Origin of the sequence: Chryseobacterium cucumeris (genome assembly GCF_016775705.1) — a bacterium.
GTDB lineage: Bacteria > Bacteroidota > Bacteroidia > Flavobacteriales > Weeksellaceae > Chryseobacterium > Chryseobacterium cupriresistens.
On record NZ_CP068760.1, the window covers coordinates 4,498,375 to 4,613,717 of the forward strand.

Genomic DNA, 115,343 nt, shown 5'->3' on the forward strand with positions numbered 1-115,343 from the left:
GATTTCTGCTGAAAACTGTGGTGGAAACTCAAACGTAAGCCACAGATAACTTTTAGTATCCAGGAATTTAGTAATTTCTTCTTTTCCGGCAAGAAAATCCAGGTTCTGTGGAAGCTGTCCCGGTTCTGAGAACAGACTTTGAGAGATTCCTGTTACTTCAATAAATTTATGACGATAGATACTTTTAATATCTTCAATCACCTTATTTCTGATGGATTGCTCTTTGAACATCTGTTCATAACCGTCATTCTGACTTTCTGTAAGATAACTTAATCCTTCTCTTACAAACAGAGGGTTACCATTGCTTGAAACCGTAATATACGGTAATAATTTATATACGAAATCAAGGTGCTCGAAAGCAGGATTGGAACAGAATATGCTCAGGTATTTGGGAAAGTTTTCACTTACATATTTGCTTACATCTACCCCTATTGTGATTTTTCTGTAATCTTCAGGTCTTCCCTGAAATCTTGCAATAGGAATTTTGTTGAATCTGTCATCGATGCTGTAGCAGGTATTTCCTACAAACATGATTGAAGTGTGAACTTTATTGATTCTTACATTTCCCACCGGAGTAAAAGGAATGTTCAGCTGTTTGTCCGATTCCGATTTCACCGTGGAAGTCATCTGTTTACGGAAAAAGAATTCCGTGTGTTCCAATAAAATTTCAGAAGACTCATAAGGCTGTGTAAAAGCTACGGAATGAGCCGGAATAGGATGTGTATAAATGGACGGTGTAAGCAGTTTTGCCAGTTTTTCCAATATACGGGCATTCACCGTCTGTATTTCATTATTCGCTTTGAAAACCTCTGTACTGAATGCGTCTATCAGCAGTTTTACAAAAGGATCTAAAGACTGCGGGCTCCTTAATCCCCATACTTTAGTTGCATTCTGCAGCATTCTTGCTTTTACAGATTCTTTGGAATAAATATTCTGATCTAAATTCATAATTTTCTTTCGCTGTTAAAAATATTAATCAATAGACATCGGGCTTAGAAACAGCTCTGTTGAGAAACTGAACCGTTCTCCTGTTTCTTCCATTTTTGCATTGATGGCAATTCTTACTTTCTTTTTAATTTCGGTGTGTTCTTTAGTATCGTAGCTGTGCTCTACAAATTGTATGTGAGCATCGATCTGCGGGTTTACGATTCTTGGTTCATATTCCTGAATCTGTCTTCTTAAGCTTTTGATAAAAACGCTTTCCCAGATGGCACTTGTAACTCCATTATCGAATTCAAGGTTCCAGACATCGTTTCCATAGTTTTCATCATATCTGTTCTCCCCTTTTTTGGTGGTGATCAGCAGCATAATATTGTGGGCAATACTTTCCCCCATATCGCAGGTATCGATACTTCCGCCTTCGGTCATTAAAGTAGACGGTACGAAAGGCATTCTGTAATTTGGTGTATCCATAACTTATTGTTTTTACTTCATGGTCCTGTTCTAAAAACGAAATACCAAATTACACATTTTCGACAAATAATAATGATATACTTTAAAATATTATTCAAAAACAAGGGCCTTCAAACTGAATTGAAAGGCCCATGAATCTGTTATATTATTTTTTATATTAATTATCCACCTTTTTTCGATTGATAAAATAGTACACAGGAAGTCCCAGCAATACCAAAACAAAACCAGGCCATGTATATTGCTGCTTGTAAATAAGCAACAGGATACAGAAACATGTTCCTATGACAAGATAAATAACCGGCGTTACAGGATAAAGCCATGTTTTATAAGGTCTCTCCAGTTCCGGCTGTTTGATTCTTAAATAAATAACTCCAAAAACCGTAATCATATAGAAAAGAACGATCACGAAAGAGATCATATCCAGCAAATTTCCATACTGCCCGCTCAGACACAAAATGGAAGCCCAGACTCCCTGCATCCACAATGCATTTTCAGGAACTTCATTTTTATTATTTTTTACTGCTGACTTAAAGAACATTCCGTCTTTGGCCATCGTCTGAAAAACTCTTGCTCCCGCCAGAATCAATCCGTTATTACATCCAAATGTAGAAATCATTACTAATAAGGCAATGATGATAGTTCCTGCACTTCCAAATATATTCTGGGATGCCGCTACCGCTACTCTGTCATTAGCAGCAAATGCAATTCCATCTCTGTCCAGAGCATTTAAGTAGACATAGTTTACAGCGATGTAAAGGATCATTACAGCAGAAGTCCCATAAATCATTGATTTGACTACATTCTTTTTAGGATTTTCAATCTCACCGGAAACAAATGTTACACTTTCCCAGGCCACAGAGCTGAAGACAGAGCCTACCATGGCAGCAGCAATTCCGCCTAGAAGAGTCATTCCTCCAATCGGTTCCCAGCCTTCTTTAAGGAAATTCCCGCTCAAATCTTTTTTAAGGTTATTGAAAGAATCTGTTCCCCAGCTAAAGTTTTCTGCTAAATGAGAAATGTCTACTAAAATAAAACCGGCCGCAATCAGCCCAAGTAATGCAATAATTTTGGAACCGGTAAAGATATTCTGAAGGATTTTTCCGCTTTCTACACCTCTGGTATTGATATAGGTGAGCAAAATAATGACAGCAATGGCAAGAATCTGTATCCAGGTTATTTTAAATTCACCACTCTGGAAAATAGGAGCAGCATCGTTTAATGACGGAATCAGATAAGCGGTAAATTTCCCAAAAGCCATTGCCACCGCAGCAATAGTTCCGGTTTGTATCACCGTAAACAATCCCCATCCGTAAAGAAATCCCATTTTTTTTCCGAAAATCTCTTTCAGGTAAGTATATTGCCCTCCGGCCTTCGGAAACAGTGCAGACAGTTCTCCATAGCTTATGGCTGCAGCTACTGTCATCACTCCTGTAATTACCCATACGATAATCAACCAAAACCCGGATCCCAGGTTTCGCATCATGTCAGCACTTACAATAAAGATCCCGCTTCCGATCATCGATCCCATCACAAGCATGATGGCATCCCATAGTTTCAGTTTTTTTTGCATAGTCAAGTATAGAGGTCAAATATAATCAAATCTGTCTTTGATTTTCAAATTTGTTGAAAATTCATTGAAATACCTGTTTTTTGTTATTTTTTATTCCTTTATGATTCAATTTTAATTAGTATTTTTGAGAAAAATATTAAACATGAAATTTAAAGCAATATTATTGGGTGCAGCTTTAACAGCTTCTTCATTAGCTTTTGCTCAATCCGGACCACCGGAAGGAAAAGCGTTGGTAGGTGATACTTACGGAGATCAGGTAACTTCATCCGCTGAATCCAAAGCGATCACCGCAGATAAATTGAATAAACAGCTTAAAAAAGATAACAAAAAAGTTGAGAATGTTTCCGTTAAGGGAAAAGTAACAGACGTATGTGACAAAAAAGGCTGCTGGCTAACGATCCAGACAGAAGATAATTCTAAGTTTTTTGTAAAAATGAAAGATTACGCTTTCTTTGTACCTACCGCATTAAAAGGGAAAAATGTTGTATTGGAGGGGAACGCAGAAAGAAAAGTAACTTCTGTAAATGAACAGAAACATTACGCGGAAGATGCTAAAAAGCCTCAGTCTGAAATTGATGCTATCACTCAGCCCAAAGAAGAAATCAGATTTGTAGCGAATGGAATTAAAGTGGTTAACTAATCTTTAGAGGAATCGACATTCTAAAATTAAGTTTTGGCTCCTATGTTTGCAAAAGAATAAATTTACATACAAAGCAAAAGGGGTGAGAGAACAGTTTTGGCTAAATAACTCAGGAAGTATATTGTGCTTTAGAAATGTCCTCACTTCTAGATTTTGAAGAAAGTAGGGTAAAAATCAAAGACGTTCACCCTACGCAAGCTAACTCAAGGTCGCTTTTATAAATATAAATGTATAAAAAATATTTGGAAGTTAACACAGAATCTAAAGCCGGATGAATATTCATTAAATTAAATGGGCTAAAGCCCATTCCTATTGAATAACATTATAATTGAGTGGATAGCCCATTTGAATTTTGGAAATTAGTTATATAAAAAGTTTCGGCAGCCCTTCAGGCTGCCGAAACTTTTTATATGGGAGATATTTAAAGTCTTTTAATCTTCTATTTTAAAATCCACAACTGCGTCCAGTTTGGGATATTTAGTTGCAGAAATAAATTTCTTTCCGGTACAGTCTATTTCCAGCCAGCCCTTCTTTTGTTTCACATCTCCGGCTTCCATTACGAAAGGAATAAATGAGATGTCACTTTTCCCATCTTCTTTGATTTCTCTGTACTGAACTGCAATATCCAGAATACATTCATGGTCTGTATTCAGTTTTACATTTCTGTAAATTAAATCATAGTGAGTTTCCTGGTTCTCAGGGATTTCAAGATAAGTTTCCCATCCTGTAATATCAGAGTTCAGTTCACTGATTGCTTTTAATGCATAATAAAGAGCAATGGTATAGTATTTTCTTGTTCCTTTTCTGCTATAATCATCTATAAAATGTCCCCCTTCAAATAATATCGTTGGCATACCTCCTTTGATAAAGTTGTCTCCGGTAGAAGTTGGATAAAATTCATCAGAATACCTACCAATCTGGTTGGGAATCATTTCTTTTAAGTGGTTGTATATACTTCCAATGACTGCCATACATTTCTTTCTGTTTTCGGTAACAGTACGTTCTACATCTTCCGAAGGAGCCAAAAAGGAAAGTGTAGCGGGATGAATACCATCAGTAGTAAAAATAGTTCTCTGCTCATGAAGGTTTAAAGCATAATCATATTTTTTGGAAGCTGCTGCTTTTTTCAGGAATTTAATCTCCTTACTTGCTTCGTTATGAAAATCTCTGTTCAGGTCAATATCGGCAGCATTCAGTCTGGTCCATCTTTCTGATCCATCCGGATTCAGCATGAATATAAAATCAAGTGTTATTTTACTGAATAAGTCCTCCTTCATTTCCGGAGCTTTATCAAGACTTACCAGAAGATCAAGCATAGCATGAGTGGCATTGGATTCATTACCGTGCATTTGCGACCAGGCCAATATCTGAATGTTTCCGGTTCCGATGCTTAGCTGATAAATCGGTTTATCTAAATAGGATGTTCCGATCTCTTGAATATAATCGCTGAGATTGGCCTGTAGATAAGAAAATAATTTTTCAGGGGAAATATAGCGATTTGAGAAATCGGGGTTTTGAGAATAGATCTGTTCAAAATTCATTGTAGGAATAGTTTACAAGAATCAAATTTAGCCATTTTTAGCCAAAAACTTAAATTAACATTTGTAAATATTAGTAAAATTCACAAATTTACATTTGACATCTGTTCTGAAAATTGTTTACAAGATTTAAATTATTTAATTTTAGAGTTATAAAAATAAGTTGACAATTGTAATATTATTAAACAGCACCGGAGGACAATTTGTCTGTGGATAAAATTGTGGATTGCGAATAATTTAATATAATATATTTAAAATATTAAAAATCAGCACTTTATGAAGTTTAATTAAACTGTGTTTATAATAATACTTTAAGTGTAAAAATAGAGTGTTTTTGCTATTTGAGGGTTATTTTGCTAAACATAAAAATTGTGGAAAACCAAGTTGCTTAGTAGTGTATACATATGTAAAACCACAGAAAAATCAAATGGATGTCTGAAAATTATTCAAATAATACTTTTATCAGGAGTTTTAATCTTTGATAAAATGAGTTGCTTAACAGGAACAGTATTTTCCCCTCAATTTGGCCAAATATGGGCCTAAAATAGTATATTTACATCAGTAATTTACTACTGTAACTCTATTAAAATTGCTTTTATATGTGTTTTATAAGGTATTTATCGATAATCTTATTTCCGGAAACGATTTAAGTAGTTTAATAATGTATATTCTGTTTTTAAAGATATTTAATGGATAAAATAGCTCCATCGATCGGTTTAATTTACATTTTTAAACCAGTTTTTTTAAAGAACAGTAGTCTTTTACCAGATCGAAACTATCTGTCTACAGCTGTAATGGTAGATTCATCTGATAAGTAAATACAATTGTAATTTACATATAATGATTTGATTTTAAAACAATTAAAACTTTGTTACAAATGTATACAAAAGTAATTTCAAGTTATTTACATTTGTATTTTGCATTTGTAAATTATATATGTTACATTTGTAAAATAATTAAAGGCTTATTTTTATGAGTTTAAATGAAAGAATTTCCAAAATTATAGAGTATTCTCGTCTTACTCCTTCCGAGTTTGCTGATGAAATTGATGTGCAGCGTTCGTCCATTTCACATATCACGTCAGGAAGAAACAAACCTTCTCTTGAGTTTATCATAAAAATAAAATCCCGTTTCCCGGAACTTCTATGGGACTGGCTGGTTACGGGTGAAGGTGAAATGCTAAAATCCCATCTGCCCGAATCAGAAATTAAAGAAGAATATACGGAAGAGGAGAAAATAAAAACAACTCCACTACCCGATCTTTTTACGATGATGAATGATGATGATGAATTCGGAAGTAATGAAACGGAAAAAGAAGCTCCAAAATCAAGCTCTGGAGAATCGTTTATACCGGCCCATGATAAAGCTCCGGAAAAAATATCGGATTCTCAGCGATTAGAAAATTCGGGTGATCATATTTTAGGACAACTATTTGGTAATCAACAAAGTAAAATAAAACGAATTGTTCTGTTCTACGAAAACGGAAAATTTGAAAGTTTTGAGCCTTAAAAAACCTGATCAAGGAAATGATCAGGTTAAAAAAATATTTGAAGAAGAAAACTAAAGCTATTGCTTTATTTTATTTTAAAAAATTTTCACGGATACCAGTGACAGAGTTTTTACCTTTTATGATCGTCTGATCCCCTACTATATTTTTATAATTTAGTTTTAATAAGAGTGATTAGTGTATGGATGGTTACTGTCATAGGACAGAAGTGTACTAGTAAATGAAGATAGTGTTTTATGTTTTTTTATAGTTTTATCAAATATAACTATTTAAAATCAAATCAACAATAAAAATCGAATTATTTTACACTATAACCAACGCATCTTACTATTATATTCATTATCATTAATTCACTATTCCATTCCGTCTTTTAATTCCAATAAAAAAGACCTGCAAAACTGCAGGCCCTATATATATTGTGGACAATACTATTATTTCTTTCTTCTTTCCAATTCTTTTTTGATCAGTCCAAGCTCTCTTCCGGTTTGTCCGGCCACAGAGGTGTTTTCCTGGGCTCTTCTAGTTAAATAAGGGACAACATCCTTTACAGGTCCGTATGGAAGATATTTAGCCACATTATAGCCTTTATCTGACAGATAGAAAGTGATATTATCGCTCATCCCGTAAAGCTGTCCGAAATAAATGTGCGGATTGCTGTTTTCCAGAGATTTTGCTTTCATTTTATCCATAATCAGCTCAGAAGAGATTTCATTATGGGTTCCAAAGAATGCTGACACTTTATCCAGATGATCCATTACAAAGTCAATTCCTGCATTATAATTTTTATCTGAAGCCTCTTTTGTCGGCTGAATAGGATCTGCGTATCCTTTTTCTGCTGCTCTGGCTCTTTCTTTTTCCATGTAAGCACCACGAACGATTTTATAACCGATGAAGTAATTTTTCTCTCTTGCTCTCTGAAGATGTGCCTCCATATACTCCAGTCTTCCGGTTCTGTACATCTGGATGGTATTCCAAACTATAGGTTTCTGCTGGTTATATTTCTCCATCATTTCTTCACAAAGATGGTCTGCTGCGTCCTGCATCCAGGTTTCTTCAGCATCTACCATTACTTTTTTATCATGTTCATGGCAAAGACTGCATACTTCATCAAATCTTTTTACCACTCTTTCCCATTCTTCTTTCTGGCTGGTAGTAAGCTCAGCTCCTTTTCCAACAGCTTCATAAAGATCAATTCTTCCGAATGCGGTAGGTTTAAATACAATAAAAGGAATCGCCGGATTTCCTACTGAGAATCTTACAATGTCCTTGATTTCTTTGCAAACCGCATCAAAAGTTCCTTCATCTTCTTTCCCTTCAATGGAATAATCAAAAATACTCCCAACTCCCCTTTTAAACAGCTGTTTTACAACTTTCATGCTTTCTTCACGGGTTTCACCACCGCAGAACTGCTCAAATAAGGTATTTTTTACAATTCCGGTAACGAAAGGGAAATTGTTGTGTACTGTGAAATTCAGAACAGATGTTCCAAGGCTTGTAAGGGTGGGCTGTTCAATCATTTTAAACATCCAGTAAGCCTTTCTCAATTGTGCATCAGACTTGTCTGCAAATGCAATTTTAGTATCATTAAAAATGGGCATTCCTATTTATTAAATTTAGTTATGCAAAGGTAATAATAACCTCAGTTTATTTAAAGAATTTTTTTACAATTTATGCTCTATTCCGTTTAAAAGCATGGCGATGATTCCTACAAAAACCCAGAATCGTAATACATTCAATGTAAGAAAGTTACTTCTTCTGGAAGCATTTAAAAGAAGATATATGCATACAATCATGACAAAAAGCCCGCCGGCAAAATAATAAGCCATGAATCCGGTAGTGCTGGTTTTCGTAATAATATTCATTGAAACTGCCATGGTAACGATCAGTAAAGAAGTCAGAATAATTTTTGTATTTCTGCTTTTAAAATAATTGGGAATGGTAGTATATCCGAAAGCTTTATCCACACTTCTGGTAATCGTATCTTTCACAATATCAATACATAGCAGGATAAGGAATAGAAAAACAGCCATCAGAAAAACCTTTTTGGAAAAAGTTTCGTAATACACCATCATTCCAAAGAACGGATACAGCGTCAGACTGACAAAAGTAAGGTTGTTCAGGATCAGTATTCTGCTCAGTTTATGGCTGTAAAACCACATAAAGAACTGATAGACCAGAAAAAAAACAAATACATTATGAGAAATTATCCAGGCTACCCCTAGAGAAATTGCACTTAGTGCCAGGTAGGCATAGAGAAAATATTTTTGTTTGATGAAACTCTGAACCCTTGTTCTGAAGGGTTTTACTACATGATCTTTCTCCAGATCGTAAAATTGGTTGATGATACCACCTGCCAGAATCGTAAGGACAGTACAAAAAATAATCCCGTGTACTTTGAAATCGAAGACAAATTTTCTGAAAGATTCATCCTGATTGAACAGGAAAAAAGTAGATACATAAAGTGCAAACGTCAACAGAGCAGCTACAAAAAACCGTGCTCCGAGAAGAAAGCCCACGAATTGTGAAAATCTGTAAAATAGAGATTTTGATAAATAGTTTTTAGATTGGAAAGGTTCTTTTTCAGAATTCATTCCAATCTGTTTAAAATCTGTAAATCACTTCTTTTTGGAAGCCGTCAAGCATTCTTTCTGCTTTTGCATAGTCTTTGGTAAATCCTAAGATATAGCCGCCTCCACCGCTACCGCACAGTTTCAGATAATAAGCGTTAGAATCCAGACCTTTTTTCCAGATGTTAAAAATACTTTCAGGGATCATAGGACGGAAATGTTCATAAGCCCAGTGAGAAAGCTTTTTAAGGTTTCTGAAGAATGGATTCATGTCTTTTTTAAGGAAAGATTCGATACATGCATTGTTATAACGGATGAACTCTTCTTTCAGGGTTTTGCGGAAACCTTCTGTTTTCATTTTTTCGAAGAAAATCTGAATCATAGGTCCTGTTTCACCTGTCATTCCGGAATCTATCAGGAAAATAGCTCCTTTTCCTTCTTCACCTTCGGGAATATTTACCCTGTCTAAATTCTCTTTATTTTCGATAAGGATTGGCAGATTCATATAACAGATCAGTGGATCCATTCCTGAACTTTTTCCATGGAAATAGCTTTCCATTTCACCAAAAACAGCTTTTAATTTTTTAAGATTATCTTTTGAAATGTTTTCAGGATTCAGTTTGCTGACTGAATATTTTTCAAAAATAGCAGCCACTAAAGCACCGGAACTTCCCACTCCATACCCCTGAGGAATATTGGAATCAAAGAAAAGTCCGTTTGAAATATCATTTTTGAAGCTCTCGATATCCAGCTTAAAGTCGTCGGAAAGATCAAGTGCTGTAAGAAATTCAGAATATTTCTGCAAATGTCTGTTGGAATTAAGTTCGAAATCAGAACTCAAATCTGAGAATTTCAAAGTCCCTTTATAGAAGCTGTAAGGTACAACAAGCCCCTGGGAATCTTCAATCATTCCGTATTCTCCAAACAGGATTATTTTTGCATAAAATAAAGGATTGGTCATATTGACAATAAATCTTTTTGCAAAGTTAAAAATTATTCCGCTGAATATAAGCAAAACTCAGGCCGAATTGTCTTCTATTTTACTTTCTTTAGTTCTTCTATTAAAAATACGAAAAAAATATGATAAATAACTATAATTTCATAGATAAAATTCAATGAATTACCTTGACAAAAAAAGACGTTAAAAATAACGTCTTTCAATTTTATAATGTTTCTCTGTCTTTTCTCATTTTAACCTTCAGGAATCTGATTAAAACCAATCCTGCGGCGAAGAATATAGTCATGGACAATGCTGCAATACGCATATTATTGAAATGTTCGATCAATGTTGCAAAGATAAATGTTCCGATGATAATAGCAATTTTTTCCAACACATCATAGAAGCTGAAATAGGTTGTATTCTCCATTGAGTTCTCAGGCAGAAGTTTTGAATAGGTGGATCTGGACATTGCCTGAAGCCCTCCCATTACTAACCCTACTACTGCAGCAACTCCATAAAACTGGTATTCTACTGTTGGGTTTTCTTTGTTCAGGAAATAAGCCCAAAGACAAGCTACAATCCATAGGATGATCGCAATTGAAATAACATTTTTGTTACCAATTCTCTTTGATAACCGTGAGAAAATAACCGCTCCAATGATTGCTTCAATCTGAATCACCAAAAGAGTTCCGATCAGCTTATCCTGAGCAAGGTTAATTTCACTTTTTCCAAATAATGTAGCCATAAGGAAAATCGTCTGCATTCCTACACTGTAAAAGAAGAAGCTCGACAGGAAGAATTTCAGGTTTCTATCTTTGAAAAGCTCTCCTCCTACCTTAAACAGCTCGTGGAAACTTTCTTTTGCAATATCTTTATAGAAGCTCAGGTTATCTTTAAATACTTCAAAGAAGCCTCCCTGTTCTTCATGTTTTTTGAAGATATTCTTATAGTTCAGCAGTACTAAATCTTTAGGCAGTTTATCTTTCACATCCCCAAACTGAGGAAGGTGCTTGAATGTATATTGAGAAAAACCGAACCACCATGCTCCTGTCAGAAGGAAACTGATTCTTGTAAACAGCAGCTGCTGCGCGGCTCCTTTAGCAAAAACCTGAATCAGTACCAAACAGATCACCACCAAAACTACGGAACCGATGTATCCGTAAACATACCCTCTTGCAGAAAGCGCGTCCTGTCTGTCCGGTGTTGCAATATCCGGGAGGAAAGAGTTATAAAAAACTAAACTTCCCCAGAAACCGACACTGGCTGTAATGCTGAATAAAAGTCCCAGAAATACATTATGCATTCCCGTAAACATGGCCAATCCCATACAAGATGTTGCACCAAGATAGCAGAAAAACTGCAGGAAAGACTTTTTATTTCCAATCGTATCCGCTAATGAAGATAAAAATGGAGACAGCAATACTACGATAAAGAATGATATGGTAAGGGAATATCCATACACCGCATCTGGCTGATATTCTTCTCCAAAAATTTTGATCATATGTCTTACCGGAACATCAATCCATGTTTTTGTTTCTGCCACGTATTCTTTTTTCTCGTAAGCAGTAGTAAGGATAGAGTAATAAATGGGAAAAATGGTAGAGGTAATCACCAGGGAATAAACAGAATTTGCCCAGTCATATACAGCCCAGGCTTTCATAATTTTCGGATTATTCTTTATGTTTTTAGGCTGTCGATTCTCAGTTTCAGACATTTCAAATATATATTAGTAGCACAAAAATAGAAAAACTACGGAATATTCTACGGTTTTTAATATTATTTTGAAAATAATAATTGTAAAGTATTGAAATAACTCAGCAAAGTTTTAATCACATTTGATACCATCAAAGGTTAGACCGCATCTGTTGAAGGTATACAACCTCCTATATTTATGTAGATAAATTATCTGGCTGGAATTATAAAGTTCAGCCCTGTAACTAAAAAATCGGGGTTTAAAGACCCCGATTTTTATATTTTAAACCACAAAATGCGGTTATATACTTATCAATTATACGTTTTCAATCACAATTGCAGAAGCACCGCCACCACCATTACAGATAGCAGCAGCTCCGTATTTCGCATTATTTTGCTTCAATACGTTGATTAATGTAACGATGATTCTTGAACCTGAACTTCCCAGTGGATGTCCTAATGCTACAGCCCCTCCGTTTACGTTTACTTTAGCAGCATCCAGCCCTAAGATTTTGTTGTTTGCCAGTCCTACAACTGAGAAAGCTTCGTTGAATTCGAAGAAATCGATATCGGAAACTTCTAATCCTGCTTTTTTAAGCGCGATAGGTAACGCTTTTGCCGGAGCTGTTGTAAAGTTTTCAGGCTCCTGTGCTGCATCAGCATAAGAAACGATTTTTGCCAGAGGCTTCAATCCAAGTTCTTCCATTTTTTCTTTAGAAACAAGGATCAACGCAGAAGCTCCATCGTTCAGAGTAGATGCGTTTGCTGCTGTTACTGTTCCTTCTTCTTTTTTGAATACGGTAGGAAGTGTTGAAATTCTGTCAAAGTTTACTGCTTTGTATTCTTCATCTTCAGCAAAGATAACTGGTTCGCCTTTTCTCTGAGGAATAGAAACCGGTACAATTTCTTCGCTGAATTTACCTTCGCTCCAGGCTTTTGCAGATCTTTTATAAGATTCTACAGCGAAGTTATCCTGATCTTCTCTTGTGATATTATAGTCTGTAGCACATTTTTCTGCACATACTCCCATATGTACTTTGTTGTACACGTCTGTAAGTCCGTCAAGTACCATTCCGTCAAGCATTTTGATATCGCCTAATTTTATAGCAACTCTTGCATTGTAATAATGAGGAACTAAAGACATGTTTTCCATACCTCCTGCAACAATTACTTCTGCATCACCAGCTTTAATAGCCTGAGCTGCCATTGTTACAGCCTTCATTCCTGAAGCACAAACTTTATTGACTGTAGTAGAAGGTGTATTGATTGAAAGACCTGCTCCTAAAGCAACCTGACGAGCCGGCGCCTGGCCTTCCCCTGCCTGAAGAACATTTCCCATATAGATTTCCTGAACTTGATTAGGATCTAAACCGATTTTATCTAATGCTCCTTTTACAGCAGTTGCTCCCAGTTTTGTAGCCGGAACTGTTGATAAGCTTCCCATAAAACTCCCCATAGGCGTTCTTACTGCGGAAACAATGAATACTTCTTTCATGTATATAATTTTTATTTAGCTGAAACGGAATAAAAATCCCGTTTTTATAGTTAGAATTTATTTCACTTTTATGTATACCAGGTCAAATTGAGTCCCTTCAATTTTGGTATTCACTTTCAGAAGATTATCCTGAGTGGCGACTATTTTATTATTGAAGACATCTCCTATCTGTGCAGGATCATTTTTATCAGATTTCTCTATCACGATTGCTTTATAATTGCAGTCATCCACAAAAACCAATGTCGATTTGATATAATCTTTTCCATTATTGAAATATTCGGTTTGAACATTATCTTTAATGGTCATATGCCATATTGCTTCCGGATAATTGGGTCTTAGAAATTTTCCTTCTTTTATGTTAGTACATTTAGGCGGATTATCCGGTTTTTTCTGTTCTGTTGCCTGAGCATACACCTGTGCAGCTGTCATCAACAAAATTCCTGCTGAAAAATTTTTTAAAAAGTTCATATTATATTTGTGTTCTGTTATTTACTTTTTTATTTCCTCGTGCAAAAACCATCAGAAAAGCACCTGAAAACTCTACAGCCCAACCCCATTTCAATGTAACGATTCCTGCAAAAGTTTCCTGCCAGGATTTGAATGGTAAAAAGCTAAAGTATTGCAGCGACTGCATTTTCACAGCAACTAAGGTAAATCCGAATAGAAGAATAAGGAGAATACCAAAGAACCTTACAATTTTTGCACTATTGTTTACAATCCCAAAAACTGCACATGCGGAGAAAATCCAGCATGCGATAGCCAGATAATGATCAAGCTTCCAATAGTTCCAGTTCCCTATTACAGGTACATGTACCAAGGGTAGAAAACTACCTACAATTACTAACAGTAATCCTAATAACTGAATATTTTTCATATTTACTAAAGTGCCAAAATACAAAAAAAAACACACTTTTAAATAGGGTGTTTTAAAAATAGAAATTCCGCACCCGAACACTTGTTAGCCATAAAAAAAAATCGATATTTCTAATTATTATATAAAGAAAAATGAGATTTATTATCAAATTAAAAATTAACATTTACTGTTTCTATATCAATCTGAAGTCCATATTTTTCTCCGGCAAAGCATTATTTGATAAAAGGATATTTGAATAAAAAAAAATTGCATCTTTTTTCAAAAATGCAATTTAATATCTTAATATATATAAGGTCTAATTAATGTTTAACTGATGAAACATCTTCCGGGTTATGTTTATGCTTGAACAATACCGCAAAGAAAACAGCCAGTATTAATGCATAGATTGCGAAAGAAAGCCATATCTGCTGCCAGTCTTTTACCATCACCACAGAGGAAAGAGTTCCATCTGAATTCACAGCTGCGTTGAAACTCTTCTTTAAAATATCCAGGAATGTAGGATTATCAGGTGTCGTTTGCAGATAAGCAGAAAGATCTGAAGCCGTAGAAAACTTATGGGTAAAGAACTTATCAATAGCCCATCCTGCAGCATAACTTCCAAAAACAGCTCCAAAACCGTTCGTCATCATCATAAATAATCCCTGAGCTGAAGAACGTATCTTTTTATCGGTAGTTGTTTCCACAAAGAGTGATCCTGAGATATTGAAGAAATCAAAGGCCATTCCGTACACAATACATGAAAGAATGATCAATGAAAGTCCAAATCCGTCCGGTACCCCATAAGCAAAGAAACCGAATCTTAACACCCAGGCCAGCATAGACATCAGCATTACTTTTTTAATTCCGAATTTCTTCAGGAAGAAAGGAATTGCCAAAATAAACAGGGTTTCTGAAACTTGGGAAATTGACATAATGATGGTAGATCTCTGTACCACGAATGAGTCTGCATATTTAGGGAAATTAGCAAATTCACTTAAGAATACATCACCATAGGCATTGGTAAGCTGAAGCGCAGCACCCAAAAGCATTGAAAACATAAAGAATAATGCCATTTTATAGTTTCCGAAAAGCTTGAAAGCATTTAAGCCTAACTGTTCAGATAATGGAGAGTTTTTATCAATCAGCTTTTGTGGTGGGCATTTTGGAAGTGTAAGGGCATAAATTCCTAAGAAAATTGCTACAACACCTCCGATATAAAACTGACCTTCTGTTGCTTTATTTCCACTAAGGTTGGTGATCCACATGGCAACAATAAAACCAATAGTTCCCCATACACGAATCGGTGGAAAGTCTTTCACTACATCCAGATTGTTATTTTTCAGGATTGTATAAGAAATTGAATTGGCCAATGCGATGGTAGGCATGTAGAAACACATGGCTACAAGCATTACCGAAAAGAAGGAATTCGGATCTGCAGAATGAGGCAGTATAAAAAGAATAACCCCATAAAGAATGTGTAATACTGAAAATATGCGCTCCGCATTTACCCAGCGGTCAGCAATAATTCCAGTAATGGTTGGCATAAAGATGGAAGCAATTCCCATTGTTCCGAACACAGCTCCAAACTGAGTTCCGTCCCAATGCTTTGTACCAAACCAGAAGTTTGCCATCGTAATCAGCCAGGCTCCCCAAACAAAAAACTGGAGAAAACTGAGGATGGTCAGTCGTAATTTTAAATTCATAGTTTATAAAAAAAGTATCTCTTTAGTCAATTTTCTTTTTCCTCCTCTTGATTTCTTCCTGGATTTCAAGGGCGGTATCATAGTCTTCTTCTTTAACGGCTTCATCCAATAATTTCTGAAGTTCTTCCATTGAAAGAGATTTTAAGTTATCTTCTGTCTGTACAGTTTCTGAGAAAGATTGATCTTCTTTTGAAACATCTTCCAGTTCCAGTAAAATTCCGGCTTCATTTAAAACCTGCTGTGTTGTAAATATAGGCGCGTCAAATCTTACGGCCATGGCAACAGCATCGGAAGTTCTGGCATCAAGGATCAGTTCTTCTTCTGTTACTTTATTTTTAAAGTTGATATTGGAGAAGAAAACTCCGTCTACAATCTGATAGATGATGACAGAAATTAACTCATAATTGGCAGAAACTATAAATTTTGTAAATAAATCATGAGTAAGAGGACGCGGTGGATGAATATCTTTTTCCAGTCCAAGAGAGATAGACTGGGCTTCGAAATTTCCTATAACAACAGGTAATTTTATGTGTGTTTCTTCATGTTCCAGTAACAATGCGTACGCCCCCGACTGGGTCTGGCTGTACGATATTCCGCGAATAATTAGCTGCTTATAATCCATAGCACAAATATAGATTAATTTTTTATTGTGTTTTCACTTTTTTACGCAAAAATAAAAGCCCGGAAAGCCGAGCTTTTATCTGTATAGTTGATGATTGTCAAACGTCAATAGTGAATTTTGCTTCGCAAGTGAATTATTTCATTAAAAAATTGACGAGCAAAGCGAATTGACTATTCACAATTTACTTTCTTATCCTTTTATTGCTTTAATTTTCTCTGTTAATGCAGGAATAATCTGGAAAGCATCTCCTACTACTCCGTAGTCAGCAGACTTGAAGAATGGTGCTTCAGGATCACTGTTGATTACTACGATAGTTTTTGAAGAGTTAACTCCCGCAAGGTGCTGAATCGCTCCTGAAATTCCTACTGCAACGTAAAGATTCGGAGAAATTGCTTTACCTGTTTGTCCTACGTGTTCTGTGTGAGGTCTCCATCCGATATCAGAAACCGGCTTGGAACATGCTGTAGCTGCTCCTAAAACGTTTGCCAGATCTTCAATCATTCCCCAGTTTTCAGGTCCTTTCATACCTCTACCTGCAGAAACAACAATTTCAGCTTCTTTAAGGTCTAATTTACCAGAACTCTGCTCGTGAGAAATCACTTTAGTATCTTCATTGGCAACAGATAAGTTTTTCACTTCTTCTGAACCTGATACTGCATTTTCTTTAACACCGAAAGCGTTTTGAGAAACAGTAACGATTACTCCGTTTCCTTCTGCTTTTGCATGCATGAAACCTTTTCCTGAGAATGCTCTTCTTTTTACCTGGAAAGGAGAAAGGCTTTCTGGAGTTTCCAATGCATTGGTAATTAAAGAATAGTTCTTCATTACAGCAAGCATAGGAGCTACGGAAGAAGCGTCAGTAGTGTGAGGGAAAACGATAATATTTCCGTCTGCTACTTCACTTACAGCCTGTGCAAATGCTTTTGCTGAGAAATTTTTAAGACCTTCGTCTTTGATATTGATAACGTTTGATGCTCCATATTTGTATAATAAATCTGAAGAATCAGTTGGGTTTACAGAGATTGCCGTAACGGTATCTCCCGCTTTATCAGCAATAGCTTTAGCATAAGAAACTGCTTCGAAAGCTGCTTTTTTGTAAACTCCGTTTATATTTTCTGCGTATACGAATACTGCCATTGTTTTACATTTAAAATTTAAAGATTGAAAAATTTAAAGATTAGATTACTTTAGCTTCTTCGTGAAGTAATCTTACCAATTCATCCAGATTATCAGGAGAAACCATTTTCACAGCAGCTCTTGGCGGAACGCTGTCATAAGATACACCCTGAACTTTTACTTCTGAGGAAGAAGGCTCTACTACCTGCAAAGGTTTTGTTCTTGCAGACATAATTCCTCTCATATTTGGGATGATAAGATCTTTTTCATCTACCAATCCTTTCTGACCTGCAATAACTGCCGGTAATTTTACTGAAATAGTTTCTTTTCCTCCTTCAATTTCTCTTACTGCTGTAGCTTCACTTCCGTTAACGTCTAATCCTACAGAAGCGTTTACGAAAGGTTGGTTTAATAACTGAGCTACCATTCCCGGAACAGAACCTCCGTTATAATCGATCGATTCTTTTCCGCACAGGATAAGATCATATCCTCCGTTTTGAGCTACAGCTGCAATTTCTTTTGCTGTAGAATAGCTGTCTTTCGGGTCAAGATTTACTCTTACAGCATCGTTAGCTCCAATTGCCAAAGCTTTTCTGATTACAGGTTCTGTAGCAGCATCACCTACGTTGATTACCGTTACTGTTGCTCCCTGAGATTCCTGAAGTTTAACCGCTTTTGTCAACGCAAATTCGTCTAGAGGATTAATTACCCACTGAATTCCGTTTTTGTCGAAAGCAGATTTGTCTGCTGTAAAGTTAATTTTGGAAGTAGTATCCGGAACACTACTAATACAAACTAATATTTTCATATGTTGTTCTTAATTTTTTTATTGGTCATATGTAACCTTAAGGTTTCATGTGTGCTATTTTATTTTTTCCCTTTTGGCGCATAAAATCATGACAGTTTATGCAGAGATTTTGTTTGAATTAATTTTTGCTAATATAAATAAAAAATATATTATGCATGCATAATACTTATTAAATTATTATTCAATACATTAGATGTAGTTACTTCGCTGGTTTTGTTGCCCTAAACTCTATTTTACTCGGCAAAACCCTTGGGTTCATCTTTAAAATATCCAGTACAAGATTCCCCATATCTTCAGGCTGGATCTTCCAACTGTCCTTTTCAGACGGAATATTTCCATTAAAATGAGTGGCTACTGATCCAGGCATAATTACAGTAGATTTAATATTGTATTTTCTTAAATCGATCATGGCAGCCTGAGTGAAACCTACCACTCCGAATTTGGAAGCATTGTATCCAGTTCCGTTTTCAAAGAAATTGGCACCTGCAAGACTGGAAATGGTAATATAGTAGCCTTCTGTCTTTTTCAACTCTTCTACAGAGGCTTTTAAAGTATAGAAAACCCCTGTAAGATTGGTTTCTATCATATCATTCCATTCTGCTGCGGTAAGTTCATCTACGGGCTTAAAAATCCCTAATCCTGCATTAGCAATAACATAATCCAGCCTTCCGAACTTTTCAACGGTATATTTTACAGCTTCCTGTTCGCTTTCCAAGCTTCTTACATCAGAAACAATTCCCAAAACATTTTCTGAATATTGCTTAAGTTCTTCTTCCGCCTTCATCACATCTTCTCTTTTTCTTCCTGAAAATGCTACAGAAATACCATTTTCAAGTAAAATTTTCGCAATCCCGAAACCTATTCCTTTGGTTCCGCCTGTTATATAAGCTGTTTTATGATCTGACATATGATTAAAATTTTTAATTCTCTAAAATAACAAAAACGCTCCAATTGGAGCGTTTTGCTGATACTAAGATTTATCAGTAATTATTTTTTGATGAACTTCTCTGTAAAGTTTCTTCCTTCTGTTTCCACATTCAATAAATAAGTTCCGGCAGATAGATTTCTAACGTTTACCTGATCGCCATTGAGTGTTGCATCCACTCTTTTTCCGGACATATCATATACTTCAACATGTTTAATTTTGTTAGGAGTTGTGATTTTTATAACCTCAGTAGCAGGGTTTGGATAGATGGACAGTTTCACATCATTTTTAACGGCATCTTTCGTAGATAACGCTGCTTCATTATTGATTTTAATATTATCGATATAGGCCGAACCTCCATAGTTGTCATGTACAAAATCCATTCTGTTAATATTATTATTACTGAATGGCTGTCCTGTATAGATTAGAGCATCGTTCAGGAAATATTGGATTCCTGTAGCCGTAGAAACTATTTTTACCCTGTACCAGGTATTGGCATTCCAGGTCTGGTTGGTATTAACCAGATTACCGGATCCTGCTGTAGCGAGTAAAATACTTCCGTCATAAGAAAAATCGATATAGGTAACAATTCCTCCAGCTCCTGTTGTACTTACTGTTCTAAAAACAAAATCTGAACTGGATGTACTTTTTTGGGTAAGTCTTACATCAAATGACTGTGTAAAGCTGTTATATGTCAGGGGTGTCGTAAAGGTATAAAAGCCACCCATTACCGGGCTCTGTTGCGGCCCATACGCTGGATCCGGAGTGATTTTAAAACTATTTGATCCCTGGCTTGCTATTTCAGATGACACCAATTGGGTTGTTATATATACCGGCGGTACTCCTCCATCATTGGTAGTAACCCAACCCTGCTGTCCATTAATGTTCCCTGCTGTATATCCTTCACTGGCTTCAAAAGAAATGGTCTGCTGGGCAAAAGATGATATTGAAATCAACGAAATTGCGAAAATGTAAAGTTTCTTCATGATATTTTTTTAGTTTCAAGCAAATATATACGTTTTAAATCTAAAAAACAAAACACGTTAATTTTTTACACATATTAACGAATTAACATAATATTTTTAATCAAAAATCGTAAAGATATTAAATCCAAGAAAGAATATCAATGCCGAAAAATCATCCATGAATACATTAAAACGCTAAAAAGATCCCATGTTTCCAGAGGTAAGAAATAATTTAGCGGATGATCACTTTTTCTGTAAAATTTCCTCCTTCGGTTTTAACATTGACACTATATATTCCTGCGCTTAAGCCTTTTACCTCTATTTTATTGTTGTTTATTTCCGTCTTTATGAGTTTTCCTGTCTCGTCATAGAGGTCAATACTTTTTACTTTGGCAACTGTATTAATATTGATAAAATCATGGGCGGGGTTAGGATAAACCGCAATTTCCTTAGTGTTTTCTTTAGAATCATGTACCGCCATTACCCCCAGTTCACTATTAATTTTGATATGATCAATATAAGCTAATCCCAATGAATTATTATGGACGAAACGAAGCTGGTCTATATTTAAAGAATTGGCGGCTGTTCCAGTGTAGATCAGCACATTATTAAGGTAATACCGCACATCTGTGGCACTTCCTACTATTTTTAACCGAAACCAGGTGTTAGGTATCCAGATTGAAGGCAGGGAAATCAGATTCTGTATACCTGAAACCGTGTTTAAAATCTTTACCGATCCTGTTTTTTCAAAATCCAATCTCACCACAGACTGGTCATCAATACTGTTTACGCCCTGAAAACCAAAATCAGAGCCGTTGAACTGCGACATGTTGATATCGAATGATACAGAAAAATTGTTGGAAGCCAACGGTGCCGGAAGATTATAAAACCCTCCTATGATCGGATCATTCTGAGTTCCATATGTATTTTCTTTTACGATTCTAAGGGAACGGCTACCATCACTGGCTTTATCCATGCTGATGGTCTGATGGGTAACATTTTGCGGTATACCTCCTGTGGGGGTACTGATCCAGCCTGCCTGACCATTGATATCTCCGGTGTTAAATCCTTCATTAGGCTCAAAGGAAATGGTCTGCTGGGCTAAAATGCATGTTGACGATAGCAAAATTGCAACTGAGTAGTATTTTTTCATAGTAAATCAAGTTTTGTATTAAAAATATAAACTTTCAATGAATAGTGAAATAACTTATTGCAAATAAAAATTAACCCTTTTATTTTCAGTGAATTTAATTTTTAAAATTCTTAAAAAGGCTTTCCCGGCAGTTGATAACAGAATAATATAAAGCAAAAAAATAAGGTATTTCTTTCCAGAAATACCTTATTTTTTTGCTTTATATTATTGATCAATTACTTTGAATAATTCTCAAAGAACAATGGAATACTTTCAATCCCTTTATAGAAATTGAACAGCCCATAATGCTCGTTTGGAGAGTGGATCGCATCAGAATCCAATCCGAATCCCATCAATACAGACTTAGCTCCTAAAACCTGCTCAAACATGGCTGTAATCGGAATACTTCCTCCTCCTCTGTATGGAAGCACCTCTTTTCCAAACGCAGATTCCATTGCCTGTTTCGCAGCAGCAAATTCTTTTGTATTGGTTGGTAAAACGTACGGCATTCCTCCATGGTGAGGAGTTACTTTTACTTTTACTGTATCCGGAGCGATTTTTTCAAAATATTTCGTGAACTTTTCCGTGATTTCCTGAGGAGTCTGGTAAGGAACCAGACGCATTGAAATTTTAGCAAAAGCTTTTGAAGGAATTACAGTTTTAGCTCCTTCTCCTGTGTAACCACCCCAGATTCCGTTGCAGTCTAAAGTAGGACGGATAGAAGTTCTTTCTAAAGTAGTATATCCTTTTTCACCTTCAATATTACTTAATCCGATTGATTTTTTGAATTCTTCCGGATTGTCTTTCAATTTGTTCATTTCAGCTCTTTCGGCATCTGAAACAGTTTCTACATTGTCGTAGAACCCATCAATAGTGATATGACCGTTTTCATCAATCAGATTAGCGATCATTCTCGAAAGAACATGGATAGGATTTGGAACCGCTCCGCCGTAAAGACCTGAGTGCAAGTCTCTGTTTGGACCTTCCACTTCTACTTCTACATAGCTTAAACCTCTTAAACCAGTTGTTACAGTAGGTTGCTCATTGCTGTAAATATGGGTATCCGAAATTAAGATACAATCACAAGCTAATTTCTCCCTGTTCTCGTTTACCCAGTCTCCCAAGCTTACAGAACCCACTTCTTCTTCTCCTTCTAAGATAAATTTAACATTGCAAGGAAGAGCATTGGTTTTCATCATGGCCTCAAAAGCCTTCAGATGCATGAAGAACTGTCCTTTATCATCAGCAGAACCTCTTGCGAAGATAGCTCCTTCAGGGTGTAATTCAGTTTTTTCAATATAAGGCTCAAAAGGTGGCTTTGTCCATAATTCCAACGGATCTGCCGGCTGAACATCGTAGTGTCCGTATACCAATACTGTAGGTAAGCTTTTATCTAAAATTTTCTCCCCGAAAACAATTGGATATCCTTTTGTCTGGCAAACTTCAACATTGTCAGCTCCAGCATTCTTAAGGTGTGCCGCTACTACATCTGCACATTTCAAAACGTCATCTTTATACGCCGGATCTGCAGAAATAGAAGGAATTCTCAATAACTCAAATAATTCATCCACGAAACGTTGTTTGTTTTCGTTGATGTAATTTAATGTCTCTTGCATTGTAAAAATTTATTTTGTTAAAATTAAAAAAAATGCCTGGCAGGGACAAACAAAAAGAAAGGATTTTCCCAATCTCATGCTAATGAACCCCATAGCCCTCTTTTTAATAAAAAAATGCCCTGCAGAAACAGGGCACTTATATATTTTGTACTTCTAATTAGTGTTCAGCTTTTGGAGCTTTATCAGCTTCAGCAGGTTTTGCAGCAGCAGTACTGTCTGTTTTTGGAGCAGCAGCTTCTTCAGGTTTTGCAGGAGCTTCTTCTTTATGCTCTGCTGCAGCAGCTTCATGTCCGTGAGCTTCTCCCTGAGGAGCGTCAGAATATCTTTCTACTCCTTCTTCAAGTTTCAAAGTAGCTTTGTTTCCTCCTTGCGGAACTTTTTTACAGCTTACCGCTACCGTTGCAATCGCTAAACAGATAACTAATTTTTTCATATGTAAAATTATTTTTTTTAAAAGATAATATGGAACCGCACTATTTTCAATCTATTCTGACCCTCCAAACAGCAAGCGATTACATGCTTCAATTTTTGATTGCCCAAAAGTAAGAAATCCTGCTTTTTTCGGCAACATTTTTATACTGATTTTAATATTATTTTCCCTTTTTTGGATTGGGTAAAAATAAGATACTGATCTCCTCCGTCTTTTAAACCGTATTTCTTTTTGATTTCTTCAGGTTTTAAAGGGTAATTTTTTGCAATGATATTAAACTGTCCTTTCTTTTTAATACTTTTAGAATCAACAGATTCCATTTCCAAAATCCTTCCCGGAAAATTTTCAATCTTTTCAGTAGAAGTGTAAAGATGGCTGTTGGGGTGAAGTTTTTTCAATCCGAATTTCAGGGAAATCAAATTAAAAGCTCCCGCCTTCAAAATAGAATGATTGGGAATATAAATGTATTTTTCCGGTTCGGAATATTCCGATTCCGCAGTTTCTTCTTCCCCAAATCTGAATGTAAAAGTCTCTTCTCCGCTTTCAAGGTTCACACAATTACAGATGATCTTATCCGTATTTTCGTTGGAGAGAAATACGACAACTTCTTTCACATCATTTTTGAGGGCAATAACATCAATTCTTGTAATACCGGGCAGCACAGAGACAAGATATTTAAGATCAATAAGAGGTGACAGTTTAACAACTACCTGACCGGAAATAGCCCGTAATTTTCCCTGAATTTCAAGAATATCAGGTGACAGGTCTTCTAAAAGAAAAACTTTGTTCTTTTGCTGGTCTCTCCTTGCCGGATCAAGATAAACAACATCGAAATATTCCTGATTTTCATCCAGAAAATCTTCGAGTTTTCTGTTGAAAAATTTTGCCTTACGGCCCAGGATGTTCCAGTTATTTTCAACAATATTTAAAAGCGCGGTATTTTGTTCTACCAAAGTGATATCGTCAAAATTTTGGGAGAGATAATAAGCATCAATACCAAAACCGCTTGTAAGATCAATGAATTTCTTTCCTTTCAGAATTTCAGATTTATAAAGCGCTGTTTTTTCTGATGATGACTGTTCCAGATTAAGCTGTGGTGGAAAAAGAATACCTTCTTTTAAAAGAAACGGAAATTTTCTTTCTGCAACTTGTTTTCCCTTGATCTGCTGTACAATTTCCTGCATAGAAACCTCCGGAAATGGTGATTTTTTCAATAATAGCGTATGTAAATCTGTTTTCAGATTTGCACTGATGTAGTTTTGGATTTCCTTATTTATTAATTTAACCACGGATGACACGGATTTTCACAGATGTTTATGTTTTATTTATTTAGTAATTTTAAATATTTGAATTTATTCATTCTTAACCGCATAAAAAAATCTCCATAGATGCTTAATGTTTCATTTTACGTAACAGAATACCCATAATCATTGAAAGTTAAAAAAAATATGTGCAATCATCTGTGAAAATCTGTGCCATCTGTGGTCCATTTTTGAATATTAGTCTAAATTCCCTCTTACTTTCCGAAAAATACTTTTACTGATAAAATCAGTATTAAAGTTTACCAAAATTCCTAATTTCAATCCTGTTAACTTTAAATAGGTTAACAACTGTTGATGATGAATATTTGCTATTTCCGTTACGGCTTTTACTTCTATAATAATTTTATCTTCAACAATTATATCGGCAACAAAACCAGAATCAATAATAATATCCCTAAATTTAACCTTCATCGGAACCTGAGTCTTCACTTTTAAACCATTATTTTCCAATTCGCAAGCCAGAACCTTCTCATAAACTTTTTCCAATAAACCTAGTCCAAGTTCATTATAAACAGAAAATATAGATTTTCTGATATAAAAACTTATCTCATTTTCTTTCATAACATTTGCATTTTGTGTTTCATAAATCTACACAAAATCTTGTTAGAAATGATCAAATTATCTCTTATAAAAAATATAATCAGCCGCTACCGGAGTTATACCGTTTTGCTTAAGCAAAGAATTGATTTGTCCTCTGTGATACGTGGAGTGATTGACGGCATGAAAAAGCATTTCAAAAATAGTGTTTTCAAACTTTGTCCCTCTTGAATTCTGATATTCTATTCTTTTATCCAAATCAAGATTACTGATAATGTCAATACTTTTAAGAAAATTCTTATGATTAATCTCCTCCAGGGATTCAAAGGGATTGATCTGCCATACTTCAAAGGTTTCCTCTCCCAATATCCGGGCATTCCAGATCTGTTGTGCATTAAAGGTATGATTTATCAAACTGACCGTTTTATCGTTAATAAGCTCTCTGTTTTCAGAAATAACTTTAATCATCTCAGCGTTGAAATGATGGGTATATTCAAATAAATCTATCAGTTTTTCTTTCATTACTCAAACATTTCAGCCCAGCGTACGGCTTTTATTTCTTTTTCGCTGTAAAGATCCGTAATAGACTTTTTAACGTCTAATTTAGGGTACAGATTCACTCCGATCAGCTTTATTTTACCTTCTTCAATCCATTGCTGCTCTTCAATCGCATGATCATAGATTTTTTTCTGAATAGCTCCCTGTTTCAACAGCTCAAGATATCCTCCTGCTTCTTCAATTTCAACAAATAAAGCCCATGCTTTTTCTGCAAACTGCCGGGTAATATCTTCAACATAATAACTTCCGTTGGAAGCATCTTCAAATACGTTGATGATACTTTCGTATGCCAGAACAATCTGTTGCTTGAAAGAGATCTCTTCCGAGTTATCCGTACTTCTGTCTACAAGATAATTGTTGGAGAAAACAGCGTCTGCTCCGCCAATCATGGCAGAAGCAAGCTCCAGGGTAGAACGGATCAGGTTGTTTTCATTATCTGAAACAGCTTTATTTCGTAACGAAGTTTCAGCAAAGATGTAAGGAACTACATCCAGTCCGTATTCTTTTGAAAGCTGGTTGAAAATAATCTTAAAAGCTCTCAGCTTAGCCATTTCAAAGAAATAACTTCCTCCTACAGCTATTCTGAAAATCAATTTATTTAAAATTTCAGCTCCATACACTTCTGCTAACTCCTTAGCTTTCGCAAGGGCAATTCCAAGCTGTTGATAGATGGCAGCTCCGGCATTCTGATGCAGTGAGATATCTACGCAGATATTTCTTTTAAAATCTTTTGAAAGTAATTCTTTTACCAGCTGATCATCAATACTTCCTTCTTTTTCATTAAAAACATCAATCAGTGAAAAATACTGGTCTTCTTCTTTAGGACTGATGTGCCCTGCAAGATCTTTATTATTCACAAAAATGGTTTTCTGATCCAGATTTTCTACATTCTGATCCAGCATAAATGCAAATACTTCTTCTTCCAGACTTTCGTGGTATCTTGCAACCAGATGGGTACTTTCTTCAACTCTTGGCAGGTTTACCAAAGGCTTCTGAACTTCAGTATAAAAAGGCTTCACTTCTATTCCTTCCAGATTCTGTTTTTCTAAAATGGGATAAATATCCTCTGTTTTAAGTTGTTTTTTGACCAGGTTTTCCCAGTTTGAAAGTATATCTGTATTTGACATTAGTTTTTTATTTGTGAATTGTTAATGGTGAATTTTGCTTTGCAAGTGAATTTTTAAAAACTAAAAATTAATTTCATCATTAACGTAATTCTATTCAACTTTTATTACTTTTTAGCCACTTTTGTGCTGTCTACCACCAAAATGAAAATTTCTTCATTCGGTTTTTTCATAAAATAATTTTCTCTTGCGTATTTTTCTTTTTCTGACTTGTTGTTCATCAGTTTCTTATAAAAAGCATCATTTTTTTCGTACTCTTTCTTATAATAATCCAGCTGCTCTTCATATTTATGAATCTCACCATTCAGTTCATTAATAACAAGAAATGAAGTTTTATCGAAAAAAATCATCCATACCAAAAACAGACAGATCGTAATGGTATACTTGTTCAAAACATATTTCTGGATAAGTTTGAATGTTTCAGATTTCGGCTGAATGTCTTTGATAAGGTTGTTTTCTTCCATTTTTTAATGTTTTTTCAACGAGTTTTTAATAACAGTAGTTAAAAAATCAATGGCTACGGAATTCTGTTTCATATTGGGGATAATAAGATCGGCTTCATTTTTAGACGGCTCGATGAATTCCTGGTGCATTGGTTTCAATGTGGTCTGATAACGGTGCAATACTTCGCTCAGATCTCTTCCCCTTTCCTGGGTATCTCTCCTGATCCTCCTGATCAGTCTTTCGTCAGAATCTGCATGAACAAATACCTTCAGATCAAATTCTTTCAGCAATTCTTTGTTGGTCAAAACAAGAATTCCTTCTACTACCAATACGTTTTTAGGTTCTACAGTGACATGATCTCCTGTTCTGGAATGTGTAACAAAGCTGTAAATCGGCTGTTCAATCGGCTCATTGTTTTTTAAAGCTTTTACATGTTTTATCAGTAAGTCAAAGTCTATTGATTTCGGATGGTCGTAGTTCAGAGCTTCTCTTTCCGTCAATGTAAGACCCTGGTTGTCGTGATAATAATTATCCTGAGAGAGGATATTCATTCCCTCAATATCAAGCTGCTGAAGTATCTTATCAACAACTGTAGTTTTGCCGGATCCTGTACCACCGGCAATTCCTATTACAAGCATTGTTTTTTTGTTTCTTTATAGTTGGTACAAATATACTATTTTAGATAAAATATGACAATGTAAGAGTATTGAGAAATTAAAAGATTAAAGGATTTAAAGATTAAAATACATTCCGGAAACCGGCAGGTCTTTATGATTAATTGGTATTACTCAACTTTCTTTTTGGGATTTAATAAAAAAAACCGACAATTCATTTGCCGGTTTTTTATTTTATACGATTTCGCTTGTTAATTCGCGCGAAATTAATTTTTCATGCATAGGCTTCAGAACATCCATTGAGCCTGTTTTTACGGTACATTTGCCTTTGTAATGAACAAGGATTGTGCATTGCTCAGCCTGTTCCAGCGTATGCTTGCATATTTCGATCAGACAGTCTATCACATAATCAAATGTATGGATATCATCGTTATGCAGTACCAGTTTATAAACTTCATCCGTATCATCCAGAACAAGTACTTCTTCTTCGTACTGACGTTTTGGATTTTCGTAATCTTTTATGCTGTTATAAAAATTCATTTTTATTCTTTTAAACTTCTCCTATTTTGTCTGCCAGATTATCAATCGCATTAGGTTCCTGATAAACAAGTTCCACCAGTTCAACACTCTTGTTATTCATTTTCAGAATTTTAAAGTGATAGTCTGCAAGATCAAACTCCTGGTTTTCTTCAGGGATTTCTTCGAGCTCATAAAGAATAAATCCGGCCAGTGAGTTGTACTCGCTTTCTTCGGAAAGAGGAAGTTTTCTGGGAAGGAATTCATTGATTTCCTCCAAAGGCTGTGTAGCCTGTACCCAATAGGTATTATCCGCTATTTTATCAACGATTTTTTCTTCATCGTCTTCTTCATCCTGAATTTCTCCTACCAATTCTTCCAGAATATCTTCCAGTGTAATAATTCCTTCAGTTCCACCAAATTCGTCAATAACAATGGCGATGTGCTGTTTTTTAAGCTGGAAAGTCTTCAGTAAGTCTGAAACTTTTTTACTTTCCACCACGAAGAAGGCGTCACGCATTAAGTCTTTAAGATCTTCATGATCAAGATCTCCTTTTCTCTTCACAAATTCTCTTATAATTTCTTTTGTGTAGAAAATTCCGATCACATTATCAATAGAATCAATATAAACTGGAATACGAGAGTAACCGCTATCCATTATTTTGTTGATAATATCATTGATATCTTCTTCAAAATCAATAGAGGTAATATTCTGCCTTGGAACCATGATCTGTTTTGCAGAATGATCTGTAAAATCAAATGCATTTTTGATGATCTCATAGTTCTCTTCTTCTATCTCTCCACTGTCTGCACTTTGCTTTACCAAAAGCTGAAGTTCTTCTGTAGAGTGAATTTCCTGTTCCGAAGCCGGGTGAATTTTCACAAGTCTTAAGAAACCATTTGACATGGAATTCATCAACCAGATAAACGGTTTAAAAATCGTGTAAAAAACTCTCAACGGAACTGCTGTTGCCATTGTAGTGGCTTCAGATTTTCTGATCGCGATTGATTTTGGAATAAGCTCACCGAAAACGATGTGCATGATGGTAATCAATACAAAACTGGTCACCACTGAAATGGTGGTAATCGTTGTTTGTGTCAAGTCTATATTAAACGAATGAAAGAGGCTTTCAACCACGTGGTGCAAGGCGCTTTCTCCCACCCAACCAAGGGCAAGGGATGCTAATGTAATTCCTAATTGTGTAGCGGAAAGATATTCATCAAGATGCTTGATAATATGTTCTGCCTGCTTAGCCATAGAGTTTCCTTCTGCAGCTTTTAGCTGAATTTGAGAGTAACGAACTTTAACAATTGAAAATTCTGCGGCTACGAAGAAGCCATTGAGTAAAACAAGAAATAAGGCCAGCAAAAGCCTGACTATGTCCGAGTCCATTTAGAGATTGTATAAATTTTATTAGGTACAAAGATATGTAAAATAAAAATAACCTGAATCCGGGATAGATTATTTCGATGGAGGAATTTTCGGAACAGAAAGTGACACAATAAAATACCGCTATTTTCAAATAAAAAAAATAATTGGAACAACGACTCGTTTTTCAACAGAAACGATATTTTTAAGCGGTAAATATCCGTTTCAGCCTTCCACAAACATAAAAGCACCGATAAATTCGGTGCTTTTATGGTATAGTAAAATAATTCTTTATGAATTTTTCAAAGCTTCTGCTCCGGAAACAATTTCCAGGATTTCGTTGGTAATTGCAGCCTGTCTTGCTTTGTTGTAGAAGATCACAAGATCATTCTTTAAAGCCTGAGCATTGTCTGTTGCTTTATGCATTGCAGTCATTCTCGCTCCGTGCTCAGATGCTACTGAATCTAAGATCGCTTTGAAAACCTGAGTTTTGATAGACTTTGGAATCAGGTTATCTAGGATTTCAGCTCTGTTAGGTTCAAAGATATAATCCGTTTCAACCTGCGGCTCAGTATTTTCCGGCATTGAGATAGGAAGAAGCTGTTCTGTAGTAACTTCCTGAGTAGCAGCATTAACGAATTTGTTATAGATAACATAAACTTCGTCAAATTTACCTTCTCTGAAGCTTGTCATTACCCCTTCAGTGATATGAGCAACTGCATCAAAGTTCAGATTATCATATACAGTACTTCCATTAGTATATACCTTACGGCTTTTTCTCACAGCATCATATACTTTTTTACCTACAGGAAGAACTTCAATCTCGTACTGAGCGTTGTTCTGAAACTGAAGGTTAAGCTCTTTTACGATAGAAGAGTTAAAAGCTCCCGCAAGACCTCTGTTTGAAGTAACAGCGATGAATAGTACTCTTTTAACCTCTCTTTTCTGAGCATATACAGAAATCTGATCAGGATCAGAGCTAGAATTTACATTCTGGATAAGCTCCTGTAATTTTTCAGAATAAGGTCTTAACATCACGATTGCATCCTGTGCTTTTTTAAGTTTCGCTGCGGAAACCATCTTCATAGCACGTGTAATCTGCATCGTAGATGAAATTGACGTAATTCTGCCTCGTATTTCTTTTAAGTTTGCCATTAATTTGGGTTCAAAGTTTAAGGTCTAAAGTTTAAGGTTTAAAACGCTATATTTCAAACCTTAAACATTGAATTTTTTAGTTGTATTTAGAAGCTAAATCGTTAGCTGCCTGCTTAAGAACACCTGTAATATCGTTATCGATTTTTCCAGCTTTGATAGCAGCCATTGTATCCGGGTGCTTAGATCTAAGGAACTCGATGTATTCGTGTTGGAATTCTTTAATCTTGTTCAATGGAACGTTTCTCATTAAGTTTTCTGTTCCGGCATATACGATAGCTACCTGACTTTCTACAGGAAGTGGTGCATTTACCGGCTGCTTAAGGATTTCTACGTTTCTTTCTCCTTTAGAAATTACTGCTAAAGTAGAAGCGTCAAGGTCAGAACCGAACTTAGCAAACGCTTCCAATTCTTTATACTGAGCCTGGTCAAGTTTCAATGTACCAGATACCTTTTTCATTGATTTGATCTGAGCGTTACCTCCTACCCTTGATACAGAGATACCTACGTTGATTGCAGGACGAACCCCTGAGTTGAATAGATCAGACTCCAAGAAGATCTGTCCGTCTGTAATAGAGATTACGTTTGTAGGGATATACGCAGAAACGTCACCAGCCTGAGTTTCGATAATCGGAAGGGCTGTTAATGAACCACCACCTTTTACAATTGGCTTAAGAGACTCCGGCAAATCATTCATTTGCTTAGCAATGTTATCATCAGCGATTACTTTTGCAGCTCTTTCCAATAGTCTTGAGTGAAGGTAGAAAACGTCTCCAGGGTAAGCTTCACGGCCCGGTGGTCTTCTCAATAGTAGAGAAAGCTCACGGTAAGCAACAGCTTGTTTAGATAAATCATCATAAACGATAAGCGCCGGTCTACCAGTGTCTCTGAAGAACTCACCGATAGAAGCTCCTGCCATTGCAGAATACACCTGCATTGGAACTGGATCTGATGCGTTAGCTGCAACGATTACCGTATAAGCTAAAGCTCCTTTATCAGAAAGCGTTTTAACGATTTGTGCTACAGTAGAAGCTTTCTGACCGATAGCAACATATATACAATATACTGGCTGACCAGCATCAAAGAATTCTTTTTGGTTGATGATCGTATCGATAGCAACAGTAGTTTTACCTGTTTGTCTGTCACCAATGATAAGCTCTCTTTGCCCTCTTCCTACAGGAATCATCGCATCAATTGCAACGATACCAGACTGTAAAGGCTCAGTTACCGGCTGTCTGAAGATAACTCCAGGAGCCTTTCTTTCCAATGGCATTTCGTATAAATCCCCAGTAATAGGACCTTTACCATCGATTGGGTTACCAAGAGTATCTACTACTCTTCCTAACATACCTTCTCCTACTTTGATAGAAGAGATTCTGTTTGTTCTTCTTACTGTATCACCTTCTTTTACTAATTTACTTTCACCAAGTAGAGCAACCCCCACGTTGTCTTCTTCAAGGTTAAGTACAATACCTTCTACATCACTAGAAAATTTCACCAACTCTCCGTATTGTACGTTTTCTAACCCGTATACACGAGCAATACCATCACCGATGGTTAAAACTGTACCTACTTCCTCAACGTTGGATTGAGTATCGAAGTTGGCCAATTGCTGTTTTAAGATCGCAGATACTTCTGCCGGATTTATTTCTGCCATTGTATGGTTGTTTTTCTTAATTTAATTGGAAATCTTTTTTAACTTGGTTCAGTTTTGTCTTCACAGACGCATCTACCTGCTGGTCACCTACTCTCAGAATATATCCTCCAAGAATTTCAGGCTTAACATTTACTTTCAGATCAAAGTTTGAATCAGCATTTACAAGATTTGTAGATCTTAAAATCTGGTCAAGGTTCTCTTTTGAAAGCGGAGTTGCCGTAGTAAGCGTTACTCTTTGTACACCACTAAGGTCTTCTACTTTGTTGATAAATTCCTGAGCAATATTTTTCAATTGGTTTTCACGTCCGTGCTTAATAACCAATCTGATCAGGTTTTGAGAAGAAACAGATAAACCTTTGAATATTTCGTTTGCTACTTCTATTTTCTTTTTAGAATCGATGTAAGGAGTAAGGAAAAACTTGTTTAAATCTTTAGATTCAGCCATTACCTTTACTACATCTTTCATTTCTGAAAATACAGTAGCCGTTTGCCCAGCTTCGTTGGTGAAGTCAAGTAAACCTTGTGCGTATCTTTTAGCTACTTTAGATGTAAGCATTCTTAGTTAAGGTTTGATTTGTTTAAATAATTTTGAACTAATTCGTTTTGAGCTTCGCTGTTATCTAGCTTTTGCTTCAAGATAGACTCGGCAATGTTTACAGATAAAGTACCAATTTGAGTTTTGATGTCTGCCATTGCAGCATTTTTCTCAGCGTTGATAGTCTGTTTAGCAGCTTCGATCATTTTGTCTCCTTCAGCTTTAGCAGCATCTTTAGCTTCCCCTACGATTCTGTCTTTAATTTCTCTGGCTTCTTTAAGGATCGCATCTCTTTCGATTTTAGCTTCACGAATGATTCTTTCGTTATCCTCTTTTAAAGTTTCCATTTCTTTTCTAGCTAATTTAGCTTGATTAAGAGCGTCAACAATAGATGTTTCTCTGTCATTGATAGAATTTAAAATAGGCTTCCAAGCGAATTTACCTAACAAAAATAATAGTGCTAGAAAAATAACAGACTGGATAATAAATAGTCCTGATGAAAACTGATGAATTAATTCCATTATATAAATGTATAAATAATTATTACTTTTTTTAAAGAACCACTATCTGTAACCAACCGTCACAGATAATGGTTTGAATTTAATTAGTTTACTGCGAATAGAGCAGCAAACGCAACACCTTCTACAAGTGCAGCTGCGATAAGCATAGCTGTTTGGATTTTTCCAGATTGCTCAGGTTGTCTAGCGATAGCTTCAAGAGCAGCAGCTCCGATTTTACCAAGACCGATACCTACACCTAGTACTACGATACCAGCACCTACAATTTTAGGGATTTCCATAATATATAATTTTAAAAAATTTGTTTTACTTTAATTTATAATTTCAATTAGTGAGCTGCATGATGTTCGTGTTCGTGCTCTTCTACTGCCATTCCGATAAACAGTGCTGATAACATTGTAAAGATATAAGCCTGTAGGAATGCTACCAATACTTCAAGTAAATAAATCACCAATGTAAGGAAAGGGAATGCAACACCTGCGATAAAATTCTTAAATACATAGATCAGCCCGATCAAACTCATTACTACGATGTGTCCTGCAGTCATGTTGGCGAAAAGTCGGATCATCAAAGCGAATGGTTTAGTGATTGTTCCTAATAATTCGATTGGAAGCATGATCAGTTTCATTGGAACTGGCACCCCTGGCATCCAGAAGATATGTTTCCAGTAATCTTTGTTCGCTGAGAATGTCGTAATCAGATATGTAAGGATAGCTAAGAAGAATGTCATTGTAATATTACCTGTAACATTGATTCCAAAAGGCATTAATCCAAGAACGTTAAGGAAAAGAATAAAGAAGAACACTGTTAATAAATAACCCATGAATCTCTTATACTTGTGCCCGATATTAGGAATAGCAACTTCGTCTCTTACAAAGATAATTAATGGCTCTAAGAATCTTGCTGCTCCTGTAGGAACTACTGACTTCTTATAAGATTTAGCCATTCCAACAAACAATACAAACATAAAGATTGACACTAATAAAATAATCAATACACTTTTTGTAATAGAAAGATCTAAAGGCTTTACATTGGTAGGATGACCGTCTTCACCAAGTGTTAAAGTTCCAGCAGCATCAGTCTTATAGATTTTCTCGTGGTGCAATACATAAAAAGAACCATCTACTTCAGTAGGCTCCCCATGCATGAACCCTTCTTTGTTACTCATAAAAGAGTGGAAACCGTTATCATAAATAATAACAGGAAGAGGAAAACCGATGTGGTGACCTTCTTTATCAACCATCAATGTGAAATCATGTGCATCCAATAAGTGATGATCGATGAACTCTTTGTTTTCTTTGCTTACTTTGTCTTTCTCTGAAAGCTCTTGAGCAGGAGCTGCCCCAGCAGCAGCCTCTCCGTGCTGTGCAGACACTAAGTTTAATACAAAAATACTGTAGAATAAAACTGCGAATTTCTTAAACATTGATAGGTTTTTTTCGTTGTGCAAAAATATGATATTTTTTCTAGTTTCAATAAATAATTTTACTGTTTTTTATCATGATTAATAAGCTTGATTGCATAGTACGTAAGCAGTGCTGTCAGGACAAAATAAGGCATGATAAAATGGAATTTGTAGCCTGGAATCACTTCAAAGTTCAGTTTTTTTCTGATTAAGTACATTAAACCGAATTTTAAAAGGATCAAACCAATAACAGACAATCCTAAAAATTCCGGTGCTACTCTATTGATTAAGATAATAAGAGTGATCATCATCATAAACATGACACTTAGAAAAAGGTAAAATTTAATGATCACTATCTCATCCAGGTGAAAAACAAATTTCCATAGGGAAAAATGCACCAGGAAGGTCAGAAAGAATAAAACGACAACAAGAATATTGGGATTAATTTTCATTCTATTTTTTAATTGATCGCAAAAATAGACTTTTTCTATCGTATTATACTATGATTTGATATTTATCATTTTTCTTCTTTGTAATAATATTACGTGTATATATAATATTACGTGTTCAAACACTTTGGATATCCTAAAAATTCCTTATTTTTGCAAACCTATAATTTACAATAAATATGTTTAATAGTTTACAGGATAAATTAGACAAGGCATTACACAATATTTCTGGTAGAGGAAAAATTACTGAAATCAATGTGGCGGAAACCGTAAAAGAGATCCGTAGAGCATTGGTAGATGCCGACGTTAACTATAAAGTTGCGAAAGATCTTACAAAGAGAGTTCAGGATAAAGCATTAGGAGAAAACGTTCTTACTTCCCTTACTCCGGGACAGCTGATGACGAAAATTGTTCATGATGAACTGGTAGACCTGATGGGAGGTTCTCAGGAAGGAATCAATCTTTCAGGAAAACCTACTGTAATCCTTATTGCCGGTCTTCAGGGATCTGGTAAAACCACTTTCTCTGGAAAGCTTGCTAATTATTTACAGACAAAAAGAAATAAAAAACCATTATTGGTAGCATGTGACGTTTACCGTCCTGCTGCGATTGACCAGCTGAAAGTATTGGGAGGACAGATCAAAGTTCCTGTTTATACTGAAGAAGGCGCTACCAATCCATCTACCATTGCTGAAAACGCGATCAATTTCGCAAAATCAAACGGTCATGATGTTGTGATCGTGGATACAGCAGGTCGTCTAGCTATTGATGAGCAGATGATGAACGAGATCAAATCCGTACATTATTTCATCAAACCGCAGGAGACTCTTTTCGTAGTTGACTCAATGACTGGTCAGGATGCTGTAAATACAGCAAAAGCATTCAACGATGCCTTGAACTTTGACGGAGTTGTTTTAACAAAATTAGATGGTGATACTCGTGGTGGAGCGGCTTTAACAATCCGTTCTGTTGTTGAGAAACCAATCAAGTTCATCTCTACAGGAGAAAAAATGGAAGCTTTGGATCTTTTCTATCCGGAAAGAATGGCGGACAGAATTCTGGGAATGGGAGACGTTGTTTCCTTAGTAGAAAGGGCTCAGGAGCAGTTTGACGAGGAAGAAGCTAAAAAACTTCACAAAAAAATTGCTAAAAACGAGTTTGGTTTTGATGATTTTCTTAAGCAAATCAACCAGATCAAGAAGATGGGTAATATGAAGGATCTGATGGGAATGATTCCTGGGGTTGGAAAAGCGATTAAAGACGTAGAAATCAGTGATGATGCATTCAAACACATTGAAGCCATCATCTATTCTATGACACCTGAAGAAAGAAGAAGACCTTCTATCATCAATACTCAGAGAAAAGCCAGAATTGCTAAAGGAGCAGGAAGAAAAATTGAAGATGTGAATCAATTGATGAAGCAGTTTGATCAGATGGGTAAAATGATGAAGATGATGCAGGGCCCTCAGGGAAAGCAAATGATGCAGATGATGAGTAAAATGCCGAATATGCCTGGAATGGGTGGAATGTTTGGAAAATAACAAAAGAACATATTCAAAATATAAAATCCGACTCAAAATTAGAGTCGGATTTTTGTTTTTCTTATCTTTAAATAAGCTGATTATTTATCAGATTTCTGAGCCTTTCCTTTGATAAAATAAGAGAAACCAACGTTAACCCCGAAAGTTTTAATATTCGTTTTAACATCAGTATTCATAATAGTTTCTTTATTTGAAAACTGATCATAGGAAATACCCAAATTGATTCCTAAAGACTGAGTCGCCATATAAGTTACCCCTCCTTTTACTCCCCACGCCAAACCGTCCGTAGTATTCTCTGTATCCTGCATTAATAAAGGATCAACCCCTTCATTATTGATATTACTATTATAAAAAGAATATTTCGTCTTATTGGATGCATATCCAATACCTGCCCCTAAAAATGGCACAAGCTTGCTGGAATTGGTAAAATAATAAGTAGCTGTAGGCATTACAGAGAACGTAGAATTTGTAGATTTAACACCTTGATATTTAGTAGTAGTATTAAAATACCCTAAGTCTATACCAACTGCTAATTTATCAATAACAAAATACCCTACAGAAGGCGTAATTGAAAATGAGTTTACTTTAGGTCCGTCAACAGAGTTCCCTCCTACTTTTACCGTAGTTGTAGTGTTGTTAAAACCCATACCGGTGTTCCCACTGATCACCCAGTCCCCTTTAGTCATTTGAGCATTAGAAAGCCCGAAAAGTGCCAATGCACCTGCTAATAATAGTTTTTTCATGGTTATTATATAAAAAAGTGTTTCCAAAAATACAAAAAAACCGCGAGAAAATCTCAGGGCCCTATTGTTATATGCTTTGTTTACTATTTTGCAAATACATATTTCACTCCAAAAGTCACGGAAGTTAAATTGATACCCAATTTGTAATCATTAGTTCTTTTCGCCCCTTCCAGGTCTTTTTTATAAGTATTGTATCCGAATTCTCCTATTGTAGCTTCAACTGACCAGCTTTTAGTCAGGAAATAGTCCAGACCCGGTTTAATATTCACTCCAATGTTGGTATAGTTATTTTTTTCTGTAAACGGAGCGGAAAGTATAGGATCTCCGCCACCACCTTCACTGTTAAAATCCAGTTTTTCCTTACCAAATTCCAATGGAACCTGTAATTGTCCGAATATGAATAATTTATCCGATAAAGTCCAGTATTTTCTCACGAACGGAGCGACTACAAATGCATTATCCGTATCTTTAATTTTAATTGTATTATAAAATCCGGAACCACTTACGTTATATTTTGTAACAGCACTTTTATAGCCTATACCAAGCCCTACTGCTAAGTTGTTATTAACGAAATACCCTGCTGTAGGAAGAATTCTGATTACATCATCTTTTCTTTTGGTTTCGAACTCATTCTTTTCGCTGTGATAATATTCTACCTGTCCTGAAAGATAGGAGGTCCCTTTTGCAATCTGTGCATTTGATAAACCAAAAAGCATCACAGCGCCCATCAATATGATTTTTTTCATGATTATTATATTAGTTTTGAATAGCAAAAAGCCCTAAGGGTTTCTCAGGGCTTTCTTGCTATATGCTTTGTTTATTATTTTGCAAATACATATTTAACTCCGAAAGTTACAGAAGATAAATTCAATCCGAAGTTGTAGTTGTTTGTAGCATCACCATCTTTTGGCTTGTAGTTGTTATAACCGAACTCACCGATAGTAGCTTCGATAGACCAGTTTTTGTTTAAGAAATAATCTAAACCTGGCTTCACAGTAACACCAATCTGAGTATATTTAGCTTCAGTAGATGTAGAAGTAGAAGCTGTAGTATTTCCAGAAGTAGTTACAGAACTGTTTTCAGTTTCAGTTTTTCCAAACTGCATTGGCACTGCTAACTGTCCGAAGATGTATAGCTTATCAGATAAAGTCCAGTATTTTCTTACGAATGGAGCAACAACAAAAGCTGGTTTTTTAGTTACATTCTCGCTAACAGTTGTTGTGTTAGGTAGAGGATATGTAGTAGAAGTTGTTGTAGTCTTTTCAGTTTCGTAACCTACACCTAGACCAATTGCTAAGTTAGTGTTTACAAAATATCCAACTGTAGGTAATACGTTGAAATTTTCTTTTTTATAGTTACCATTGTCAGTTTCTTTTTGAGAATAACCAACAGATCCTGATAAATATGTAGTTCCTTTAGCAATCTGAGCGTTTGATAAACCAAAAAGTGCAACAGCACCCGCTAATAATATTTTTTTCATTGTAAAAAATTTTAATACTTTCTGAGGGCAAATTTACAGTGGTGCCCAGTAATATTAAAATTTGTTAATGTGATTAATATCATTACTAAAATATAGGGTTTTATAAAAATAAATCCTAGTTAAGAGATGTTATTAAGTTTTTCACAATTTTATGAATAAAAAAATCACTTTTTTTCAACAAGAGCTGAATATATTTAGTTTTTTAAATTTTGTATTTTTTAGCAAAAGCCCATAAATTCTGGTGAAATGCTAAAGCCCATTAACTTAAAACGCTTATTTCAAAGCCATTAACTCTTAAAATTTAAACAAACGTTTATTATTTGAGGTTGTTTTTTCTTTTTCCAATCCGTTCAAAATCCTCTTTATAAGAAATTACTGAGAGAAAAATCGCTAAAGTCTTTATATAAATAATCAAAAAACTCCGGCCTTCGGCCGGAGTTCTCATATGCAATTGCTTTTTCTTATTTCAAAAAGAAATTAAATCCTAAGTTTACAGCTCCTACGTTCCAATTATGTTTGTACCAACCATAATCACGTGTGTTACTGATAGACTGATATCCGATATACAACTCTCCTTTGGACATCTGGTATCCAAATTTAGGCTGTGCATAGAAACCTCCATCTACCCCATCCTTTGTAGAAATACCATATCCAAGGTCTAATCCTACAAAAACAGGAGCTCCTTTAAATTTATATTTCCCGGAAACAGCTACAGGAACGAATCCAAAATCATCAAAGTTATCTTTTCCAAAGAAATGAGAATATCCTGTTGTTACCCCAAGGTCGAAACCTTTGGCAATATTCCACATATAAGCTGCATCCACTCCTAATGTAAATGAAGATACATCACTTGCATCAGATACAGGAACACCAATATGTCCACCCAATTTAAAACCTTCCTGTGCCTGAGCAACACCTCCTAAAAGTGCAAAAGCACCTAGTAATAGTAGTTTTTTCATTTTTTTAAGTTTAAATTTTACCCTGCAAAAATACTAATTATTTTCATCATTAGAATAAAATTGTCTTATAACAGAAAAGCAGGACAAAATTTGTCCTGCTTTTATTATCATTTAAAAGTAAATTTTTCAGAATTAATTTCCTCCGAATTTGAAACCTACACCTACCTGAGCAAAGCTGTTCTTTACTGTACCTCCGCTGTTATCATTGGATAGGTTGGATACTCCTAAGCTGTATCTTGCATCAAAGAAAAGTCCGTTTTCCAGCATATATTCAACCCCTAAGAAAGGGGCAAGATTTAAAGACTTGATATCTTTTTTAATATCTACATCACCGGTATCTCCTTCCATTTCTACGTCAAGGAAATCTGAACCTATCACAGTCTTTTGTTTAGCAGTAAGGATAATTCCTACGTTAAGACCTGCAGCTACAGAGAACCCTTCTGTAATAAAGTATTTTGCAGAAACAGGAACCAAAAGAGTTCCAAAAGTTACTTTAGTTGATTCACCAAAATACATTCCTCCAGCATTTACTCCATCAATTTTCTCCTTGGCTCCAAGTGGTGAATACAAAACTTCTCCCTGAACTGCAAAGTTATCATTGAATTTGTACTCAGCCATTCCACCAATATAGAAAGTATATTTAGGAGACATTTTTCTTCCGTCAAGATCATCTTGCTTATCGTCTAGTTTAATAGTAGACATTGCGAAACCGGCTTTTGGACCAAATCGAAATTCCTGTGCGTTGGCACAAATTCCCATAGCAGCGACTGCTGCAACAAGTAAAAGTTTTTTCATGTTTAGTTAGTTTTACATTTAAGGTGTGCAAAACTAACTATTTTTTTCAAATTAACAAATTTTAACCAACTAATTTAAGGTTAATAAAAGGTTAACAGAAACTTTTACTCATTTTACTAGTCGTTTCTTAGTCTTTTCTCTTCTTCGTTATAAGCAAGGATAATCTTTCTTACCACCGGGTGTCTTACCACATCTTCTTCTGTAAGGTGTACAAATCCTATTTCTTTTACTCCATTTAAAATTCTCATGGCCTCTTTCAGTCCGGACTGCTGGTTTTTCGGAAGGTCAATCTGACTTGGATCTCCCGTGATAATGAACTTGGCATTCATTCCCATTCTGGTAAGAAACATTTTCATCTGAGCATGAGTGGTGTTCTGTGCTTCATCCAAAATCACAAAAGCATCATCCAGTGTACGCCCTCTCATGAAGGCCAATGGTGCTACTTCAATCACTTTCTTCTCCATGAAACCTTCCAGTTTCTCATGGGGAATCATATCACGAAGCGCATCATACAAAGGTTGTAAATACGGATCCAGCTTTTCTTTAAGGTCACCAGGAAGAAATCCCAGACTCTCTCCTGCTTCTACAGCCGGTCTGGTCAGGATAATTCTTTTTACTTCTTTATCTCTCAAAGCTCTTGCTGCCAACGCAACACTGGTATATGTTTTTCCTGTCCCTGCAGGTCCAATGGCGAAAACCATGTCCTTTTTCTCTGTTTCTTTTACCAGCTTTTTAAGATTGGTCGTCTTTGCCTTAATTACTTTGCCGTTGACTCCTTTTACGATAATATCCTGGTCGAATACCAGCTGTTTCTCGTTTTCGTCTTTAATATTCAATATATTTTCAACATCTTTCAGTCCTATTGAATTGTTTTTGGAGATAAAACTGACAATATCGTCAAGTTTTTGCTTCAGTATGTCTAAAGCTTCCTGATTTCCCATGGCAAAGATAAAATGATCTCTTCCTGTAATTTTTATGGTTGGAAAGCTTGATTTTATTAAGTTGAAATATTGGTTATTAACTCCATAGAAGATTTTCGCATCGATATCTTCCAAATCATATGTTAATTCAAACATGCAGTATTTTTATTTTTAGATTTTAAAATTAAAGCTTTTTTTCAAATTTATATCAAATTCTTTTCAACAATCTTTCGGGCTTTCTTTTTATTTTAAATAACTTTGCAATACTACACTATTCTATAAATTGCTCATGTCAATTATTACCCTTACTTCGGATTTCGGAAATTTAGATTACAGAGTTGCTGCTGTGAAAGGCAAAATTCTGTCTCTAAACCCTGAGGTTAATATTATTGATATCACCCACGAAATCCAGGCATTCAATCTTATACAGACTTCATATATTGTAAGAAATGCTTATAAATATTTTCCCAAAGGAAGCATTCACATTCTTTCTGTAGACAGTTTTTACAGCAAATCAAGAAAGAATATCCTCTATAAAGCAGACGGATCTTACTTCCTGGCGGCAGACAACGGCCTTTTGAGCCTTATATTTTTTGATATAAAACCGGAAGCCATCTACGAACTTACGCTGAACAATCGTTTTGACGACGTTATCAACTTTACTTCTACGGACATTTTTGTTCCTGCAGCAGTGCATCTTGCCAATGGCGGACTTCCTGAAGTGATAGGAAGAAAAATCAGCACAGCAAAACAGCTGATGTTCCCGCGGGCGGTTTATAATGAATCGGAAGGGATGATTATTGGTGAAGTGACCTATATTGATAATTTCGGAAATATAATATCAAATATCAATAAAGATTTTTTTGAGAACATCAGTAAAGGTTACAACAGTTTTACCATAAAATTCAGAAATTTAAGCCTTTCAAGAATATTTTCCAGCCATACAGAAGTTGTTTCAGACTGGAAAAGAGAGACCGAATTCCACGGACAGTCTGCAGCGATCTTCAATGATAGTCAGTTATTGGAGCTTACCATCTACAAAGGAAGCAAGAAAAACGGTGCTAAAAGCCTGTTTGGACTGAATGTGGGAGAAAATATTTATATCGAATTCAGCTAAGATTATATATTTCTTAAAAAAACCGATTTTTTTTATATATTTGTCAAAATCTAAAAATCAAAAATGGCAGAATACAAATTATTGCTTCCTTCCATGGGAGAAGGTGTTATGGAAGCGACAATTATCACTTGGTTATTCAATGAAGGTGATAACGTAAAGGAGGATGACTCCGTAGTAGAAATTGCAACAGATAAAGTAGATTCAGACGTACCGACACCAGTTTCGGGGAAAATTGTAAAAATTTTAAAGCAAAAAGATGAAGTTGCAAAAGTAGGTGAAGCCATTGCTATTTTAGAAATTGAAGGAGAAGGTACAGCTTCAGAAGAAGTAAAAACTGAAACTCCAACGGCTGCTCCGGATGCTGAAACTTTAAAAGCGATTGAAGAGCCATTGCAAACAGTAGCTGTTTCAAACGTAGAATTCTCAGGAGATCTTTATCTGTCTCCACTTGTAAAATCTATCGCACAACAGGAAAAAATTTCTGAAACTGAACTGAAATCTATCAAAGGAAGCGGTTTGGAAGGAAGAATTACCAAAGAAGATATATTAGCTTATGTTGCCAGCAGAGGAAGCCAGCCAGCTCAGCAGGCCGCTCCGGTACAGACAGCTTCTGCTCCACAACCGGCAGTATCAGCTCCGGCAGCTACTATTCCGGTAAGTGCAGGTGATGAGATCATTCCAATGGACAGAATGAGAAAAATCATCGCTGAAAACATGGTGAAAGCAAAACAAATTGCCCCACACGTTACTTCTTTCATTGAAACAGACGTTACCAACGTCGTAAAATGGAGAAATAAAAACAAAGCTGTATTCGAAAAACGTGAAGGTGAAAAACTGACTTTCATGCCTATTTTCGTAAAAGCGGTAGTGAAGGCAATCCAGGATTTCCCAATGATCAATGTTTCTGTAAATGGTGAAAACATCATCAAAAAGAAAAACATCAACATCGGTATGGCTACTGCCCTTCCGGACGGAAACCTTATCGTTCCTGTGATCAAAAATGCAGATCAGTTATCTCTTTCAGGGCTTGCAAAAGCAATCAATGACTTAGCTTACAGAGCAAGAAACAAGAAATTGAGACCAGAAGATACTCAAGGGGCTACGTACACAATTTCTAACGTAGGAAGTTTCGGAAACCTTATGGGAACACCGATCATCCCCCAGCCTCAGGTAGCTATTTTAGCCATCGGAGCAATCGTTAAGAAACCTGCAGTTCTTGAAACAGCTGACGGAGACGTAATTGCTATCAGAAACTTAATGTTTATGTCTCACTCTTATGATCACAGAGTGGTAGACGGTTCTCTGGGAGGAATGATGCTGAAGCACGTTCACGACTACCTTGAAAACTGGGATCTGAACACAGAAATATAAGTAATGAGAATCAGTAATAAGTAATTTTTGCTGATTTTAAATACTAAACCTTCGATGTAATCGGAGGTTTTTTTTGTTTTTATTAATTAGACTCATAAAAACTCATAAGATTAAAAAACAAACAAAACAAACAATAAAAATTCAATAAAAACAATTTTTATTTATTAATTTGATAATTTAACACTTAAATATTTTTTGGAAGTTTAAGGTATTAGTATTAATTTTAAAACAAATATTATTTGAAATAGATACTCATTATATTATAGAAGATCACGTATTTTTACATCTCTAAACTGACAAATGCTGAAAATTTTCGTCCTCATAAAAAGATCCCTCAAAAATTCCTTCGATAATATCCGGAACGAACAGCTGAAGCATAATCTGCTTCAGGCCATTCCCTTTTGGATAGGATCTGTAATTACAGGCTTTTTTGCTGTGATGTACGCACAGGTATTTGCATGGGGCGAACATCTGATGAATTTCATTTTCGACTGGCACGCATGGATGATCTTTATTATTGCACCTGTTGGATTTGTACTTTCCTGGTGGCTGGTGAAAGAATTTGCGCCGAATGCCAAAGGAAGCGGGATTCCTCAGGTGATGGCGGCTGTAGAACTGGCCAATCCGAAAGAACATAGGAAAATCCGGAATCTTTTAAGTATTAAGATTATATTTTTCAAAATCCTTTCCTCCGTTATTCTGGCCATCGGAGGAGGTGCTGTAGGACGTGAAGGACCTACCATTCAGATTGCCGGCTCTGTTTTCAGAAAAGTGAATGAATACCTTCCCGAATGGTGGCCAAAGATTTCCAAAAAAAATATGATTATGACAGGAGCGGCAGCAGGACTTGCAGCAGCGTTCAATACTCCGTTGGGAGGAATTGTTTTCGCTGTGGAAGAGCTGTCAAAAACTCATATTAATTACTTCAAAACAGCCTTATTTACAGCAGTAATCATTGCAGGTCTTACCGCTCAAACATTAGCGGGATCTTATTTATATCTCGGCTATCCTAAAACCAATGATGTTTCTTTAATGATGATGTTTCCTATTATACTGGTAGCTGCCACTGCCGGCATTCTGGCAAGCCAGCTATCCGTCACCATGCTTACAATCAATAGCTGGAAGAAGAAAAAACTGAAAACAGATAAAGCCAACGTGGTCTTTCTGATCATTTGTGCCTTAATTATTGCTTCCATCGCTTATTTCATCAACAGAGAAGTTCTGGGATCAGGAAAAGAAATCATGGAGCGGGTTCTTTTTACCAAAGACAAGCATGAAGACTGGTATGTTCCCATTCTGAGAATGCTGGGTCCTGCCCTTTCCTTTACTTCCGGAGGTGCCGGCGGAATTTTTGCTCCGGCTCTTACTGCGGGAGCAAGTATAGGTTCTGTTATTTCAGGAATTATTCATTTAACACCCAACGAAACCAATGTGGTGATTCTGGGCGGAATGGTTGCTTTCCTTACCGGAATTACAAGAGCCCCGTTTACTTCAGCGATTATTGTGCTGGAAATGACAGACAGACATTCATTGATATTCCACCTTATGCTTGCCGGAATGGTTTCTTCTATTGCTTCCATCCTGGTAAGCAGACATTCTTTGTATGATGTTTTGAAGGTGAATTTTTTAACGGAGTTGAGAGAAAAGGATTAAAGAAATTTACTCTTTTTTCAACATAATTTTTAAATCTTTCATAGCTTCCAGTACACTTTCGGCAGCTTCATAGTTTGTCATTTTAATGACCAGTTTGCTTAATTCCTTTTCGGTATTCTTTATTTTGTACGTTACAATATTTAAAAAGAATACATTATCCTTCCTTTTAGAAATATTATGAAACGCTACAACTTTGGCCATATCCCATAAGTCACCTTCATTTACAATACGTCCTTTTGCATTCACTGAATTAATTTTAATATTATTTTCTTCAAATGCAGCCTGCAGCGTCAAACTACTTCTATCCCGATCAACCCCAAATTCATTGATTTTGGAAACGATAAGATCTTTAGCTTCATCAACCGTTTTATATTTCCCTAAAACATCTGTCTTACCATTATTGTATGATATTTGAAAAACTTCAGATTTATCAATAGCGTGAGTAGGCCCATCCAAATTATCCAATTCTTTGTAAGTGATATTGGAAGTTCCTATTTCTATAAGTTTAACATCAAGTGAAGTCCCGTTTTTCATGGAAATTTTGTCCTGAGAATAGCAAACAACGCCCATTAAGAGTAATGACAAGATATACAATTTAGTTTTCATACATTAAAAGTTTTTCAGATCACTAAAATACAAAAAATAGATTTCATATTTATTCCCTGACCAACAACTACCAACTATTTCACCAATCCTCTTGCATATAAGAAATATATTTTCTACTTTTGCACCTCGAAATAATTAACAAATTTTTTAACATTATGAACAATTACGAAACTGTTTTCATTTTAACTCCCGTTCTATCTGAGGCACAGGTAGAGGAAGCAGTGAACAAGTATGTAGATCTAATCAAAGAAAAGAACTGCGAAATCGTTGCTAAAGAAAACTGGGGATTAAAAAAATTAGCTTACCCGATTCAATTGAAAAAGAATGGGTTCTATACTTTAATCGAATTTAAAGGAGAAGGTACTGTAGTTGCTGATTTAGAATTAGCATTTAAGCGTGACGAAAGAGTAATCCGTTACCTTACTACAAAACTTGACAAGCACGCTGTAGAGTACGCTGTAACAAGAAGAGCTAAAGTAAAAGCAGCTAAAGCTTAATTATTAACCCTATTTTTTAAAAAAGACAAGACATGGCAATAGATGAAATGGCTAAACAAGCCTCAGCAGGAGGAGAATCAGAAGTAAAATTCCTTACTCCGCTTGATATCAATACAAAATCTGAAAAGAAATATTGTAGATTCAAAAAATACGGAATTAAGCACGTTGATTACAAAGATGCTGATTTCTTATTACAGTTTGTAAACGAGCAAGGTAAAATTTTACCAAGAAGATACACTGGAACTTCTTTAAAATACCAAAGAAAAGTTTCTGCTGCTATCAAAAGAGCAAGACACCTTGCTTTACTACCATACGTAGCTGACTTATTGAAATAAGACAAAAATAAATAAGAGAAGAGGTTTTTCCTCTTCTTTTGTTGCTGAATACATCATTAATTCTAACTTGATTTTAGATACAACCTAAAATCTATAAAAGGACAACAACAATGGAAATTATCCTAAAAAAAGACGTAGAAAACTTAGGACTTGAGTTTGATACAGTAAACGTAAAGCCAGGTTATGCTAGAAACTTCTTAATTCCTCAAGGAATTGCTCTTTTAGCTACACCTAAAAACAAAGCTGCTTTAGAAGCTACATTAGAAGCTAGAAAAGAAGAAGAAGCTAAATTAATCGCTGCTGCTAACGCTGTAGTTGAGCAATTGAAGAAAACTTCTATCACGATCCCTGCAAAAGTAGGTGCTGGTGACAAATTATTCGGATCTATCAACAATGCTGATTTATCTGCTGCTTTAGAAAAAGCTGGTGTTTCTGTAGAGAAAAAATACATCAAAATTCCTGGTAACACGATCAAGAGAACTGGTAAATTCGCAGCTCTTATCAGACTTCACAGAAATGTTGAGTACAACTACGAGTTTGATATCGTATCTGATGCTCCAGTGGAAGCAGCTCCTAAAAAAGAAGAAGCTAAAACTGAAGAAGCTTAATAAGCAACTGAGAATTTCTCACAATACAAGACCACTTCAATTTATTGAGGTGGTTTTTTTATTGAACTACCCCGTCTTTTTGCTTTGCAAAAATCCACCCCTTCAAGGAAGGGGAATATAGGAAATCTTAACTGTTATTATTCGCTAAATTATCTTTTTAACAACCCTGTAGTAAGAACAGGTAGGAAAATCTTTTTCCACACTATAAACCCTTACCTCGCACCCCGTAACCCGAATCTCAAACTCTCAAACCCTCAAACCCTCAAACTCACTACTTATCCCCTCTCAATTTATGCTGATACTCCGTAGGTGCCATTCCGATTACCTTTTTGAAGATATTACTGAAAGACGAAAGGCTGTTGTACCCTACCATCATGGCAATCTCATACATATTGTATTTTCCTTCCAGCATCAGTTCAAGGGAACGGGTAATTCGTAACGCTCTCAGAAAGCGAACGTAATTCATGCCCAGAATCTCTTTAAATTTCCTGGAAAGCGTTCTTGTACTCATTCCGAATTCTTTTGCCGTAGATTCAATTGTGAGGGGTTTCTCAAGGTTAGCATGAATATATCTTGCAATCTTCAGCAATGTTTCATCTTTTGGGAAAGGATGCTGTATCGGAAATGCCAGATGTTTATGTTTCTTTTCCTGTAAAACTCCTTTAAGAGCTTTGAGAAAATAATATTTTGAGGTATCATTTTTTGTGATTTTCCCATCCCAGTCTTTAGTAAAGAAAATCATCTCACGAAGGAGATTATTGACAGAATAAATATTGATTTCATCAAAAAAGCCACTTTCATTTTCTTCTTTCTTAAAATAAAAGTTATACAAATCAACCTTGGGGCTGGTTGAAAAAATATAATGCGGTGTACCGGCAGGAATCCACATAAAGCATCTGGCAGGAAGATACCAGTGTTTCTGATCCGTGAAAACATGCACAATACCGCCTTCTGCATAGACTAATTGTGCTGAACTGTGATAATGAATCTCTGTGGTAACATTTCCTGTGAGCACATGATAGATGTAAAATTCGGCATCATCTTCTTCTACCGCTTTAAAATGGCTGTCGTTCATACTCTAAAGGTAAGAAGAATTTTTAAATTGGCGTAAATGAGCAAATATTTTTCTGTTTTCACAAATAGGGTCTGTAGCATCTCATCGTAACTTTGCTGCATCAAAATCATTTTAGCAAAAATCCTTTAATTAATTTATGAATATCATATTGAACGCATGCCGGTATATGTGCATTGCGTTGTGCTTATTATTGAGCAGTTTTTTACATTCACAGATGATCGATTACCAGCATCTCGGCCTACAGCAAGCTGTAGAGATTGGTTTGAAAAACAACAAAAACATACAGATCAGTCATCTGAAACAGGAAATGTCCGTGACCAAAGAGAAAGATCTCAAGATGGAGAAACTCCCGGACATTGAATTTCATACAAGCTATAATCAGGTAACTAACCTTTTCCAGCATCAGAATGGTGTATTTAATAAAGCCACCAAGTATGATGTAATCAATGGAATGTATGATTTTACATTATCAGCATCGATCCCGGTTTATATGGGAGGGAAAATCAAAAATACAGAAAGGAAAGCGGCTATTGACACTGAAATTTCTGCTTTAAAAACCCATCTCGATGAGAGACAGCTTAAAATGACCATCATTACGGCTTTTCTACAGATCCATCATTTAAAAGAGCAGCAGAGTCTTATTAATGATAAAATGAAGGAAGATTCCGTCAATATCAAGCAGGTAAAAGCATTGAAAGCTAATGGTGTTGTAACTGTCAATGAAGTCTTAAGAACTTCTTTACAACTTTCCAATCATAAAATGAGCTGGACGGAACTGGATAACGATATTCAGATTGCAGAGCACAAACTGAAAACAATTCTTTCGCTTCCGGAAAATCAGGAAATGCACGTCAATACAGAAGATCTTATTTCAGACAATGCTGCCATTCCTTATGTTGATGAGCTTACAGAAACAGCCTTAAACAAAAATGAGTCTGTTGAAATCACCCATAAGAATCTTTCTCTTAAGGAGCTCGATCAAAAGATTACCAAAGCGAATTATTTACCCAAAATTACCGCTGGCGGAGAATATTTTTTAAAGTATCCGAACATGATGTTTTTCCCTCCGGAACCTTATGCGTATCGTTTGGGAATGGTGGGGGTAAATCTTACCTATCCTATCGAGAATCTGTACAAAAATAAATACAGAATGCAGGAAGCACGGGAAAATATTGATCTTGCCAAACTTCAGATTGAAGAAAACGAGGAAAATGTAAGACACAATGTTTATGAGGCTTATAAAAAGTTTGAAGAGACAGACCAGAAGGTAAAAATTGCTGAAGAAGCGATTAAACAGGCTAAGGAAAACTACCGCATTGTAAGAACAAAATATGCCAATAAGCTAAGTCTTATCACAGAACTGATAGACGCAGACAATGCTTATCTGGAAGCTGAATCTAATCTTATTTCCGTTAAAATTAACAGACAACTTAAATACTACCAACTCCAATATACGATTGGAAACTTATAAAAACTATGGCACAGAAACAACTGACACAAAAGGAAAAAAGAATCAACAAGTCCATTACTTTACTGGCCTGGATTCTAATCATCAGCGGAATCACGGGAATGATCAGTTTTTATCTTTTTTCGAGAAAGAATGTGACAACCAATGATGCACAGATCGAGCAATATATTACGCCTGTATCCAGCAAGGTATCAGGTTTCATCAAAACGATACGGTTTAACGAAAACCAGTTTGTACATAAAGGTGATACATTAATCGTCATTGACAACAGAGAGTTTGTGAATCAGGTACAGATGGCTGAGGCCAATCTTCACGCTAACACAGCAACCATCAGCACCATTGAAAGCGGTGTCAGCACCAAAGAAAGTGATACAAAGATTATTGATGCTAAAATTGCCTCTGCAAAAATTGATATCTGGAGAACGGAGCAGGATTTTAAAAGATATAAAAACCTTTTGGCAGAAGATGCTGCTACCGAACAGGAATTTGAGAATGTAAAGGCTTCTTATGAACAGTCAAAAGCCAATCTTTTAGCATTGGAACAACAGAAAAATGCCGTAAAAGCCGGAGCGAACGAACAACAAACGAAAGTAGCCCCTGTAAAAAGCCAGATCCAGCAGAGTTCTGCCAGTCTTAACAATGCTAAGCTTTATCTTTCTTATACCGTAATTACTGCTCCTTATGACGGATGGGTAGGAAAGAAGACCATTCAGGAAGGGCAGTTGATTAAAGAAGGCCAGGCCTTGGTACAGATAGTCAGCAAAGAGAAATGGATCATTGCCAATTACAAAGAAACACAACTTGGACAGATTGATCAGAGCAAGGAAGTAATTATTACTGCGGATGCTTATCCCGATGTTGAGTTTAAAGGGAAAATTCTTTCCGTTTCTCCTGCATCAGGTTCTCAGTTTTCTTTGGTAAAACCGGATAATGCCACCGGAAATTTTGTGAAAATAGAACAAAGATTTCCTGTAAAAATTATTCTGGATAATAACAAAAACAATGAAAAGCTGCTTTCCGGAATGAATGTTCTGGTGAGCGCGAAGAAGATTTAAGTTTGAGAGTGGGAGTGTTTGAGAGTATTAGAGTATTAGTGTATAAAATATTCGGTTTAATTTAATTTTCAAATTCTCCCAATTTCAAATTTTCAAATTAAATTATTTTTTTAGCGAAAAGGCAAACCGCAAAATAGCAAATCTGCCAATTTTTTCTTCAAGCATATTGGCCGTTTTACCTTTTACTTTTACACCCTTTTGCCCTTGTCTTTTCGCGTTTTTCAAACACAACTCAATAGCAATTTGCTATTTTGTTTTTTAGCTTAATGCTTCTAAAAATTATGCAGCACAATTCAGTTTATCATAAATGGGTACCACAATGGCTGAAACTGCCACTTCTTATACTGGCATTGTTTCCCCACCTGATGTTGTTGTCGCTTTTACATTCTAACAGCGCCTTCACATCTTCTTTTATGGATGTAGATTCAGATGACATCCAGTATTTAATGATTTTGATGTACGGGACATTTGTGGTTACCCTTTTAGTATTACAGAGGTTTATGGCCTATTTCAGCGTGAAATACTATGTTTTGCTGATGGCCTCGATTTCGGTGATTATTCTTTATATTTTATCAGTCACCAATGATTATCATGTTATATTGGTGATCCGGTTTTTGGAAGGAATTTTCGGTTTGTTGGAAGGTGCCATTTTCCTGCCTTTAATTATCGCAGAATTAAAAACAAAGCACGCCAAAGTCTTAGCATATCTTTTTATGTATACGATTATGCTGACCGGAGGAACTATTACGACTTCCCTGTTAAAATCAAGTATTGAAGATTATGATTTCCAACATATGGTTCTGATGATGGTCTACTTCCATGTGTTTGTATTGATCATCGGTATTGCTCTGTTCAACAGAAACCGGTTTTTTCCTAAAAAACCTTTGTATCAATTGGATATTACAAGCTGGTTTCTTCTTTGGGTATGCCTGCAGGCTGGCGGCTATGCCATTATTTATGGTAAAAGACTGATGTGGTTCGAGTCTGATACCATTATCATGTGTCTGTTTATATTTCTTCTTTCCGGAGGCTTATTTATGTTGAAACAAAGAAATTCCAAGAGACCGTTGTTCCATTTCGAAGTTTTCAGTTCCAAAAATGTCATTGTGGGAATGATCCTGTTTTTCATTTTTTATCTGATCCGTTCCGGGTTGAATAATGTCTACAGCATCATGGCTACCGTATGGAAATGGCCATGGGATTATATTGTGAACATCCAGTACTGGAATGTGGCAGGAACTCTTTTGGGTATTTTGTTATCAGGAATCTGTCTGGTTCGGGGAATTTCCTCAAGGATTGTTTTCTTTACAGGATTTCTTTTACTGGCCATAGATTGTGCCTGGTTTACCTATACTTTTTATCCTGATACTACCCTTTCTACCATCTGTCCGCCCTTATTTCTGCAGGGAGTCGCTCAGGGATTATTATTTACGCCGCTTGTTTTCTTTTTAATTTCAGGAACACCGGAAGAATATGTGTCCAATGCTACTGCGCTGGGAACAACCACCCGTTTCTGGACAACCGCTATCGGTTATGCTTTGATGCAAAATCTGATGTTATTTTTAACACTAAAACATTCCGACAGTCTTAGCGCTAATCTCACAGATACGAATCCTGTCTTCTATAATCAGTGGAGTCAAATCTTTGGAGCCAATATTTCCAAACTACCGGTTAACGATTCTTTATCCATGACAGCCGGTGCTTTTAAAGCTAAAATAACAGCTCAGTCAATTCTACTTTCCAATATGGAAATTTTCACGGGTCTGTTCTGGCTGGCTCTTATTACTGCAATTGGGCTGCTGTTGTATCATCCTGTAAAAATAGCGGTACGAAATATTATGTAGAATTACTCGCCCCAAAAAGACCACACAGTTCCATTGAAAACTGCTAATTGCTTTTTCTGGGTATCATAAACCATCATGCCGGCTGCAGGAGAAATAATATTGAGATGAGGAGAAGCTACTTTCGGTAAAATCATGGCTTTATTATTATCCTCGAGCACCAGAATTCCTGAAACGGAAGATGGTGTTCCTACGGAAACTTTTGCATCAGGCTGATCTGCCAGACTATCCTGCAGACTTGTATCAGCAATACCTGTTGTATCTACGGAAAGATCTTTCCAAAGGTTATTCTGATACACTTTCACCTTCATATCCGAAGTATCAAAAACCAGAGTACCATTCACAGGATTCTGAATGTCCGAGGTATTAGTTACCCAGGGAAGAACAAGCCCACGGTTCTCACTCCCGAATTCAATAGATGATGAAGCTGATTCTAAAACAGTTTTCCCTAAAGCAACCTGTGCATTCAAAATTCCGGAAGCTGTTATTATAATGATTAAGGATATTTTTTTCATAACTATTCAGTTTTTGGTTAATCCGGGCAGGTTTGGGTATTGAAACATTTCCAGCCTGCAGCTGTTCCGTCAGTATTAACCTGCAGACAATTTTGTGTGGTATTGTAAACCATCATTCCTTCTTTAAGATCTGCCTGTGGAATGGCTGCTACCTGAGCATCAGTAAGTCTGTTAAGAACAAAACCTTTATTTTTTGATTCCAGTACAGCCCACGCTCCTTTTCGTACACCCGGCCAGTTGTTTCCTCCTTTATCTGCCCTGCTTAATGAAGTAATTCCAAAATCCGTAGAAAGAACAGTTCCTGCTGTAACTGCAGGTTTATAACAAGGTACAGTCCCTTGAATCGTAACAGTTACCGTTGCCGTGTCACAATTTGACGGGGAAGCGGTCTGACAGATCTGATAGACTAAAGTATAATTGCCTGGAGGAGTTCCCGGAGCTACCAGAATATGTCCATCCGTAATATTCAATGAAATATTGGGATTTGAGGTGGATACCTGAGATAAAATAACATTGGAAAGGGTTGCCTGTGCTCCGCCATACGTTTCAAAGTCGTTATCCAGTACAATTCCCACAGAAGATCCTCCTGCAGCAATAGTATAGGTATCATCTACTGCCATTGGAGGAAAATCTCCATTAATGGCGGGACAAAATCCGGGATTAATGATCAGAGGCGCACTACAGCTGTTGGTAGAAGCGCAATCATAGGTAACATTCGTCAGAAAACTTGGATTACTGTTCATGAAAACCGTGCCTGGGTCAGAAACACCTGTTGTTCTTCTGAAATCAAGATTGGGCCCCACAGCCACATTTCCCACCTGAATAGGATTTTGCAACACTATATATCCTTTTTTTGTGGATGAAGCAGGTCCCTGAATGGCAGCATTTCCCCCTTGATACTGGTTCAGCGCCAGTTCTCCTTCATTATAAATAACAGCATCAGCAGGGGCATTATTGATATTTCCCGTAGAGGTAAAAAGTCCAAAATTAAAAATTTCGCTGCTGCTTCCGGACAAATTAATATCTCCCCCAACTGTAAAAATTCCAGTATTGATAATTTTACCGCCATTAATATTAAATCCGTTCTGAGAGATAATGGTTCCACAATTGACATACACACTCTGTTCGTTATTCCCGTAATTACCACCAATAAATATCAATCCGCCTCCTTCGTTCCGGAATAAAGTGGTAGCAGAGCTGCTCATATTCAGGTTGCCGTTAATATTCAGATTTCCAAAATTATCAATCTTATTGGTGGAATTATCCCCTAATTGCAAAACTCCCATTTCTATAAGTCCTTCATTGACAATTTCATTGATCTGTCCGTCTATGGTGAGATTTCCATTCCCTCCACCTACTGCTATATTCCCGGTATTATAAACATGAACGTTGAGATTAGCAACACTCGTTATGGTCTGATTAAAATTGAGTGTTCCATGCACTTCAAGGCTTACAGGAGCATTTGCCGCTCCGCTTATACTATTCTGAAACTGCAAGGTAACACCGGAAGCAATACAAATCTTAGCATTTGTCCCGAACGTCGGATTATTGAATGTCATATCGGAAGTAAAGCAGACTGTTGTATTATCAGGAAAATGATAATTGGGATCGGTAGGGTTTTGAACACCGCAGCCTGTACATTGTGCGTAACTGAAATAATAAAAAAATAAAGGGAATAAATAGAGTAACTTTCTCATCCTTAAATTTAATATAAATAAAACTACAAAATTTTTATCACCAAATAATGATTTTTATAATATTTATCATTAAATTAATTAAAAAATAATATAAAATGATTTTATTTAGATCGATATTTAATTATTATTAATAAATTTCCAACCTATACGATCCTGAAAATAAGAACGTTCAATATTATAAAAGTCACCGATGGAAATTGAGAGTATCCTACTGAAGCAAAGAGATTTTTTCAAAACACAACAAACCAAAAGCCTTGCTTTCCGGAAAATGTATCTTGAAAAGCTTAAAAACCTTATTATTTTTCATGAAAATATGCTGTATGAGGCTATTAACAAGGATTTTGGAAAATCAAAATTTGACACCTTCACCACAGAATTGTCTTTTATTCTGAATGATATTAATTATTATATCAAAAATTTAAAATCCCTTTCAAAGCCTAAAAAAGTCAGAACCAATCTTGTCAACCAACTGGGAAGCAGTAAAATTTACGCTGACCCGCTTGGCTGTGTACTCGTCATCGGAGCCTGGAATTATCCTTATCAGCTATCACTTTCTCCCATTATTGCAGCAATGGCTGCCGGAAACTGCTGTATTCTGAAGCCTAGTGAAATAGCAGAGAATACAATGAAAGCAATGGCAGCAATCATTAATGAAAACTTTCCGCCTGAATACCTGTATGTGTATGAAGGTGGTATTGATGAAACCACAGCTCTTTTAAAACTAAGGTTTGATAAAATATTCTTTACCGGAAGCACGAAAGTCGGAAAGATTGTTTACAAGGCAGCTGCAGAGCATCTAACCCCTGTAACCCTGGAACTGGGTGGAAAATCTCCGGCTATTGTTACAAAAAATGCCAATCTCGAAATGGCTGCCAAAAGAATTGTGTGGGGAAAATTCCTCAATGCCGGACAAACGTGTGTAGCTCCAGATTATCTGTTAGTGGAAGAAACTATTCAGGAACAGTTTCTGGAAATGTTGAGAAAATACATCAAAGAATTCAAATATAGTCAGGATTCTGAACAATACACAAGAATTATCAACCAAAGGAATTTTCAGCGCCTTATACATCTTATCAATAAAGAAAAAATCTATTCAGGAGGAAATTTTGATGAAGAAAAACTCTATATAGAACCCACTATTCTGAATCATATAGACTGGAATGATGACATTATGCAGGAAGAAATTTTCGGACCTCTCCTGCCTGTCATCAGTTTTCAAAATTACAATGCAGCTCTTAATTCTGTTTTAGAACTTGAAAAACCGCTGGCCGCTTATCTTTTTACCAATGATTCGGAAGAAAAAGAAAACTTCACCCGTAAATTGTCGTTTGGAGGAGGCTGTATCAATGACACCGTGATGCATTTAAGCAATGATCATCTTCCTTTTGGAGGCGTAGGCAATTCAGGAATTGGGAATTATCATGGAAAATATGGTTTCGAAACCTTTTCACACCCAAAAGCAGTTCTTGAAAAAGCAACCTGGGGAGAACCGAATATCAAATATCCGCCTTATTCAGAGAAAAAATTAAGCTGGATAAAGAAATTAATGTAATGCTGAAGGTTATATTTGTACAGATTTAACTATTTGTATTATAACATATCTATAAATCAATGCATAAAAATAAAAACTGCCTCATTTCTGAAGCAGTTTTATATTTTTATCCTTTCTTTGGGGCCCAGGTAGTAAAGAATTCTTTTACTTTTTCTTTACTGTACCCTTTTCCTTCTTCCAGAACATCACTTTGCTGAACCTTAATCATTTTCCCATCCTTATCCAAAACGATAAAAACAGGATAACCAAATTTTTCACCCGGATTTCCATACTGGGCAAAAACCTTTTCATTCTTATTGTCCGGAGAAAAGTTCAGATGGTAGTATACATAATTCTTATCTACTAATTCCTTCAGTTCAGGAGTAGTCTGTACGTAATTATTAAAACGAAGACACCAGATACACCAGTTTCCACCAGCCTGGATCATCACATTCTTTCCTTCTTTCTTAGCTTGAGCAACCAGTTTATTAATATCAGCCTGAGCATCTGCTTTTGGGTCATAAGGTTTAGGAAGCTTAGCCTTTTCTTCAGCTGCCTTTTTCTGAGCCTCTAATTTTGCCTGTTCTGCAGGCACTATAAGAGCTGTTTTTTGTTTTCCGTTATCAGGCGAATTCTTTACTTCTTGTGAAAAAGCAAAAGCACTTAATCCCAGAGAAGCGAATATTATCAATTTTTTCATAATATAAAAGTAAAAAAAATAACATATATCCCTCAGCAAAAATAGAACCATAATTTTATTATCACTAAATTTGCGTGTTTTATGAATTTTCTAATCAAAATATTATTCCTGATCTCAAAGCTTCCGCTGAAAATACTCTATGTTTTTTCGGATGTTATCTTCTTCCTGAATTATTATATTGTGGGATACAGAAAAGAGGTTATTACTCAAAACCTTAGAAACTCTTTTCCGGATAAATCTGAAGAAGAAATTAAAAAGATCCGAAAGAAATTCTACCTTAATTTTTCAGATTATCTGGTAGAAACGATTAAATCTTTCAGCATTTCTGAAACAGAATCCAGAGTGAGAATGCAGCACATCAATCAGCATTTATTTCACGAAGCTAAAGAAGAAGGTAAAAATATTATTCTTTTGGCAGGTCATGTTTTCAATTGGGAATGGATCAATGCACTGGCAAGAATTATTCCTCAGGCACACTGCCATCCCGTTTACAGAAAAGTAAACAGTGATTTCTGGGAAAATCAGATGAAGAAAGTCCGGAACAAATTTGGAAACGAAGCATTGGAAGCCAATGAGGTTATTCTGAATATTTTCAGATCTAAAAACAACGGTGACTCAGCGTATATGTTTGTCGCTGACCAAACGCCTCACCACGCTCATGTCACTTACGGATTAGAATTTCTAAATCAACGTACTCCTGCTTTTATAGGCTATGACAGGCTTGCCACAAGAATGGACCTTGTGTTCATCTATTGTGAAATGAAAAAGGTAAAACGGGGTTATTATCAGGTTAATTATCACAGAATATATCCGGATGGTGAAAAGTTTACAGAAAATGAGGTCGTGAGAAAATTTCATAAATTACTGGAAAACACTTTACATAAACATCCTGACAACTACCTTTGGTCACATAGAAAATGGAAATATCAGGACTCTATCAAAAATTTTGATTCCGAAAAAAAATAGGTTGACATGCAGAAAAAACTGGCAATTGCCATCTTAAACTGGAATGGCAGAAACTGGCTTGAGAAATTTCTTCCGGGTGTAGTTCAATTTTCTCAGAATGCGGACATCTATGTGATAGACAATCTTTCTACGGATGATTCTGTTGAGTTTCTACAAAAGAATTTTCCCACAGTACATATTATTAAAAATGATAAGAACTATGGGTTTGCAGGCGGCTATAATGAAGGACTGAAATCCATCAGACATGAATATTACTGTCTTCTCAATTCCGACGTAGAAGTTACTGAGAACTGGACAGAACCTGTGTTGGAATTGTTAGAAAACAATCCAGCTATATCCGCAGTACAGCCCAAAATTTTATCTTTTCATAACAGAAGTTATTTCGAATTTGCCGGAGCTGCCGGCGGATTGATTGACAACCTTGGATATCCATATTGCAGGGGAAGGGTTTTCGATGACCTGGAAGAAGATAAAGGCCAGTATAATGACGAAACGGAGATCTTCTGGGCATCAGGATGCTGCTTTTTTATCCGTTCAAAAGATTTTTGGGAGCAGAATGGTTTTGATGCCAGATTTTTTGCTCACCAGGAGGAAATTGATCTTTGCTGGAGGCTTATTAATTCAGGAAAAAAGATTTATTATACAGGAAACTCCAAAGTTTATCATGTAGGCGGTGGAACGCTCAACAAGCAGAGTGCACAGAAGACTTATTTAAATATGAGAAACAATCTTTCTATGCTGCTTAAAAATCTTCCCTTTTCACAGGTAATCTGGGTGATTTTTTTCAGATTATGTTTAGATGGCATTGCCGGAGTGTATTTTGGAATTAAGTATGGCATTTCCCACCTGTGGGCTGTATTGAGAGCTCACTTTGCGTTTTATGGTCACATTCCGGGAACTTGGAAACTTCGTCAAAGCCATCAGAAGAAGGTTTTTTATCAATCAAAATGGCTGATTTTTAAGCATTTTTTAGGTGGCAGATGAGAGGTTATAGGTTGCAGGTCATAGAGATTAGGGATTAGGGATTGGTTGAAAATTACGACTTTCTTACATATCATGAACTAAGGATTTATTAAGTAAAAATTTATAACTTTAATTAACCTTAAACTTTAAACTTTAAACTTTAAACCTTAAACTTTGAACCTTAAACCAGAGAACCAGCAACAAAAGACAACCCCGCAATAAATTATAATTTTAAGACAATGGATTTTTGTGCAATAGATTTTGAAACGGCAACACACGAGAAAAGTTCAGCGTGTGAGATGGGGATTTGTATCGTACAGGATTCTAAAATTGTAGAAACAAAGACCTGGCTGATAAAACCTCCGAGTTTTCCCTATTTCAGTAAATTCAACGTTGCGGTGCATGGAATTCAGCCGGAGGATGTAAAAGACGCCCCTACCTTTGATGAAATATGGTATGAAGCTCAGGATATGATGTACGGAAGTCTTATGATTGCTCATAATGCAGGGTTTGACGCCTCTGTTTTAAGGGGATGCCTGCAGCATTACGGAATGTTTACTCCCAACTTGAACTATCTTTGCAGTATTCAGCTTGCAAAAAAATCATGGAATTATCTTCCGAAATATGGGCTGAAGCCATTAGCAGAATATCATCAAATTGATTTTACCCATCACAGAGCAGGAGCTGATGCGGAGGTATGTGCCAAAATATCTTTACTGGCATTTGAAAAACTCTTCCTCACCAGTAATGATGAAGTAAATGAGTATATGAAAGCAAAAATTAAAAAGCTTTAGTTATCTACAAACAATAGAACCCGGGTTCTTTGTAAAAACTTGTACTTTCTGACAGGACATCTATTATTAATTACTCAACACTTCAGACAACAGATTGAATTTTGGAATATCAATTTCAAAAGTTTCCTGTGTCTCCATGTTTTTAACCAGGTATTTTCCGCTCATATTTCCTACTCCGGAACGAAGCATCACATTGGAAAAATAAGCAAAATTTTCATTGGTTCCTATCTCGGGAGTCAATCCGATCACTCCGTCGCCTATAATTTCTGTGTACCCGAATCCCACATCAAAAATCAACCATTTTCTTTTCAATACTTTGATAGGAAAGCTTCCGTCATTTTCTATCGTGATATTGTATTTAAAAACGTAACGGTTTTCGGAAGGATAACTGTTTTTACTATCATATTCAGGTATTACTGAAACTTTGATATTGGAAGTCATTTTTGAAAACATCATGTAGTATTTTCTTAATAAATACAAAAATCTCGCCTTTTTTAAGGCGAGATCATATATTATGTTATAATTTTATTAAAAACTATAATCCAAGGCCTTTTCTTTCGTCACCACCCATTAGAATTTCAACAGGGTTGTCGATACCTTCTTTTACCGCTACAAGGAATCCTACAGATTCTTTACCATCGATAATTCTGTGGTCATAAGACATAGCTACATACATCATTGGTCTGATTACTACCTGTCCGTCAACAGCAACCGGTCTCTGGATGATGTTGTGCATTCCTAAGATTGCAGATTGCGGAGGGTTGATGATTGGTGTAGACATCATAGATCCGAAAGTACCACCGTTTGTAATGGTGAAAGTACCACCAGTCATTTCGTCAACTGTAATTTTACCATCTCTTACTTTAGTAGCAAGATCTTTGATGTTTGCTTCAACAGCGCTGAAAGACATGTTTTCTGCATTTCTCAATACAGGAACCATTAATCCTTTAGGACCTGAAACCGCAATTGAAATATCGCAGAAATCATAGTTTACTTTGAAATCACCATCGATAGATGCGTTTACATCAGGATACATTTGCAATGCTCTTGTAACAGCCTTTGTGAAGAAAGACATGAAACCAAGTCCCACTCCGTGTTTCTGAGCAAATTCTTCTTTATATAGTTTTCTCAATCTGAAGATTTCAGACATGTCAACTTCGTTGAAAGTAGTTAACATCGCTGTCTCATTCTTCACAGAAACTAATCTCTGAGCAATTTTTCTTCTTAAAACTGAAAGTTTAGTAGTCGTAGTAGATCTTGAACCTGTTGCAGTAAGAGGGCTTCCTCCTAATGCTGGTACTGCTGCTAATTCAGCATCAGTTTTAGTAATTCTTCCGTCTCTTCCTGTTCCTGAAACCTGAGCAGCATCCATTCCTTTTTCATCAAGGATTTTCTTAGCAGCCGGAGATGGAGCTCCTGTTGCATAAGTTTGTGGTGCAGCTACCGGCGCAGCAGGTTTTGGAGCTTCCTGTTTAGCAGGTTCAGCAGCTTTCGGAGCTTCTTCCTGTTTTGGAGCTTCAGCAGCAGGTGCAGCACCTTCCGGCTTTTTAGCATCCATATCAATTAAACAAACTACCTGACCTACTTGTACCACATCACCTTCTTCTGCTTTTAAAGTGATTACACCACTTTGTTCTGCAGGCAATTCAAGAGTTGCTTTATCTGAATCCACTTCGGCGATAGGTTGATCTTTTTCTACATAATCACCATCTTTTACAAGCCAAGTTGCAATTTCAACTTCTGTAATTGATTCGCCCGGTGAAGGAACTTTCATTTCTAAAACTGACATATCGAGTATTTTTTATTTTTTAATTGATTATTATTTAAATTAAGCTGTAACGGGTCTTTTTGCAGGAGCATCATCTCTGTCGAAAACTCTGTTGATCACTGCATTCTGGTTTTTCTCAAACATTTTGTGGCTACCTGGAGCCGGAGCACCGCTTGGTACCGGAGCAACTACCTGAATTCCTGTATCTCTGAAGTTTCTCAGGATATAAGACCATGCCCCCATGTTTTCAGGTTCTTCCTGAGCCCACACCAGTTGTTTTCTGTTTTCATATTTGTTGAAGATGGCTTCAATAGCATCTGTCTGAAGCGGATATAACTGCTCGAATCTTACCAATGCAATATTTTCACAGTTCAGTTCTTCTTTCTTCGCTAATAATTCGAAGTACAGTTTACCTGAACAAAGAACTAATTTCTCTACTTTTTTAGGATCTGCAGCAGGATCATCTAATACCGGCTGGAATGCACCGTTTGCAAAATCTTCAAGCGGAGAAACCACTTTAGGGTGTCTCAACAGAGATTTAGGGCTCATTACGATCAATGGTTTTCTGAACGCCCATTTCAACTGTCTTCTCAATAAGTGGAAATAGTTGGCAGGTGAAGTAATATTGGCTACTACCATGTTTTCATTAGCACAAAGGGTAAGGAATCTCTCCAATCTTGCCGAAGAGTGCTCTGCTCCCTGTCCTTCTGAACCGTGAGGCAATAACATCACCAATCCGTCCTGGATTTTCCATTTTTCTTCTGCAGCTGCTAAATACTGGTCAACAATAATCTGAGCACCGTTCACGAAATCTCCGAACTGAGCTTCCCAGATGGTTAATGTATTTGGAGAAGCCATTGCATATCCGTAGTCGAAACCAAGTACACCATATTCTGAAAGGTGAGAGTTGAATACATCAAATCTGTTTTCAGAAACGTGTCTCAACGGGATGTATTCTTCTTCTGTATCTTCTGTTTTTACTACAGCATGTCTGTGAGAGAATGTACCTCTTTCCACATCTTCTCCGGAGATTCTTACATTGTGACCTTCTACAAGAAGTGTTGCATAAGCTAACCACTCTCCTAACGCCCAGTCTAATGAGTTAGCCTCAATAGCTTTGATACGGTTTTCAAAAAGTCTTGTAATTTTATTGATGAACTTTTTATCTGCCGGAAGTGTAGACATTTTAAGCGCCAATTCTTTCAGCTTCGCTAAATCATATTTTGTATCTACCGGTAACTGAACTGCTCCTCTCTTACCAATTGGATAGTTTACCCAATCTTCAGCCATGAACACATCCATTACGTTTTTCTCAATCTCTTTTGATGCGTCAAAATCTTTATCCAGAAGAGCTTTGAATTCCGTTTCCATTTTAGCAATTACATCATTTGAAGTAACGCTGTCTTTTAATAATTTATCTTTATAAATTTCTCTTGGATTCGGGTGTTTTGAAATGGTTTTATATAGGTTAGGCTGAGTAAATCTTGGCTCATCCCCTTCGTTGTGACCGTATTTTCTGTATCCTAAAAGGTCGATATAAACATCTTTTCCGAATTTCGCTCTGAAATCAGCAGCAAAATGGATGGCATGAACAACCGCTTCAGCATCGTCAGCATTGACGTGCATTACAGGAGATTCTGTAACTTTCGCAATGTCTGTACAGTATGTTGAAGATCTTGCGTCCATATAGTTGGTTGTAAATGAAACCTGGTTATTGACAACGATATGAACAGTACCTCCTGTTCTGTATCCTTCCAGCGTCATCATCTGAGCAACCTCATAAGCAATTCCCTGTCCTGCAATAGCTCCGTCACCGTGGATGATGATTGGCAATACTTTAGAATAATCTTTATATTTGTCATCTACTTTTGCACGGCAGATACCTTCTACAAGGGCAGCAACCGTTTCAAGGTGAGACGGGTTCGGAGTAAGGTTGATGGACACTTCTTCTCCTGAAGCTGTTTTGATCTTTTTAGATGATCCTAAGTGATATTTAACGTCACCTGAGAATACATCTTCTTCAAATTCTTTTCCTTCAAATTCTGAGAAAATCTGCTTGTAAGATTTTCCGAAAATGTTGGTAAGAACATTCAGTCTACCTCTGTGAGCCATTCCTAATACCACTTCATCTACTCCTAACTGAGAAGATCTTGAGATCAGCTGATCTAAAGCAGGGATTAATGTTTCACCTCCTTCTAATGAGAATCTTTTTTGTCCTACAAATTTTGTATGAAGGTAGTTTTCAAAAGCTACCGCCTGATTTAATTTTAATAAAATTTCTGTTTTTTCGTTGGCAGAAAGACTTGGGTGGTTTTCATTTACCTGAAGCCATCTTTTGATGAAATCTTTTTCTTCAACGTTGTTGATGTGCATGTATTCTACTCCGATAGAATCACAGTAGATGTTTTCAAGGTGCTTGATAAGGTCTGCCAGCGTAGCAGGTTCTTTCATTCCTGTTTCAACCGCACAGTTGAATTTTGTATTTAAATCTTCTTTAGAAAGACCGAAATTTTCGATGTCTAAAGTTGGGGTATAGTGTCTTCTTTCTCTAACAGGGTTAGTCTTTGTAAAAAGGTGTCCTCTTGTTCTGTAAGCCTCAATAAGGTTTACTACTTTAAATTCTTTCTTGATGTGCTCAGGAACTTCTCCGTTGGATACTGCCTGAGAAATCTGTTGTTGAACTGCCGGGGCAGCATTGGCTGAAGCCTGAATAAATTGAGTGTTATCGTCATCTCCGTAGTTCTCCAAAGCAAAATCGAAGCCTTGAAAGAAAGCTTTCCATGATGGTTCAAGAGAGTCCGGGAATTTTAAGTACTGTTGGTATAAATCCTCAATTAACTGAGAATGAGCTGCGTTTAGGAATGAAAATCTGTCCATTATTACAGTTTATCTATTTATTAAAATTTATTTGTAGAATTAATCTTCAAATTTAATAAAAAAAACCGAGTTAGAACAGTCTGAAACCGTTAAAAAAACTTAAGAAAAAATAAATTAAAAAAAAATTACTTATACACTGATAATGAGAGCTTAACATTCACCTCCTGACCTTCCATAGGACGTTCAATAAAGGTCTGGCGGATATCTCCGAAGCGCATCTCGTCTTTTTTGGCTTTCTGAATGAGCTGCTGAATGGCCCGAATTCGCCCCTCGTAGTTCCCTTTGTAGTAAATTACATAATTTTGAGACGGATTTACGGACCTGAAATTGAAATTATTATCAGACACTCCGATTTTCTTGGAAAGTGGAATTCCGAGGAAATAAGAAACCTCTTTGTCTTTGTAATTATCGGCGTCAGTAATCAGGATCGGGTACCCGAATTCATCGTCTCTTTTCCCGAGATCCATCGTCACAAAATTATAGACTTTATTATAATTCATGACAATATTTTTGTAAAGAGCATCTTTCTTGTTTGAAGTACTTACATTAATTCCCAACAAAAGTTTGTCTTCTTCATTTTCCACCATAAGACTATCATATTTGATAGCCGCCATCTGGTTATCTTTTTCTACTTTATTTCCTAAAGAATTTTTAAGATTCACCATACTTTTGTTGATATTTTCAGCAAAACGGTCTTCAGTCCAGAAGTTTTGCACTCTTCTCCAGACCGCTAATTTGGGGGTGTGAACATACCAGATAATTTTTGTTTTTTCTGCAGAAACTGGTTTGAATTTAACATCAACCAATGTCGGATTTTCGTTTTTATCTTCAAAAAGCTGGTATTTCAACGTTTTATTGAGGTTCTCATATCTGATGAACATTTCTCCATCAGTATCATTTTTAGGATCCGCATAGCTGATGGCACTTCCCTGTCCTTCGTAAGGCGTATAATAATCAATATCTATGGATGGTGAGCTGGTAAAAAAGTTATTCCATCTTGTAAAATTCTGAAGATTATTAAACTGAGCAAAAACCTTATCTACAGGATAATCGATCTCTTTTTCAATCGTAAAGTTTTTACTTTCGTCTACAAAATAGTACATGGAAGCAGCATAAGCTCCTCCCAAAAGAATAATAATTACCGCTAAGATTTTAAAAATACGCATCGCACAAAAATAATACAAATATAAAGAGTGACCAATATGCTGATCACTCCAATGATATGTTTAACAATAATTAACCTTGTTATAGGCTGGAAGCGGGAAGCGGGATGCAGGAAGCTGGAAGTTATTATTTGACAGATATTGCTACCCGATTTTTGATTGAAAAATTCTTCAAACAAATAAAATAGGTCAGGATTTCTTGTGAAAAACTAACATTTCTATTCCGACATTCATAACTTCCAGCTTCCATCTTCTTACTTCCATTCTCCTATCCAATATGTGTTCCCGGTGCAATAACAGCCCCTTTCTTTACTACCACAATCCCATCCTGAACAGAATAGGTTCCATAATCACCATCCGGAATATGTTTTCCACCGATGATTTTCACATTGTCTCCAATATAACAGTTTTTATCAAGGATTGCTTTTTCTATATAGCAGTATTTTCCAATTCCCATATTAGGACGGCCACCTCTGTCGTTCAGAACAATTTCCGTTGTATTTTGGTAGAAATCTGCTCCCATAACGTAGGAGTTTACGATGGTACTTCCTTTGTCAATTCTGGTTCTGTTTCCAATCACCGAATTTTCAATTTTATCTGCCATGATGATACATCCATCTCCAAAAACAGCTTTGCTTACATAGGAACCATTGATTTTTGACGGCGGAAGCATCCTTGCTCTGGTGTAGATCGGAGATGAAGAAAAAAGGTTAAATTGCGGCAGATCAAGGCAGAGGTCAAGATTGGCTTCGTAGAAAGATTCAATCGTTCCGATATCCGTCCAGTAGCCTTCATACTGATAGCTTAATGTCTTATATTTTCCAATGGAACTTGGAATAATATCTTTTCCGAAATCATCACCTGCCCCTTCATCAAACATCTTTTTAAGGATATTCTTTGTGAAAATATAGATCCCCATGGAAGCCAGAAACTCTTTTCCGGTGCGTTTATTTTCTTCTGAAACTTCAGATTTCATGCCTGCCAGCATATCAAAATCCGGTTTTTCATGGAAAGAAGTGATATTCCCTTCGTCATCGGATTTTAAAATTCCAAAACCGGTGGCATCTTTTGCATTGACCGGAATGGTAGCGATAGTGAGATCACCTCCGTTTTCAATATGGAAGTCCAGCATTTCCCTGAAATCCATCTGATACAACTGGTCTCCTGAAAGAATCAGGATATAGTCGTAATCATATTTTTCAAGATGCTTCATCGACTGGCGTACAGCATCTGCAGTTCCCTGGTACCAGCTGTCATTTTCCACATTCTGCTCGGCTGCCAGAATATCGACAAAGCCTTTGCTGAAGATGTCAAAGTGATAAGAATTTTTAATATGTGAATTGAGAGAAGCAGAATTAAACTGCGTTAACACCAGAATTTTATTCAATCCTGAGTTCAGACAGTTTGAGATAGGAATATCTACCAGTCTGTATTTTCCTGCAATAGGAACAGCCGGTTTAGATCTCGTATACGTTAACGGGAATAATCTTGTTCCTCTGCCTCCTCCTAAAACAATAGAGATTACATTTCGATTCATAAATATCTTGCGTTTTATTTTATTAAGTTTACTGTTCTGTTCTTAGTGTTTACTGCTACTTTAAAGCATTCTTTGTTTTCATATTGGAGTTCGTTTTTATAAACAGTCACCCGAAACTCATCTTTATCATTCAATACTAAAACCTCTTTATCCAGGTTATAGATCTCAATATTATATTTTTTAAGTTCATTGCTGAAGAACGGATTTGTAATAAGTACATCCATCACATCAGCACTCTTCATTACAAAGCCGTCGACATCTTTACGATACTTTTCTCTCCAGCCTTTCCCATATTTTCTTTCTATGGCATTATAAGTCCTTTTATTAAGAGCATCTATTCTCTTCATCTCTTCAGGTTCTACCAGACATTCACCTACAGAGTAATGCTTTATTTTCCATTTTTCGGAAATAGCAGCCATCGCTTCATACCTTTCCGTTGCCGGAAGACCATAGCCATAGATCCAATAATAACCTCCATGATAGCTTCCTCTGTCTTCTTTACATGAAAACAGCATAAACATTATCACAGAAAGAAATCCGAAAATCTTCACTCTATCAGCTATTATATAAAGCTATGTATTTTTCTGCAGATTTCTCCCATGCAAAATCAAAATTCATATTGGCATGGATAAGATCTTCCATAACCCCTTTTTGATTATAAATCGCCAATGCCCTGTTCATGGCATGTACAACATCATCTACACCCGGATAAGTAAAGTTCAGTCCTGCTCCACCTGTTGAAATATCTTCTACCGTATCTCTGAGCCCTCCTGTATATCTTACCACAGGAACGGTGCCATATCTCATGGAATACATCTGGTTCAGTCCGCATGGCTCTACTCTTGAAGGCATCAGAAGAAAATCTGCCGAGGCATATATCTTATGGGAAAGATGCTCTTTATATCCGAGATCCAATGCAAAATTGGTGTACGTATAATCGTATTCTTTCAGTTTATTTTCTATATAGGTGTTCCCTGATCCGAGAATCATAATATTTAAAGCGCCATAACTCTGCTTAATGCTTCTCCATACAACATCCGGCAGCAGATCTGCTCCTTTCTCTGTTGCGAATCTTCCGATAAATGCGAATAAAGGAAGTTCGGGTTTCAATCCATATTCTTTACAGAGATTTTCTTTATTTTTTTTCTTTTGAGCGACTGCATTGGTACTGTTAAAATTAAAATCAAGCATCGGATCGGTTTCAGGATTCCAGACTTCTGTGTCAATACCATTGATGATTCCATATGCCTTTCCGAATTCCTGACGAACTAGGCTTTCCAGTCCGCGGAAGCTGATAAAGAGTTCTTCAAGATATCCTTCCGAAACAGTGGTAAAAGCATCAGCACATTTAATCATGCTGGCCAGAGGATTCATCAGTCCGTTCCAATCCATCAGTCCCCATTTGTACCCATCAAAAGAAGGCATATACTGTGCCATACTCCAGCTCATCATGCCCTGATATTCGCCATTATGAATAGTTCCTATTGTTTTTACTCCTTTTAAGAATTCAAATTCATAGCAGTTTTCTACCATAAAAGGAACGAGACCGGTATGATAATCATGGCAATGCAGTACATCAGGACGGATTTTCATCGCAGAAAGCCAATGCAGAACGCCATGCTGGAAAGCCAGAAACTGGAAGCTTTCATCCTGGTACCCATAAGGGTTGTCCCTGTCTAATAATCCCGGAATTCTTACCATATACAGCTCAAATCCCAGAACATTGGTCTTCTCTTTCAATACCTGAACCTGCAGCATATTGGCTGCCTGATGAATAAATCCGTCAAAAACCAGATCAAATTCATGATCATATACAAAGGATTTGTTGTACCACGGCATTACCACCCTGGCTTCTACTCCTGCTATTTTATTCTGATATTTTGGTAACGCTCCCACCACATCTGCCAGACCGCCTACTTTTGCTACGGGATAACATTCTGTACTTAAATGATAAATAACCATTCTTTATCTCTTATGTTTAATTCTGTGTAATTTATATTTTTTATCTCTTTTCTGACGTAAAACTATTCCAGCCAATGGCGGCAGCTTCACGGTCATTGTTTTGGTGTATCCTCTCCACTCTTCATACTTCTCTTCCAGGATTTCAGGCTCCACTCCGCTTCCACTGTACTTTTCATCATCCGAATTCAAAACAACCTCCCAGTGGGTGCCAGCAGGAATTCCTATCTTATAATCCAATACGTTGGGTGCCAGGTTTAAAGCCACCATCAGGACATCATCTTTTCTTTTTCCTTTTCTGAGATATACATATACTGAGTTTTCCAGATCATCTGCTTCCACCCATTCAAAACCATTTCTATCAAACTGATTTTCGTAAAAGGCAGTTTCTGATCGGTACAAACGATTCAGTTCTTTCACGATATCCTGCATTCCTTTGTGAACAGGATATTTCAGCAAATGCCAGTCGAGGCTTCTTGTAAAATTCCATTCACTGGTCTGCCCGAATTCATCTCCCATAAAAAGCAGCTTGGCTCCGGGATGGGTATACATATAAACATATAAGGTACGGAGATTGGCAAATTTCTGCCATTCATCCCCTTTCATTTTATAAATAAGGCTTGCTTTTCCGTGTACCACTTCATCGTGTGACAAAGGCATCATATAATTTTCATTATACATATACATGGAAGCGAAGGTCAGTTTATGATGATGAAATTTACGGTTAATAAAATCTTCCTTGAAATAATCCAGCGTATCATGCATCCATCCCATCATCCATTTCATTCCGAATCCTACACCGCCGTCATGAACAGGTTTTGTAAGCATGGGAAAATCTGAACTTTCTTCCGCAATGGTGATGATATTATTCCCAAATTCTTTGTAGACAGCTGTATTAAATTCCTGGAGAAAGGCTTTCGCTTCCAGGTTCACATTGGTTCCATATATATTAGGTTCCCATTCGCCTTCATTTCTTGAATAATCCAGATGAAGCATTGAAGTCACGGCATCCACACGCAATCCGTCTGCATGATAACGATCCAGCCAGAACATGGCATTTGAAATCAGAAAGGATTTCACTTCATTTCTTCCGTAATTAAAAATATGCGATTTCCAATCTGGATGAAAACCCTTTCTCGGATCTTCATGCTCATACAGATAAGAACCGTCGAATCGGTGAAGTCCATTAGCATCTCCCGGAAAATGGGACGGAACCCAATCCAGAATAACGCCTATGCCATTGTTATGAAGTTCATCAATAAGAAACATCAGATCCTGTGGTGAGCCAAAGCGCGAGGTTGCTGCATAAAACCCTGTGATCTGATATCCCCAGCTCGGCTCGTAAGGATACTCCATCACGGGCATGAATTCTACATGGGTAAATCCCATTTCTTTGATGTAAGGAACGAGCTTTTTCGCAATATCCCTATAGTTTAAAAAACGCTGGGGCTGATCCTCTTCTCTTACCCAGGAACCTAAATGTAATTCATATACCGATAGCGGAGCTTCCAGCCTGTTTTTTTTCCAGCGGTTATCCATCCACTCCTGATCATTCCATTCGTACCAGGTGGTGGAAACCAGGGAAGCGGCCTGAATATTCTGTTCCCAACTCAACGCATAAGGATCACTTTTTTCCAGAATTTCGCCTCCTTGCGTTTCAACAGCATATTTATATAATGTTCCCCAGGTTAATCCTTCAATAAATCCTTCCCAAATCCCGGATTCATCCCATCGTGGAAACAAAATATGATCTTTATGATTCCAGTTGTTAAAATTTCCGATCACGGAAACTTTCTTTGCGTTAGGAGCCCATACGGAAAAATATACGCCTTTTACGCCCTCTTTTTCTGCAGAATGTGCTCCAAATTTACCATACAGCTTATAGTGCCTACCTTCTTTAAAAAGATACACATCATGATCGGTGAAAAGCGTGTAGGTCTTAACAGAATTCATCAAGATCAGTTTATATTTATATTTTCCCTGAAACTACGAAAAATACTGACAATAGCGATGAATTATTCATCAAATAATTATCAAGATCATTTCATGTTTTGTCTATCTATCAAATATATCATTTTTTAACTCACATTTTTTATGATTTCAAAACAATCTTTTTTATAAATTTAACATCAATATTTTATTAAACACAACGATGAGGTTTGAACTTTATACAGCAGAAAAAGACGACAGACCGGTATTTATTACCGGAAATTTCAATAGCTGGAATCCCAAAGATTATAATTTCCAGCTTAAACAAATTGATCCTTCCGGTTATTTTATAGAAATCGAAAATCAACTTCTTCCTGATGATATTGAATACAAATTCACAAAAGGAGGCTGGGAAAACGTAGAACTGGATCAATATGGAAATATCACTCCCAACCGGAAAGCGAAAAAATCTGCTGGTAAAACGTCCGACTCTGTAGACAAATGGAGACTGAACTGGGGACCGTTCAAAGAAGAATATTATCCTATAGCAGAAGTTATTTCCGAAAATTTTTACATTCCGCAACTTGACCGTTACCGCAAGGTTTGGGCACTGCTTCCTTATGATTATCATACAACGGATAAACAATATCCAGTTTTATACCTTCAGGACGCACAAAATCTTTTCAATGAAGGAAGCGGTTTCGGGAATTGGGAAATCGACAAAAAATTATCCATCCTTGCTGAATACGGGCGCGGCGATCTTATCATCATTGCGATAGAACATGGCAGCGAGGAAAGAATCAAAGAATATATTTTTGATAATGATCATGTAGCCAACGGTTCTGAAGGAAAAAAGTACATCCGTTTTATTGCAGATACTTTAAAGCCTTTTGTGGACGAAAATTACAGAACCAAAAAAGACCGTGACAATACCGGAATCGGAGGCAGTTCATTGGGAGCATTGATCAGTATATACAGCGGATTTCTTTATCCTGAAGTGTACTCCAAACTACTGATATTCTCACCTTCTCTATGGGTAGAACCCAATAACAACTTTCCGATGATGAATTTCCGGGTTCCGTTTAAAACGAAGATCTATCTCTACGGCGGCGGCCAGGAAGGTTCTAAAATGGTCAAAAGAATTCATATTTTTGAAGAATATCTGAAAAGATGGGAAGAGAAAAAGCTTTTTGATTTTGAATTCAAAACCAATATCAATCCTGAAGGCACCCACAATGAGTTTTACTGGTCTCAGGAGTTCCCAAGGGCTATAGAATGGCTGTTCTATGACAACACAGAAAATCCTGTAGAAGTAAAACCACAACAAAAAAGCATCAGAAACTAAATGCATAAAAACTGCTGCAGAAAATGTAAGCCGGACAGGGACAAAATGAAGGCGGCACTCTTTATGAATTTAGAAATTATAACATCTATTTATGAAACTAATCAATAAAAAAAACAAAAATTACACTCAGGTTTTCCAACTGTTTACGGAGGAAGAATGGACGAAAACCAGTAAAAATTTCAACAAAAACATTTCCAATTTTTTCACCGGAAAGAAATATGAAGTTTTTGTCAATGCTCATGAAGAAGGAATTACGTATTTCATTGGATTAGGAAAATCCGCCTTACAAAATTTCGAGATCCAGCAGGTGGCGGCTAAATTTTCACAGACACAGAAAGAAAAACTGCTGGCCGTACCTACATTAGCCCTTGCTGACTTCCTGAATGAAAAGCAGTTCGAGGAGTTTGTAAAAGGACTTTTAACAGGAACTTACAACTACCCTTTTGATAAAAAACACGCTTTCTGGAATACGAAATTTGAATTGCACTTTGAAAATTTAAGCCAGAAAAAATTAGATCATATCAGCCAGAAAGCAGAAGCATTGGTTAACGGGCAAACTGCCTGCCAGGACTGGCTTAACAAACCAGCCAATCTTAAAAAACCGGATATCTTAAGCGCATACCTTAAAAATCTGGCTAAAAAATATGACTTAAAATACACTGCTTTTAACAGAAAGAAATGTGAAGAACTTGGATTAGGCGCTTATCTTTCTGTGAATCAAGGAAGTGCTTACGATGCCGCTTTCACTATTTTAGAATATAAAACGACAGCAAAAAACGCCAAGACTTTCGGTCTGGTAGGAAAATGTATTCTCTTTGACACCGGAGGAATATCAATAAAAAGCTCTGCCAATCTGCATTATATGAAATCTGACATGGGCGGAGCAACGGCTGTTTTGGGAACGTTAATCTATGCCGCTGAAATGCAGCTTCCGGTAAACATTGTTGCTGTTCTTCCTATTACTGATAATGCTGTTTCAGAAAAGGCTCTGCTTCCAAGTGATGTGATCACAGCCTATAACGGAAAAACGATTGAAGTACTTGATACTGATGCAGAAGGCAGATTAATTCTTGCAGATGGTTTGTCTTATCTTTCTAAAAACTACAAAACTGATTTCCTTATTGACCTGGCTACCTTAACGGGAAGCTCAGTGAGAATGTTCGGAGATACCTGTGCTGCTATGTTCTCCAATAACGAGGAACTGAAAAACAACTTAATCAAAACCGGTGACCAGACCAATCAGAGGGTCTGGAATCTTCCTTTATGGGATGTTTGGAAAGATGATATCCAGTCTGATGTGGCCGATATGAAAAACATCTCTCTAAAGCCTGTGGGAGACTGTATTATTGCTGCAAAATTTTTAGAGCAATTCATTGAGAACCATCCTAAATGGGCGCACTTAGACATTGCAGGAGTAGCCTTTGGAAGTGTGGGCTATGCAAAAGAAAAAGCAGCAACAGGTTTTGGTGTTCAGCTCCTGGTGAATTTAATTGAAAATTATCACTAAAAATTAGTTTTTTACAAAAAAACTCTGTATAATTGATTAGTGGATTTTCAAAAACGCACAATATTTTATTTTTTGATATTAATAAAATAATATATAAATGCTTTTATTTTTGAAAATTCACTAAATCTTAAAAAACATTATATGGAGAAGAAAACTATTGTGTGTATTTCGTGCTATTACAAAGGCTACGATTTTATGGACGAAATGAAGAAGCTCGGCAATAAAATCATCCTTGTAACCTCCGAAAACCTCAAAGAAAAAAACTGGCCCTGGCACGCGATTGATGAAACATTCTATATGCCCGAGCTCAAGCCTTCCGTATGGAATCTGGAACATTTAATTCAGGGATTTTCCCACCTGATGAAGACCAGAAAAGTAGATGCTGTGGTGGCTTTGGATGATTATGATGTTGAAAAAGCAGCGTTAATCAGAGAAACATTCCGTATTCCCGGTATGGGACAGACAACCCACCGGTATTTCAGAGATAAACTTGCCATGAGGCAAAAAGCAAAGGATTCCGGGATCAGCGTTCCTGAATTCACCGCTGTGTTCAATGATAACGAAGTGGATGAATTTACAGACCGCGTTCCTGCTCCATGGGTATTGAAACCAAGGTCTGAAGCATCCGCATCGGGCATTAAGAAAATAACCTCCAAAGAACAGCTTCTTGAAGCCCTGGAAATACTGGGAGAAGAACGTCATCTTTTTTTACTGGAAAGTTTTAAACCCGGAGATGTTTACCATGTGGACAGTCTTACTTTTAACAAAAAAACAATATTCACTTCTGCCTCAAAATATCTTGCTCCTCCCATGCAGGTTTCTCACGAAGGCGGGGTTTTCAGATCCAAAACATTAGGAAGGTATTCCGAAGAGTTTAAGGCACTGGAAGATATAAATGCCAGAGTTCTTTCCAACTTCGGACTTGTCAACGGAGCCACCCATACAGAATTTATCCGTGGAAAAGAAGACGGAAAATGGTACTTCCTTGAAACCTCATCCAGGGTTGGCGGCGCTCATATTCCGGATCTGGTTGAAGCATCAAGCGGCATCAATATCTGGAGAGAATGGGCTAAAATTGAAGATGCTCTTCTGAGAGGTCATGATTACAGCGTTTCTCTGCCTACAGGCTATTATTCAGGCCTGATTGTAGCTCTGATTAAAGATAAAGAACCGAATTACAGCAGTTTTGAATGCGAAGAAGTTGTCAAATTTCTTCCGATAGACTATCATGTCGGAATTGTCTATAAATCCGGAGACGCCTCTGTTGTACAGGACAGGCTGGATTCTGCTGCTGAAATGATTCATGCGGATATGCTGAACATTCTGCCTCCGAAAGGTAATAAATTGAGTTCTTAACAATGAAACTTGACATTGATATTCAAAATGTTATCGAATTCATAATATACAATCTGCTCCAAGATTCTCTGCTAAAATGTAATTTAGAAAGATAAAACCAAACAAGGAAAATGCCTCACATAGAACATACAGAGTATTATTCAAATATATTGGGAACAAGTCTCAAAGTAGAAGTGACCGGGCATTACGGCCATCCTATCATTATGTTCCCAACTTCCCAGGGACAATATACCCAGAATCATGATTTTCATCTTAACGGAAGTATCAACTGGTTTATAGAACAGGGAAAGGTAAAGCTTTACAATGTACAGACCATCGACAGCTGGAGTTTTTATGATGAAAAAATCTCGCCTCAGCAAAGAATAAGGAATTATGAACGGTATGTACAGTTCCTGGTCCAGGAATTCGTGCCTTATATCCAAAAGCTTCATAAAACACATCGTGTAGCAGTGGCCGGAGCCAGTTTCGGAGGCTATCATGCCGCTAATTTTGCTTTCAGATTTCCGGATTTGGTTTCTCATCTGTTTTGCCTTTCCGGCGCCTTCAGTATAAGGAATTTTATGGATGGCTACACTGATGATCTGGTATACTTCAACTGTCCAAGAGAGTTTGTACGGAATGATGAAGCCTGGAAGTACAAACATATGCATATTGTACTGAGCACTTCTGATCAGGATATCTGCAAGGATAAAAATGTTGAAATGGCTGAAATCCTCAGGATAAAAGGCATAGATTTCTGGTACGATGAAAGAAAATGGATAGGCCACGACTGGCCGCTATGGAGAATGGTCTTCCCTACCTTCATAGGAGCATTTTTCTCTTAAAACAATGAAAAGACAAATAGAAAAAAATATACCCACCTTAAAAACAAAAATTATGACAAAAAAAGTAGGAATTCTTTTCGGTATGGAAGACACGTTTCCCTGGGCATTTATAGACAAAGTAAATGAAATGGGAGGTGGAGATATCATCGCTGAACCCGTTACTATTGACAAACTTGAACAGGGCGCAGATTATGGTTATGCAGTGATCATCGACAGAATTTCACAGGATGTTCCCTTTTACAGAGCTTATTTAAAAAATGCTGCCCTTAACGGCACTTATGTCATCAACAATCCATTCTGGTGGAGTGCTGATGAGAAGTTTTTCAACAATGCCCTGATGTCCAAACTGGGAATTCCGCTTCCTAAAACGGTTTTACTTCCATCACACGAAAGACCGGACAATACTTCAGAAACTTCCTTCAGGAACCTGAAATTTCCTCATGACTGGGAATATATCTTCAATTATGTAGGGTTTCCTGCCTATATGAAGCCTCATGATGGCGGCGGCTGGAAAAATGTGTACAGGGTAGAAAACCCGGATGATCTTTGGAACAAACTGGGAGAAACCGAGCAGCTGGTGATGATGGTACAGGAAGAAATTATCTTTGACGATTATTACAGAGTGTACTGTCTGGGCCAAAAATATGTCCACATTATGCCTTATGAGCCAAGAAATGCACCTCACTTGAGATACGCCACCACGCATCAGACCCAAGGTGAAGAACTTGAAAAATTACTGAAGACTATTCATGATTATACGATTAAAATGAATCAAGCTTTAGGATACGATTTCAACACCGTGGAATTTGCTGTAAGAGACGGTATTCCTTATGCGATTGATTTCTGCAACCCGGCTCCTGATGCAGACCGCAATTCTGTAGGAGAAGAAAACTTTGCATGGATCATAGAACATGCTGCCAAACTGGCTATTGAAAAAGCTAAAGAATATGTTCCGGGGAAACCTAACATTGCCTGGGGAACATTCGTGAAGGATTCCATTAAATAACATTGAAAAAGAAATTAAAAAACACAAAATAAATGCATCATCAGTTTACTATTGGGATTGAAGAAGAATATCAGATCATCGATGTGGAAAGCAGAGATCTGGTTTCTCACGTTTCAAAAATCATTGAAGGCGGCAAAGCGGTTTTAAGTGAAAACTTAAAGCACGAAATGCACGAATCCATGATTGAAATGGAAACGGGAATCTGCCAGAATATTCAGGAAGCCAGAGCTGAATTAACGAATTTAAGGCGCCATCTTATCAATATCGCCCATGAACAGGGACTTCGTGTTTCCGGAGGTGGCACTCACCCATTCTCTCACTGGTCTGAAAACAATATCACTCAGGGAGAAAGATACATTAAAATCGTAGATGATATGGGAGATGTGGCCCGTGAAAATCTTATTTTCGGACTGCATGTTCATATTGGAATTCCTAATCGTGAAGAAGGCGTAAGAATTCAGAATGTGATGAGATATTTCCTTCCTCACGTATACGCCCTTTCTACCAATTCACCTTTCTGGATTGGAAGATATACAGGTTTTAAATCGTACAGACAGGAAATTTTCGTCAAATTCCCAAGAACCGGTATTCCGAGTTATTTCAACTCTCTGGCAGAGTTCGACAGCTATGTGGATCTTCTGGTAAAAACAGGAACCATCGACAATGCCAAGAAAATCTGGTGGGATTTACGGGTACATCCGTTTTATCCAACTATCGAATTCAGAATCTGTGACATGCCGTTAAGAATTGACGAAACCGTTTGTCTTGCGGCCATAATGCAGAGTCTTGTTGCCAAAATATATAAACTGCACCAGCAAAATCTCAGCTTCAGAAGCTATAGAAGATTACTGCTGAACGAAAATAAATGGCGTGCCTCCAAAAGTGGTATCGAAGCCCATCTCATCGATTTTGGGAAAGAAGAATCCGTTCCTTATCCTCATTTATTGAAAGAGCTTTTAGAGTTTATTGATGATGTGGTAGATGATCTGGGATGCCGCCAGGAAGTGGAATATGCCTGGAAAATCCTTGAAAACGGAACCGGTGCAGACCGGCAGCTTCAGATCTTCAAGGAAACAGGTGATCTGACGAAAGTGGTTGATTATATGATCTCTGAAACGGAGTATGGCATAACCCATGGTGAACCTGCTTCATAATTTTTTTGGTAACTTTACAAAAAATATGATGTAATGAAAGATATTCGAATTGCTCTGCTGGACATGAACAACAATCATGTGAATCAAGGTTTTAGAAACATTAAAGAAATTTCCGAAACTTTTCAGCAGAACTCTGAAGAAAATGTGGTGATCAAGACATTTGACGTGAGGTTTAAAGATGAAATGCCGGAGATCGGAGATTTTGATATTTTCATTTCTTCCGGTGGCCCCGGAAACCCACATCGTGAAGGTCTGGCCTGGGAAGACAGATTTGCCCATTTCCTAGATGCTGTTTTCGAGCATAATCAATACCATGAAGATAAAAAGTATCTTTTCCTGATCTGCCATTCATTTCAGCTGGCAAGCATTCACTGGAATCTGGGGAATATCTGCAAAAGAAAGTCTTATTCCTTCGGAGTAATGCCTGTTCATAAAACAGAGGAAGGCCAGGAGGAGTTTTTATTCAAAAATCTTCAGGATCCTTTTTATGCGGTAGATTCCAGAGCCTACCAGTTTATAGAACCGGATCACGACCGTTTCCAAGAATTGGGAATGACCATCATGGCGATTGAAAAATTCCGTCCTCATATCAACCTGGAAAGAGCGGTAATGGCCGTTCGTTTTTCGGAGGAGATATTCGGAACACAGTTTCATCCGGAAGCCAATCCTGAATCTCTGATCGAAAACCTGAAGGATGAAAAGAACAAGGAAGCCATGATCGAAAATTTTGGGATGGAAAAATATCTTGAAACGATAGACAGAATAGACGATGAAGATAAAATCATTCTGACCAGACATCAGATTCTTCCGAGATTCCTTCAGTTTGCAAAAAAAAACATTTTGAAAGAAGCTGAATCTTTGGCTTAATCAATACAAACCACAAAAGTCACAAAAGGGATTTGGGTATTACAATCATAAAAGCTGTTGAGAAGAACACATAAGCTTTCTTGAAAATCAAAGATTTCCCAATTAAATAGGTATTTTTATAAAAGTGTATTAAACTTTTATATTCTAAAACTTTTGTGCCTTTTGTGGTAAAATCAAATCGGGCATAAACGTCCGGTTTTTTTAACACCACAAAAGAAAAAAAATATGATCCCAGAATACAGAAAACAGTTCAATCAGGAGTTTTCAGATGAAAAATACCATCAACTCAAAAATATACTGACTGAAAAAGGAGGAACAGCACCTGGTTTCAGAGTTTCAGAAAGTCCTATTTTTCTGACTAAAGAATTTGAGAAAAAACTCATAGACGCCAGTGAAAGTATCATCAGCCAGATTCAAGCAATGCCGGCAGAACTCCTTCAAAAAGCCATTCCTGAAAACTGCAGGGTTCCCAATGACACCCAACAGCCTCATTTTTTCACCATAGATTTTGGAGTCTGCAAAAGCGAAGACGGAGCAATAGAACCTCAGCTGATAGAACTTCAGGCATTTCCTTCTTTGTATGCTTTCCAGAAAGTATATGAGGAAACGTATTGTGAAGTCTACCCTTTTCTTTCGGAGATCAGAAATCCTATGCCCCATGAAACCTTTAAAAACTATTTGAAGGAACTGATTGTAAGTGATGAACATCCTGAAAATGTAATTCTGCTTGAAATCTTTCCGGAAAAACAAAAAACGGCTATTGATTTTGCTCTGACCGAGAAACTGCTAGGCATCAAAACAGTATGCCTGACAAAAGTAAAAAAACAGGGTCGAAAACTGTATTATGAAAATAATGGTAAGCTTACCGAAATTAAGAGAATCTACAACCGGGTTATATTTGATGAACTGGACAATATTCCGGATCTGCATACAGAATTTGATTTCCGCGAGGAAGTGGATGTAAAATGGATTACCCACCCAAACTGGTTCTTTAAAATTTCAAAATTCCTTTTGCCTTTATTACAACATCAGTTTGTTCCGAAAAGTTATTTTCTGCATGAATTTCCGGAAAATGAAAATCTGGATGATTTTGTATTGAAACCATTATTTTCGTTCGCCGGAAGTGGAGTTAATCTGAATCCGACAAAAGAAGTTACAGACTCTATTCAGGATAAGGAAAACTATATTTTGCAGAGAAAAGTCTATTATGAACCCATTTTTGAAGATATCAACGGAGATTTTTCAAAAGCAGAGATCCGTTTGTTGTATATTTGGCGGGAAAATGACGAACGCCCTATCCTATTGGAAAATCTGGGAAGAATGACTAAAGCCGCCATGGTGAATGTAGACTTCAATAAAAAAGATGCCATCTGGATCGGAAGTTCGAATGCTTTTTTCGGATAAAAAACTGATAAAACTAATACAACATGGAAGAAAAGCCAACCGCTTTTGCAGAATTTGAAAACCACACTTTAACACGGAGAAGAGATTTATTACCTGTCTGGATTAAAATTTTCTTATGGATCTTTTTAATCGGAGGAGCACTGGCTGCTATCTTTTTATTGGCAGGCTCTCTGATGACTCATGTCTCTTTATCATTATACGGGATGAATGCCAATCATCCGTATTCAATGACAGGACTTTTGATCTGCTTATTGTTTCTGTTCAAAGGTATTGTTGCCTGTGGACTTTGGTTTGAACAAAAATGGGCACCACAGGCTGCCATTGCAGATGCCATTATCGGGATTGCTGTTTGCCTTATTATGATGGCCATTATCCCGTTTATGTATCCATCAATCAGCTTTACCCTCAGATTAGAACTTATTCCTTTGTATTTTTACCTTAAAAAAATGCAGAGTATAAAAACAACCTGGGAAAACTTATAGAAACAAACCTCCGAAATTCCGGAGGTTAGTTTTATTCCTGAAAGACTCTTTAATCATAAAATCCCCCAAAAGGAGGATATAAAAAATTAACATGTACGCTGTGTTTTTTACAAACATTGTAAATATACGGATATGTTGTTGGCATAGTCTACGGGAAACCGTAATGATTGATTTTTAATTCTTCAACTTATTAATAATCCAGCATATTCTTTCTTCGCATCAAAACTAGGGCAAGCTTTATGAACATTGGGAAAATCTCTATGTCCCTGAATTGTAGCTTTAGGAAATTTTGATTTTAATTCTCTTAACAGCTTTACCATAGATTTTTTTTGGTCTTCCGTTCTTGTGTCTTTTGGATGGTTGCTTTTATCAATGCCTCCAATGTATGATATATTGATAATTTGAGAATTCCACCCTGCAACTCCATTGGATACCTGATCAATGGGCAACGTGTTGACTATTTTTCCATCAGCTTTTATCATATAATGATACCCTGGATTTCTCCATTTCAGGTTTTCCTTCCAATACCTTTTAATGCTTTCTATTGTAACATCTGGCTGTGTTGCTGTACAATGTATAACGATGTAATTGATTGTTCTCATGGATTTCAGTTTAATTATTGTTGAGCAAAATTAAACCTGTAACTCCCAAAATAGTGAAGGAAAAACACCCTATTTACATTGTTGTGATTACTTTCTTTTTAAGTTTATTCTTGTATTGCATTAAAATGATGAAACTCATAAAAACTGAAGAACAGCAACAAAAAATCCCTCACTGTGAGGGATAATTTTTATAACTCCGGACATGCCATCTGATTGTCGTGGGGAATGCATACCTTTTCATTCCATGGCACCGGACAATCATGAAAGCCTGGAGGGCATCCTCCTTTTCCGTTGATACTTCTTAATTTCTCTTTAGAGATTCTCTTTAAATTTTTCATGGTTTTGATTTTAGTTTACATTCAAATATAAAAATTATTCTCCAATTAGAGATTTAACATAAAAAAATAACTGCTCCAAATTTTCGTAAATAAAAAGTACAGTAGAAGATAAAATTTCATTAGAAATCATCTCTTATTTCGTAGCCCGGATTCGAAACCATAGATAAAAAAATTGCAATACGTTTTCCATTCCGTATTGCAATTGTAATAAGTTGTATAAAGATGTCTTTACAGGTTTTTATCGTCTTCCAGCAATTCCTTGGCCTGGTATTCCTGAACCAGATCAATAGCATTGGAAATAACGTCACTTAGAGCCGTGATAAATGTTCCTTCTTCTGCCATTCCTATCGCATGCTTTAAAGCTTCAATTTCTTTAGGAATGATCTCATAACTGACATCTCTTCCTGCAGAATTAATACCGTCGATAATCAATCCGTTGATTTCCTCTTCGGTTCTTCCGCGAAGGTGTTTTTCGTTTCGTATGATAATATAATCGAACATTCTTCCGGCAATTTTTCCGCATTCTCTGATATCGTTGTCTCTACGGTCTCCAACACCGGAAATAATCCCTATCTTTTTGGTAGATTCTACATTTCTAAGATAATCTTCTATGGCTTCGTATCCTGAAGGATTATGGGCAAAGTCGATCAGAACTTTAAAGTTTTTGAATTTAAAAACATTCAGTCTTCCCGGTGTCAGCTGGGCACTTGGAATAAAGGTTCTCAAAGAATTGGAAATATCCTCAATCCCGAATCCGTAAAGGTAACTCGCCAAACTGGCTGCCAATACGTTTTCAATCATAAATCTGGCTTTCCCTTCCATCGTTATCGGGAAGTCTTTGGCTTTTCCTATTCTGATTTTCCAGTCTCCTTTTTTGATGGTTACAAAACCTTCTTCATATACACAGGTTATCTTTCCTTCTTTAGCAAATTTTACAATATGAGGATTGTTTTCATCCATACTGAAAATAGCCACATTAGAATCGAGATCACTCACAATCTTCATGGAATATTCATTGTCGGCATTCAAAACACTCCAGCCGCTCTTTTTGACACTATCCAATACAACACGCTTTACCTTGGTAAGATCTTTTAAACTGTGAATATCGTTCATTCCCAGGTGATCTTCCTCAATATTGGTCAGAACCCCGATATCACATTGTGAAAAACCAAGCCCCGAACGTAAAATACCACCTCTTGCGGTTTCCAGCACTGCAAATTCTACGGTAGGGTCTTTCAGAATAAATTCTGCAGAAAGCGGTCCTGTAGTATCTCCTTTTGACAGCATGGTATTTTGAATATAAATTCCATCCGAAGTCGTAAATCCTACTCGGTACCCATTGCTTTTTACAATATGGGAAATAAGTCTTGTCGTTGTTGTTTTTCCATTGGTTCCTGTTACTGCAATGATGGGAATGGTAAAAGGTTTTCCCTGAGGATAGAGCATATCAACCACCGGAGCAGCCACATTTCTTGGTAATCCTTCACTTGGTGCAAGATGCATTCTGAACCCTGGTGCAGCATTAACTTCAATAATTGCTCCGCCACTTTCCTTTAAAGGCTGGGTAAGGTTCTCTGCCATCACATCAATACCGCAAACATCCAATCCGATAATTTTAGAAATTCTTTCAGCCATTGTGATATTTTCCGGATGCACCATATCTGTTACATCAATGGAAGTTCCTCCGGTTGAAAGATTGGCCGTTGATTTAAGATAAACCACTTCTCCTCTTTGAGGAATTGTTTCCAAAGTATATTGAAGTTTATCAAGTAATTCTAAAGTGTCTTTATCAACTTCAATTTCGGTAAGGACATTTTCATGGCCATAGCCTCTTCTAGGGTCTTTGTTTTCTTTTTCAATAAGCTGCTGAAGGTTCAGTTCTCCATCGCCTACAACATGGGCTGGAACTCTTCTGGCTGCAGCCACCATTTTATTATTGATCACCAGTATACGGAAGTCGTAGCCTGTGATATATTTCTCAACAATTACTTTTCTTGAATATTTCTGAGCATGTTCAAGGCCTGTTCTGGCGGCTTCCCAATCGTTCACATTAATGGAAGAACCTTTTCCATGGTTTCCATCCAGAGGTTTTAAAACAATGGGATACCCAATTTTTCTGATGACTGCATGTAAACCTTCTTCATCTGCTATCAGATCTCCGATAGGTACCGGAATAGCCGCATCATGAAGCATTCTCTTTGTTAATTCTTTATTACACGCGATATCAACAGCAATAGAACTTGTGTTCCCGGTAATGGTAGCCTGAAATCTTTGCTGGTTCACGCCATAACCAAGCTGTACCAATGAGTTTGTCCCCAGTCTGATCCATGGGATTCTTCTGGATGCCGCTTCTTCTACAATACTTCCTGTGGAAGGCCCTAAACGAACGCGTTCCCTGATTTCTTTTAATCTATGGATACAAGCATTCAAATCATAATCTTTGCCTTCAATCAGTGCTTCTGCAATTTTTACAGATTCTTCTGCAGCAAAGATCCCTGCATTTTCTTCGATATAATTGAATACTACATTATATACTCCCGGAGTTTTTGTTTCACGGGTTCTTCCAAACCCCACATCCATTCCTGCCAGGGTCTGTATTTCCAAAGCGATATGCTCAATGACATGTCCCATCCAGGTTCCTGTTTCCACTCTATGGAAAAAACCTCCTTCCACTCCTTCCGAGCATCGGTGCGTCATCAATGATGGGATTAATTTTTCAATCCTTTCCCGGAATCCTTCGATTTTATTGGTAGGATAATTCTCCATTTCTTCTAAATCCAACCTCATCTGTATCAGCTTCTTTCTTCTGATGCTCCAGATGTTAGGACCTCTTAGTGCCTGAATCTTTTCGATTTTCATAGTCTATTGGCATTTTAACAGTTAACAATAACTCCTTTCATAGCCAAAGATAATGTAAAACCCTAAACGAAACTATACCACATTTAAAGATTCAGTAAAAAAAAAATAATTTTAATTAACATTCCTAAAACATTAAAAATCAACTAAAGATGGCATGAAATTGGCCAGAGAATGTGAATTATTTTTTAATTTTGCACAATGATGAAACCTGTTGGAAAATTAATAGTTATCGGAGGCGCTGTAAACAAAGGAAGTTTTGCTGAAACCGATTATGATCAGAATATAGAAAAGAATCTTAATTTTTTTGAGCGTGGGATCCTGCGAAAGATCATCAACGAATCAAAACTAAAGGAAAATTCTGTCATTGAAATTGTTACCACTGCCTCTCAAATCCCTCAGATCGTAGGTTCCGAGTACAAAAAAGCATTCGAATTTCTTGGAGCTAAAAATGTAAATGTGCTGGACATCCACAACCGTGAGGAAGCCAATTCTGATGCAATGGTCGCAAGAGCCAACGCTGCCGATGTAATGATGTTCACCGGAGGAGATCAGCTGAGACTGACCTCTATTCTTGGAGGAACAAGATTTCATGATACGGTTTTATTAAAATACCAGGAACAGGATTTTATTTATTCCGGAACTTCTGCAGGTGCTGCAGCAGCTTCTGAAAATATGATCTATCAGGGAAGCAGTTCTGAAGCTTTATTGAAAGGAGAAATCAAAACCACTCAGGGATTGGGGCTAATCGATAATGTCATTATCGACACTCATTTTGTACAGCGGGGAAGAATCGGGCGCCTTTTCCAGGCGGTAGTGAACAATCCTAGAACGCTGGGAATCGGATTGGGTGAAGATACAGGACTTTTCATTCATAATGATGTAATGACTGCTGTAGGTTCAGGTCTTGTTATTCTGGTAGACGGAAGGTTTATCAAAGATACCAACCTTACCAATATCAACCTTGGAGAGCCGATTTCTATTGATAATTTAACAGTACATGTAATGTCTATGAATGATCATTATGATCTTACGACAAAAACGCTGACGATTGAGAATTCGCAGTTTAATCCTATTCCACAGGATAAATAGAACAACAAATACAGCTATACAAACGGAACCTCGGTTCCGTTTTTTTATTTAGCATACACATTTTAAGTTGGCTAAAGCCATTGGATTTAAAATATTTATTATAAGGCGGGCTTTCTTCGTCTCCGCTCAAAATTATAGCCCACCTCTATTGATGTTGATATCCAGATGTATAATAGTTGTTTAACAATAATATCTTTTATCTTTTATCTTTTATCTTTTATCTTTTATCTTTTATCTTTTATCTTTTATCTTTTATCTTTTATCTTTTATCTTTTATTAATTAACTTCGTAAAAGGAATCATTTATCAACCATCATCTATAATTTTATGAAAGTAATTATCCACGGCGGTTTTTTCTCTGAAAGCGATCAAAGCCATGAAGTAAAAACAGCAAAACAGGAGTCATTAAAACAAATTGCTCAAAAGGCATTCGATTATCTTAAGACCCATTCGGCTTTTGATACGGTTGCTTATGCTGTTTCCTTGCTGGAAGATGATCCGTTATACAATGCAGGAACAGGTTCTCAAATCCAGAGTGATGGTGTTATTCGTATGAGTGCTGCCATTATGAACGGAAATACCCAGAAGCTAAGCGGCGTAATTAACATTGAGAATGTACAAAACCCGATTTTTGTTGCTAAAGATCTTATAGGTGAAGATGACAGAGTATTAGGAGGAAATGGTGCCAAAATTTATGCTACGGAAAATGGTTTTGAAAATTTTTCTACAGAAATTCCCCAGAGAAGAAAAGAATATGAAGCTAAACTAGCCAATGGAGGAAAAGGAACTGTAGGCTGTGTTGCAATTGATCATGAAGGAAAACTGGCTGTTGCCACATCTACCGGAGGTAAAGGCTTCGAGATTCCCGGAAGAATTTCAGATTCTGCCACAGTGGCCGGAAATTATGCCAATGCTTTCTGTGCGGTAAGTTGTACCGGGGTTGGTGAAGATATTGTCAGCAATGCTACGGCTGCAAAAATTGTAACAAGAGTTACGGATGGAATGAGCCTTCAGCAGGCTTTCGATAAAACATTTGAGGAGCTTAAAACCATTGATGGGTTTGCAGGCGCCATCGCCATTGATAAAGATGGAAATGTACATCATCAGGATTCGTATCCTACTATGGTTTTCGCCAGTTTTGATGGTAAAAAACTTGAAGTCTTTTCCTAAATTTAACATTTATTTATAAGTCCATTTATTTTTTTGGCACGTATTTTACATTATTGATAACAACAAATTTTAATATTAATACTTAAAAAAATAGAAATCATGGGAAACAAGACAAAAGGCTTATTAGCTTTACTAGGATTAGGTGCATTAGCTTACTGGAAATATAAGAATTCAAGCCCTGAAGATCAACAAGCGGTAAAAGATAAGATCAATACAGCTAAAGATAATCTTAACAAATGGGGAAATGACCTTAAGAGCAAAGCCAATGATGTTGCTTCCCAGGTTCAGAATAAAGTGGACGAAGCAAAAACAAAGGCTGAGGACTCCCTGAGCTAACCAACACAGAGCAGTTTTTTTTAACATTCATATATAGGAAAAAGTCATCGTAATAGTAATTGCGATGACTTTTTATTAGGATTAAAATAAATCTTATATTTTCTCTGCAATCAAAGCGAACACCAACGGTATTTTATTTCCGAACTGTGGAATTCTCCATTTTCCTTTTTCAAATTCATCTACATGTCTGAAGCACGGATAAGGTGACCAGTCAAATTCCTGAAAAGTCTCCAGCTTCAACCCTTTTTTCATTAAATTGTCAAGCACTTCTGCTAAGGAGTGGTTCCACATGACATACTCCTGTACAATAGGTGCAGACTGATCTGCATAAGTGCCTTCATAGGTTTCAACAATCGGTTTTTCATTGAAGTAATTATAAGCAACTTTTGTAAAGTCGTCATCAAACATCCAGACAACAGGATGAAACTCTGCCATAATAAACTGCCCTCCCGGCTTCAGAAAATGATTGATAATTTCCGCCCATTTCTCAAGATCAGGAAGCCAGCCAATGGTACCGTAACTTGTATAAACGATGTCAAACTTATGATCCAGAACATTGGGCAGCTCATATACATCTGAACAGATAAATTCTGTGTCTGTACCGCATTTTTGTGCAAGTTCTCTGGCGGTATCAATCGCTTTGTCAGAAAGGTCAATGCCGGTCACCTTTGCTCCCATTCTTGACAGGGAAATAGAATCCTGTCCGAAATGGCACTGCAAATGCAGAATACTTTTTCCTTTTATATCTCCAAGAAGCTCCAGCTCTATGGAGTTCAGCGAAGTTCTGCCTTTTAAGAACTCATCTACAAAGTAAAAATCCGATTTCAGATGAGGTTCTACTTTTGCATTCCATGATTTTTTATTAATTTCTAAATAATTTTCCATTGCTTTAGTCTAAAAATGGGAGTTCCACCCATCAAGTAATTTCATTATTCAACACAATGATTACAATTTCTCCATTAATTTTTTCTTTTGATCCAGAAATTCCTCCTCACTTAGAACTCCGGATTCCTTTAATCTTCCCAATTGTTCCAGCTGATCTAAAATACTAGGTTCGGATTTACTCTGAAAATGTTGTTCCGGATGGGACATGAAATCTCTTACTTTTTCACAAAACAGTTCAGCATGGTACTTTCCTACTCCATCAATTTCTACCACGTCATCAGTTACCTGAATATCTATGGAAGCTAATAAAAATTCTGTTTCATATTGTATGGAGCTTATTTTGCTGTAAGAAAAGTCTTCTACTTTCAATCCGTACATGAACTCCTTATCCACAAAAATCAGTCTTCTGTCTGTGGCTACCAGGATGATATGATGGTTGTTCAGTTTATTTCTGCCTTCTACGAGATAGACAATTCGTTCGTCCAGTGAAAGGATATCCGGTAATTCACGAATTTCTTTCCGGGCAAATATGGTAGGGCTGATATCCAGTTTTTTAAGTTCTTCTTTTATTTCGTCAAGTCTTGATTTTTCACTCATAGCGTTAATTTTTGGGTCTAAATTACTCTTTATAAGTAATTAAATGAAAATATTAGTCTTCTGATGGTATTACAATGGAAGTATGCAAACAGTATAGCTTCCAGCCTAAGGTTTCATACAACAGCTTTCCTTCTTCCGTTGCCACTAAAATATTCTTGTAAAAACCTTTGGATAAAGCGATCTTCTCCAGTTCTTTCAATAAAAAACGGGCAAGCCCTTTCCTTTGATGACTTTTTTCAGTAATAATCCTGTCATACACAGCAACATCATCTATAAGAGAGATACGTCCTATAGAAGCCTGCTCACCATTCTCCGCCACAATCGTGATAACAAAGGTTGTATTGTACTCAGAAAATTCCAGATGGTATCCTTCTGCAAGACTTGTGTCCGGAAATTCCATTGGATGAAAACAGGTCATCATATATCCCTGCGGCTGCAGTTTCCATCTTTCAGGAATTTGATCTGTAATTTGATCAGGGGGAACAGATGCTTTCAGATAAATCCAGGGCTCGGTAATTGAATTGGCAAGCTGAAAAAAATCATCATTAAGCTCAGGAAACACAAAACGTTCTTTTTGTTTTTCATCTCCTACAACAACATGAAATCCGGATTTATAGGACACAGGAAAAGATGTTTCTCTTGAAAGGCACCATCCTTTCAACCAGCTTTCCACTATTTTTGCAGATACTTTATCTTTCATGATTGGGTATAAAATTTTTATGGTAATTGCTCCAGCAGCTTCTTTTTTTGCTCTGCAAATTCGGCATCGGTTAAAATTCCGTTTTCCCTCAGTTTACCCAGTTTTTCAAGCTGATTCAAAATATCGTCTGATGAGACTGCAATACTTTTTCCTGCTGTACCCATTTGTTTTGGAGATTGATCCTTAGAATTATTATAAATGGTTTTTATTGTATCATAGAACTTCTCTGCATCTTCCTTATCCATATAGCATTCAAACTCAACTATTCTTTCTTCCAGATGCAGTTTAATAATCGGAGATCTCGGATGGGTTACAAAGCTTACCAACTGTATGTTTTCATTAGAGTAAATAGTAATCTTTGCGGCACCAAACATTCCTTTTGATACAGAAATCATCCTTTTGGGCGTTGCTACCAATACTCCGGCATCCAGTGTATTGACAAACTGAGCATCTGTAATCGCAATGATCTGTTCTTCTTCAGAGATAAGATAAGGAAGTTCCTTGATTTCTCCTTTGGTAAAGACGGAGAGATTAGCATGAAGCCTTTCCAGTTCATTCTTTATTTTTTGGTGTCTTCGCTTATAAACCTCTTTTGAGATTTGATGAGAACCGGAATCTATGGCTGCAGGAAGAGTCTTTCCCACCGTCATGACTGTCTGAGCTGCTTCAGTGTCTTCTGTATTCAGCATATTATTGATATCGTCAATGCTGAATGCATTAAGATTATAAAGCAACTCATCATTGATATCGCTCACTTTATTCAAACATTTGTTGCATAAAACATTACCATCCGAAAGCGAATTCGCTCCCAGAAGCGTATCCATAGATGTTAATTCTGTATTACACAACGCACAATTATTAGTCATTCCTTTTTTATTCAAAAGTATTTAAATTCTCAACATCCATCAAAAAAAAACAACCACAAAAGTAATTTTGCAGTTGATCTGTTTTTAATATAATTAAGAAATTATTCTCCTAAAAACTCTTCTAAAGAAACCGTTTTCTGTATTCCGGCTTCAAGATCTTTAAAAGTAACGGTATTATTTTTAATTTCTTCTTCACCCAGGAAAACAAGATTTTTAATACCTTTCTTTTCTGCATAGGTAAACTGCTTGTTGATCTTTGCATTTTCAGGATATAATTCAGCTGAAATTCCTTTGGATCTTAGCTTCATGATCAGTTTTAAGGCATCAGTGATTTCTTCACCTCCAAAGTTAGCAAACAGATATTCTATTTTAGCTGATGCTTCTTCAGGGAAAAGGTTCAATTCTTCCATTACCAGATAAATTCTGTCTAATCCGAATGAAATTCCAATTCCAGGAATATTTTTCACTCCAAAAACTTCAGTAAGGTTATCATATCTACCGCCGCCTCCGATGGATCCCATAGCAACTTCATCTGCTTTCACTTCGAAGATCGCTCCGGTGTAATAGTCCAGGCCTCTTGCCAAGGTAATATTGAAGACCAGGTTTTGAATATCCACACCAAGGTTCAGAGATTGGGTAAGAACAAATTCCAGCTCTTCCACTCCTTTTAGTCCGATTTCGTTCCCTGCAAATTTTTCTTTTAACTGAAGAAGATTTTCCAATGCATCATCCGACTGGCTGAACAGGAAATCCAGCTTATCAATAGATTCCTGAGAAATTTCTCTTTCCAACAGTTCTTTTACAACTCCATCTTTCCCAATTTTATCCAGTTTATCAAGAGCAACAGTGAAATCAATCAGTTTATCTGTAATTCCAGCATATTCTGCCAATCCTGATAAAATCTTCCTGTTGTTCATATGAATGGTTACAGGAACTTTAAGATCTGCAAAAGATTTCAGATACAACTGAATCAGCTCCACTTCCTGCAGCAGACTTTCGCTTCCTACCACATCGGCATCACACTGATAAAATTCTCTGAATCTTCCTTTCTGAGGTCTGTCTGCTCTCCAAACCGGCTGGATCTGATAACGTTTGAACGGAAACGTCAGTTTACCATGATTCATCGCTACGAATCTTGCAAAAGGTACGGTAAGGTCATAACGAAGAGCTTTATCTGTAAGGCTCTCTGCACTGAATGGTTTTTCCAATGCTTTTTGAAAGTCATGAAGCATCTGAGTTTTTTTCTCTTCTTTCGCTTCGTTGATGCTTGAATTTAAAATTTTAAAAATCAAGCGGTCACCTTCTTCTCCGTATTTTCCTGTCAAAGTAGAAAGATTTTCAAAACTAGGTGTTTCCAAAGGCTGAAACCCGAATAATTCAAAATTATTCTGTAAAATATTGATGATATATTTTCTTCTGGAAACTTCCTGTGCCGTAAAATCTCTCGTCCCTTTTGCTAAACTTGGCTTCATTTGTTGTATGTCATTTTGATAAATGCAAAAGTAAGGAATTGAAAGGAATTTTTCATAGTATAAAAAGCTGAAGAAGGACTTCCCTCAGCTTTTCCTTTAATACTATCAATTATTCAAAAAAATCATACGCTTTCCAGGATTTCAAGGATCTCTTCACCATAGTTTTCAATCTTATGCTTTCCAAACCCTTTGATCTCGAGCAATTCTTCTTTCTTAGCAGGCTTATACTTGGCTACAGATATCAGTTCTTTATTGCTCGCGATGAAGTAAGTGGGCAGGTTCTGTTCTCTGGCTTTTTCCGATCTCCAGAATTTCAGAGCATCCAGAATTTTTTCTTCATCGATATTCAAAAGATCAGTATCTGCAGAATATTTTACTGCCTTTGGTTCTTTTACTGTACTTTTTATGGGCTTTAATTCCTCAAAATACAATATGACAGACCAATAACGTTCTTCGTTCACAAAAGCTGTTTCTACTTTCATAATCTCATTGGCGTCCAGGAAATCATCCAGCATTTTCTGATCTTTGTAGAGAAATTCTTCCGGAAGCCTGATTTTAAAAACTTTTACTTTCATCATTTGTGTTTTTAGAATTATTTACCTCCTAGTAACAGGATTTCATCTACACGAATTTCCGTGATATATCGCTTCACCCCATCCTTATCATCATAAGATCTGTAGGTAAGTTTTCCTTCAACAGCTATTTCTTTTCCTTTGGTAACATACTTTTCAAAGATTTCTGCTGTTTTCCCAAAGGCAATCAGATTGTGCCATTGTGTTTCTTCTACTTTTTCTCCTTTCGCATTCGTGTAATGATCGCTGGTAGCTAAAGATACACTTGCTTTTACGTTTCCATTGTCGAAGTTTACCATTTCAACTTCTTTACCTGTGTAACCAATTAATGTTACTTTGTTTCTTAGTGACATAACTTTTAGATTTTAAAGATTAATAAATTCAGATAAGAGACGTTCACTGTTTTTCTCAAATCTCTGTTGCAAAGATTGCGATGTTCCGGTAAGACAGTCGGTTATAAACTATTTAAATCCGTTTGTAGTCGTTTGTAAACGGATAGGAAAATAAATAGAATTCTTTATAAAACAATATTTATCAAGCTTAAAAACAATAATCTTCACTTTTAAAGTAAAAATTAAACAATGAAAGCCTTATCCTAAAATAAAATTCTTCTTTAAAAAACATTGAAAAATAGATGTATGACAAGGATTTTTTTTCTTTTTAATTTAATTTTTTTTTGCAAATTTGTAAAAATGTCTGATATGCAAAAAGAAAAACTCCGTACAGTAAGAAAGATGAAAGGTTTCACTCAACAGCAAATGGCTGAAGTGATCCCTACCGACGTCTCCAACTATAGCAGAAAAGAAAGCGGTACTGTATCTATAACACAGACAGAATGGAACAAACTTGCCCAGTTTTTAGAGGTTCCTATCGAAGAGATTTACGAAGAAGAGGAAGCTAAAATTGTTATTGAAAATCCTGTTTTTAATGATAATAATGGAGTCAATGTAGGTAATAATAATGCTACAGCAAATATTAGCAATGAATTAAGCATAGAAATCATCAAGACGATGCAGGAATATATTGGTCTGCTGAAAGAAGAAATCAACAGATTGAAAAAGTAACAATACAAATATTAATTACGAATAGGGGCTATCGCTAAAAAAATAAATTTATATTTTTTCAGCGATAGTTTTTTTTAACAATATCAACCACAAATTTTTAATTTTTCTTTTTTACAAGTAAACAAATTAAAAAAGCGCTCAACAAAATTGTTGAGCGCCTCCTACTTAATCATGCAACTAAAAATAAAATTGAAACTTATATTTTTTCACATTCAATAATGCTTTTTGCATCTGTTCCGATGTGAATAATCTGAGTAAATTGTAATCCTGCTTTTTCAATGATCAATTTAAATTCGTTTAAAGTTCTTTCTTTTCCCGTAAGGCAGGCCAGCATAACAATGTCCAGCAGTTTGGCGATATGGGGCTTATTTAAAGAATCGTCCGGGATAACTGCGTCTATAATCAACAGTTTGGCTCCTTTAGGCATTGCACCATAGCAGTTTTTAAGAATCTGTATACATTTATCATCATTCCAGTCATGCAGAATCCATTTCATGGTATATAAATCCGCACCCTGCGGAACTTCATTAAAAAAGCTTCCTATAGCTACAGAACACCTTTCACTAAGATTTTCAGGAATCATTTTGATAGTTTTTTCAATTACATTGGCTTCATCAAAGATAATTCCGGAGCTTTGCGGAGCATTTTTCAGAATAGTATGGATCATAACCCCATTGCCTCCTCCTATATCAACAATTTTTTTATAAGGTTTAAAATCATAGTTCTCTATAATTCCTTTCAGCTCCATACCGGACATTCCCGTCATTCCCTTTCCAAAGTTTTCACCTGTTTCAGGAAATTCTTTATAAAATCCCCAAAGATCTTTCCCATGAATGTGTTCAAAAGGAACTTTTCCTGTCTGAACGGCATATGTTAGTTCTCCATAGCACGGGAAATGTTCATTCATAATGGTCAGAACAAAATTTTTTGCTGTTCCGGGAACATCGGTTTGCAGGGCAGCTCCGAAATCATTCAAAGCAAACGTTTTGTTTTCTAATTCTTCAAAGATTCCTGCACCACACAACGCTCTCATTACCCGGTACAGTTGGGCTTCATGCGATTGTGTTTCTTCTGCAAGGAAAGAAATAGTTTGAGGACCAGAGGTCAGTAAATCTGCAATATTGAGCTCAGCAGCTGTTTTTACACATCCGGTTAGCCATAAACCACCTAGTATTTCGAACATTTTAAAAGTAAACTCCGGCTTAATGGGTTGTTTTTCCATAGTATTATTTAATTGATTAATATCATTATATATTGAGTCTGAAAACAAGAACCAACTGATTAGTTTGTTCTTGTCTGACATGTGTCAAATTTGAAATTAAGTTTTAATAATGAGATTAATCTTTTGCCTGAGAAACTCTTGTTACACTACTGATAGTAGCATCCAATGCGGTATCAGATTTTATTTTAATAAGATATCCGCTGCCTATAGACAAAGGATCGGCAACACTCACCAGGTAAAAAACAAGATCTCCGGAGGTTACCCCATTGGGAGCAACAGCGGTCTGATCTATGGAGAATGTTGAAGGCGGAACAGGATTGGAAAGGTTTACTGTCACGAAGGCTACAGAACCATTATTCTTGTTGGCATAACTTACAATAACCCTCCACATATGAACCTGTCCGGCAATAGGATTTTCCAAAAACCGTCCTGTTGCCGGATCATATATATCTCCGGGTACCGGGTTGATAATATTTTCCGGCCATGTGGTTGTTGGAGATGATGCAAAATCTGTCACAATATTCATAGGAGTTTGATAAACAATGTTTTGATACGTCATTAAGGGAACTCCTCCGGAAGCTCTGAATGCAAATGAAGGTTTCACTCCTGCCCCGCTATTTAACTTAACAACTCCTTCATTGGCTGTTGTTAATGTTACTGAAGAAATTACAGTACTCCACTGGGTTCCATTATAATACCTCAAGGTTTTATTGGTGGTATCGTAGATAATCATTCCTGCTGTGGGTGTTGTCACATTGGCCGGAGGATTGGCATTTCTGGAAAGTATGACTGCAGAATTTGCAGAAGTAACATCCAGAACTCCTTGTGGAGATGTAGTATTAATCCCTACCTATCCAAAAATAAGTGAAGAACACAGAATACTGAGTAATAAATTGGATTTTTTCATGGTTTGTTTTTTTGATGCATTAAAATTACAAAAAAACACAATACAGTGAAATAAAAATTCATTTTTTTTATTGAAAACTAGACTGTTATACATAACAATAAATATTTATTAATTAAAAATCCATTCTAAATATCGATAAATACTAAATTTTTCAAAATACAGTGAATTACACAAAACACATGTCTATATTCAAAAAAAAATTAGTCTAAATAAATTTAGATTTTTCTCAAACGTAATGACATATCATATATAAACCATTGTTTTTCAGTTATTAAAATTCACTCCGTTCTACAGAGAAGTGCGTTTCACTATAATAATTAGCAATCTGACAGTTATCCATTTACAAACGGATATTTCTGTATCTTTGTGAAAAGTCTTTTATGAAAAGGAATATCAATATTTTTGAGTTTCCTCTCAATTGAGGCATACTAAAAGGAAGATAAAAAAATACCGAAGAGTAAATGAAGAAGAGCATAAAAAGAACATTCAGAGTTTCAAAGTACGTAATCTATAAGGAAACGCTTGTTGATTATAAAGAGCATTTCTGGTCATTTTTAGGTGCATTTTTTGGAATCGGCATTATTGCATTTATTCAGTCCCATTCACTGGCAGAAACTGAGAATATATTCCTGATCGGTTCTTTTGGAGCATCCAGTGTCCTTATTTATGGTGCTATCCAGAGTCCTTTGGCCCAACCCCGAAACCTTATAGGCGGACATGTGCTGTCGGCATTGGTAGGGGTTACGGTATATCAGTTTGTTCCGGATATCATCTGGCTTTCGGCACCTTTGGCAGTAGCATTTTCCATTGTATTGATGCAGTATACGAAAACATTACATCCACCAGGTGGCGCTACAGCGCTGATCGCGGTAAGTTCTACAGGAAAAATTCCTGAACTGGGATATTGGTATGTTCTCTCCCCTGTTCTTTCCGGATGCATTATTCTTTTGATTGTTGCTCTGTTTTTTAATAATATTACACCCAAGAGAAGCTATCCTTCTCACAGCATGTTCAGAAAGCTGTTGAAAAAAAGACACCACCATCACTTAAAATAAAAATTATGAATTGTCTGGAATGCGGCGAGAAAATCATCGGAAGGTCTGATAAAAAATTCTGCAACGATGCCTGCCGGAACGCCTATAATAATAAGCAGAATAAAGATTCTAACAATCTGATGCGGAATGTTAATAACAAACTCCGTAAAAACTACCGTATTCTGATGGAAATCAATACCGATGGTAAAACAAAAGTCCCCAGATCCAGACTGGATGGCTTGGGTTTTGATTTCGATTATTTTACCAATCTGAAAGTTTATAAAAATGGTTCTGAATACAAGTTCATTTATGATTACGGTTATAAACTTCTGGAAGATGATTTTGTACTGATTGTAAAAAATCAGGCATAAACCCACCCACCACAAATATAGAAATATGAAAGAAGTTGTCCTGATCACCGGCGCCAGCGGCATGATCGCTAAAGAACTGGCAAAAAAAATAGGGAGCGAATACGAGATCAGATTTCTGACCCGGAAAAAAAAACATGATGATGAGTATGAATGGGACATCAAAAAAGGAAGTATAGATGAAACAGCCTTTGACAATGTTTCACACATCATTCACCTGGCAGGTGCTAATATTTCAGAAAAGCGGTGGACCCCGGAAAGGAAAAGAGAATTGATTTCCAGCCGTGTAGATTCCGCAGAATTACTTCGAACCACTTTAAGAAAAAACAGGATTAAGCTAAAGTCTTTTATTTCAGCTTCAGGAATTAATTTTTACGGTACAAAAACCTCAGAAAAGATTTACACAGAAAACGATCCTCCGGGTAATGATTTTCTAAGTGAAGTGGTAGTTTTATGGGAAAGAGCTGCTGACGATTTCAAGGAACAGGATCTGGCAGAAAGGGTTGTCAAAATAAGAACTGCCGTAGTTCTTTCTGAAAAAGATGGAGCTTTAAAGAAAATGACCCCTCCTATTCAGTACTATATCGGTTCTCCACTGGGAAGCGGCCAACAATATATGCCATGGATTCATATTGAGGATATCTGTTCTATTTATGAATTTGCATTAAAAAATCCAACAATGGATGGTGCATATAATGCTGTTTCTCCACAACATGCCACCAATAAAGATCTGACAAAAAAAATTGCCAAAGTACTTGGAAGACCTTTATTGATGCCCAATATTCCCGGATTTGTTCTGAAACTGCTATTCGGAGAACTGGCAAATGCTATTCTGGAAGGTTCCAGAGCTTCTTCAAAGAAACTTCAGGATGCAGGTTTCCATTTTAAATTTCCGGACTTGAATAAGGCTTTGGAAAATCTCTTACAAAAACAATAACAGAATGGAGGAAGAACTTTTAATCCTAAAAAACATTTCCAGGCATATTTCACTTACCAATCAGGAGAAATCTTATTTTATCTCTCTATTAAAAGAAAAAAAGGTTGCCAAAAAAGAATTGATTTTACAGCAGCAACAAGTGTGTAAAGAGATCAATTTTGTTCAGACAGGAATTTTGAGAGCTTTTCATATGGATACCACAGGAAAAGAATCCACCATCATGTTTGCTGTTTCCGACTGGTGGATCACTGATATGTATTGTTTCATCAATCAGAAACCCGCCATGCTGAATATTGAAGCATTAGAAGAAAGTTGTATTTTGCAGCTTCAAAAAGATCATCTGGATACGCTTTATCACAAAGTCCCAAAATTTGAACGCTTTTTCCGGATTATGATGCAGAATGCTTACATCAGAGAACAGCTCAGAACGATTGAAAATCTTTCTCTACCGGCAGAGGTACGCTATTATAATTTTCTACAGAAATATCCTGAAGCGGTAAAACGGATCAGGCAAAAACAAATTGCTTCTTATTTAGGTATTACTCCTGAATTTTTAAGCCTTATAAAATCCAAACAAAAAAACAGTTTCTCTTAAGCTATATTATTTTTTTTATTCTGAAAGTTCTGTTATTTTACTCAAAAAAATTATGTTTATACTTATTGCAGGCCCTTACCGTAGTGGAACGAATGATGATCCGCTGCTTATTCAGCAGAATCTTCACAATCTTGAATCTGTTGCTCTTCCTATTTTCAGAAAGGGACATATCCCAATTATCGGAGAATGGGTTGCATTACCATTGATCAACCTTGCCGGTTCTGCTCAAATAGGTGATGAAGCATGGCAGGAAATACAATATCCCGTAGCTCATGCCCTACTTGAAAAATGTGATGCAGTACTACGTATAGAAGGAGCATCAAAGGGAGCTGATGAAGATGTAAGAATAGCTAAAGAAAGAGGTCTTACCATTTATTATAACCTAGAAGATATTCCTTATGCAAAATCCTGATATAACTATCCTTCAGACAGAAATCCTTTCAGATAACTGGTATACTTTAAACAAAGTTACCTACTCTGTTTTAAAAAAGGACGGAACTACAGAAACCCAGAGCAGAGAAGCTTATGACCGCGGAAACGGAGCCGTAATCCTTCTTTACAATACAGATTCAAACACCGTTATTCTTACCAGACAATTCAGATTACCTACTTATATCAACGGAAATTCTACAGGCATGCTCATTGAAGCCTGTGCCGGACTTTTGGATAATGATAATCCGGAAGACTGCATCAAAAGAGAAACAGAAGAAGAAACCGGATATAAAATTTCCAAGGTTGAAAAGGTTTTTGAAGCCTATATGTCACCCGGATCTGTAACGGAAATTCTTTATTTCTTTATTGCAGAATATTCTCATGAAATGAAAATCAATGATGGAGGCGGACTGGAAGAAGAAGGGGAAAATATAGAAGTTCTTGAATTATCTTTTGACGAAAGCCTGAAAATGATCGACACAGGAGAAATCAAAGATGCAAAAACCATTATGCTTCTGCAGCATCTGAGGATTAAAGGAATACTGTAAAAATAGAATATGAGTGATGATTGATTAATGATAATTGATACAGAAAACCGCCTATTTGAATAAAAGCAATACCTTAACTCCGGTAGTTTATACGATATGAAGTCTTTGGGAATACAGATAATTAAAGCTGGTGCTTTATTTTTAGTCTTTCTTTTCAGCATCCTGATGCTGAAAGTAATTTCCCAATATACTTCTTTGGATCAAAATACCGGATTTCTGGCTTTCAAACAAGAAGTAGTCGGAAATCCATACTGGATGGCTTTTTTCTACATTCATATTTTTTCAATAACACTTTGTCTGCTCGCTGGTCTGACACAGTTTTCGAACCGGTTTTTAGCGGAAAACAGAAACCTTCACAAGTTTATCGGGAAAATATATGTGTATAATATTCTGATCATCAATGTTCCCGCGTGTTTTGTACTGGGACTTTTTTCAAATGGCGGGCTTATCGGAATTATAGGATTTCTTGTGCAGGACGTACTTTGGGCTTATTTCACTTTTGCTGCCGTATTTTTTATCAAAAAAGGAAATGTGAACAGACACAGAATGTATATGGTCTTCAGCTATGCCGTCACCACTACAGCGATTACTTTCAGAATTGTTAAAAATCTGTTGTATAACGAAGCTTATCATGACTACAGTCTCTTTTATGGTTTGAATGTCTGGGCTGCCCTTTTTATCAACCTTTTCCTTGCTTATTTAATTCTTAGAAAACACTCCTGGTTAACGGGAGAAATCAAGGGTAGAAAAGAAAATATACAGACTGAGGAACGACATCAGAAAAAATGACGCAATAAATATGAAGGTGTTAAAAATCAGTTCATATTTGCTTTGCCTGGTCCATTTACCGAAAAAACGCATGATGAGGTAAGAAATGCCTCCAAAAACAGCGATAATAAAAAGAAGAAAAAAATAATAGATCATGGTTTTGTGTTAATTGATGTAAATCTATTATTTTAAATTTAGAAAAACAACCAAACTGGAGAACTGATCCCAACTAACTTTATTTGAGACAAAATTCATAATTCCAGCAAGGTTAAAATTATAAACGGATCTGTAGGAAAAATCTAATCCTTTTTATTTTCGTAACCGGATTACAGTCTTATTGGAGTAAGCAATTATCATTAACAAAAACACCTCTGTATCAGTTTATAACCGTCTATTTTTCAGAATTTAAAACACCTGAATTCTGAAAATACAAAAACGCAAGTATAAAATCCATATAAAATTTGCAAAATCAATTGAGAAAATCTATTTAATCCTTTATATTTTGAATTTAAAGCTTTAATTTTGCACTGAAATTCAGAAAATTCGGATTCTTTCAACAGGTTATGTACATGAAAAAAATGATGATCGGGCTTGCTTTGGCCTTATCCATTACTATTTGGGGGCAAAAAACTCCTGCAAAAGCAAACAGTCTGACCCCTTACAGCTATCAGACCTTTAACTGTGACAATAAAGGGTATTTTGACCCGGCTAAATATAAAAAGGAAGAAATAGACGGTGTCAATAAACTTTTGTATCAGTTCAATGGGGTTGTATTTGATACCCAGCCTGTTTTTAAAATTGCCCAGCTTGAAGAAATCCGTAAAAACAGAGAAACGTATTTACAGGAACTGGAAAAACAGTATGAAGAAAAGAAAAAAGAATTGTACAGCCTTAAAGTAATTGATCTTCCGAAATGGAAAAAATTAATGGAAGAAACAATTGATTCTTTTGAAAATGAATACCAGCTTAATAAAGAAGAAATCCTTGCCTATTCTGATCCTACCACATTGAGAAACAGTAAATATTACAATACCTGTAGAGAACAGATTGACGCCATCTCCTCTCCCGACAGAGAAAAGATGTTTGCCGCATGGCGAGCGTATACTGAACTTAAAAGCAAAAATAATGCTGACCCAAAAGGTGTAATGGCAAGATTTGAGGCCAAAATGAATGATCCTCAAAAAGAAGATTATGCTTTAATCGATATGATTGGTTTAGGTTTTCATAACTGTGCCAACAGCAGTTTCAGACAAAAGCGTGATAATGAAGAGAGTTCTTACAAGGATTTTGATAAGATTTTCACCAAGCTGAAAAGAACTTGTGATGAACCTTAGGATTGATGTAAAACCTGAAAGATTAAATATAGCAGCACTCAGATTGGGTGCTGTTTTTTTATGTATTCCCAGATTGAATAAAAATTATGATCAGAGTTTAATCGGCTGTGAAAGTTAACTATATACATTCTACAGCACTTAATCATCCTAATTTAATGCTTTAAAAACAGCTAAATAAATTAATAATGAATAAGTTATGGTTTATCAGATTTAAATCCGTAATTTTGCACCCCGAAAATAAGGATTAGAGATATGAAAAAAATTGGTGAGCACAGAACACTTCTTGGAGTTGATAAAAACGTTACTTTAAAAGAATTAAAGACGATTTACAGAAATGTGATGAAAGATACCCATCCTGATAAATTCATTAATGATGAAGCAGGAAAGCAGGAAGCTGAAGAAAAAAGCAAATCTGTGATTGAAGCCTACCACTTTTTGGTAAGTATCAATCCGGAAACGCAGGAAAAATATAAGGAAGAATATACTGAAACCATTACAAAATCCAATATTCAGGATTTTTATTTGGAGAAATCAATTTTAACGGTTCAGCATCTGAACGGGAATATGTATGAATATATGGGCGTTCCAAAAAATACGTATATCAAAATGATCAATGCTGATTCACCAAGCCGTTTTGCAAGAAGACACATCTACGGAAACTTCGTTTACAGAAAGTCTGGAGAGGCTATGGCAGATTAATCTTTTCCTATTATAATATACAAAGCTTCCAGTTTTGCTGGGAGTTTTTTTTGTTGCCAAAACATGGCTTTATGTTTTGGCTCCTATGTTTGCAAAAGAATAAATTTACATACAAAGCAAAAGGGGTGAGAGAACAGTTTTGGCTAAATAACTCAGGAAGTATATTGTGCTTTAGAAATGTCCTCACTTCTTTATTCCTTAATTTTACATTACAGTGATATTTATTCCTAAAGGACTGGAAGGCAGGGAGAAAAATTTTAAACATTTGTTTGGAATGGAAGGAAGGAGTTGGAGTGTGGGAGGGTTTGAGGGTGAGAGAGCGTGAGAAGAGAGGGATTGGAGATTCGAGATTCGAGATGCGGGATACGGGGAGCGAAGTGCAAGGATGAGTGGTTTCGGGATGATTGTAATATACTATATATAATAAAGGGATAAGTTAGGCGAAAGCTCGTTCCTATTGAATGGTTTTTATTTTTTACCGCGGATGACACAGATTGACACGGATCATGATGGATATTTTATATATGAACTTGTTTTCATTGGGCCAAATTATTACTTATTACTTATTACTTATTACTTATTACTTATTACTTATTACTTATTACTTATTACTTATTACTTATTACTTATTACTTATATCCTACCCTCCTTCCCTAGCCCTGATAGGAATGGTTACCCCACAGCATGGGTTGGAGAGTGGGTGGGACTGAGCGTGGGAGTGCGCTGGCGCGAGGAGTATGAATGGATAGCAGGAAATAGCTCCTTATAAAATTGGAGAGTTGGAGCGTTGGAGAGTAATAGAGTTTGAGAGTGGGAAAGTGAAGGACAAAGAGACATAATCTGAAATACGGACATATTCTCTAGAAAGGATAAAAAAACATTCCGTAAGAATCCTAAATATGTGGGACTCCTACGGAATGGGGATAAAACGAAGTTATATTTCTAGTTCAGAACATATGATGTTCCGTCTCTTCCGTCTTTTAATTCGATACCTTCTGCAAGCAGTTTATCTCTGATCTGGTCTGAAAGTTCGAAGTTTTTGGATTTTCTTGCCTGGTTTCTCAATTCGATCAAAACTTTTAAGGTCTGATCAAGTTTTTCATTGTTATTTTCTTCTACGGTCTGTAATCCAAGAACGTCGAAGATGAAAGCATTCAGTGTTGACTTTAAATCTTCAAGATCTTCTGTTGCAATTGTTTCTTTGCCATCTTTCAGCGCAAAGATATATTTCACCGCTTCAAAGAGGTGGGCAATCAGGATTGGCGAATTAAAGTCATCTGTTAATGCTTCATAGGCTTTATTTTTCCATTCTTTCAGGCTGAAACCGGATTGTTTTGTATCATCAGGAGTAATAGAATTCAATACTTTCACTGCTTCCATTAATCTGATAAATCCTTTTTCGCTTGCTATCATGGCATCGTTTGAAATATCCAGAACGCTTCGGTAGTGCGCCTGCAGGAAGCAGAAGCGTACAATTGAAGGGTGGAACGGTTTTTCAAAGAAGTCGTTATCTCCTGTCACCAGCTGCATGGGCAGAATATAGTTTCCTGTAGATTTGCTCATACGCTGAGAATTCATCGTCAGCATATTGGCATGCATCCAGTAATTCACCGGTGCGACATCGTTGCAGGCTTTGCCTTGTGCAATTTCGCATTCGTGGTGAGGGAATTTAAGATCCATTCCTCCTCCATGGATATCGAATGTTTCACCAAGATATTTTGTACTCATTGCAGTACATTCAAGGTGCCATCCCGGGAAACCTTCTCCCCAAGGGGAATTCCATCTCATGATGTGAGCCGGAGAGGCTTTTTTCCACAATGCAAAATCCTGAGGGTTTTTCTTTTCACCCTGTCCGTCAAGGTCTCTGGTATTGGCGAAAAGCTCTTCTATGTTACGTTTTGAAAGCTCACCATAATTCAGCCCTCTTTTATTGTACTCCAAAACATCAAAATACACTGAACCGTTGCTTTCGTAAGCAAATCCTCTTTCAATTAGTTTTTGAGTTAACTCGATCTGCTCTACAATATGTCCTGTAGCAGTAGGTTCGATGTTTGGAGGAAGTAAGTTGAACATATCCAGGACTTTGTGAAAGTCTACGGTGTATTTCTGTACAATTTCCATAGGCTCCAGCTTTTCAAGTCTGGTTTGTTTTACGAATCTGTCGTTATCTACATTTCCATCATCGGTAAGGTGTCCTGCGTCGGTAATATTTCTCACATACCTTACTTTGTATCCCAAATGCATCAGGGTACGGTAGATAAAATCGAAAGAAAGGAAAGTTCTTACATTTCCCAAATGTACATTGCTGTACACGGTAGGTCCGCAGACATACATTCCGACATTTCCTTCCAAGATAGGTTTGAATATTTCTTTTTCCGCTGTAAGGGAGTTATATAATTTTAATTGCATTTATTTTTAAGTTAAAGATTTAATGATTTTAAGATTCAAAATTGAGTTAAAAAATATTTTTGTCACAACAAATAATTGTCGTGATAAAAATCTTATCTGAAACTTTTTTAAATTTTATCATAATTAAATCGCTTTTAAATGATGATGCAGATGATCTACATAATCATTGATAATAAACTCCAACGTATAAACCTGCGGTTCTGTTTTGCTAGTATCACAGGTTCTCTGTAATGCTTCGTCCGGGATATTTTCTACGATATGAACAATCTGATAGTTCAAGGATTTCCACAGATCAATAAGATCTGAGATAGGAACATTCTGATAGTTCTGAGCTTTTACCCAGAAGTTCTGGTCATATACAATATTTTCGTTCTCTTTATATTGTGTCACAACAAATCTACGGATATTTGTAAAAGCGCTGTCACAAAGATGGCCAATAATTTCTTTTTTGGACCATTTTTCCGAGGAATTTTTATATGTCCATTCTTCTTCAGTGATATTTTGGAATCTCTGAAGCTGTGCATCAATAATATTTTTAAGGATCTGGTAGTTCATTGTTTATTAATCCAGTTTTGCATGACTTCCTACGTAATGTAAGAATTCCTGTCTTGTGATAGGGTTTGTTCTGAAAATACCACTGAGTTCCGCAGTAATTGTGGAGCTTGCTGTATCTTTTATTCCTCTGCAGTTGACACAAAGGTGTTTTGCATCAATAATGCAGGCTACATCTTTCGTTCCCAAAGCTTCTTTCAATGCGTCTACAATCTGCATGGTAAGCCTTTCCTGAACCTGTGGTCTTTTCGCGTAATAATCAACAATTCTGTTAATTTTTGAAAGACCAATTACTTCGCCATTGGAAATATAAGCAACATGGGCTCTCCCTATGATGGGTAAAAAGTGGTGCTCGCAAAAAGAGTATACCGTGATATCCTTTTCCACCAGCATCTGGCGGTATTTGTATTTGTTGGAGAAAGTGGAGATTCCTGGTTTATTTTCAGGAAGAAGTCCTCCGAAAATCTCGTTCACATACATTTTGGCAACACGTCTTGGAGAATCTTTCAGAGAGTCATCTGTCATATCCAATCCCAACGTTTCCATAATCTCACCAAAAAGCTCAGTAATTTTTTCAATTTTTTCCTGTGGCGATTTATCAAAAGCATCTTCCCTTATAGGCGTATGTTCTTTTCCAGTGAAAATATCATCGTCGTTATCAGTAAAATCAACCATTTTTATTTAATTTGCAGCAAAAATACGGATAATATCTGTTCATCTATATTCAATTAGGATGAAAAACATTATCTTTTATAACCAGCTCAGATTAAAAAGCCTATGATTATTGTCGAAGAAGTACAAAACCAACTCCATAAAAGGGAATTTCTGGAATTCCCGGCCCGTCTTTATGAACACGACAAAAATTATATCCGCCCTTTAGATAAACATATTGAGGAGATTTTTGATCCTGCCAAGAATAAATTCTTTAAAAACGGAGAATGTAAAAGGTTTCTGTTTAAAAAGAATGGCAATACCGTTGGGAAAGTAGCTGTTTTTGTGAACGGCTGTTATGAGCAAAAGCAGCCTACGGGAGGAATTGGCTTTTTTGACTGTATTAATGATCAGGAAACTGCCAATTTTATTTTTGACCATTGTAAAAACTGGCTTCAAATAAAAGGGATTGAAGCAATGGACGGACCTATCAATTTTGGGGAACGGGATAAATTCTGGGGGCTTTTAATTGAAGGTTTTATCGAGCCTTTATTTGGAATGAACTACAATTTCCCTTATTACAAAGATCTTTTTGAAAATTATGGTTTTCAGATTTATTTTGAGCAGCTATGTTTTACCAGACCTGTTTTTGCGGAAGTGTCGAGGATCTTTACCATTGCGCATGAAAAGAACAGAAGAAACCCTGCGATCTCAGCACAACCTATGAAAAAGAATAATCTGCCGAAGTTTGCAAAGGATTTTACAGAGATTTATAATAAAGCATGGGCATCTCATGGAGAAGGAAAGCATCTTGAAGAAGCAAAAGTTCTGAAGATGTTCAACACCATGAAACCAATCATTAATGAACATATCTCCTGGTTTGTTTACGAAAACGAAAAACCGATTGCGATGTGGATCAATATTCCTGATCTCAACCAGTGGTTTAAATATCTGAACGGGAAATTCGGGATTTTTCAAAAGCTTAAATTTTTGTTTCTAAAACGTTTTAAAAAGAATGAAAAAATGGTGGGGCTTGTTTTTGGTGTTGTTCCCGAATGGCAGAAGAAAGGTATTGACGGATATATGATCTGGGAAGGAACTCAGCATTTGAGAAAACATACCGATTTTACGATTACTGAACTACAGTGGATTGGTGATTTTAATCCGAAAATGATCAAGATTGCAGAAACTCTTGACACTACAGTAACGCGAAAGCTTGCTACTTACCGGTATTTGTTTGACAGAAGTAAGGAGTTTGAAAGACATACTGGTCTTTAGAGTAAGAAAGATAGAAGTTTAATTTTTCTTGGATACTTTAATTTATTTGACGCAAAGTCTTATTTGCTGATGTTATATTTTATAGGGAGCAAAGATGGAATCAACAAAGTCGATTCTTTCTAAGCGGGTGTATAGCCTACGGCTTTCTTCATTTCTTCTATCTTTAAAATTAATTCTGTATCAGATTTTAAAAATAAAAACCCTGCTTTTTATGGCAGGGTTCCTTCATTTTGGTACTTTTATTAGAATAGCTCACCGGCTACTTTTTTGATATTATCACTTTTCCCCATTGAGTAAAAGTGGAGAACAGGAACTCCAAAGTCCAAAAGTTCTTTACACTGAGCAATAGACCATTCTATTCCGATCTGTTTTACCGCTTCATTATTTTTTGCATTTTCCACCTCATTGATCAGTTCTTCAGGAAGATCTATTTTGAATACCTGTGGCAGGATTTTCAAGTGCTTCTTAGTGGCAATAGGTTTGATTCCCGGAATAATTGGAACCGTTATTCCCATTTCTCTTGCTTTCTGAACGAATTCAATATACTTTTTATTGTCAAAAAACATCTGGGTAACGATGTAATCTGCTCCGGCATCTACTTTTTGCTTCAGCCACTTCAGATCATAATTCATGGAGGGCGCTTCCATATGTTTTTCGGGATATCCAGCAACACCGATGCAGAATTTGTTCAGTTCATCACAAACCTGTTCTTCGTTATGAAGATATTTTCCTCTTCCCAGATCATTAATCTGATTGACAAGATCCATCGCACTGGCGTGCCCTCCCTGAGTAGGTTCAAAATATTGATGCCCTTTCATGGCATCTCCTCTTAAGGCCATTACATTATCTATTCCAAGGTACATACAATCTACCAGCAGATATTCTGTTTCTTCTTTTGTAAAACCTCCACAAAGAAGATGCGGCACTGTATCTACATTATATTTATGCTGGATGGCTGCACAAATTCCTAAGGTTCCGGGGCGCATTCTTGTAATACGACGCTCCATCAAGCCATTTCCTTTGTCCAGATAGATATATTCTTCTCTGGATGTGGTAACATCAATGAAAGGAGGTTTGAACTCCATCAACGGATCTATGTTTGTATAAAGATCTTCAATACCTATTCCCTTTTGTGGTGGAACAACTTCTAAGGAGAATAAAGTTTTTCCATTTGCATTTTTAATGTGTTCTGTTATCTTCATGTTAATGTTAATCTGCTAAATTGGGTGACAACCATTTTTTCGCTTCCTGGATGCTACAACCTCTTCTTGCTGCATAATCTTCAAGCTGGTCTTCTGTAATTTTTCCTAATCCGAAATATTTGGCATGCGGGCTTCCGAAATAATATCCGGAAACAGATGCTGTTGGGAACATGGCGAGACTTTCTGTAAGGAAAACCCCAGTATTCTCTTCTACTTTTAAAAGATCCCAGATGGTTTTCTTCTCCAGATGGTCCGGGCATGCCGGATATCCGGGAGCTGGACGGATTCCTTTATATTTTTCGGCAATAAGCTCTTCGTTGCTTAAGTTTTCCTGATTGGCATATCCCCAGTATTCTGTTCTGACTTTTTTATGTAAGAATTCGGCATAAGCTTCTGCAAAACGGTCTGCCAAAGCTTTGACCATGATAGAATTGTAATCGTCATTGGCTTTTTCGTATTCCGCAGACAGCTCATCGGTTCCAAATCCGGTGGTTACGCAGAATGCTCCCACATAATCGGTTTTTCCAGAGCTTTGAGGAGCAATGAAATCACTTAGCGCCAGATAGTCTTTTCCTTTTGATCTTTGAGCCTGTTGTCTTAGGGTTAAAAATTTAGCCTGCTCATTATTATTTTCATCAAAAATCAAAATATCATCAGATTCATTGGAATTGGCTTTAAAGATTCCGAAAATGGCTTTTGCTGTTAACAGTTTCTCATCCAGAATTCTATTCAAAATGACCTGAGCATCTTTGAATAGTTCTTTCGCCTGAACTCCTACCACCTCATCTTCCAGAATATTCGGGTATTTTCCATGAAGATCCCAGCTTCTGAAAAACGGAGACCAGTCGATGAAAGGAAGAAGTTCTCTCAGATCCTGATTTTCAATTACTTTTATTCCGAGATTATTCGGTGTGAAAATTTCTTCATTTTCCCAGTCAATTTTAAAGTGATTTTCCCTTGCTTCTTTGATTGAAACATAATCTTTATCCACCTGTCTGTTCAGAAATTTTTCTCTGAAGTCAGAGTAGTCGTTCTTTAAATCCGAAACATATTCTTTATTTCTGTCACCCAGCAATGAGCTTACAACGTTTACCGCTCTTGAAGCATCATTCACATGAACGACAGCATTTTTATATTTCAAATCGATTTTCACAGCAGTATGTGCCTTTGACGTTGTAGCACCGCCGATTAATAGAGGGAAATCCAAATTTTGTCTTTCCAATTCTGAAGCGATGTACACCATTTCATCCAAACTAGGGGTAATCAGTCCGCTTAGCCCAATAACATCTACTTTTTCTTCAATGGCAGTCTGAATAATCTTTTCGGCAGGAACCATTACTCCAAGGTCAACAATTTCATAGTTGTTACAACCTAAAACAACACTCACAATGTTTTTGCCGATATCATGAACATCTCCTTTTACGGTTGCCATTAAGATTTTTCCGTTGGCAGGTTTTGTTCCGTCTTTTTCTGCTTCAATGAAAGGCTGTAAATAAGCTACTGCCTTTTTCATTACCCTTGCGGATTTTACTACCTGTGGAAGGAACATTTTTCCACTTCCGAATAAATCGCCTACCACTCCCATACCTGTCATCAGGTTCACTTCGATGACGTGAAGCGGTCTTTCGGCCAATAGCCTTGCTTCTTCTACATCTTCTTCAATAAAACGGTCGATTCCTTTTACCAAAGCATGGGTAATCCTTTCCTGTAGAGGATTATTTCTCCACTCTAAGTCTTCAGTCTTTTCTTTTTTTACCGATTTATGTTTCTCAGAGTAATCTAAAAGCCTTTCGGTAGCATCTTCTCTTTTATCCAGGATGACATCTTCTACCAGCTCCAGCAATTCTTTATTGATTTCATCATAAACCTCCAGCATAGCCGGATTTACAATACCGATGTTCATTCCTGCCTGAATCGCGTGATAAAGGAAAACAGAATGCATGGCTTCTCTTACGGTATCATTTCCACGGAAGGAGAAGGAAACATTGCTCACGCCTCCACTCACGGATGCATAAGGAAGATTTTGTCTTACCCAGCGTGTAGCTTCAATAAAGTCGATGGCATTTCTTCTGTGCTCATCCATTCCAGTTGCCACCGGAAAGATATTTAAGTCGAAAATGATATCTTCTGCAGGGAAACCAATCTGGTTTACCAAAATATCATAGGAACGTTTTGAAATTTCAATTCTTCGTTCAAGATTGTCAGCCTGCCCTACCTCATCAAATGCCATTACAATGACAGCTGCACCGTACCTTTTGATGGCCTTGGCGTGTTTGATAAATTCTTCCTCGCCTTCTTTTAAGCTAATGGAATTCACAACACATTTTCCCTGAGCTACCTGAAGACCTGCTTCAAGGATCTCCCATTTGGAAGAATCTACCATAATCGGGATTCTTGCAATATCCGGTTCTGAGGCAATTAAGTTCAGGAATTTGATCATCGATGCTTTTCCATCGATCAAACCATCATCAAAGTTAACATCCAGAATCTGGGCACCTCCTTCTACCTGATGGCGGGCAATATCTAAGGCTTCTGAGAATTTCTCCTCTTTAATCAGTCTTAAAAACTTTTTGGATCCGGCAACATTTGTTCTTTCACCAACGTTGATGAAATTACTTTCCGGGGTTATGATAAGAGGCTCGAGGCCTGATAATCTTAAATACTTCATTTTATTCTTCTAAAATATAGTAGGCATTATTGGCATTCTGCTTCAATAAATCCCTATGCTTACTTAAAGCTGTAATCAGCGGAAATCTTTTGTATGCTAAACCATGTTCTTTAGCAAACTCCTCAATCTCCTCTGTAATTTCATTATAATACATATAACTGTAATTGGGAAACAGATGGTGAGCAACGTGAAAATTGAAATTTCCCAACACATTTCTTACCAACCAGTTATTTTCTTTGAGATCATTGGTTACTTCCAGCTGGTGACGAAGCCAGCTAAACGGCAGACCATTCTCTTTATTTAATTTTGGAAAGGCATTATCAGGAAGCGGATGCAAAGGCAGTAACACAAACAATGCAAAAATACTTGCTGAAATTACCTGTAAAAACCACGCTCCTAAAGCCAATCCTATTGATACTTTAAAGAACACCACAGGAACCACAATCTGATAAAAGAAATAGAACAGCTTATAGCTTATCATTTTTACTTTTTCAATGGTGGGAATTTTTCCCTGGGTTTTTAAAATCACTCTTTCTTTATCAAAGAAGTCTCTGAAGTCTCTTATAAACATCCAGTTGAACAAATACAACGGATATACTAAAAAGAAAAACTTATCCTGATACTTCTGTATACCTTTCGCTTTGATCCACGGTACGATTAAAAGCAGTCCGCTCTGTTCGATATCCGTGTCCCATCCATCTACATTAGGATAGGCGTGATGGCTTGCGATATGTCTTTTTTTCCAGATATAGGAGTTGGCACCTATAAAATCAAAAATGTGCAGAATCAGCCCATTGAGTCTTTTACTCTTATAAATGTTATTATGGGCTGCTTCGTGGATTAAGTTTAAATAAATTAAAACCAGAGAGATTCCCATTAAAACAAAACTCAGAATATAGATCCAGTGTTTTTCAGCATTCAAAAGAGCCAGAACATATAATCCCAGATAGATCATCGGCAGAATAACTGCTTTAATCTGAATATAGATGTCCCTGTTTTCAGAAATCCCTTCCACCCTTTGGTTTACTTTCTTCCTCAACTCATTAAAAAGCTTAACATCTTCTGAATCTTTTAAGTAAATCGGCTTTTCCATTACATTAAATTTTGTGGTTTATTTAAAGATAATATTTATAACCGAGCCTTCATTCTTGATTTTAATTAAAAAAATCTATCAAATCAGACAAATTCTTTCAATTTTCTAGGCGGATAATCTTTCACCAGATCTGCAATCGCCCTGATATGCTCAGGGGTAGTTCCGCAGCATCCTCCAATAATATTGATTAATCCTTTTTCTACATATTCTTTAATCTGCCTTGCCATGTCCTCAGGAGTTTCGTCATATTTTCCGAAAGCATTTGGTAAACCGGCATTCGGGTATGCTGAAACATAGAATTCTGAATTATGAGCCAGTGTTTCAAGATAAGGAGTCAGCTGATCTGCTCCCAATGCACAGTTGAAACCTACGCTTAGTAAATTCAGGTGGGAAACTGAGATCAGAAAAGCTTCTGCGGTCTGTCCGCTCAATGTTCTTCCTGAAGCATCTGTAATAGTTCCTGAAACCATGATCGGGATCTTAATTCCTCTTTCATCCTGCAGTTCATCAATCGCAAATAAAGCTGCTTTCGCATTCAAGGTATCAAAGATGGTTTCTACCAGAAGAATATCTGAACCTCCATCCAGCAAAGCTTCACATTGCTGTTTGTAAGCTACTCTCAATTCTTCAAAGGTGATGGCTCTGTATCCCGGATCATTCACATCAGGGCTTAAACTTGCTGTTCTGTTTGTAGGTCCGATAGATCCTGCTACAAATCTCGGTTTGTCCGGATTTTTTGCGGTGTACTCGTCACAGGCTTTTCTTGCAATCTTTGCAGATTCATAATTCAGATCATATACAAGATCTTCCATATGATAATCTGCCATCGCAATCGTAGTTCCTGAGAACGTATTGGTTTCAATGATGTCTGCTCCGGCTTCCAGATATTTCTTGTGAACTTCTTCAATCGCCTGCGGCTGTGTAAGAGAAAGGAGGTCATTATTTCCTTTTACCGGATGTTCCCAGTCTTTGAAACGCTCTCCACGATAATCTTCTTCTTCGAATTTGTATCTCTGAAGCATGGTACCCATCGCTCCGTCAAGAATTAAAATTCTTTCGGATAAAGCTTTATATAATTGTTCTGAATTTTTCATTTTAATCTATTTTGGCTAAAACCAGTTGCTATTTGAATTAATCCAAAGCTTGTTTTAAATCTGCAATGATATCTTCTACATTTTCCAGTCCTACTGAGCAACGTACCAGTCCTGCAGTAATCCCTACTTCATTTCTTTCTTCGTCTGATAATTTGGAATGCGTTGTAGAAGCCGGATGCGTAACGATCGTTCTTGTATCACCTAGATTAGCAGACAATGAACACATTTGTATCTTATCTAAAAAGTTTCTTCCTCCTTCTATTCCCCCTTTTATTTCAAACGCCACAATATTTCCTCCGAGTTTCATCTGCTTTTTGGCGACTTCATAACTAGGATGGGATTTCAGGAATGGATATTTTACCAGTTCAACATTTGGATGACTTTCTAAAAACTCAGCTACCTTCAATGCATTCTCACAATGCTTTTCTATACGGATCGCCAATGTTTCTAAACTTTTTGATAATACCCAGGCATTAAAAGGAGACAATGCAGGACCTGTATTTCTTGCGAAAAGATAAATTTCTCTGATCAGGTCTTCTTTTCCTACTGCGATTCCTCCTAAAACTCTCCCCTGTCCGTCAATCAGTTTCGTTGCTGAGTGTACCACAATATCGGCACCATATTTGATAGGCTGCTGAAGGTAAGGTGTTGCAAAACAATTATCTACAACAAATATAAGATTATGCTTTTTGGCGATCTGACCGAAAAACTCAAGATCCAGAATTTCAATAGCGGGATTGGTAGGAGTTTCAAGGTATAAGATCTTTGTATTAGGTTTGATGTATTGCTCCACATTCGCTGCATCTTCTGCTTTGAAATAAGAGGTTTCAATATTCCATTTCGGGAAATATTTGGTAAACAAA

At 36.6% G+C, this 115,343-nt stretch carries 114 protein-coding genes (2 of these 114 only partly in view); 40 read left to right on the forward strand and 74 right to left on the reverse strand.

The features are described 5' to 3' along the window. The 3 genes from JNG87_RS20095 to JNG87_RS20105 form a co-directional block, all read right to left on the reverse strand. On the reverse strand, positions 1-948 hold the 5' portion of the coding sequence (locus tag JNG87_RS20095) for a type VI secretion system baseplate subunit TssF (RefSeq protein ID WP_202840665.1). Its footprint begins 936 nt before the window's first position; only the first 948 of its 1,884 coding nucleotides appear in the window; its start codon is at positions 946-948; the stop codon falls past the left edge of the window. A 24-nt stretch (positions 949-972) separates the two neighbouring features. Continuing rightward, positions 973-1,413: a GPW/gp25 family protein gene (locus tag JNG87_RS20100; protein ID WP_002979175.1), complete on the reverse strand. Its 441-nt coding sequence runs from the start codon at positions 1,411-1,413 to the stop codon at positions 973-975. Between the two features lie 157 nt (positions 1,414-1,570). Further along, a complete protein-coding gene (locus JNG87_RS20105) occupies positions 1,571-2,983 on the reverse strand; it encodes an APC family permease (RefSeq protein WP_202840667.1) in 1,413 nt (470 codons plus the stop codon). Between the two features lie 142 nt (positions 2,984-3,125). Between JNG87_RS20105 and JNG87_RS20110 the strand changes: the two genes are divergently transcribed. Then, positions 3,126-3,623 (forward strand): DUF4920 domain-containing protein, encoded by a 498-nt coding sequence (locus JNG87_RS20110; protein WP_202840669.1) that lies wholly within the window; start codon positions 3,126-3,128, stop codon positions 3,621-3,623. Positions 3,624-4,054: 431 nt separating this feature from the next. Here the strand turns inward: JNG87_RS20110 and JNG87_RS20115 are convergent, their stop codons facing one another. Beyond that, positions 4,055-5,164: a M14 family zinc carboxypeptidase gene (locus JNG87_RS20115; protein WP_202840670.1), complete on the reverse strand. Its 1,110-nt coding sequence runs from the start codon at positions 5,162-5,164 to the stop codon at positions 4,055-4,057. Positions 5,165-6,133: 969 nt separating this feature from the next. Here JNG87_RS20115 and JNG87_RS20120 point away from each other — a divergent pair. Further along, positions 6,134-6,670: a helix-turn-helix transcriptional regulator gene (locus JNG87_RS20120; RefSeq protein WP_202840671.1), complete on the forward strand. Its 537-nt coding sequence runs from the start codon at positions 6,134-6,136 to the stop codon at positions 6,668-6,670. 429 nt (positions 6,671-7,099) lie between these two features. On the opposite strand, the gene JNG87_RS20125 is transcribed toward JNG87_RS20120, so the two are convergent. The 31 genes from JNG87_RS20125 to JNG87_RS20275 all read right to left on the reverse strand — a co-directional run bounded on the left by JNG87_RS20125 (position 7,100) and on the right by JNG87_RS20275 (position 35,735). Continuing rightward, complete coding sequence (locus tag JNG87_RS20125) at positions 7,100-8,266, reverse strand: proline dehydrogenase family protein (protein WP_202840672.1); 1,167 nt, start codon at positions 8,264-8,266, stop codon at positions 7,100-7,102. A gap of 63 nt (positions 8,267-8,329) precedes the next feature. Beyond that, on the reverse strand, positions 8,330-9,259 hold the full coding sequence (locus JNG87_RS20130; protein WP_202840673.1) for a UbiA family prenyltransferase: 930 nt from the start codon (positions 9,257-9,259) through the stop codon (positions 8,330-8,332). 10 nt (positions 9,260-9,269) lie between these two features. After that, on the reverse strand, positions 9,270-10,196 hold the full coding sequence (locus JNG87_RS20135) for a mevalonate kinase (protein WP_202840675.1): 927 nt from the start codon (positions 10,194-10,196) through the stop codon (positions 9,270-9,272). A 202-nt stretch (positions 10,197-10,398) separates the two neighbouring features. Beyond that, the gene (locus tag JNG87_RS20140) at positions 10,399-11,889 is read right to left on the reverse strand and encodes an MFS transporter (protein ID WP_202840676.1); all 1,491 of its coding nucleotides are present in this window, start codon (positions 11,887-11,889) and stop codon (positions 10,399-10,401) included. Between the two features lie 294 nt (positions 11,890-12,183). After that, the gene (locus JNG87_RS20145; RefSeq protein WP_202840678.1) at positions 12,184-13,362 is read right to left on the reverse strand and encodes an acetyl-CoA C-acyltransferase; all 1,179 of its coding nucleotides are present in this window, start codon (positions 13,360-13,362) and stop codon (positions 12,184-12,186) included. Positions 13,363-13,419: 57 nt separating this feature from the next. Continuing rightward, positions 13,420-13,830 carry a hypothetical protein gene (locus JNG87_RS20150; RefSeq protein ID WP_202840680.1) on the reverse strand — a complete coding sequence of 137 codons (411 nt, stop codon included), beginning with the start codon at positions 13,828-13,830 and terminating at the stop codon, positions 13,420-13,422. 1 nt (position 13,831) lies between these two features. Next, positions 13,832-14,236, reverse strand: coding sequence for a hypothetical protein (locus JNG87_RS20155; protein WP_202840682.1), 405 nt, complete (start codon positions 14,234-14,236; stop codon positions 13,832-13,834). Between the two features lie 299 nt (positions 14,237-14,535). After that, positions 14,536-15,918: a nucleoside permease gene (locus tag JNG87_RS20160; protein WP_202840686.1), complete on the reverse strand. Its 1,383-nt coding sequence runs from the start codon at positions 15,916-15,918 to the stop codon at positions 14,536-14,538. A 22-nt stretch (positions 15,919-15,940) separates the two neighbouring features. Continuing rightward, positions 15,941-16,540 (reverse strand): bifunctional nuclease family protein, encoded by a 600-nt coding sequence (locus JNG87_RS20165; RefSeq protein WP_034697639.1) that lies wholly within the window; start codon positions 16,538-16,540, stop codon positions 15,941-15,943. Positions 16,541-16,729: 189 nt separating this feature from the next. Beyond that, positions 16,730-17,677, reverse strand: coding sequence for an electron transfer flavoprotein subunit alpha/FixB family protein (locus JNG87_RS20170; protein WP_202840688.1), 948 nt, complete (start codon positions 17,675-17,677; stop codon positions 16,730-16,732). A 40-nt stretch (positions 17,678-17,717) separates the two neighbouring features. Beyond that, entirely contained in the window at positions 17,718-18,464 is a 747-nt protein-coding gene (locus tag JNG87_RS20175) for an electron transfer flavoprotein subunit beta/FixA family protein (RefSeq protein ID WP_047429867.1), read from the reverse strand. 199 nt (positions 18,465-18,663) lie between these two features. Beyond that, positions 18,664-19,371: an SDR family oxidoreductase gene (locus tag JNG87_RS20180; protein WP_202840690.1), complete on the reverse strand. Its 708-nt coding sequence runs from the start codon at positions 19,369-19,371 to the stop codon at positions 18,664-18,666. An 80-nt stretch (positions 19,372-19,451) separates the two neighbouring features. Continuing rightward, positions 19,452-20,375 carry a T9SS type A sorting domain-containing protein gene (locus JNG87_RS20185; protein WP_202840691.1) on the reverse strand — a complete coding sequence of 308 codons (924 nt, stop codon included), beginning with the start codon at positions 20,373-20,375 and terminating at the stop codon, positions 19,452-19,454. A gap of 211 nt (positions 20,376-20,586) precedes the next feature. Continuing rightward, complete coding sequence (locus JNG87_RS20190) at positions 20,587-21,507, reverse strand: T9SS type A sorting domain-containing protein (RefSeq protein ID WP_202840693.1); 921 nt, start codon at positions 21,505-21,507, stop codon at positions 20,587-20,589. A 215-nt stretch (positions 21,508-21,722) separates the two neighbouring features. Beyond that, the gene (locus JNG87_RS20195) at positions 21,723-23,102 is read right to left on the reverse strand and encodes a dipeptidase (RefSeq protein ID WP_202840694.1); all 1,380 of its coding nucleotides are present in this window, start codon (positions 23,100-23,102) and stop codon (positions 21,723-21,725) included. A 157-nt stretch (positions 23,103-23,259) separates the two neighbouring features. Then, a complete protein-coding gene (locus tag JNG87_RS20200; protein ID WP_110010261.1) occupies positions 23,260-23,535 on the reverse strand; it encodes a hypothetical protein in 276 nt (91 codons plus the stop codon). Between the two features lie 140 nt (positions 23,536-23,675). Beyond that, positions 23,676-24,821, reverse strand: coding sequence for a class I SAM-dependent methyltransferase (locus tag JNG87_RS20205; RefSeq protein ID WP_238349631.1), 1,146 nt, complete (start codon positions 24,819-24,821; stop codon positions 23,676-23,678). A 210-nt stretch (positions 24,822-25,031) separates the two neighbouring features. Next, on the reverse strand, positions 25,032-25,415 hold the full coding sequence (locus tag JNG87_RS20210; protein ID WP_202840695.1) for a GxxExxY protein: 384 nt from the start codon (positions 25,413-25,415) through the stop codon (positions 25,032-25,034). Between the two features lie 57 nt (positions 25,416-25,472). Beyond that, entirely contained in the window at positions 25,473-25,913 is a 441-nt protein-coding gene (locus tag JNG87_RS20215) for a DinB family protein (protein WP_202840696.1), read from the reverse strand. After that, on the reverse strand, positions 25,913-27,076 hold the full coding sequence (locus tag JNG87_RS20220; RefSeq protein WP_202840697.1) for a methylmalonyl-CoA mutase family protein: 1,164 nt from the start codon (positions 27,074-27,076) through the stop codon (positions 25,913-25,915). The genes JNG87_RS20215 and JNG87_RS20220 overlap by 1 nt, the downstream gene beginning before the upstream one ends. A gap of 104 nt (positions 27,077-27,180) precedes the next feature. Next, positions 27,181-27,537 (reverse strand): FtsB family cell division protein, encoded by a 357-nt coding sequence (locus tag JNG87_RS20225; protein WP_002979124.1) that lies wholly within the window; start codon positions 27,535-27,537, stop codon positions 27,181-27,183. A gap of 3 nt (positions 27,538-27,540) precedes the next feature. Then, positions 27,541-28,155, reverse strand: a complete 615-nt coding sequence (udk, locus tag JNG87_RS20230) for a uridine kinase (RefSeq protein WP_002979122.1) — start codon at positions 28,153-28,155, stop codon at positions 27,541-27,543. Positions 28,156-28,365: 210 nt separating this feature from the next. Next, on the reverse strand, positions 28,366-28,671 hold the full coding sequence (locus tag JNG87_RS20235; RefSeq protein ID WP_099049883.1) for an ATP-dependent Clp protease adaptor ClpS: 306 nt from the start codon (positions 28,669-28,671) through the stop codon (positions 28,366-28,368). Positions 28,672-28,681: 10 nt separating this feature from the next. Further along, the gene (locus JNG87_RS20240) at positions 28,682-30,040 is read right to left on the reverse strand and encodes a hemolysin family protein (protein WP_110010266.1); all 1,359 of its coding nucleotides are present in this window, start codon (positions 30,038-30,040) and stop codon (positions 28,682-28,684) included. A gap of 267 nt (positions 30,041-30,307) precedes the next feature. After that, a complete protein-coding gene (gene atpG / locus JNG87_RS20245) occupies positions 30,308-31,171 on the reverse strand; it encodes an ATP synthase F1 subunit gamma (RefSeq protein WP_110010267.1) in 864 nt (287 codons plus the stop codon). A 76-nt stretch (positions 31,172-31,247) separates the two neighbouring features. Continuing rightward, positions 31,248-32,825 carry a F0F1 ATP synthase subunit alpha gene (gene atpA, locus JNG87_RS20250; protein WP_110010268.1) on the reverse strand — a complete coding sequence of 526 codons (1,578 nt, stop codon included), beginning with the start codon at positions 32,823-32,825 and terminating at the stop codon, positions 31,248-31,250. A 16-nt stretch (positions 32,826-32,841) separates the two neighbouring features. After that, on the reverse strand, positions 32,842-33,381 hold the full coding sequence (atpH, locus tag JNG87_RS20255; RefSeq protein ID WP_002979112.1) for an ATP synthase F1 subunit delta: 540 nt from the start codon (positions 33,379-33,381) through the stop codon (positions 32,842-32,844). Between the two features lie 2 nt (positions 33,382-33,383). Next, positions 33,384-33,881, reverse strand: coding sequence for a F0F1 ATP synthase subunit B (locus JNG87_RS20260; RefSeq protein WP_047429825.1), 498 nt, complete (start codon positions 33,879-33,881; stop codon positions 33,384-33,386). An 83-nt stretch (positions 33,882-33,964) separates the two neighbouring features. After that, positions 33,965-34,159, reverse strand: a complete 195-nt coding sequence (gene atpE / locus JNG87_RS20265) for an ATP synthase F0 subunit C (protein WP_002979108.1) — start codon at positions 34,157-34,159, stop codon at positions 33,965-33,967. A 47-nt stretch (positions 34,160-34,206) separates the two neighbouring features. After that, a complete protein-coding gene (atpB, locus tag JNG87_RS20270) occupies positions 34,207-35,304 on the reverse strand; it encodes a F0F1 ATP synthase subunit A (protein ID WP_110010270.1) in 1,098 nt (365 codons plus the stop codon). Positions 35,305-35,363: 59 nt separating this feature from the next. After that, on the reverse strand, positions 35,364-35,735 hold the full coding sequence (locus tag JNG87_RS20275; protein WP_041461471.1) for a hypothetical protein: 372 nt from the start codon (positions 35,733-35,735) through the stop codon (positions 35,364-35,366). A gap of 176 nt (positions 35,736-35,911) precedes the next feature. Here JNG87_RS20275 and ffh point away from each other — a divergent pair, with 176 nt between their 5' ends. Further along, positions 35,912-37,273 carry a signal recognition particle protein gene (gene ffh, locus JNG87_RS20280; protein WP_110010272.1) on the forward strand — a complete coding sequence of 454 codons (1,362 nt, stop codon included), beginning with the start codon at positions 35,912-35,914 and terminating at the stop codon, positions 37,271-37,273. 80 nt (positions 37,274-37,353) lie between these two features. Here the strand turns inward: ffh and JNG87_RS20285 are convergent, their stop codons facing one another. The 6 genes from JNG87_RS20285 to JNG87_RS20310 all read right to left on the reverse strand — a co-directional run bounded on the left by JNG87_RS20285 (position 37,354) and on the right by JNG87_RS20310 (position 42,326). Beyond that, a complete protein-coding gene (locus JNG87_RS20285) occupies positions 37,354-38,016 on the reverse strand; it encodes an outer membrane protein (protein ID WP_202840698.1) in 663 nt (220 codons plus the stop codon). A gap of 83 nt (positions 38,017-38,099) precedes the next feature. Then, positions 38,100-38,762, reverse strand: a complete 663-nt coding sequence (locus JNG87_RS20290; protein WP_202840699.1) for an outer membrane beta-barrel protein — start codon at positions 38,760-38,762, stop codon at positions 38,100-38,102. Positions 38,763-38,836: 74 nt separating this feature from the next. After that, the gene (locus JNG87_RS20295; protein WP_202840701.1) at positions 38,837-39,496 is read right to left on the reverse strand and encodes an outer membrane beta-barrel protein; all 660 of its coding nucleotides are present in this window, start codon (positions 39,494-39,496) and stop codon (positions 38,837-38,839) included. Between the two features lie 461 nt (positions 39,497-39,957). Continuing rightward, positions 39,958-40,455, reverse strand: a complete 498-nt coding sequence (locus JNG87_RS20300) for a hypothetical protein (protein ID WP_110010275.1) — start codon at positions 40,453-40,455, stop codon at positions 39,958-39,960. Between the two features lie 132 nt (positions 40,456-40,587). After that, positions 40,588-41,250, reverse strand: a complete 663-nt coding sequence (locus tag JNG87_RS20305) for a porin family protein (RefSeq protein ID WP_110010276.1) — start codon at positions 41,248-41,250, stop codon at positions 40,588-40,590. 116 nt (positions 41,251-41,366) lie between these two features. Continuing rightward, a complete protein-coding gene (locus tag JNG87_RS20310; protein WP_202840703.1) occupies positions 41,367-42,326 on the reverse strand; it encodes a PhoH family protein in 960 nt (319 codons plus the stop codon). 133 nt (positions 42,327-42,459) lie between these two features. On the opposite strand from JNG87_RS20310, the gene JNG87_RS20315 reads away from it, so the two are divergent. The 3 genes from JNG87_RS20315 (at position 42,460) to JNG87_RS20325 (ending at position 46,311) form a co-directional block, all read left to right on the forward strand. Further along, positions 42,460-43,287, forward strand: coding sequence for an S-adenosyl-l-methionine hydroxide adenosyltransferase family protein (locus JNG87_RS20315; RefSeq protein ID WP_062675025.1), 828 nt, complete (start codon positions 42,460-42,462; stop codon positions 43,285-43,287). A gap of 63 nt (positions 43,288-43,350) precedes the next feature. Next, positions 43,351-44,658, forward strand: coding sequence for a dihydrolipoamide acetyltransferase family protein (locus tag JNG87_RS20320; RefSeq protein WP_202840704.1), 1,308 nt, complete (start codon positions 43,351-43,353; stop codon positions 44,656-44,658). A gap of 300 nt (positions 44,659-44,958) precedes the next feature. Continuing rightward, positions 44,959-46,311 carry a chloride channel protein gene (locus tag JNG87_RS20325; RefSeq protein WP_202840705.1) on the forward strand — a complete coding sequence of 451 codons (1,353 nt, stop codon included), beginning with the start codon at positions 44,959-44,961 and terminating at the stop codon, positions 46,309-46,311. 6 nt (positions 46,312-46,317) lie between these two features. On the opposite strand, the gene JNG87_RS20330 is transcribed toward JNG87_RS20325, so the two are convergent. Next, complete coding sequence (locus JNG87_RS20330; RefSeq protein ID WP_202840706.1) at positions 46,318-46,917, reverse strand: hypothetical protein; 600 nt, start codon at positions 46,915-46,917, stop codon at positions 46,318-46,320. Between the two features lie 155 nt (positions 46,918-47,072). On the opposite strand from JNG87_RS20330, the gene rpsF reads away from it, so the two are divergent. From rpsF to rplI, 3 genes are all read left to right on the forward strand, one after another. Continuing rightward, the gene (gene rpsF / locus JNG87_RS20335; RefSeq protein WP_034695444.1) at positions 47,073-47,414 is read left to right on the forward strand and encodes a 30S ribosomal protein S6; all 342 of its coding nucleotides are present in this window, start codon (positions 47,073-47,075) and stop codon (positions 47,412-47,414) included. Positions 47,415-47,446: 32 nt separating this feature from the next. Then, the gene (gene rpsR / locus JNG87_RS20340) at positions 47,447-47,749 is read left to right on the forward strand and encodes a 30S ribosomal protein S18 (protein WP_002979091.1); all 303 of its coding nucleotides are present in this window, start codon (positions 47,447-47,449) and stop codon (positions 47,747-47,749) included. Positions 47,750-47,859: 110 nt separating this feature from the next. After that, complete coding sequence (gene rplI / locus JNG87_RS20345) at positions 47,860-48,357, forward strand: 50S ribosomal protein L9 (protein WP_047429787.1); 498 nt, start codon at positions 47,860-47,862, stop codon at positions 48,355-48,357. 271 nt (positions 48,358-48,628) lie between these two features. On the opposite strand, the gene JNG87_RS20350 is transcribed toward rplI, so the two are convergent. Beyond that, positions 48,629-49,432, reverse strand: coding sequence for a helix-turn-helix domain-containing protein (locus tag JNG87_RS20350; RefSeq protein ID WP_202840707.1), 804 nt, complete (start codon positions 49,430-49,432; stop codon positions 48,629-48,631). 136 nt (positions 49,433-49,568) lie between these two features. On the opposite strand from JNG87_RS20350, the gene JNG87_RS20355 reads away from it, so the two are divergent. The 3 genes from JNG87_RS20355 to JNG87_RS20365 all read left to right on the forward strand — a co-directional run bounded on the left by JNG87_RS20355 (position 49,569) and on the right by JNG87_RS20365 (position 53,799). Continuing rightward, complete coding sequence (locus JNG87_RS20355) at positions 49,569-50,903, forward strand: TolC family protein (RefSeq protein WP_238349632.1); 1,335 nt, start codon at positions 49,569-49,571, stop codon at positions 50,901-50,903. A gap of 5 nt (positions 50,904-50,908) precedes the next feature. After that, a complete protein-coding gene (locus JNG87_RS20360; protein WP_202840708.1) occupies positions 50,909-51,955 on the forward strand; it encodes an HlyD family secretion protein in 1,047 nt (348 codons plus the stop codon). Positions 51,956-52,236: 281 nt separating this feature from the next. Then, positions 52,237-53,799 (forward strand): MFS transporter, encoded by a 1,563-nt coding sequence (locus tag JNG87_RS20365; protein WP_202840710.1) that lies wholly within the window; start codon positions 52,237-52,239, stop codon positions 53,797-53,799. 2 nt (positions 53,800-53,801) lie between these two features. On the opposite strand, the gene JNG87_RS20370 is transcribed toward JNG87_RS20365, so the two are convergent. Continuing rightward, positions 53,802-54,311, reverse strand: coding sequence for a hypothetical protein (locus tag JNG87_RS20370; protein ID WP_202840711.1), 510 nt, complete (start codon positions 54,309-54,311; stop codon positions 53,802-53,804). A 17-nt stretch (positions 54,312-54,328) separates the two neighbouring features. Beyond that, positions 54,329-56,008: a hypothetical protein gene (locus JNG87_RS20375; protein ID WP_202840713.1), complete on the reverse strand. Its 1,680-nt coding sequence runs from the start codon at positions 56,006-56,008 to the stop codon at positions 54,329-54,331. 190 nt (positions 56,009-56,198) lie between these two features. On the opposite strand from JNG87_RS20375, the gene JNG87_RS20380 reads away from it, so the two are divergent. After that, a complete protein-coding gene (locus JNG87_RS20380; RefSeq protein WP_202840715.1) occupies positions 56,199-57,560 on the forward strand; it encodes an aldehyde dehydrogenase in 1,362 nt (453 codons plus the stop codon). 106 nt (positions 57,561-57,666) lie between these two features. Here JNG87_RS20380 and JNG87_RS20385 read toward each other — a convergent pair whose 3' ends face one another. Then, positions 57,667-58,239, reverse strand: coding sequence for a thioredoxin family protein (locus tag JNG87_RS20385; protein ID WP_202840716.1), 573 nt, complete (start codon positions 58,237-58,239; stop codon positions 57,667-57,669). 81 nt (positions 58,240-58,320) lie between these two features. Between JNG87_RS20385 and JNG87_RS20390 the strand changes: the two genes are divergently transcribed. The 3 genes from JNG87_RS20390 (at position 58,321) to JNG87_RS20400 (ending at position 60,962) form a co-directional block, all read left to right on the forward strand. Then, positions 58,321-59,205 carry a lysophospholipid acyltransferase family protein gene (locus JNG87_RS20390; protein WP_202840717.1) on the forward strand — a complete coding sequence of 295 codons (885 nt, stop codon included), beginning with the start codon at positions 58,321-58,323 and terminating at the stop codon, positions 59,203-59,205. Between the two features lie 6 nt (positions 59,206-59,211). Beyond that, positions 59,212-60,189, forward strand: coding sequence for a glycosyltransferase family 2 protein (locus tag JNG87_RS20395; protein WP_202840718.1), 978 nt, complete (start codon positions 59,212-59,214; stop codon positions 60,187-60,189). 218 nt (positions 60,190-60,407) lie between these two features. Then, positions 60,408-60,962 carry a 3'-5' exonuclease gene (locus JNG87_RS20400; RefSeq protein WP_202840719.1) on the forward strand — a complete coding sequence of 185 codons (555 nt, stop codon included), beginning with the start codon at positions 60,408-60,410 and terminating at the stop codon, positions 60,960-60,962. Between the two features lie 66 nt (positions 60,963-61,028). On the opposite strand, the gene apaG is transcribed toward JNG87_RS20400, so the two are convergent. The 8 genes from apaG to glgB form a co-directional block, all read right to left on the reverse strand. Then, on the reverse strand, positions 61,029-61,418 hold the full coding sequence (apaG, locus tag JNG87_RS20405) for a Co2+/Mg2+ efflux protein ApaG (protein WP_062675055.1): 390 nt from the start codon (positions 61,416-61,418) through the stop codon (positions 61,029-61,031). A 79-nt stretch (positions 61,419-61,497) separates the two neighbouring features. Continuing rightward, positions 61,498-62,751, reverse strand: a complete 1,254-nt coding sequence (odhB, locus tag JNG87_RS20410) for a 2-oxoglutarate dehydrogenase complex dihydrolipoyllysine-residue succinyltransferase (protein WP_110010291.1) — start codon at positions 62,749-62,751, stop codon at positions 61,498-61,500. Between the two features lie 39 nt (positions 62,752-62,790). Next, entirely contained in the window at positions 62,791-65,607 is a 2,817-nt protein-coding gene (locus tag JNG87_RS20415) for a 2-oxoglutarate dehydrogenase E1 component (RefSeq protein ID WP_202840720.1), read from the reverse strand. Positions 65,608-65,732: 125 nt separating this feature from the next. Continuing rightward, entirely contained in the window at positions 65,733-66,773 is a 1,041-nt protein-coding gene (locus tag JNG87_RS20420) for an SRPBCC domain-containing protein (RefSeq protein ID WP_202840721.1), read from the reverse strand. A 265-nt stretch (positions 66,774-67,038) separates the two neighbouring features. Then, a complete protein-coding gene (locus tag JNG87_RS20425) occupies positions 67,039-68,307 on the reverse strand; it encodes a glucose-1-phosphate adenylyltransferase (RefSeq protein WP_202840722.1) in 1,269 nt (422 codons plus the stop codon). Positions 68,308-68,321: 14 nt separating this feature from the next. Continuing rightward, the gene (locus tag JNG87_RS20430) at positions 68,322-68,822 is read right to left on the reverse strand and encodes a hypothetical protein (RefSeq protein ID WP_238349633.1); all 501 of its coding nucleotides are present in this window, start codon (positions 68,820-68,822) and stop codon (positions 68,322-68,324) included. A gap of 40 nt (positions 68,823-68,862) precedes the next feature. Next, a complete protein-coding gene (locus tag JNG87_RS20435) occupies positions 68,863-70,269 on the reverse strand; it encodes a glycogen synthase (protein ID WP_062675066.1) in 1,407 nt (468 codons plus the stop codon). A 3-nt stretch (positions 70,270-70,272) separates the two neighbouring features. Then, positions 70,273-72,219, reverse strand: a complete 1,947-nt coding sequence (glgB, locus tag JNG87_RS20440; protein WP_202840726.1) for a 1,4-alpha-glucan branching protein GlgB — start codon at positions 72,217-72,219, stop codon at positions 70,273-70,275. A 199-nt stretch (positions 72,220-72,418) separates the two neighbouring features. Here glgB and JNG87_RS20445 point away from each other — a divergent pair, with 199 nt between their 5' ends. The 9 genes from JNG87_RS20445 (at position 72,419) to JNG87_RS20485 (ending at position 82,140) form a co-directional block, all read left to right on the forward strand. Beyond that, positions 72,419-73,540 carry an alpha/beta hydrolase gene (locus JNG87_RS20445; RefSeq protein WP_202840728.1) on the forward strand — a complete coding sequence of 374 codons (1,122 nt, stop codon included), beginning with the start codon at positions 72,419-72,421 and terminating at the stop codon, positions 73,538-73,540. Between the two features lie 91 nt (positions 73,541-73,631). Further along, positions 73,632-75,047 (forward strand): M17 family metallopeptidase, encoded by a 1,416-nt coding sequence (locus tag JNG87_RS20450; protein ID WP_202840729.1) that lies wholly within the window; start codon positions 73,632-73,634, stop codon positions 75,045-75,047. A gap of 141 nt (positions 75,048-75,188) precedes the next feature. Continuing rightward, positions 75,189-76,403: an acetyl-CoA carboxylase biotin carboxylase subunit family protein gene (locus JNG87_RS20455; RefSeq protein ID WP_202840731.1), complete on the forward strand. Its 1,215-nt coding sequence runs from the start codon at positions 75,189-75,191 to the stop codon at positions 76,401-76,403. Positions 76,404-76,513: 110 nt separating this feature from the next. Beyond that, positions 76,514-77,227, forward strand: coding sequence for an alpha/beta hydrolase-fold protein (locus tag JNG87_RS20460; RefSeq protein ID WP_137905956.1), 714 nt, complete (start codon positions 76,514-76,516; stop codon positions 77,225-77,227). A gap of 52 nt (positions 77,228-77,279) precedes the next feature. Next, complete coding sequence (locus JNG87_RS20465; protein WP_079241894.1) at positions 77,280-78,233, forward strand: RimK family alpha-L-glutamate ligase; 954 nt, start codon at positions 77,280-77,282, stop codon at positions 78,231-78,233. Between the two features lie 32 nt (positions 78,234-78,265). Next, positions 78,266-79,387: a carboxylate-amine ligase gene (locus tag JNG87_RS20470; RefSeq protein WP_202840733.1), complete on the forward strand. Its 1,122-nt coding sequence runs from the start codon at positions 78,266-78,268 to the stop codon at positions 79,385-79,387. A 33-nt stretch (positions 79,388-79,420) separates the two neighbouring features. Next, positions 79,421-80,254 (forward strand): type 1 glutamine amidotransferase, encoded by an 834-nt coding sequence (locus tag JNG87_RS20475; protein WP_202840735.1) that lies wholly within the window; start codon positions 79,421-79,423, stop codon positions 80,252-80,254. Between the two features lie 225 nt (positions 80,255-80,479). Then, the gene (locus JNG87_RS20480) at positions 80,480-81,658 is read left to right on the forward strand and encodes a hypothetical protein (protein WP_202840738.1); all 1,179 of its coding nucleotides are present in this window, start codon (positions 80,480-80,482) and stop codon (positions 81,656-81,658) included. Between the two features lie 23 nt (positions 81,659-81,681). Beyond that, positions 81,682-82,140, forward strand: coding sequence for a hypothetical protein (locus JNG87_RS20485; RefSeq protein WP_110010307.1), 459 nt, complete (start codon positions 81,682-81,684; stop codon positions 82,138-82,140). Between the two features lie 182 nt (positions 82,141-82,322). Here the strand turns inward: JNG87_RS20485 and JNG87_RS20490 are convergent, their stop codons facing one another. The 3 genes from JNG87_RS20490 to cphA all read right to left on the reverse strand — a co-directional run bounded on the left by JNG87_RS20490 (position 82,323) and on the right by cphA (position 85,939). After that, positions 82,323-82,742: an N-acetylmuramoyl-L-alanine amidase gene (locus JNG87_RS20490; RefSeq protein WP_202840740.1), complete on the reverse strand. Its 420-nt coding sequence runs from the start codon at positions 82,740-82,742 to the stop codon at positions 82,323-82,325. A gap of 188 nt (positions 82,743-82,930) precedes the next feature. Next, positions 82,931-83,080, reverse strand: coding sequence for a hypothetical protein (locus JNG87_RS20495; RefSeq protein ID WP_202840742.1), 150 nt, complete (start codon positions 83,078-83,080; stop codon positions 82,931-82,933). A 228-nt stretch (positions 83,081-83,308) separates the two neighbouring features. Next, complete coding sequence (cphA, locus tag JNG87_RS20500) at positions 83,309-85,939, reverse strand: cyanophycin synthetase (RefSeq protein WP_202840744.1); 2,631 nt, start codon at positions 85,937-85,939, stop codon at positions 83,309-83,311. 201 nt (positions 85,940-86,140) lie between these two features. Here cphA and JNG87_RS20505 point away from each other — a divergent pair, with 201 nt between their 5' ends. The 3 genes from JNG87_RS20505 (at position 86,141) to JNG87_RS20515 (ending at position 88,533) form a co-directional block, all read left to right on the forward strand. Beyond that, positions 86,141-87,028: a cyanophycinase gene (locus JNG87_RS20505; protein WP_002979057.1), complete on the forward strand. Its 888-nt coding sequence runs from the start codon at positions 86,141-86,143 to the stop codon at positions 87,026-87,028. Positions 87,029-87,354: 326 nt separating this feature from the next. After that, positions 87,355-88,197: an isoaspartyl peptidase/L-asparaginase gene (locus tag JNG87_RS20510; RefSeq protein WP_202840745.1), complete on the forward strand. Its 843-nt coding sequence runs from the start codon at positions 87,355-87,357 to the stop codon at positions 88,195-88,197. A 99-nt stretch (positions 88,198-88,296) separates the two neighbouring features. After that, positions 88,297-88,533 carry a YtxH domain-containing protein gene (locus JNG87_RS20515; RefSeq protein ID WP_110010931.1) on the forward strand — a complete coding sequence of 79 codons (237 nt, stop codon included), beginning with the start codon at positions 88,297-88,299 and terminating at the stop codon, positions 88,531-88,533. A 93-nt stretch (positions 88,534-88,626) separates the two neighbouring features. Here JNG87_RS20515 and JNG87_RS20520 read toward each other — a convergent pair whose 3' ends face one another. From JNG87_RS20520 to JNG87_RS20550, 7 genes are all read right to left on the reverse strand, one after another. Continuing rightward, positions 88,627-89,418, reverse strand: coding sequence for a class I SAM-dependent methyltransferase (locus JNG87_RS20520; protein ID WP_202840747.1), 792 nt, complete (start codon positions 89,416-89,418; stop codon positions 88,627-88,629). Positions 89,419-89,478: 60 nt separating this feature from the next. Continuing rightward, complete coding sequence (locus JNG87_RS20525; RefSeq protein WP_202840749.1) at positions 89,479-90,015, reverse strand: PH domain-containing protein; 537 nt, start codon at positions 90,013-90,015, stop codon at positions 89,479-89,481. A 52-nt stretch (positions 90,016-90,067) separates the two neighbouring features. Further along, positions 90,068-90,715 carry a GNAT family N-acetyltransferase gene (locus JNG87_RS20530; protein ID WP_202840751.1) on the reverse strand — a complete coding sequence of 216 codons (648 nt, stop codon included), beginning with the start codon at positions 90,713-90,715 and terminating at the stop codon, positions 90,068-90,070. A 17-nt stretch (positions 90,716-90,732) separates the two neighbouring features. Further along, positions 90,733-91,581 carry a PH domain-containing protein gene (locus JNG87_RS20535; protein ID WP_202840753.1) on the reverse strand — a complete coding sequence of 283 codons (849 nt, stop codon included), beginning with the start codon at positions 91,579-91,581 and terminating at the stop codon, positions 90,733-90,735. Between the two features lie 101 nt (positions 91,582-91,682). After that, positions 91,683-93,053, reverse strand: coding sequence for a histidine--tRNA ligase (gene hisS / locus JNG87_RS20540; protein ID WP_202840755.1), 1,371 nt, complete (start codon positions 93,051-93,053; stop codon positions 91,683-91,685). Between the two features lie 122 nt (positions 93,054-93,175). Further along, a complete protein-coding gene (locus JNG87_RS20545; protein ID WP_228436683.1) occupies positions 93,176-93,631 on the reverse strand; it encodes an HRDC domain-containing protein in 456 nt (151 codons plus the stop codon). A gap of 14 nt (positions 93,632-93,645) precedes the next feature. Beyond that, the gene (locus tag JNG87_RS20550; RefSeq protein ID WP_062675086.1) at positions 93,646-93,978 is read right to left on the reverse strand and encodes a single-stranded DNA-binding protein; all 333 of its coding nucleotides are present in this window, start codon (positions 93,976-93,978) and stop codon (positions 93,646-93,648) included. Between the two features lie 348 nt (positions 93,979-94,326). Between JNG87_RS20550 and JNG87_RS20555 the strand changes: the two genes are divergently transcribed. After that, positions 94,327-94,689 carry a helix-turn-helix domain-containing protein gene (locus tag JNG87_RS20555; RefSeq protein ID WP_227943749.1) on the forward strand — a complete coding sequence of 121 codons (363 nt, stop codon included), beginning with the start codon at positions 94,327-94,329 and terminating at the stop codon, positions 94,687-94,689. A gap of 196 nt (positions 94,690-94,885) precedes the next feature. On the opposite strand, the gene JNG87_RS20560 is transcribed toward JNG87_RS20555, so the two are convergent. Together JNG87_RS20560 and JNG87_RS20565 are read right to left on the reverse strand one after the other, a co-directional pair. Further along, positions 94,886-95,911 carry a methyltransferase gene (locus JNG87_RS20560; RefSeq protein WP_202840759.1) on the reverse strand — a complete coding sequence of 342 codons (1,026 nt, stop codon included), beginning with the start codon at positions 95,909-95,911 and terminating at the stop codon, positions 94,886-94,888. Positions 95,912-96,026: 115 nt separating this feature from the next. Then, a complete protein-coding gene (locus tag JNG87_RS20565) occupies positions 96,027-96,665 on the reverse strand; it encodes a hypothetical protein (protein WP_202840760.1) in 639 nt (212 codons plus the stop codon). Between JNG87_RS20565 and JNG87_RS20570 the strand changes: the two genes are divergently transcribed. The 10 genes from JNG87_RS20570 to JNG87_RS20615 all read left to right on the forward strand — a co-directional run bounded on the left by JNG87_RS20570 (position 96,652) and on the right by JNG87_RS20615 (position 103,533). Beyond that, positions 96,652-96,867, forward strand: a complete 216-nt coding sequence (locus JNG87_RS20570) for a hypothetical protein (protein WP_202840762.1) — start codon at positions 96,652-96,654, stop codon at positions 96,865-96,867. The two genes, JNG87_RS20565 and JNG87_RS20570, sit on opposite strands and share 14 nt — an antisense overlap. A gap of 412 nt (positions 96,868-97,279) precedes the next feature. After that, positions 97,280-97,873, forward strand: coding sequence for an HPP family protein (locus tag JNG87_RS20575; RefSeq protein WP_202840765.1), 594 nt, complete (start codon positions 97,280-97,282; stop codon positions 97,871-97,873). Positions 97,874-97,878: 5 nt separating this feature from the next. Then, positions 97,879-98,223 (forward strand): hypothetical protein, encoded by a 345-nt coding sequence (locus JNG87_RS20580; protein ID WP_110010942.1) that lies wholly within the window; start codon positions 97,879-97,881, stop codon positions 98,221-98,223. 25 nt (positions 98,224-98,248) lie between these two features. Beyond that, positions 98,249-99,157, forward strand: a complete 909-nt coding sequence (locus JNG87_RS20585; protein ID WP_202840767.1) for a TIGR01777 family oxidoreductase — start codon at positions 98,249-98,251, stop codon at positions 99,155-99,157. Between the two features lie 4 nt (positions 99,158-99,161). Further along, the gene (locus tag JNG87_RS20590; RefSeq protein WP_202840769.1) at positions 99,162-99,752 is read left to right on the forward strand and encodes a Crp/Fnr family transcriptional regulator; all 591 of its coding nucleotides are present in this window, start codon (positions 99,162-99,164) and stop codon (positions 99,750-99,752) included. A gap of 52 nt (positions 99,753-99,804) precedes the next feature. Further along, positions 99,805-100,164 (forward strand): DUF4406 domain-containing protein, encoded by a 360-nt coding sequence (locus JNG87_RS20595; protein ID WP_202840771.1) that lies wholly within the window; start codon positions 99,805-99,807, stop codon positions 100,162-100,164. Beyond that, positions 100,151-100,732, forward strand: a complete 582-nt coding sequence (nudK, locus tag JNG87_RS20600; protein WP_202840773.1) for a GDP-mannose pyrophosphatase NudK — start codon at positions 100,151-100,153, stop codon at positions 100,730-100,732. The genes JNG87_RS20595 and nudK overlap by 14 nt, the downstream gene beginning before the upstream one ends. 105 nt (positions 100,733-100,837) lie before the next feature. Beyond that, a complete protein-coding gene (locus JNG87_RS20605) occupies positions 100,838-101,521 on the forward strand; it encodes a DUF2306 domain-containing protein (protein ID WP_202840775.1) in 684 nt (227 codons plus the stop codon). Positions 101,522-102,069: 548 nt separating this feature from the next. Continuing rightward, on the forward strand, positions 102,070-102,834 hold the full coding sequence (locus JNG87_RS20610) for a hypothetical protein (RefSeq protein ID WP_110010946.1): 765 nt from the start codon (positions 102,070-102,072) through the stop codon (positions 102,832-102,834). A 252-nt stretch (positions 102,835-103,086) separates the two neighbouring features. After that, entirely contained in the window at positions 103,087-103,533 is a 447-nt protein-coding gene (locus tag JNG87_RS20615; protein WP_089692357.1) for a KTSC domain-containing protein, read from the forward strand. 942 nt (positions 103,534-104,475) lie between these two features. On the opposite strand, the gene cysS is transcribed toward JNG87_RS20615, so the two are convergent. The 3 genes from cysS to folE form a co-directional block, all read right to left on the reverse strand. Continuing rightward, positions 104,476-105,942: a cysteine--tRNA ligase gene (gene cysS / locus JNG87_RS20620; protein WP_202840776.1), complete on the reverse strand. Its 1,467-nt coding sequence runs from the start codon at positions 105,940-105,942 to the stop codon at positions 104,476-104,478. 123 nt (positions 105,943-106,065) lie between these two features. Next, a complete protein-coding gene (locus JNG87_RS20625) occupies positions 106,066-106,497 on the reverse strand; it encodes a DinB family protein (protein ID WP_202840777.1) in 432 nt (143 codons plus the stop codon). 6 nt (positions 106,498-106,503) lie between these two features. Next, positions 106,504-107,169, reverse strand: coding sequence for a GTP cyclohydrolase I FolE (folE, locus tag JNG87_RS20630; protein ID WP_002983392.1), 666 nt, complete (start codon positions 107,167-107,169; stop codon positions 106,504-106,506). Positions 107,170-107,271: 102 nt separating this feature from the next. Between folE and JNG87_RS20635 the strand changes: the two genes are divergently transcribed. Next, positions 107,272-108,423, forward strand: coding sequence for a hypothetical protein (locus tag JNG87_RS20635; RefSeq protein WP_202840778.1), 1,152 nt, complete (start codon positions 107,272-107,274; stop codon positions 108,421-108,423). Between the two features lie 242 nt (positions 108,424-108,665). Here JNG87_RS20635 and metF read toward each other — a convergent pair whose 3' ends face one another. The 5 genes from metF to JNG87_RS20660 all read right to left on the reverse strand — a co-directional run. Further along, positions 108,666-109,625, reverse strand: coding sequence for a methylenetetrahydrofolate reductase [NAD(P)H] (gene metF, locus JNG87_RS20640; protein WP_110008601.1), 960 nt, complete (start codon positions 109,623-109,625; stop codon positions 108,666-108,668). Between the two features lie 7 nt (positions 109,626-109,632). Beyond that, positions 109,633-112,293: a methionine synthase gene (gene metH, locus JNG87_RS20645; RefSeq protein WP_202840779.1), complete on the reverse strand. Its 2,661-nt coding sequence runs from the start codon at positions 112,291-112,293 to the stop codon at positions 109,633-109,635. A gap of 1 nt (position 112,294) precedes the next feature. Further along, positions 112,295-113,386, reverse strand: coding sequence for a fatty acid desaturase family protein (locus JNG87_RS20650; protein ID WP_202840780.1), 1,092 nt, complete (start codon positions 113,384-113,386; stop codon positions 112,295-112,297). A gap of 83 nt (positions 113,387-113,469) precedes the next feature. Beyond that, positions 113,470-114,480: a homocysteine S-methyltransferase family protein gene (locus JNG87_RS20655; protein ID WP_202840782.1), complete on the reverse strand. Its 1,011-nt coding sequence runs from the start codon at positions 114,478-114,480 to the stop codon at positions 113,470-113,472. Between the two features lie 37 nt (positions 114,481-114,517). Then, positions 114,518-115,343: the 3' portion of an O-succinylhomoserine sulfhydrylase gene (locus JNG87_RS20660; protein ID WP_202840784.1), read on the reverse strand. The gene runs 335 nt beyond the window's last position; the window shows 826 of its 1,161 coding nt (coding positions 336-1,161); the start codon falls outside the window, past its right edge; the stop codon is at positions 114,518-114,520.

What these genes read in the sequence shown, in the direction of transcription:
- JNG87_RS20155 (WP_202840682.1), bottom strand. Translation starts at nt 14,236, where the DNA reads ATGAAAAATATTCAGTTATTAGGATTACTGTTAGTAATTGTAGGTAGT.
- JNG87_RS20425 (WP_202840722.1), bottom strand. Translation starts at nt 68,307, where the DNA reads ATGAATCGAAATGTAATCTCTATTGTTTTAGGAGGAGGCAGAGGAACA.
- JNG87_RS20465 (WP_079241894.1), top strand. Translation starts at nt 77,280, where the DNA reads ATGACAAAAAAAGTAGGAATTCTTTTCGGTATGGAAGACACGTTTCCC.
- JNG87_RS20520 (WP_202840747.1), bottom strand. Translation starts at nt 89,418, where the DNA reads ATGGAAAATTATTTAGAAATTAATAAAAAATCATGGAATGCAAAAGTA.
- JNG87_RS20170 (WP_202840688.1), bottom strand. Translation starts at nt 17,677, where the DNA reads ATGGCAGTATTCGTATACGCAGAAAATATAAACGGAGTTTACAAAAAA.
- JNG87_RS20350 (WP_202840707.1), bottom strand. Translation starts at nt 49,432, where the DNA reads ATGAACGACAGCCATTTTAAAGCGGTAGAAGAAGATGATGCCGAATTT.
- metF (WP_110008601.1), bottom strand. Translation starts at nt 109,625, where the DNA reads ATGAAGATAACAGAACACATTAAAAATGCAAATGGAAAAACTTTATTC.
- JNG87_RS20655 (WP_202840782.1), bottom strand. Translation starts at nt 114,480, where the DNA reads ATGAAAAATTCAGAACAATTATATAAAGCTTTATCCGAAAGAATTTTA.
- JNG87_RS20110 (WP_202840669.1), top strand. Translation starts at nt 3,126, where the DNA reads ATGAAATTTAAAGCAATATTATTGGGTGCAGCTTTAACAGCTTCTTCA.
- JNG87_RS20580 (WP_110010942.1), top strand. Translation starts at nt 97,879, where the DNA reads ATGAATTGTCTGGAATGCGGCGAGAAAATCATCGGAAGGTCTGATAAA.
- JNG87_RS20105 (WP_202840667.1), bottom strand. Translation starts at nt 2,983, where the DNA reads ATGCAAAAAAAACTGAAACTATGGGATGCCATCATGCTTGTGATGGGA.
- cysS (WP_202840776.1), bottom strand. Translation starts at nt 105,942, where the DNA reads ATGCAATTAAAATTATATAACTCCCTTACAGCGGAAAAAGAAATATTC.
- JNG87_RS20515 (WP_110010931.1), top strand. Translation starts at nt 88,297, where the DNA reads ATGGGAAACAAGACAAAAGGCTTATTAGCTTTACTAGGATTAGGTGCA.
- apaG (WP_062675055.1), bottom strand. Translation starts at nt 61,418, where the DNA reads ATGATGTTTTCAAAAATGACTTCCAATATCAAAGTTTCAGTAATACCT.
- JNG87_RS20370 (WP_202840711.1), bottom strand. Translation starts at nt 54,311, where the DNA reads ATGAAAAAAATATCCTTAATCATTATAATAACAGCTTCCGGAATTTTG.
- JNG87_RS20590 (WP_202840769.1), top strand. Translation starts at nt 99,162, where the DNA reads ATGGAGGAAGAACTTTTAATCCTAAAAAACATTTCCAGGCATATTTCA.
- JNG87_RS20325 (WP_202840705.1), top strand. Translation starts at nt 44,959, where the DNA reads ATGCTGAAAATTTTCGTCCTCATAAAAAGATCCCTCAAAAATTCCTTC.
- JNG87_RS20480 (WP_202840738.1), top strand. Translation starts at nt 80,480, where the DNA reads ATGATCCCAGAATACAGAAAACAGTTCAATCAGGAGTTTTCAGATGAA.
- JNG87_RS20210 (WP_202840695.1), bottom strand. Translation starts at nt 25,415, where the DNA reads ATGAAAGAAAATGAGATAAGTTTTTATATCAGAAAATCTATATTTTCT.
- JNG87_RS20550 (WP_062675086.1), bottom strand. Translation starts at nt 93,978, where the DNA reads ATGTCACTAAGAAACAAAGTAACATTAATTGGTTACACAGGTAAAGAA.
- JNG87_RS20220 (WP_202840697.1), bottom strand. Translation starts at nt 27,076, where the DNA reads ATGTCAAATACAGATATACTTTCAAACTGGGAAAACCTGGTCAAAAAA.
- JNG87_RS20180 (WP_202840690.1), bottom strand. Translation starts at nt 19,371, where the DNA reads ATGTCAGATCATAAAACAGCTTATATAACAGGCGGAACCAAAGGAATA.
- JNG87_RS20650 (WP_202840780.1), bottom strand. Translation starts at nt 113,386, where the DNA reads ATGGAAAAGCCGATTTACTTAAAAGATTCAGAAGATGTTAAGCTTTTT.
- JNG87_RS20420 (WP_202840721.1), bottom strand. Translation starts at nt 66,773, where the DNA reads ATGCGTATTTTTAAAATCTTAGCGGTAATTATTATTCTTTTGGGAGGA.
- rpsF (WP_034695444.1), top strand. Translation starts at nt 47,073, where the DNA reads ATGAACAATTACGAAACTGTTTTCATTTTAACTCCCGTTCTATCTGAG.
- atpB (WP_110010270.1), bottom strand. Translation starts at nt 35,304, where the DNA reads ATGTTTAAGAAATTCGCAGTTTTATTCTACAGTATTTTTGTATTAAAC.
- JNG87_RS20100 (WP_002979175.1), bottom strand. Translation starts at nt 1,413, where the DNA reads ATGGATACACCAAATTACAGAATGCCTTTCGTACCGTCTACTTTAATG.
- cphA (WP_202840744.1), bottom strand. Translation starts at nt 85,939, where the DNA reads ATGAAAATCGAAAAGATTCAGGCACTAAGAGGTCCTAACATCTGGAGC.
- JNG87_RS20495 (WP_202840742.1), bottom strand. Translation starts at nt 83,080, where the DNA reads ATGAAAAATTTAAAGAGAATCTCTAAAGAGAAATTAAGAAGTATCAAC.
- folE (WP_002983392.1), bottom strand. Translation starts at nt 107,169, where the DNA reads ATGGTTGATTTTACTGATAACGACGATGATATTTTCACTGGAAAAGAA.
- JNG87_RS20300 (WP_110010275.1), bottom strand. Translation starts at nt 40,455, where the DNA reads ATGAAAAAACTACTATTACTAGGTGCTTTTGCACTTTTAGGAGGTGTT.
- JNG87_RS20190 (WP_202840693.1), bottom strand. Translation starts at nt 21,507, where the DNA reads ATGAAAAAATACTACTCAGTTGCAATTTTGCTATCGTCAACATGCATT.
- JNG87_RS20285 (WP_202840698.1), bottom strand. Translation starts at nt 38,016, where the DNA reads ATGAAAAAACTATTATTAGCAGGTGCATTGGCACTTTTCGGGCTTTCT.
- JNG87_RS20135 (WP_202840675.1), bottom strand. Translation starts at nt 10,196, where the DNA reads ATGACCAATCCTTTATTTTATGCAAAAATAATCCTGTTTGGAGAATAC.
- JNG87_RS20560 (WP_202840759.1), bottom strand. Translation starts at nt 95,911, where the DNA reads ATGGAAAAACAACCCATTAAGCCGGAGTTTACTTTTAAAATGTTCGAA.
- JNG87_RS20400 (WP_202840719.1), top strand. Translation starts at nt 60,408, where the DNA reads ATGGATTTTTGTGCAATAGATTTTGAAACGGCAACACACGAGAAAAGT.
- JNG87_RS20165 (WP_034697639.1), bottom strand. Translation starts at nt 16,540, where the DNA reads ATGGATTATAAGCAGCTAATTATTCGCGGAATATCGTACAGCCAGACC.
- atpG (WP_110010267.1), bottom strand. Translation starts at nt 31,171, where the DNA reads ATGGCAAACTTAAAAGAAATACGAGGCAGAATTACGTCAATTTCATCT.
- JNG87_RS20305 (WP_110010276.1), bottom strand. Translation starts at nt 41,250, where the DNA reads ATGAAAAAACTTTTACTTGTTGCAGCAGTCGCTGCTATGGGAATTTGT.
- JNG87_RS20460 (WP_137905956.1), top strand. Translation starts at nt 76,514, where the DNA reads ATGCCTCACATAGAACATACAGAGTATTATTCAAATATATTGGGAACA.
- udk (WP_002979122.1), bottom strand. Translation starts at nt 28,155, where the DNA reads ATGCTTGTAATAGGAATTGCCGGTGGTACAGGATCCGGCAAAACTACA.
- JNG87_RS20375 (WP_202840713.1), bottom strand. Translation starts at nt 56,008, where the DNA reads ATGAGAAAGTTACTCTATTTATTCCCTTTATTTTTTTATTATTTCAGT.
- JNG87_RS20380 (WP_202840715.1), top strand. Translation starts at nt 56,199, where the DNA reads ATGGAAATTGAGAGTATCCTACTGAAGCAAAGAGATTTTTTCAAAACA.
- JNG87_RS20160 (WP_202840686.1), bottom strand. Translation starts at nt 15,918, where the DNA reads ATGAATTTAAAATTACGACTGACCATCCTCAGTTTTCTCCAGTTTTTT.
- JNG87_RS20385 (WP_202840716.1), bottom strand. Translation starts at nt 58,239, where the DNA reads ATGAAAAAATTGATAATATTCGCTTCTCTGGGATTAAGTGCTTTTGCT.
- JNG87_RS20510 (WP_202840745.1), top strand. Translation starts at nt 87,355, where the DNA reads ATGAAAGTAATTATCCACGGCGGTTTTTTCTCTGAAAGCGATCAAAGC.
- odhB (WP_110010291.1), bottom strand. Translation starts at nt 62,751, where the DNA reads ATGTCAGTTTTAGAAATGAAAGTTCCTTCACCGGGCGAATCAATTACA.
- JNG87_RS20365 (WP_202840710.1), top strand. Translation starts at nt 52,237, where the DNA reads ATGCAGCACAATTCAGTTTATCATAAATGGGTACCACAATGGCTGAAA.
- JNG87_RS20450 (WP_202840729.1), top strand. Translation starts at nt 73,632, where the DNA reads ATGAAACTAATCAATAAAAAAAACAAAAATTACACTCAGGTTTTCCAA.
- JNG87_RS20435 (WP_062675066.1), bottom strand. Translation starts at nt 70,269, where the DNA reads ATGGTTATTTATCATTTAAGTACAGAATGTTATCCCGTAGCAAAAGTA.
- JNG87_RS20610 (WP_110010946.1), top strand. Translation starts at nt 102,070, where the DNA reads ATGAAAAAAATGATGATCGGGCTTGCTTTGGCCTTATCCATTACTATT.
- JNG87_RS20585 (WP_202840767.1), top strand. Translation starts at nt 98,249, where the DNA reads ATGAAAGAAGTTGTCCTGATCACCGGCGCCAGCGGCATGATCGCTAAA.
- JNG87_RS20575 (WP_202840765.1), top strand. Translation starts at nt 97,280, where the DNA reads ATGAAGAAGAGCATAAAAAGAACATTCAGAGTTTCAAAGTACGTAATC.
- JNG87_RS20215 (WP_202840696.1), bottom strand. Translation starts at nt 25,913, where the DNA reads ATGAAAGAAAAACTGATAGATTTATTTGAATATACCCATCATTTCAAC.
- JNG87_RS20430 (WP_238349633.1), bottom strand. Translation starts at nt 68,822, where the DNA reads ATGCTGTTTTCATGTAAAGAAGACAGAGGAAGCTATCATGGAGGTTAT.
- JNG87_RS20240 (WP_110010266.1), bottom strand. Translation starts at nt 30,040, where the DNA reads ATGGACTCGGACATAGTCAGGCTTTTGCTGGCCTTATTTCTTGTTTTA.
- JNG87_RS20445 (WP_202840728.1), top strand. Translation starts at nt 72,419, where the DNA reads ATGAGGTTTGAACTTTATACAGCAGAAAAAGACGACAGACCGGTATTT.
- JNG87_RS20225 (WP_002979124.1), bottom strand. Translation starts at nt 27,537, where the DNA reads ATGGAAGAAAACAACCTTATCAAAGACATTCAGCCGAAATCTGAAACA.
- JNG87_RS20120 (WP_202840671.1), top strand. Translation starts at nt 6,134, where the DNA reads ATGAGTTTAAATGAAAGAATTTCCAAAATTATAGAGTATTCTCGTCTT.
- JNG87_RS20455 (WP_202840731.1), top strand. Translation starts at nt 75,189, where the DNA reads ATGGAGAAGAAAACTATTGTGTGTATTTCGTGCTATTACAAAGGCTAC.
- JNG87_RS20615 (WP_089692357.1), top strand. Translation starts at nt 103,087, where the DNA reads ATGAAAAAAATTGGTGAGCACAGAACACTTCTTGGAGTTGATAAAAAC.
- rpsR (WP_002979091.1), top strand. Translation starts at nt 47,447, where the DNA reads ATGGCAATAGATGAAATGGCTAAACAAGCCTCAGCAGGAGGAGAATCA.
- JNG87_RS20535 (WP_202840753.1), bottom strand. Translation starts at nt 91,581, where the DNA reads ATGACTAATAATTGTGCGTTGTGTAATACAGAATTAACATCTATGGAT.
- JNG87_RS20390 (WP_202840717.1), top strand. Translation starts at nt 58,321, where the DNA reads ATGAATTTTCTAATCAAAATATTATTCCTGATCTCAAAGCTTCCGCTG.
- JNG87_RS20295 (WP_202840701.1), bottom strand. Translation starts at nt 39,496, where the DNA reads ATGAAAAAAATATTATTAGCGGGTGCTGTTGCACTTTTTGGTTTATCA.
- JNG87_RS20525 (WP_202840749.1), bottom strand. Translation starts at nt 90,015, where the DNA reads ATGAGTGAAAAATCAAGACTTGACGAAATAAAAGAAGAACTTAAAAAA.
- JNG87_RS20625 (WP_202840777.1), bottom strand. Translation starts at nt 106,497, where the DNA reads ATGAACTACCAGATCCTTAAAAATATTATTGATGCACAGCTTCAGAGA.
- JNG87_RS20395 (WP_202840718.1), top strand. Translation starts at nt 59,212, where the DNA reads ATGCAGAAAAAACTGGCAATTGCCATCTTAAACTGGAATGGCAGAAAC.
- JNG87_RS20195 (WP_202840694.1), bottom strand. Translation starts at nt 23,102, where the DNA reads ATGCAAGAGACATTAAATTACATCAACGAAAACAAACAACGTTTCGTG.
- JNG87_RS20150 (WP_202840680.1), bottom strand. Translation starts at nt 13,830, where the DNA reads ATGAACTTTTTAAAAAATTTTTCAGCAGGAATTTTGTTGATGACAGCT.
- JNG87_RS20175 (WP_047429867.1), bottom strand. Translation starts at nt 18,464, where the DNA reads ATGAAAATATTAGTTTGTATTAGTAGTGTTCCGGATACTACTTCCAAA.
- atpH (WP_002979112.1), bottom strand. Translation starts at nt 33,381, where the DNA reads ATGCTTACATCTAAAGTAGCTAAAAGATACGCACAAGGTTTACTTGAC.
- JNG87_RS20490 (WP_202840740.1), bottom strand. Translation starts at nt 82,742, where the DNA reads ATGAGAACAATCAATTACATCGTTATACATTGTACAGCAACACAGCCA.
- JNG87_RS20595 (WP_202840771.1), top strand. Translation starts at nt 99,805, where the DNA reads ATGTTTATACTTATTGCAGGCCCTTACCGTAGTGGAACGAATGATGAT.
- JNG87_RS20530 (WP_202840751.1), bottom strand. Translation starts at nt 90,715, where the DNA reads ATGAAAGATAAAGTATCTGCAAAAATAGTGGAAAGCTGGTTGAAAGGA.
- JNG87_RS20635 (WP_202840778.1), top strand. Translation starts at nt 107,272, where the DNA reads ATGATTATTGTCGAAGAAGTACAAAACCAACTCCATAAAAGGGAATTT.
- JNG87_RS20485 (WP_110010307.1), top strand. Translation starts at nt 81,682, where the DNA reads ATGGAAGAAAAGCCAACCGCTTTTGCAGAATTTGAAAACCACACTTTA.
- JNG87_RS20310 (WP_202840703.1), bottom strand. Translation starts at nt 42,326, where the DNA reads ATGTTTGAATTAACATATGATTTGGAAGATATCGATGCGAAAATCTTC.
- JNG87_RS20555 (WP_227943749.1), top strand. Translation starts at nt 94,327, where the DNA reads ATGCAAAAAGAAAAACTCCGTACAGTAAGAAAGATGAAAGGTTTCACT.
- JNG87_RS20315 (WP_062675025.1), top strand. Translation starts at nt 42,460, where the DNA reads ATGTCAATTATTACCCTTACTTCGGATTTCGGAAATTTAGATTACAGA.
- JNG87_RS20355 (WP_238349632.1), top strand. Translation starts at nt 49,569, where the DNA reads ATGAATATCATATTGAACGCATGCCGGTATATGTGCATTGCGTTGTGC.
- JNG87_RS20415 (WP_202840720.1), bottom strand. Translation starts at nt 65,607, where the DNA reads ATGGACAGATTTTCATTCCTAAACGCAGCTCATTCTCAGTTAATTGAG.
- JNG87_RS20330 (WP_202840706.1), bottom strand. Translation starts at nt 46,917, where the DNA reads ATGAAAACTAAATTGTATATCTTGTCATTACTCTTAATGGGCGTTGTT.
- JNG87_RS20320 (WP_202840704.1), top strand. Translation starts at nt 43,351, where the DNA reads ATGGCAGAATACAAATTATTGCTTCCTTCCATGGGAGAAGGTGTTATG.
- atpA (WP_110010268.1), bottom strand. Translation starts at nt 32,825, where the DNA reads ATGGCAGAAATAAATCCGGCAGAAGTATCTGCGATCTTAAAACAGCAA.
- JNG87_RS20125 (WP_202840672.1), bottom strand. Translation starts at nt 8,266, where the DNA reads ATGCCCATTTTTAATGATACTAAAATTGCATTTGCAGACAAGTCTGAT.
- JNG87_RS20470 (WP_202840733.1), top strand. Translation starts at nt 78,266, where the DNA reads ATGCATCATCAGTTTACTATTGGGATTGAAGAAGAATATCAGATCATC.
- JNG87_RS20235 (WP_099049883.1), bottom strand. Translation starts at nt 28,671, where the DNA reads ATGAATTTTTATAACAGCATAAAAGATTACGAAAATCCAAAACGTCAG.
- JNG87_RS20185 (WP_202840691.1), bottom strand. Translation starts at nt 20,375, where the DNA reads ATGAAGAAACTTTACATTTTCGCAATTTCGTTGATTTCAATATCATCT.
- hisS (WP_202840755.1), bottom strand. Translation starts at nt 93,053, where the DNA reads ATGAAGCCAAGTTTAGCAAAAGGGACGAGAGATTTTACGGCACAGGAA.
- JNG87_RS20545 (WP_228436683.1), bottom strand. Translation starts at nt 93,631, where the DNA reads ATGATGAAAGTAAAAGTTTTTAAAATCAGGCTTCCGGAAGAATTTCTC.
- metH (WP_202840779.1), bottom strand. Translation starts at nt 112,293, where the DNA reads ATGAAGTATTTAAGATTATCAGGCCTCGAGCCTCTTATCATAACCCCG.
- JNG87_RS20145 (WP_202840678.1), bottom strand. Translation starts at nt 13,362, where the DNA reads ATGAAAGAAGTATTCATTGTTTCCGCAGTAAGAACGCCTATGGGGAGT.
- JNG87_RS20360 (WP_202840708.1), top strand. Translation starts at nt 50,909, where the DNA reads ATGGCACAGAAACAACTGACACAAAAGGAAAAAAGAATCAACAAGTCC.
- atpE (WP_002979108.1), bottom strand. Translation starts at nt 34,159, where the DNA reads ATGGAAATCCCTAAAATTGTAGGTGCTGGTATCGTAGTACTAGGTGTA.
- JNG87_RS20290 (WP_202840699.1), bottom strand. Translation starts at nt 38,762, where the DNA reads ATGAAAAAAATCATATTGATGGGCGCTGTGATGCTTTTTGGTTTATCA.
- glgB (WP_202840726.1), bottom strand. Translation starts at nt 72,219, where the DNA reads ATGAATTCTGTTAAGACCTACACGCTTTTCACCGATCATGATGTGTAT.
- JNG87_RS20275 (WP_041461471.1), bottom strand. Translation starts at nt 35,735, where the DNA reads ATGAAAATTAATCCCAATATTCTTGTTGTCGTTTTATTCTTTCTGACC.
- nudK (WP_202840773.1), top strand. Translation starts at nt 100,151, where the DNA reads ATGCAAAATCCTGATATAACTATCCTTCAGACAGAAATCCTTTCAGAT.
- ffh (WP_110010272.1), top strand. Translation starts at nt 35,912, where the DNA reads ATGTTTAATAGTTTACAGGATAAATTAGACAAGGCATTACACAATATT.
- JNG87_RS20200 (WP_110010261.1), bottom strand. Translation starts at nt 23,535, where the DNA reads ATGAAAAAATTAGTTATCTGTTTAGCGATTGCAACGGTAGCGGTAAGC.
- JNG87_RS20260 (WP_047429825.1), bottom strand. Translation starts at nt 33,881, where the DNA reads ATGGAATTAATTCATCAGTTTTCATCAGGACTATTTATTATCCAGTCT.
- JNG87_RS20140 (WP_202840676.1), bottom strand. Translation starts at nt 11,889, where the DNA reads ATGTCTGAAACTGAGAATCGACAGCCTAAAAACATAAAGAATAATCCG.
- JNG87_RS20475 (WP_202840735.1), top strand. Translation starts at nt 79,421, where the DNA reads ATGAAAGATATTCGAATTGCTCTGCTGGACATGAACAACAATCATGTG.
- JNG87_RS20505 (WP_002979057.1), top strand. Translation starts at nt 86,141, where the DNA reads ATGAAACCTGTTGGAAAATTAATAGTTATCGGAGGCGCTGTAAACAAA.
- rplI (WP_047429787.1), top strand. Translation starts at nt 47,860, where the DNA reads ATGGAAATTATCCTAAAAAAAGACGTAGAAAACTTAGGACTTGAGTTT.
- JNG87_RS20130 (WP_202840673.1), bottom strand. Translation starts at nt 9,259, where the DNA reads ATGAATTCTGAAAAAGAACCTTTCCAATCTAAAAACTATTTATCAAAA.
- JNG87_RS20115 (WP_202840670.1), bottom strand. Translation starts at nt 5,164, where the DNA reads ATGAATTTTGAACAGATCTATTCTCAAAACCCCGATTTCTCAAATCGC.